The organism is Chryseobacterium tongliaonense, from assembly GCF_041224435.1.
GTDB lineage: Bacteria > Bacteroidota > Bacteroidia > Flavobacteriales > Weeksellaceae > Chryseobacterium > Chryseobacterium tongliaoense.
Genome location: NZ_JBGFFD010000008.1, coordinates 57,672 through 173,014, shown reverse-complemented (window position 1 = coordinate 173,014; position 115,343 = coordinate 57,672). Strand labels below are relative to the sequence as shown.

Sequence of the window (115,343 nt, the reverse complement as noted above, 5' to 3'; positions counted from 1 at the left end):
CACGCCTGTTGATCCGTATGCTAAAGAAGTACCGTTATGGTAAATATTTGGCCCCTGCACCCATCCGTTTCCGTTGGCGTTTCCGTCATAGAATGTCCAGCCCTGCATATCTCCAGCTGCGTTAAAAGCATTCGTCCAAACCGGAAACTGTGCACAGATCAGTTTTGATAAAAAAAGAACAGATAATAAAATTACTTTTTTCATAATATAAATTTTAAAAGATTGAATTAAAAAACAGGGGATGACCATATCATCCCCTGCAGGTAGATTACTCTACGATAGAAAAGTTGTATTTTGTCCAAGTTCCCTTGAAGTCTCCACAGTTTCTTGGAGAAACATTCCATGCCGGGCTTTCGTTGAAGAATGGCTGAGACATTCCCCAAACGTTTGCAGGGTTAGATGTAGAGATAGTAGTTCCAGGGATTGTAAGAGCTGCAGTAGTAGATCCTATTTTAGAAGCTGTAGCAAAAGTAAATCCGTGAGCACTTACATTAGTGAAGCTTAGATCTGCAAGATTTACAGGAGCACTGCTTACTGTTTCTAATAATACACCTACCGGATAACCTGTAACTACGGCATCTTCCAATATTAATTTACCGTTTCTTCTTACGTGGATGGCATTTTCATATAATGCTCCTTGTAGAGGGTTTTTAGCTCCTACAATAGTAAGGTTTTTAACAGTCGGACGTGTAAATGGAGAAGCAGCAGAACCAGTTCCGTCGTTGTCTAACTCGATACCGTTAGTATCAGAGCTACCACTACTTTGGCTGTGTGTTGAATTGTAATCTGCCAATGCTAAAGCACAAGTGATTGTTCCTGAATATCCGAAATCGAAATCAAAGTTATCATCATCCGGTGCAAAAGATACTAAGTTTGAAGCGTTTACAGTACCTCCGAAGAATTCAAATGAATCATCTTTACCGTAAGATACCTGGATGTGGTCTAATGTAGTACCATTTCCTACACCTCCTAAAGTTAATCCGTTGATTTCGTTTCCGGAGTTAGGTGCTAAAAGGTCGTATCCTCCAAATTCAACACGTACATATTTAAGAGTACCTGCGTTATGAGCAGCATTAGTACCACCATATTGATAGTCAGTACCTGTTAATCCTTCAATAACAGTAGTTGCAGGTTTGTTGGTAGGCGCATCTCCTAAAACGATAACCCCTCCGAAATCTCCCGGAGTTGCAGTAGTATCTTCGTTTCCGTCTAACAATTTATAACTTGTGAAGATAATAGGTTGAGTTGCAGTTCCCGTAGCGTTTATTTTACCTGTTTTAGCAATAACCAAAACTCCTGTCGGTGTATTTGTAGCATTAGGTTTAGCTTTGATAAACGTTCCTGGCTGGATCGTTAAGGTAGCTCCACCTTTCACTGTTACAATACCATCTATTTCAACAACTCCACTCCAAGTAGTGTTTGAAGTGATTGCTCCGCTTACTGTAGTTACAGGAAGTGCAGAAGCAGTTAAGTATTCTGCAGAAGCAGATTTCATTTCGAATGAAGAAGAATCTGATAAAGAATCATTTTCGCGACAAGCTGTTAGTGATAAAGCAGTTACAGCGATTAAAGTTAATTTTCTCATTGTTGTAGAATTTAGAAATATGGATCCGGGTTATTATTTTTGGTCCGGATGATTCCTGTTTACGGGATATCCACCTTTATATCTCCGTGATTTGGTTACACATTGTTTTTAAAAACTTTCCATCACCTGAGGTGCAGGCCCGTAAAGCTTCCCCTTTACCTTTTTACCGTCCGGGGAGATCCGGTAAATTCCATTTTTGCCTGAATGCCTACTGAAGTGCGCATCATCAGTATTTATCCGTTCAGATCTCAGGGTATGGAAACCTGTAACATTTGCCATTTATAAGATCTTATATCATTAATGCTTCTGTCAAAAGCTTATTTTCTGTTATTTACATTTCTTTTGTATCAGTACACTTTTCTAAAAAGTATAGCTTACTGACATCCCGTATGTTCGCCCGTTATAAGCTCTGAATAATATCTTGTCGATATCTTTATCATACTTATCTGATGCTCCCGGTAAAAGACCCTGCGATTCCCTTTGGGTATCATAAGAGCTTCCGCCGCCTTTATACACAGAATAAGAATTGAAATTGTTATAATATTCTCTCACCCTGTTGAACATATTCCTTACGTTAAATTTTATTTCCAGATTCTTATCTTTCAAAAGCTTGTAGGAAACCTGTGCATCTGCTACCGCATAAGGCCTTTGAATCTCTTCTCCTATGTAAGCATAACCTACCGTGACGTACTGGTCACCTTTTGCATTATATAAAAAGCTTAATCCCAAACGGTCTCCGCTATACATCAGCCCAAGGTTATAGGCATAAGGAGTCTGTCCGTATAATGGACGGTCTACCGCGTACGTTTCATCTGTATCTTTAGTTTTGTACCTGTCTTTGAAAGCAACTACCCTTGTATCGTTGTAAGTGAAATTTCCACTGATGAATAAATCTTTCAGGAAAGTGTCCTGTTTGATAAAGCCCAGGCTTTTTCTGACCTCCACTTCAAATCCTTTAAGCTTTGCATTTTTAGAGTTCCCGTTGTAAAGGAAAAGGTTTCCTTCACTTGAAATATATCCTTCACGCTCTATCGGCCGGTCAATATTTTTATAGTATAATCCTGCGGAAATAATTTCTCCTAACCCTGGAAACCATTCAAATTTGAAATCATAATTATTGATTACCGATGAGGTCATTTCCGTATTATAGATCAATCCGTTGGCAATCGGATCAAAATAAGGCAATCCTGTTCTCTCATTAAACTGAGGACGAATTACAGATCTGTTATAAGCAAGCCTTACATTGATACTGTTGGTAGGACTATACGTAAAGTTGGCGGAAGGCATCCACTGCCATGGCTTTTCTTCAATAGGTTCTTTGGTAACACTTTTCGGGTCATCCGGATCCTGCTGCTGGGAGATCAGATCATATCTGAAATACTCTGCCCTTAATCCCCAGACCAACCTGAATTTATTATTCAGACGGTTGTCAAACATGATATAAGGAGCGTGCTGGCTAACTTTCCCTTCATATTTATCATTTTTATAAAGTGATCTGGTCTGCCATCCGATACCGCCAGGTGTATAGTGAGATCCGTCAAACCAATTGGCAAGGGAACCATACATGATCAGCATATTTTTTTCACTGTTCGGGACATCCCTGTTCTCATCCACCCTGAGGAAAAACTTCTGCTGTTCGTTCGTATTGTTTTTTATGGCACCGGCGTATCCTACCTTGATATCGTTTTTAAAATTTCCGGCATCCATGCTCCATTTGAATGAGACACCATAATTATAATCGGTCTCCTTGTTTTTGATATATCCTCTTGCAAAATTGTTTCCTGAATTGTAGATCTGGTTATAACTTAAAATTTCGTTTCCGATGAAATTATAATTGGTCTGATACTGTGTATAATCTTTAGTATCTGAAGTCACCCCTGTTCTTGCAGCAAACCAGCTGATCTCCTTATTCCCTATTTTATGGTTTCCTTCCAGTTTATTCTGTAATAAATTCTGGTAAACCGGATAATTGGTGGTTTCCGTATAAGGTTTATCCAAAAACGGAATTTTTGTAGGATCATTATTGGGAACGGTACCATAATAAAAATAGTTGTATGAATCTGATGCATCCCCGTTTCCGCCGGTATATTCATTCCATCCTGTTATTCTTGTCAGGGTCTGATCATAAATATGAGTATACGAATTACGGAATGAGATCCTGCTTTTCCCCAGCTGTAAACCGAAATTCAACATTCCGCCTAATGTGGAATTGTAAGTATAGGAAGCTCCTTGATTTTTAAAGTTAAAGAAACTTACCGGAGCCACTCCAAGCTCTTCCCAGTTGTTAACCAGTCCTGCATTATCCAGCCAGCCACCTCTTCCGGTGTGATCAATATCCAGTTTATTTTGTTCATTTCTCATAGTAAGAGCACCTGCAAAACCCCATTTATTGTTATTTTTCATGCGGTAACTTCTTCCAAGGGCTACCTGCATATTGGAGTTCAGATCTGCTTTGGTCTGATAATTGGAAAAATTATCATTCGTAAAACGTTTGGACTGCTCAAAAAACAACGGGTTATTCCAGTCCGTTACTTCTAAACCTTTAGGAAAATCTCTTGTTCCGTCGTCATATCCCCAGTAATCATATTTTCCCCGTTTCTTGGTAATAAATTCTTTAAATGTTGCAATATCGTTGTAAGAAGATCCTACGTTTACGGTTGTGAAATTCTCATTTGGGATATCTTTCGTACGTACTTCCACATATCCGCCGGCAAAGCTGGCATTCATATCCGGTGTTGCCGTTTTGCTTACTACTACACTTTCCACCATCGCTGTAGGGATGATATCAAATGAAAAGTTCTGGTTATAGGCTTCCGTGCTTGGCAGGTTAATTCCGTCCATCGCAGCGGTATTCCAACGTTCTCCCATTGAACGAACGACTACATATTTATTATCTATGGTGGTAACTCCTGTTACTCTTTTCAATGTTCCGCCGACATCATTGTCCGGTGTTTTGGAAATCTGCTCGGCTGAAATTCCGTCACTCATCTGTGCCGCTTTTTTCTGCTGCGCCAGAAGGCCTGCCTGTGTATCAGCCTTCCGAACTCCTTTGATGATCACTTCTTTGATATTCATTTCTTTATCAGAAACGTGTTTCATGGCAAAAGAAACAGTATTGGTCTCATCGTTCTTCATCACCAGTTTTTCCACCCTCAATGAATTGTATCCTGATGCTTTAACAGTAAGTGTATACGTTCCGGAAGGGATATTAAGCCCAAAATCTCCATTATTATCTGTCATTGTGGTTTTTCCGGCCACATTTATTTCTGCTTTTACAATCGGGTTTCCGACCTCATCTACAATTTTCCCTATCAATCGGCCATCTCCTTTTACCGGGGATATAGAAGCGGAAGAACCTTCATATTTCACAGAAATCAACTCTCCATGCTGACGCACGGCTATCGGAAGATTATCTGTAATATTCTTCAGACAGCTGCTTACAGGAATGTTATCACACCTGATGTCTCTTACTTTCAGATCCTGAATATCTGCTTTTGAATATACCAGACGCATCCTTGTTTTATCTGCAAATTCTTCTAAAGTCCCTATTAAAGGCCGTCCTGCCGGAGCAGAAAATGACACTTTTGCTGTTAATTCCTGCGCGTCTGCCGCTATTGCAAAAAAGATTGCCGCTACGGTAAGACTGCATTTCAGATTTCTCATATTTTTAACCCCACTTTTTATTACTGATCGCTCCATAATTCTGTCCATAAACTCTGCTTAACTGCCTCTGTTCTTTTATTTTTTTAATATATAAGTGGTATTATTTTCCTTTTGCACTTCAAGCCCTACGATAAAAGCCAAAGCTTCTACATTTTCATCCCAGGTGCTTCCGGTAAGATCTGCCGTTACTTTTTTCTCAGCTACTTCCTGTGGATATTTTATGCTTATCCCATAGTTTTTATGCAGTACTTCCATGATTGTTTTGAAAGACACATCATTAAAGGTTAAAGATTTTAATACTGAAATCTTCTTCCCGGATTTTTGATCTGTTTTATTGACAACTACTGCAGCTGTACGTAATATTCCGAAGTTTGTCCATCGTTGGTTGGGTGTAAGATAAGCTACGGCTGTTCCCGGTGAAGACACTGCCACTTTCCCTTCATACAGATCTACTGTTTTGCTTGCTCCGTTCTGTACAACCTTAAATTTCGTTCCCATTACCCTGGTACTGAAACCATCGGCCTGTACAATGAATGGGTGTATTTTAGATTTCGCAACTGAAAAGACCGCATCTCCTTTTAAATTTACGATTCGGGTATCAGCCGGAAAAGATTTTTCAACGGTAAGTTTGGCACCGGGCAATAAGGTAATTTCCGATCCGTCTTCCAGCCTGATTGTTTTATTTATATTTTCAGCAACGTATACCTCCGGCTTAAATAAAAAATTATATGTAAAAAAACCTCCCAGACTGAAGATCAACAGTAATACTGCTGCCGCACTGTATATATTTCTCCTGAAATAGGTATGGCTCTTTGCCGATTGTACAAAGTAGGGTTCCAAACCGGATAATACTTTTACTTTCGATTCCCGGATCTGGCTTTTTGCTAAGCTTTTAATAACATCTTTCTCCCACAATTCCAACACCTTTAATTCTTTTTCCGATAATTCTTCCTCCGACACTTCCCGGCTCCATAATTTAAAAACAAATGCTTCTACTTTGTTGTATTTCAATTTCTTCACTTTATAAGTTTGTTGTATTATTATTTCATAAATACTCTCACTTATAATACTGGGCAAAATCAAAAACTTCCCGTCAGGCATTTAACATATCATTAACATTGAAATCGGTTTTTTAACAGAAATCATAGGTTTTATAAACATTTCCACATTTTACATGTAAATAATCAATCAGATTTTCAGAATTATTTAATTTTAGAAGCCGGATAATTCATAAAACATTAATATTAGTTTAGGTAATTTTGTATCAAAGATTATGAAGCCAACAGACTATACTTTATTAAACAAGATAAAATCAGGCGACCGTCCTGCTTTTATGATGTTGTATGAGCGGTATTGGGATAATTTCTATACCATGATCTTTGTGCGTACCAAGGACAAAGAGGTTACGGAAGAGCTGCTGCAAAACCTTTGGATCAGGATTCTCGAAAATCCTGAATTTGTACAGACCGATGAACAGGAAAGTGCTAAAGGATATTTATTCCGTTTTATCCATTACCGTATTCTTGACCATTATGCCAATGTAAAAAAAATACAGGCGGTATATCTTGATGAATCGGAAGACTTTTTATCTGAAATTACAGATGCAGAATATTACGAAATACTGGAAGACAATGATATCAACGAGCTTTTTATAATGATAGATGAGGTGATATCGAAACTTTCCCCCACTGAACAGAAAGTTTATGATCTGCGAATCCGTAAAAATATGTCTGTAGATGAAACTGCGGAAGCTCTTAATATCAGTAATAAAACGGTGAGTAATAACCTGAGCAAGGCCTTGACTGAAATCCGTGAACAGCTTAACCCTAAATATAAATCATCTAAAAAACTGGTATCTTTACTGGTGCTCATGGAGATGATGAATCAGATTAATTATTGAGCATATAATTACCATATACTTATAAAAAATGCCCGGAAATTCCGGGCATTTTTTATGGATAGGATTTTATCCTATCTTTCGTTAAGTCGCCATTTCATGGCTTGCATTTGATTATTTAAATTATACCGAGATAATTTTGCTTGGTGATAATCCGTAGAGCTTTTTAAAGGTAAATGAAAAGTGGGAAAGGTCTTCAAAACCTAAATCAAGGTAAATATCTGATGCTGCTTTTCCTTTTTCCAAGAGATAATGCGCTTCCTGAAGTCTTTTTTGAAGGAGCCATTTCCCCGGCGTTATTCCAAATACCTTTTCAAAATCACGTTTAAAAGTAGCAAGGCTTCTTCCTGTGAGATAGGCAAAACGGTCGAGGTTTACATTAAAATGGTAATTCTTATTCATAAAAGCTTCAATATCAATCTTTCCGGGCTCATTAAAATCAAACAAAATGTCTTTCAATTCCGGATCGTACTGGAGCAATAAAATAAGGACCTCTTTAATTTTTAATTCCACAAGGCGCTGATCCGAAAGCTGATCAGATAACTGATAGATCAGTAAAGATTCCATATAAGCCTTTAGCTGCAGATTATCTTCAATCAATGAAAGCGGCTTATTGTAGCTTTTCTTTTCTGAAATCAAGCCATATTCCAGACTGAAATCTTTTAAAATCTGCTGATCAAGATAAATGGATAGTGATTTGAATTCTCCGTCAGCGGGAGGCCGTTTCGTGAATTTCAACAACTGATTTCGTCTTAAAAAACGTATTGAACCGTCATAGGCAGAATACTCATTAACTCCGTCATTTAATGTCAGATCTCCTGAAATCTGATAGCTCAGCACATGGTCGGATACAAAATGCTCTCCCTGCCTGCTTACCTGAGTGTAGCAGGAATACACAATATTTCCCAGATTTTCTCTTGTTGATTTCATTGTACTACAAATATAATAAACCGTCTTTAAAGATGATGAGGTTAAAAATGCCCCGGTTTCAAACCTTATCTTTATTAAAATCAGTCTACTTTGATTCCTTTTTTAGCTAAAAATGCTTTTCCTTCTTCAGATTCAAGGACGTTTACGGCTTCATCATGATCGGTTGAAACGCTTACATCCAGCCATTTTTCAAATTCTTCTTTTCTAAGCTGGTCGGTACTTTTTAATATGGCTGCTGCCTCACTTCCCAAAATCAAATGGAGGGGCGGATTAGGATGGTCTGTGAGATCAACCATTACTTTGGCTGCTTTAGCCGGATCACCCATCGGAAGGAATTTCCCTGAGGAAAGATATTCTTTAATACTGCCTACGGTGTTTTCATATCCTTCAACCTCTTCGGCAAAGCTCATTGAAGCACCTGCCCAGTCTGTTCTGAATCCGCCGGGCTCAATAGAGGTCACTTTAATTCCCAGTGGAAGTACTTCCTTACTCAACGATTCCGAGAAACCGGACAGTCCGAATTTGGCTGCCTGATAAATGGAAAGCCCTGCATTTCCTACCCTGCCCCCAACAGAGCTGATCTGCAAAATCTGTCCTGAACGCTGTTTACGCATATAAGGCAATACTGCTCTGGTCACCTGTATGGGTGCAAATAAATTGACTTCAAGCTGTCTTCTTACCTGCTCATCCGTAAATGCTTCTGCTGCCCCTGTAATTCCGAAGCCTGCATTATTTACCAGAACATCAATACGTCCGAAATGATTGATTGCCGCCTCAACAGCCGAATCAATCTCTTCCCTGATCTCTACATCCAGCTTCACCGGAAACAACTGATCCGGATATTGTGCCTTCAATTCTTCCAAATCCTTAAGATTCCTGGCAGTAGCAACGGCATAATCTCCTTTTAATAATACTGCTTCAACAAGATTTTTCCCTAAACCTTTTGAGCTTCCTGTTATAAACCAGACTTTTTTCATTTTTAATTGATTTTTATTGATACAAATTTCAACTAAAACAGCAGGCAACCGGTTTGTTAAAAAGCTCAAATGTGCTTTGTTAAAACAGTCATTAATTAAAGGGCTATTCAATAAAAAGGTTTCCTCTTTAACTATGTTGATAAGACAAATTCTATTTTTCACCTTAAACATAGAAGATATATTCCGACTGAGGACATGCTCTTAGAATAAAGGCCAATCATCAAAAAACCCTTATACAATATCATCTGCTGCGTTTTTTTAGTTGTTTTCAGATTATTTTTTATAATTCATTTCATCTGTTCCATTCCGGTAAAACATAAACACCTGAAAACTAAAAGACTAAAACTTCCTGTTATAAAATAAGTATAGTCTACCCACAAAAAAGACTAAAAAAATGTTTTATCGTAAAGAATTTTATATATTTGCAGCATCTAACAATTAAAAAAATAATTTACTATGTCAGACATTGCATCAAGAGTAAAAGCTATCATCGCTGATAAGCTTGACGTTGAAGAAACAGAAGTAACTCCTGAAGCTAGCTTCACTAACGATTTAGGAGCTGATTCATTGGATACAGTTGAACTAATCATGGAATTTGAAAAAGAATTTAATATTCAAATCCCTGATGATCAAGCTGAAAAAATTACTACTGTAGGACACGCTATCGCTTATATCGAAGAAGTAGTAAATAAATAATATTCTCTTCAACAAAAAAGAAAATTTAAAAAGTTTATGGAATTAAAAAGAGTAGTTGTAACCGGTTTTGGCGCAATAACACCGATTGGAAATAATGCAAAAGAATACTGGGAAAATCTTCTTAAAGGTGAGAGCGGTGCTGCTCCGATTACTCTTTTTGATGCCACAAACTTTAAAACAAAGTTCGCTTGTGAAGTGAAAGGTTTTGATCCTTTGCAGTATTTTGATAAGAAAGAAGCAAAAAAAATGGATCGAAATACTCAGCTTGGGCTTGTAGCTGCCAGAGAGGCAGTGGCACACTCCGGGATTATTGGAGACAATGTAGACAAAAACAGAGTCGGCGTAATCTGGGGTTCCGGAATCGGAGGTTTAGAGACTTTTGAAACAGAAGTTTTAGGATGGGCAAATACGGATATTCCAAGATTTAACCCTTTCTTTATTCCTAAAATGATTGCGGACATCACTCCGGGACACATCTCTATCGAGTATGGTTTTCACGGACCGAATTACACAACTGTATCTGCCTGTGCTTCTTCAGCAAATGCAATAATTGATTCTAAAATGCTTATCCAGCTTGGAAAGGCAGACGTTATTGTATGCGGAGGATCTGAAGCAGCCGTTACAGCAAGTGGTGTTGGTGGATTTAATGCAATGATGGCACTTTCTACAAGAAATGACGATCCGAAAACAGCTTCAAGACCTTTTGACAAAGACAGAGATGGTTTTGTATTAGGCGAAGGTGCAGGATGTATCATTCTTGAAGAATACGAGCACGCAGTAAAACGTGGAGCAACCATTTATGCAGAATTAAAAGGAGGTGGTATGAGTGCTGATGCACATCACATGACTGCCCCGCATCCTGAAGGTTTAGGAGCTTATCTGGTAATGAAAAATTGCCTGGAAGACGCAGGATTAACTGCTGATGAAGTAGACCATATCAATATGCATGGTACCTCTACTCCATTAGGAGATATTGCAGAATCCAATGCGATTTCAAAACTATTGGGTGAGCATGCTTACGACATTCAGATTAATTCTACAAAATCAATGACCGGCCACCTTTTAGGTGCTGCAGGAGTTATCGAGGCTATTGCTGCATTAGGAACTATTATTCATGGTATCGTTCCTCCAACCATCAACCATTTTACTGATGATGAAAACATTGACAGCAGACTTAATTTTACCTTTAATGAAGCTGTAAAGAAAGATGTAAAAGTAGCCATGAGTAATACTTTTGGGTTTGGTGGGCACAACGCTTGCGTTCTATTTACGAAAATCTAAATTTACTGAATGGAGTTACAGAAATACTTTTCTAAATTCCTTCTCAAAAAAAGAAAAAGAAAATTAACGGAGAGAGATTATTTCCTCAGTACTGAAGTCAGCAAGATGTTAGGTGCCGAGGTGCAAAACGTTGCTCTTTACCGGGAAGCTTTTTCACTAAAAAATTCTTCTAAAAATCAAGACAGCAATTACGAAAGGCTTGAATTTTTGGGAGATTCTGTTTTGGGTACAATTATTTCGTGTCATTTGTTCCAGACTTATCCTCAGGCTAATGAAGGATATTTGACGCAGATGAAATCTAAGATTGTTAATAGGAAAAATCTCAATAAATTAGGAGAAGACTTAAGACTCACGGATCTTTTACAAAAGCAGAGCTCCGTAGCATTAGGAGAAAATATCTCCGGAAATTTATTCGAGGCCTTAATCGGTGCGGTATATTTAGACTTCCATTATGATATGTGCAGAAGAATCATTCTGGAAAGACTTTTAACGCCAACCGAGATCAACAAGCTTGAAAATAAAATTGTAAGCTACAAAGGCCTTTTGCTGGAATGGAGCCAGAAAAAGAAGGTCAATATAAAGTATGAAACCTGTGAGGAAGTACAGGCAAACAAATCTATCGTATTCCGGTGCCATGTCTGGCTAGGAGAAGAAAAGATTGCAAATGCTACGGAAACCTCCAAGAAAAAAGCAGAAGAAAAATCGGCACAGAGGGCATTTTATATTTTAAATAAAAAAGAAAACATACTTGGAAATTCAAAGGCTTTATGATTTAGATGATATAGAATTTGAAGATATTGCCATAGGATTGGTGAGATTAGCAAAACGTATACCTGATTATGAGTTTTTCTACAAAATAAATCAAAATAATGATCTTAAGTTTTCAAGAATAAAAGATCTGATCTTCCACGGGTTTTATTATGATTATTTTTTTCCAAGATTTGAAGCTTATCACAAGTTTACAAAAACCTGTTTTACGTTCATTTCCAACAAATGTTCGGAAAGTAAGCAAAAAAAAGTACAAACAGAACTCTTCACAGAAGAAGAAAACATTAAATTTTTATTAAATAATCAGGTAGATGTAGAATATATTCTGCATAGTTCGGAACAGTTTCCTGATTTTTCCGTAATTTTGCTCCCTGAAAATCTTGTGTTTCCAATTCAAGATTATACATTAAGTTCTGAAGAGGAACTTTATCAAATTATCCAGTATTATGAATAAGTATTTAAAGAAAACAAAAATTATCGCAACACTTGGGCCGGCTTCGTCATCAAAAGAAGTAATGTTAGGACTTATGAAAGCAGGTGTTGATATTTTCAGAATAAATTTTTCACATGCAGATTACGAATTAGTTCGTTCCAATATTAATATTATCCGAGAGCTTAATAAAGAATATGGTTATTCTGTGGGGATTTTGGGAGATTTACAAGGTCCTAAGCTAAGAGTAGGTGTTGTAAAGGAAGGTTCTTATCTTAACCCGGGTGATATTCTTACTTTTACCAACGAAAAAATCGAAGGAGATTCTACAAAAGTTTTTATGACTTACCAGCAGTTTCCCCAGGATGTAAAAGTAGGTGAAAGAATCCTTATTGATGATGGGAAACTGGTTTTGGAAGTAACTGAAACCAATGAGATAGATACTGTAAAGGCTAAAACAATTCAAGGGGGACCATTAAGTTCTAAAAAAGGAGTTAATTTACCTAATACAAATGTTTCTCTTCCCGCCCTGACTGAAAAAGATATTCAGGATGCTAATTTCATGCTTGATATGGAGGTTGACTGGGTTGCATTATCTTTTGTACGTCACGCACAGGATATTATCGATCTGAAAGAGCTTATCAACAAGCACCCGAACGGTAAATTCAAAACTCCGATTATTGCGAAAATTGAAAAGCCTGAAGGTGTAAAAAATATCGACGAAATTTTATTGGAGTGCGACGGATTAATGGTTGCCCGTGGTGACCTTGGTGTTGAAGTTCCGATGGAAGAAGTTCCCGCTATCCAGAAAAACCTTGTTGAAAAGGCAAGATTCTATTCCAAGCCGGTAATCATTGCTACCCAGATGATGGAAACTATGATCAACAGCTTAACTCCGACAAGAGCGGAAGTGAATGATGTTGCCAACTCAGTATTGGACGGTGCTGATGCTGTAATGCTTTCAGGGGAAACTTCTGTGGGAAGATATCCGGTACAGGTGGTTGAAAACATGGCCAAAATTGTACAGAATATTGAGAAAACTCATTTCTACCAGCATAAAAACGAACCTATCGAAAAAGATTACAACTGTATCGATGAAAGGTTTATTACAAACAGGGTTTGTCTGGCTGCCGTAAGAATTGCGAAAACAACAAACGTTTCTGCTATTGTTACTTTAACGCATTCCGGATATACTGCTTTCCAGCTTGCCGCACACAGACCTAATTCGCATATTATCGTATATAGTGGCAATAAGCGAGTGATCACAATGCTGAACCTTCTTTGGGGAGTTCACGCTTATTATTATGATATGAAAAAATCTACCGATGAAACCATTATCCAGGTAAATATGCTTACTCATAACCACGGATATATTGAAACCGGGGATTTTGTAATCAATATCAATGCGACTCCGTCTTATGAAGGTGGAAAAACAAATACGTTAAGATTAACTACGGTTTAATCGAAGCAAAAAGGCAAAATTGCAGAAAAGCAAATATGCTTTCTTAAAATAAAATAAAAAGCTCCCGGAATTTCCGGGAGCTTTTTCAATAAATATATAATAGAAAAATCATTAATACATTAATACATTAATACATTAATACATTTTACAAAATCAGTTTCCTACAATCGTCTTTGGCGTTACAAACTCTTTTAAAGCGATTAGGGAAAGTTCGGTTCCATATCCTGAAGCCTTGGTTCCACCGAAAGGAAAACGCGGATCAGAGCTTGTCATTCTGTTGATATTGACTGTTCCGGATTCAAGACCTTCTATGAAAAACATCTGACGGTCTTTATTGACGGTCCATACAGAATTGGAAAGTCCGAAAGGAATATCATTAGCCATCTGTAAAGCTTCTGCGTCATTTTTTGCGACCATTACCATTCCCAGAGGACCGAAAAGTTCTTCCTGAAGGATAGGGTTTCCTTCCTGCACTCTTATAAGCCCCGGCTTAAACTCATTCGCCGAGATTCTCTCCAATGGAATAATAATTTCAGCCCCGTTCTCAAGAGCTTTTTTAAACTGGTTTTCCAAATCATCCGCCAGATCCGGCCTTGCCATCCCTGCCAGTTTCGTTTCTTTATTCATGGGATCTCCCGGAATAAACTTTTTATATTCTTCAATAAATTTCGGAAGAAACTCTTCTTCAATTTTTTCGTCAATAATAAATCTTTTTGCAGCAACACAGGTTTGTCCGCAATTCTGCAGCCTTGCCTGAGCACCTACTTTTGCAGCTTCGTTCAGATCAGCATCATCCAGAATAATAAAGGCATCACTTCCGCCCAGCTCCAGCAAAGACTTTTTAACATTTAATCCGGCAATTGAAGCCACCTCACCACCTGCTCTTCCGCTTCCTGTAAGGCTCACTCCTTTTACGGCATCATGCTCAAGAATCTCCTTCACTTCTTTATGACCAACTTCCAGATTCTGAAAAACTCCCTCAGGAAAACCGGCTTCTGTAAATATTCTTTCAATTGCATTTCCACTTCCAAAGCATATAGATGCATGTTTTAAAACCACCGTATTTCCGGCCAGAATTGCAGGTATAGCAAATCTCAATACCTGCCAGAAAGGAAAATTCCAGGGCATTACACCAAGAATAACTCCTTTGGGAATATAATGTATTTCGGAATAGCTGTACTCGGAATCTACTTTTTCAGGTTTTAAAATATTGTCTGCATCTGCATAATAATTCATCATTAAAGCACATTTTTCAATTTCAGCAATCGACTGTGAAATGGGCTTATTCATTTCTCCGGTAATAATTTCACCAAACTTTTCCGAATTATTTTTTAAAATTTCAGCCATTTTTGCCATCAGTTTCTGCCTTTCTTCAAATGGTGTTTTTTTCCATTCCGAAAAAGTCTGATCTGCTTTAATGAGTTTATTTTCAATTAACTGTTCCATAATATAATTTTTATTTTAAATTCAAAGATTGAATTTATAATGCTCCTTTTGAAAAAGCATGATGAAAGTAGCAAATTTTGTTCCTTAAGATTAAATAAAATAATGATTTTCTCTATCGAAAGAATATATTTTTTACCGTTTAAACCATAAACCATTCATTGACAAGACATGCTGCCAGCCGGGACGTTCTGTCCTGAATATCATAAACCGGATTAACTTCGGCAACATCTAATGCAATAAGCTTGTTATTTTTCAATATATGTCTGTAAAGATGCATGAAAGCAGCATCTGCAAATATTCCGTTGTAGGCTGAAGCTGAAACTCCGGGAGCTATCGACGCGTTGAAAACATCCATGCAGATCGTAAGGTAAACGAAGTCTACACTTTCCAACAAATCATCTACCCGTTGATAGATTGACGGAAGATTTTCAAAAAACAATTCATCGGCCAGGATATATTTCATTCCAAACTGATGGGCAGTATCAAACAATTTTAAGGTATTGGAATTCCTCTGAATCCCGATGTGTAAAGAATTAATCTCTCCTTCCTGGGCAATCTGCCAGAATCCTGTACCTGAGCTTGGTCCAATCTCATGTTCAGGCTGCCTGTTATCAAAATGGGCATCAATATTAATAATCCCGATTTTCTGTTCGGGAAAAGCTGTTTTAACGCCTAAGTAATGCGCGTAGGTTACTTCATGCCCGCCTCCTAAAACCAATGATTTTCCGCCTTTTAAAAGTACTTTCGATACATTTTTGGCAAGTGTGTTCTGGGTATGCTCTAAATTTCCGTCGCCACATGTAATATTTCCAAAATCAAGTAATGAAAAATCCGGAAGGATAACAGGGAAATTTGACATGTTTTTCCTGATTACGTCCGGAGCATCTTTTGCTCCCAGTCTCCCTTTATTTCTCCTTACTCCTTCATCCACGGCAAAACCGTGTAAAACGAAATCGTTCGTTGAAATAGCATCGTAGTTATTTTCTTCTTTTACTCTCTGAAATATTCTATGGAAAAGAGGTTCTTCGCCATCTAATCTTCCCTGCCAGATATTGCTCATTATTTTGATAATTTAAGATGGTGTGACTTCGAGAGCCCCTGTCATCTGAATTTTGATTTTTCGACTGATCAATCAGTGACTTTAAGAATTTCAGTCACGATAATAATTTAAATTTTATTTCCGTTTATATAGATATGCTCTGCCTTCAGACTGCCCTGTTTATACAAAACATTCTGGAAATTATTGGTTTTAAAGGTTACAAAGTCTGCTTTTAGACCGTTTTCCAATCTTCCTCTGTCTTCCAAATTAAGAGCAAAAGCAGACCGGAAAGTCATCCCTGTTAAAACTTCTGCTGTGGTTAATTTTTCATAGGTCGCCAAAATAGAAGCCTGGGTAATTAAATTCCCCATCGGTGCTGATCCCGGATTCCAATCGCTGGCAATGGCAACAATAGCTCCTGCATCAAGTAGTTTTCTGGCCGGCGTAAATTTTTCTCCCAATCCTAAACTGGCTCCCGGAAGTGCAGTTGCCACAGTATCTGATTTCGCTAAAAATTCAATATCTTCATCAATGGTTGCTTCCAGATGGTCTGCTGATTTTGCACCTACTTCCACTGCTATTCTAGAGCTTCCGGGTGTAAACTGATCGGCATGAACCGTAATCTCAAAACCTAAGTCTTTCGTTTTAAGAAGAAATTCTTTACTTTCTTCCGGTTGGAAAGCAGATTTTTCAATAAAAATATCTACCCGCTTCGCTAAACTTTCTTCTTTTACTTTGGGTAAAATTTCGGAAATGATATAATTTAAATATTCCCGGTTGTCACCTTCAAAATCTCTGGGTTTCAGGTGAGCGGAGAGACAGGTGGGAACTAAAGTAGCCTGAGTCTGTTCCTGTGCTTTTTTAATAATTCTAAGCATTTTCAACTCATTTTCCACATCAAGCCCATAACCGCTTTTTATTTCAATGGTAGTAATTCCCAAATGAAGCAGCGTATTTATTCTTTCCAGTAAAGTTGCCAGTAATTCTTCTTCGGAAGCATTTCTGGTATGCTGTACAGAGCTCCAGATTCCGCCGCCGTTTTCTGCAATTTCCAGATAGGTTTTCCCGGCATTTCTCATGGCAAAATCATTGGCCCGGTTTCCTCCGAAACAAATATGGGTGTGAGAATCTACAAAAGCAGGCAGAACGATTTGCTCACCTTCAATGGTTTCAATCTCAATATTTTGATTTTCAGCTTTCAGGGTTTCAAAGTCCCCGACTTTCTGAATTTTATTATTTTCAACGATAATCCCGCCATCTGCTGTAATTTCAAGCTGATCATCGGATAATTTCCCTCTTAGCGGGAGATTAGCAAGCGTTACCACCTGTTTAAACGGTCCAATTAATTTCATTAGTTTGAGTTTGAGGCTAAGGTTTAGATTAATTGTTATGCAAAGTTTAAATCACAAAATCATTCCTTAATAATTCAATCTTATTTTCCACTCAAAAATACTTAAAATATCTGTTTATCTCAACCTTTTTCCGATCTTAGTTTTTTTAATCACACCTTGAACTTCAGTCTTACTTTTCCTCGACCTAAGGTCAAACCTTGGCCTAAATTTCCTATCTTTGAGGTAAATGAAATGAATTAATGCCAGATTTTTTACATCCAGATAAGGAAAACTATTCCCGTGAAGAACTCTTACAGGAAGAACAGATTCGTCCCCAGAGTTTTAAAGATTTTGCCGGGCAAAGGAAAACACTGGAAAATCTTGAAGTTTTTGTTACTGCAGCAAAAAAGCGCGGCGGTGCCCTTGATCATGTATTATTGCATGGTCCACCGGGTCTGGGTAAAACCACATTGGCCAATATTATCGCCAATGAGCTTGGGGTCAATTGTAAGATAACCTCCGGCCCTGTTTTAGATAAACCGGGAAGCCTGGCGGGTTTGCTGACTAATCTTGAGGAGAATGATGTTCTTTTTATCGATGAAATCCATCGTCTTTCCCCTGTTGTAGAGGAGTATTTATATTCCGCCATGGAAGATTATAAGATTGACATCATGCTGGAGACCGGGCCTAATGCAAGAAGTGTTCAGATCGGGCTGAATCCGTTTACTTTAGTGGGTGCAACGACGAGAAGCGGAATGCTGACCAAGCCCATGCTGGCAAGATTTGGAATTCAAAGCAGGCTGGAATATTATACGATTGAGCTTTTATCAATGATTATCATCAGGAGCTCAAGGGTTTTAGGAGTGAAAATCTATGAAGATGCAGCAATAGAAATTGCAAGGAGAAGCCGTGGAACTCCCAGAATTGCGAATGCTTTATTAAGAAGGGTACGTGATTTTGCCGAGATAAAAGGTAATGGTGAAATTGAAATCAATATTACAAAATATGCCCTGAATTCTTTGAATGTAGATGAATTCGGTCTGGATGAAATGGATAATAAAATTATGCGCGTCATGATTGAAAATTTCAGGGGAAAACCTGTCGGAATTTCAGCGCTGGCTACATCGATCGGAGAAAATCCGGAAACCCTGGAAGAAGTTTATGAGCCTTTTCTTATTCAGGAAGGTTTTATCATTCGTACTCCAAGAGGCCGGGAAGTGACGGAAAAAGCATACAGACATTTAAATATTACTCTTCCTAAAAATCCCGGAGAGCTTTTTTAGTTCAAGGTTCAAGGCTCAAAGTTTAAGGTTTAAGGTTCAGAGTTTAACAGAAATTTATGTTTATACCTAAATTATACAGAAGCGAAGATTATACTTTAATGAAAGAAATCATTAACGAAAATGCTTTTGCATTATTAATATCTTCGGCAGACAAGATAAGAGCAACGCACTCAATGATGATGCTTAATGAAGATAATCCTGAACAAATCTACCTGGAAACCCATATTTCCCGGGCCAATCCGCAGGCAAAGACCCTGAAAAACGGCGATGATGTTCTTTGTGATTTTTTAGGAGCTCATGCTTATATTTCAAGCAGCTGGTATGATCATATGAATGTATCTACCTGGAATTATGAGGCGGTACAGATTTCCGGAAAGATTGAGCTGATGACCCCGGAGGAACTTTACAGCCATTTGGAAAAGCTGACTTACAAATACGAGAAATTCCAGAAATGCCCGGTCATGGTTAAAGACATGGGGAAAGAATTTGTGGAAAAGGAAATGAAGGGCGCTTTTGGGATAAAAGTTATTCCTACAGAAATATTTATTAAACAAAAACTGTCACAGAACAGAAAAGAAGCAGATTACCTGAACATCATTTCTCAGCTTGAAGAAACTGATCACAACGGTAAAAAGATTGCTGAAAAAATGAAATTATTAAAGAAATAAAAACATTATAAACATCATATTATATGAAACTATATCCAATACAATGTGGAAAATTTAAACTGGATGGCGGTGCCATGTTCGGAGTCGTCCCAAAGAGTCTGTGGGAAAAAACCAACCCTGCAGACGAAAGAAACTTAATTGAACTGGGAACCCGCTCATTACTTATCGAAGACGGTAAAAAACTGATCCTGGTAGACTGTGGCCTTGGAAATAAACAGGACGACAAATTTTTCGGGCATTATTCTCTTTGGGGAGATGATAATTTAGATAAAAACCTGAAGAAATACGGTTTTGTAAAGGAAGATATTACGGATGTTTTCCTGACTCACCTTCATTTTGATCACTGCGGTGGTGCTATTGAATGGAATGATGATAAAACGGGATACAGACCGGCTTTTAAAAATGCCCAGTTCTGGACTAATGAAAATCACTGGCAATGGGCTACTGAACCTAATGCAAGAGAGAAGGCCAGCTTTTTAAAAGAAAATATCATCCCGATGCAGGAAAGTGGCCAACTGAATTTTTTGCCGCTTCCGACAACCGGAAATTACGGTTTTGCACCGGATCTTAAAATGGATGTGATTTTTGTAGACGGACATACGGAGAAACAAATGCTTCCCGTAATTCAGTATCAGGAAAAGACTATTGTTTTTGCAGCAGACCTTATTCCTACTTCAGGGCATATCAATCCGGTATATGTGATGGGATATGATACAAGGCCTCTGTTGACAATGGAAGAAAAAGGAAAATTCCTTAAGCAGTGTATCGATAATGAATATTTATTGTTCTTCGAGCATGATGCCCATCATGAACTGGCAAGTTTAAAAATGACTGAAAAAGGGATAAGACTCGATGAGACTTATAGTTTTAATGATGTTTTCGGATATTAACAACTATGGAAGAATTACATTCAGAAACTAAGAAAACAGAACCGGAACCAGCACCCAAGGTTATTGGATTAACGGGCGGAATCGGCTCGGGAAAAACTACGGTTGCCCATTTTATTGAGGAATTCGGATTTCCCGTTTATTATTCCGATGAGAGGGCAAAAGATATCGTCAATGATAATGAGACTTTAAAGATCAGAATCAAAGAGCTTTTAGGTGAGGAATCTTATGACAGCAATGGTTTGTATGACCGTAAATTTGTTGCTGAAAAAGTGTTTAATGATAATGATTTGTTGCAGAAATTAAATGCTATTATTCATCCTGCTGTAAGAATCGATTTTGAGGAATGGGTAAAAAAACAGTCTAAGTACTTAGTTTTTAAAGAGACTGCCTTATTATTTGAACTGAAGCTTAATAAGCAATGTTATAAATCTGTATTGGTGACAGCACAGGATAATATAAGGACTAAAAGGGTAATGGACAGAGACGGAAAAACCTACCGTGAAGTGGAGGCCATTATGGAGCGGCAGATGCCTGAAAAAGACAAGATCAAACTTGCAGACTGTATCATATACAATAACACGAATTTAGAGGATTTAAAGGAGCAAACGGAACGGATTATCTTCGAAATAGAATAAATAAAAACCGTTAGAAAATTTCTAACGGTTTTTTTATGGCCAGTAATAAAAAAATAAGCTCTCATTTCTGAGAGCTTATTCTATTTAATTATTCTTTGATAAATTTCTTTTGAGCGGTAACGTCACCATCTTCGATGTCGATTACATATACTCCGTTTATCAATCTGCTTACGTCGATCTTATTGTTTAAGATAATTCCGTGAGAAACAAGCTGACCTGCTGCATTGTAAAGTTTATAATTCGCTTTTTTGCTGATATTCTTCACATACAATACTGAGCTTACCGGGTTAGGGTAAATCAGGATTTCAGTTTGGTTAATCGGATTAGGTATTAATTTCTTAGAAATTCTTACCGTATAATCTTCAACTTCTCCGTTATCAAAACTTGTACAGTTTACCGGGATACCATCTCTCTGCATTGCAACTCTCATTACTACATATTTGTAGTCTGTCAAGCTGATAAATGCATCTGCCGGCACACTGAATGTTCCAGTGATGGTAGCGGTCTGATTTGGAGCAGCAGCAACGATTCTTTCATTAATATCGAAATATCCGTTTCTGTTGAAGTCGATCCATACAGCAACTCCTTCATTATAAGTAGTTCCCTGCCAAGATTTGGTAATAGAAATCTGGTTACCCGTAGAACCCTGAACAAGCTCTATAAATTTCTCAGGAACACCTGTAAAGTCCGAATACGTAGAAGCATCTGAATCATTAGTCATCTGCGGCTTATCCGTTGGTTTTACAGTAACATTAGAAATGTATTCTCCTGTTGAGCTATTTGAATCCATCTGACAGTAAATGACAGTAGGAGTCGTAAAGAAGTAAGGCGGCGTGAAAGTACCCGGCGTACCGTTACATACATTCGCAACCTGCATTTCATACTTGGTTAATTCCGTCAATCCGGTAAGTGTATAAGTATTTGTTGCTACAGGAACTGTCGTCCAGCTTGGAATACCTACTTTTCTATATCTCAGGATATAAGTTGATCCCGGGAACGGATCCCAAACCACTACTGCGGTTGTCGGAGTTAAGTTAGTTATTGTTAATCCCGGAGGCGGCAATTCACATGTTCTTTCCGTAGTAAATACTTTAGGGTTTGAATATGGGTTGATTGTTGTTTCACCAACACACTTATTCGCTACCTGAACTTCGTATGTAGTATAAGGATCAAGGTTTGTCAATGTGTACGTATTTCCCGGAGGAGTTGGTACCGGCACATCAATCCATGTTGCAGTTCCTACTACTCTGTATCTTAATACATATGTTGAACTAGGTACGATAGGCGCCCATGTAACAACAGCTGAGTTTGTAGTTACGTTACTGATTGTTACGTTTGGAGGTGTAGGATCACATCTTGTCGTGAATGTCTTGATCGGAGTAAATGTTCCTGGTGTAGTTCCACAATTTGCAGCAACCTGAACTTCATATGTAGTAGCAGGCGTTAAATTGGTTAACGTAATAGGCGGGTTACCCTGAAGTGTTGACACATTCACGGAAGTCCAGGTAGTAGATCCAAGAGGTCTGTACTGTAATATATAAGTAAGACTGCCCGGTGCACCTGTCCAGTTAACGATTGCTGAAGTATGAGTAATCGTGTTAAATGTAGGGTTACCCGGTGTAGCTGTAGCACATGGTCTTAATCTTACTGCGTAATCTTCTACTTCTCCGTTCACGGCAATCTGACACATTGTAGGAGAACTCGTACGTTTAAGTACTACTCTCATCGTTGTAGCCAATGGGCCATTATAAGCTGTGGAAGGTACATTGAATGTAGCTGTTACAGGCGTCGTTGTACTTGCTGCAGATGCCATGATCTGCTCATTGTTTTCAAATACCCCGTTTCTGTTAAAGTCAATCCAAGCACTTACTGCATCATTATTTGTTGCACCTGTCCAACCTTTTGCTACGGAAAGTTTGTTTCCGTTAGAACCGATTTCCAGGTTCACAAGCGTTGCAGGTGTTGTATAACTGATATAGTTTGTCTGTACCGAAGTATTACTCATCGGAGCGATACCTGCGTTAATGGAAGTAACCGTTACATTGGAAATGTGGTCGTTATCTCCGGTACCTGTCATATTACAATAGGTAATCGGAGTGGTCGTAAATGGTACTGAAGCAGAATATCCTCCTAAAATACCACCACATCTCGTAGCTACCTGAACCTGATAAGCAGTCTGCTCAGTAAGTCCTGAAATTGTGTAGCTGTTACCCGGTGCAGGTACAGGATCGATAACAGTCCAGACTCCTGTAGTTCCCTGTCTCCATCTTAGTACGTAAGTAGCTCCTGTAGATGCTAACCAAGACACATTCGCAGTAGTCGCTGTAATGTTTGTTACAGTGATATTACTTGGCGGAGCTGTAGTACATGGCTGAATATCTACAAATTTAACCGCATAGTCTTCAACTTCTCCATTACTATTGGAAAGGTTCTGGCATGGATCGGTAATTGTATTGAAATAAACGACAACACGCATTTTCACAACGTTTGTTCCGGTATAAGCCGTAGCAGGAACTGTGAAAGTAGAAGTTACCGGAGTGGTAGAAGAGAACCCAAGGTTCATTACTCTTTCCGTAGTATTATCAAAAACACCATCTCCGTTATAATCTATCCAAACCGAAGTAGCATAAGTACTTGATAAGATCGTTCTTCCGATAGAAATATTATTTCCGGCAGAACCACGAACAAAAGTAATCAGCTTGGTAGGATCAGCAGAATAATCTGTATATGTACTCGCTGCTGAGTTGTTGATCATCAGCGTAGAGTTTGTAGGAGTTACCGTAACGTTATTAATATAACCGTTATTTACACTTCCCGGAGCAATAGGACAATAGCTTATTGCTGTTGTTGTAAAGTTTGTAGAAGCAGACCAAGGTCCTTGAGTACCTCCACAAATTGTAGCTATCTGTACTTCATATTGAGTTGTAGCATTTAAGTTAAGGATCGTATAACTGTTACCCGGTGCAGGTACAGGGTTTACTGTAGTCCAAGTTGCAGCTGCTACCGCTTTATATCTCAGAGCATATGTTGCTCCCGTAGCACCTAACCAGGAAACTACAGCTGTAGATGCAGTAACGTTAGACACTGTAATTGGCGCAGGTGCTGCTGTAGAACATGGCTGCAGATCTACGATTCTAACAGCATAATCTTCAATCTCCCCGTTATTAGGGTTGGCACAAGGGTCATTAATTGTAGATGTTGCAACAATTACTCTCATTCTAAGAGTTAATGGTCCGTTATAAGCAGTAGCCGGTACTGTAAACGTAGCATTGATCGGCGTTGTTGTACTTGTACCTGAGCTTATTACTCTTTCGTTTGTTTCAAATATACCGTTTCTGTTGTAGTCAATCCATACCCCAACGGCTAATGAAGATGTATTTGTTGTAAGCCAAGATTTACTGACTGATACTCCGTTATTTGCAGATCCACGTACCAGTGTTACTAATTTAGTAGGATCGGCTGAATAATTTGTATAAGTATCTGCTCCTGATGTATTACTCATGATGTATGAGTTGGTAGGAGTAATCTTAACGTTAGAAATATATCCGTTATCATTGTTACCCGGAGTAGCATTACAATACGTTACTGCCGGTGTAGTAAACTGAAGCGGAGCTGTAAATGTTCCTGTAGTTCCTGAACATACATAAGCTACACGAACTTCATATTGAGTCTGTTCAGTTAAGTTGTTAATGGTATAAGCATTAACTGTTAAAGGAACCTGTGTCCAGGTAGGATCTCCCACCTTTCTGTATTCTAATATATAAGTAGCTCCTATAGCAGGATCCCACATTACATATGCAGATGTTGCAGTAAGGTTGGATACACTAAGGTTAAGGGGAGCATTACTTGTACATGGTATCGGCTGGATTAATTTTACAGCATAATCTTCTACTTCACCATAAGTGAAACTCTGACACATCGTTGGAGAAGTATTATATTGTAATACAACTCTCATTCTTGTAGTGGAAGGCCCGTTATAGGCATTAGCCGGAACCGCGAAAGTAGCTGTAACAGGAGTCGTCGTATTTGCAGGAGAGTTCATTACCTGTTCTCCCGGTTCAAACGTACCGTTTCTGTTAAAGTCAATCCAAACACTTACAGCTTCACTAAAGGTAGTACCAGACCATCCTTTTGAAACAGAAATGTTATTCGCTGCAGAACCTATCACCAGGTTTACCAAAGCACTTGGAGTCGTTGTATAATCTGTATAGGTACTTCCTGTAGAAGTATTATTCATTATAGCTGCTCCGTTTGGTGTTACTGTAACGTTAGCAATATATTCATCGTTAAAGTTACTTGACTGCATCTGACAGTAGTTCAATCCTGGAGTAGTGAAATTCACTGAAGGAGAGAAAGTACCCTGAGTACCTGAACATACGTTGGCTACCTGTACTTCATATTGGATACCATCCGTTAATCCTGTTAAAAGGATAGAGTTGGTATTTGAAGTAACAGTGATCCATGTTGTAGATCCTACAGGGCGATACTGGATAACATAAGTCGCTCCGGCAGAAGCTGCCCATGCAACAGACGCCTGGGTCTGGGTAACACCAGAAACCACTACACCTGTAGGAGGTGCACTGGTACAAGCCGCTAAGCTCGCTACGTTTGCACTTCCAATTGCGTAGAATACGTTTCCTATAGAACTTACTCTTATTTTAACTGTAGAACCTACCGTTAAAGCTCCGAAAGTCAACGACTCATTTCCGTCATTGGCTGTAGAAGCAGACAAAGTAGTCCACGTTACTCCATTATCTATTGTATAATCAATTTTTACGTTAGCAACATTATAAGGAGCCGCAGTTGTATTAACTACATCCCATGTTACATTCGTAGGGCCGTTGTTATAAACCGTAGCGGTAGTCACTTTGAAAGGACCGTCATTTCCTACGATAATTGTTTGTTCGGCAAATTGGGTTTGTTGCTGACTCGCAACAGGGTTGTTATCTCTTACTGTTACAGAAAACTTAGTCGTTCTTGGAACCATAGAAACAGATTCCCATCCGTTGTTAGAGTTATTAAGAACTCCTGCCAACACTGAAGATAATTTAGGGAAATATCTTGTAGGGCTGGTAGTAGGCTCAAATGATCTGAACGTAGCCCCCGTTGCAGTAGTTCCTAAGTTATTTTTATTAATAGTAACACCCGCGTTATCCACTTCTTCCCATGTATAGGTCATTGGATCATTTTCTGCATCTGTAGCAGAAGCTGTTAACACGAATGCTGTTCCTTTAGGAATATTATAAGTAGGTAGAGCAGCAATTACCGGTGGATTGTTGGTAGTGGCTGTTTCTACATCACAAGTCTTGCTGATCAAATTAGCCTGAACCTGCTTGATACTTGCAATATGGAAATAATCATCCGAGTGCGGCTGAACATCTGTATTGGGTCCGGTAATACCGGCATATCCCATGATAGTAGAACCTGAACCCGGCTCCATATTCACTCCTGTACCTTCAAGGCCATGAGAGAATGTATGGTTAGCTCCTAACTGGTGACCAATTTCGTGAGCAACATAATCGATATCAAAGTTATCTCCCTGCGGAATTCCATCTGCAGGAGAAGTATATCCTGAACCTTTTCCTTTTGGCACGGCAGGCGTAGGATCAACGCAAACGCAACCTATACATCCTGCGTTACCTCCACCTCCTGAAGCACCAAATAAATGCCCGATATCATAATTGGCATTTCCTACATTGGCAGTCAGGGTATTTTGCAATTCCTGGTTCCAGGCACCTCCTGCTCCGGTTGCAGCCGGAGAATATGGATCTGTAGCAGCATTTGTATAAATTACGTTCGGAAAGTTCTGAAGGTTTAAGTGTAATGCGAAATCTTTTTCAAAAACTCCGTTTACTCTTGTTAAAGTAGCATTAATAGCTGTTAAAGCTCCTGCAACAGTACCTCCGTGAAACTGGGTGTATTCTCCTGTTACAGACATCACCAATCTCATTGTTCTGTACTTCTTATCAGAAGATTTAGAAAAATCAGTAGTTTGATTTGTAAATGCAGATCCTTTCTCGTAAAGCTTGGCTATCTCTTGCTTCGACAGGAGGCTTTCATTCATAGAACACAAAAACCCTTCTCCACTTTTGTCAGTTTTCGGGTGCACACCGTACACTGTCTTTTCTCTGTTCAACGGTTCTAAAAATTCTGACTTACCATTTTTGATAATCATTGACTGAAAATCATCAGGTGCCAAACTAAATCTCAGGAATTTGCCTGGATCATCGATCCCGACGCCTACATAAGATCCTAATTGATACTGATCTGCCAGTTCTTTTACTACAACCGGAAAGCTGTAGACGGCAAATTTTTCAATTTTCCCACTTAAAGTTGGCAATGAGATCGTAACAGGCTTTGCATTTCTGCCTGTTTCCTGAGCTTTTGCCAATTGAGACTTTAATAAGGAAATGTCTAAAGAGTAATAGTTCTTAATTTCAGAACTCCCCCTGATTTTTTCCCCCCTGAATGACGTCGGACTCCACTGTGCACTGGTTATCGCAAACAAACAGAGAAGAAAGAAAGAAGTAAAAATTTTCTTCATAACTTTCTCAATATATTATATTAATTGTACAAATCTAATCATTTTTTGTTACTAAATTATAGGTTTAAATATTTTTTTTATACAAATTCCACAATAATTTAAATTATGGTTTCAGAATAAAAAAATCCTCAGGGGTTTCCTGAGGATTTCTAATATTTAAAATAATTTTATTATTTCTTGATGAATTTAATGCTTTCAGAAATGTTATTATCTTTTATTGAAATAATATACACTCCTTTCACTAAATCAGCCACTCTGATCTGGTTGTTATTAATAGTACCGCTTTTCACGATCTGTCCTACCGCATTATGAATTTCAAAAGTAGCTTTGTTGGAAACTTTAGTTACATTTAAAATATCATTAACCGGGTTAGGATAAATACCAAAGTTGTCTTTAACTGCTTCGTTTGTTCCTAGAACCTGAGTAGTAAATGATTTTGTACCATAATCAAGGATATCAGTATCTGCATGATAGATTACTGTTCCTGTACTAGTAGTTAAATCTACATATCCTCCGTAATCTAATCCGTCACCATACGCATCGGAAATTGTAAACACATAGCAGTCCGGAGCCAATACCCAAGTCTGAGTAATTAGTGCTGGTAGCGGAGTCGTTGGAGTTGGGTTAACTACATCCGGATAAGGACCTCCATATTTAACAATTTGTCCTGCACTGTTTTTTAGAGTCCATTGAGTTTCTGTTCCAAAATAGTCTCTCTGTAATTTGAAAACAACAGTGTTTGCATTGGTGTAATATTGAGGTTGTGGAGGTTTGATATAATTACCAGTTGCCGTATTATTTGTGCTTCTTTGATCAGCAGCTCCGTTTACAGATGTAACTGTTGCAGTAACCGGAGATGAAGCTACAGAACCGGGAACAGCAATAGTAATCACACTAAATTTATCCTGAGCTAAGTTACCTGTCCAGTTATAAGTCTGAGCAGCCCCACCATTGAATGAATAAGAAATCGTGGCAGCAGTAAGGTTACTTGTTCCTCTGTTATATAATGACAGACGAAGAACTCCATTACCACAGCTTCCTATTGCACATCCACCGTCAATCTTTACTTCAGCATCATTTGCAAATAATGGAATAGCAATGTCAGCAACAGAAGTTTTAAGCTCTTTTCTTCTAGGAGAATTATTCATTACAGCTGTAATCCTGTCTTTCTGATTGATGGTAAAGATATTCATACAGGTATCATTCGTATAATCCATGTAGTTTTGAACCATTTCAAAAACTGCAGGATTTGTACAGCTTGCGATTGAAGGATTACAAACATAATTGGCATCGTGCGCCGTAGGTGTATCTGCACAATAGTCATCACCACAGGCAGCATCACCCCAGATATGTCTTAAACCTAAAAAGTGCCCCACCTCATGGGTCATCGTTCTTCCTTTATCATAAGGAGCAGATAACATGAACGTATTATTTGTATCATAATCACTACTTCCGAATGTTGCAAAATTTGCTACCACCCCATCAGTACTTGCAAGACCCATGTTTGGATTAAGGCCAGGAAGGTTTGAGTTAGAAGGGAACTGTGCATATCCTAACAATGAAGCATCTGCGAAGTTCACACTCCACATGTTCATATATTTGGTAGGATCCCACTGAGTTTGTGGTTTCACAAAATCATCTATAGCATCCTGAGACCAGTTATCCTGGCAAAGGTTTACTCTGTCAATTCCATTTGTAGGATTTCCGTTAGGATCTACTTTTGCAAGAGCAAATTGAATCATAACATCTGCCCCTACAGGGTTTGTATTAAATCCCGGCGTATTTGCCATTCTTCTGTAATCATTGTTCATTACTGCAATCTGAGACATTACCTGCTCATCAACAATATTTGGTGCAACTCCTACATTTTGTCCGCTATGAATAACGTGTACCACTACAGGAATTGTAACGATTCCTCCATTCTGAGATTTATTTTCTCTCACTCTTTCCACCAAAGGAGCTAACCAGGCTTCAAACTGATCATTAGTCATCCTGTTCGGATACTTTGCTCTTAGATAGTTTTCATACTCCACAGTGGAACATCTGTCAAAATCATTTGACTTAGCAAGTTCTTCCGGAGATTTTTTAACAAACTTAGATTCTTTTTTTATTACTTTATTGTCCGTAGTCTGGGCATTAGCAAATCCTACAGTAAATAAAGAGAATAAAAAGAGAATTTTAGAAGTAGTAAATTTTCGCATTTCTCTATTTTTATTAACTTTACAAATATATTAGTTTTTGGCTTCATGAAAGCTTTTAATCCTAAAAAAAATCAAATCGTTTAAAAAAAATTAAAATGAAAAAGCAATTATTATTAATATTTATCTTTTCTACCTTATTTAGCATAAGCTGTACTTCTCAACATAAAAACGAAAGCGATAAAGACAAATCAACAATTAACAGCAAAAAATATAAAATCGAAAAAATAGAATTAACCGAACAAACCAGGGGAACTAACCGAAAGATAACCTTTGTACCCGGATCCGTAACCACTTCCTTAAATGGAAATAGTACAACATCCGAACTTTCAACAGCAAGTTGGGAAAATATAGCTAAAGAAGCCGAGTTAATTGATCTTGATAAAATAGCATCTTATGAATCTCCCACTACAGGCAGATTTTCTGACAGCGCACTGGCTTCCAGCATTATTATTACTTCAAACGGGAAAGAATATACATCAGCTGGTTTTGACGCAGGAATACCTCCAAAAGAATTGGAAGCATTGTATCAGTCTTTAAGGGGTAAAACCAATATTATACAAAAAAAGGCTAAACCCAGGTTTAACCGTTAAAATTTGTATGCTATATTCCATGCAAAGCCCATAACGAATTTCGAAGAGCTTTTTCCGAATCCGGGGACAATCATAGGCTGAATATCATCCTGCTTGGTCGTGAAAACCATATATCTTGGCTGGAGATTCACATCTATAAAGAAGTTGGATTCAAATAACTGAACTCTTCCGCCAATTGTTCCTTCCAGCCAATACGAAGACTGAGTGGAAGATGGAAAGGCTACGGATGAGCTGCTTCCTCCAAATCCACGGACCGGTATTTTCATATATTCCTGGGTATAGAAAGATCCGCCGACTTTTCCTCCGCCGTAGAAACCGTTGAACTCATTTTCAGAATCTTTTGCCAGCATATAAAATACCCCGAGTTTCACAAACGGGCCGTTTGCTTTTGCATCATAGCCGTTTTTCTGATAAACGTTCGACTCAAAACCGGCTTCTGCGATACCATGTAGATTGTCTTTAATTTTGGAAGAGACAAAGCCCTGATATAATTTTCTGTCTGAAAAAAAAGAAACCCCAGTATTAAGAACATCAAAACCAACCATAAAATTAGGTTCATATTTCCATTTTTCTTTTTTAGTCTCTTTTTTATCCTGAGCAAAACCCAGAAAACCTATGATGCTAAAAAAGAAGGTAAAGATTAGTTTTGTCTTCATTCTCTATAAAATTTTGTACCGGCTCCAAATTCTTAACAGGATCTGGTGTTTGTAATTCTGACGTTAAATTATCGTATGTTTTTTTGATCCCGCATCCCGGAGACACATACGTTGACTTCGTATTGTAATTGATTCTGACCTTTGATTCCGCTCCTTTATTTTCCAATCTGAAATACACATCAGTATAAGGGGAATCATCCACTCTTAAAGGGATTAACCTGGAATCTATTTTCGTTTGTTTTCCCAGCTCCACTTTCCCGGAACCGTAATCTACCGCCACATATAAGGAATCAAGCGTTACTACTTTACCGGTCACCTCATTTTTAAAAGCCACTTTAATTCTCGGTGTACCTTCTCCACTTTCACAGATATCATCATCTCCGCCACAAGAGCAAAGCATTCCCAGAAACAGGGTGAATATGATCAGTTTAAAATATTTCATACTAAGATTTAAGCTCAAATTTAGGTAAATTATTTTTTTATCAGCAATGCAATGTTTTCCACATGATGGGTTTGCGGAAACATATCTACCGGTAATATTTTAACGACTGTATAGTGGTCTTTCATTAACGCAAGATCTCTCGCCTGGGTCGCAGAATTACAGCTTACATACACTACTTTTTCCGGTGACAGCTTTAAGATCTGCTCTACTACCTTCTGGTGCATACCGTCTCTTGGCGGGTCGGTAATTAAAACATCTGCTTTGGGATGATTCTGCATGAATTCATCATTAAAGATATCTTTCATATCACCACAGTAGAAAGTAGTATTGGTAAGACCGTTTAATTCAGCATGTTCAATTGCTGCATCAATCGCTTCCTGAACTGATTCTATCCCGATAACGTGCTTGGCGTTTCTCGCAACATACTGTGCAATAGTCCCGGTTCCTGTGTATAAATCATAAACCACTTCATCTCCTTTCAGATCAGCGAACTCAAGGGTTTTTCTGTACAATTCCAGGGCTTGTTTATAGTTGGTCTGAAAGAATGATTTCGGGCCGATTTTAAACTTCAGGCCGTCCATTTCTTCCATTAAAAATCCTTCTCCATAATAGATATTGATATTCAGATCATAAATAGAATCATTCTGCTTAGGATTAATTGCATATACAAGCGTCTTAATCTGCAGGAATTTTTCCAAAAGAAATTTGAAAAGTTTCTCTCTGTTCTCTGTTTCTTCTCTGTAAAGCTGGAATAAAACCATCCACTCGCCTTTAGAGTTCTGTCTCATCATTAAAGTTCTTAAAAACCCTTCCTGATTTCTGACATCAAAGAAATCAAAGCCATTTTCCACTCCAAACTGCTTTACAGCCAGACGGATCGCGTTTGAAGGATCTTCCTGAAGAAAACATTCTTTAAGATCTAAAATTTTACTCCACATTCCCGGAATATGGAAGCCAAGAGCGTCTTTACTTCCAAAGTTTTCTTCTGAGCTTATTTCATATTGGGTAAGCCATCTCGCATTGGAAAAAGAAAATTCCATTTTATTTCTGTAAAAATACGGCTCGGCTGCTCCCAGGATAGGAACGGTTTCAAAATTATCGATTCCGCCAATTCTTTTGATATTGTTGTAAACTTCTTCCTGCTTAAAATCGAGCTGTTTTTCATAGCTCATATTCTGCCATTTGCATCCGCCGCAAACCCCAAAATGAATACACTTCGGTTCCACTCTGAAAGGTGACTTTTCCAAAACTTCTATGGCCTCCGCTTCAAAATATTTGGATTTAGATTTTTTTACTCTCGCATTGACTACATCCCCGGGAATAGCTCCGGAAACGAGGACGGTTTTTCCATCTTTGGTTTTTCCTATTGCTACTCCTTTAGCGCCTGCATTCAGAAGCTTTATATTTTCAAGAATGATATTTTTCTTCTTTTTCATCCGTAAATTCTATTTTTTCTATATGATTGCCTGTAACCTCCCGGTTTCATTCTGCAAAAATACAATAAAAAAAACCTTATCCTGGGACAAGGTTTTTCCTCTATGTTAAAGTTTATTATTTTGCAGGAGCCGGTTGTTGTTGCACTGGCTGTTGCTGAGGAGCAGCAGGCTGTGCAGACGGATCTGTTCCCATTCCCGGCTGTAACTGAATATTCGGATTTACACTCGGTGCAGAAAGCCCTGTTTGTTTATCTAAAATTGTTATCAATTCCTGCTCACCTAAGTTAACGAATGATCTGCTTGCCACTTTTCCATCTTTGTCAACTACGATAAAGCAAGGCAGCTTAAACCCGTAAACTCCATATTTTTTGGCAACATCAGAATTCAGTCCTCCGTCAGCATATGCATTGGTTCCTGTAATTCCTTTTAATAACGAGTTGCTCGTTTTTATAAACTGGTCTTTGGTATCATCTACATTTACGAATACAAAATTCATTTTAGATTTGTAGAAGTTAACGACCTCTTTTAAAACAGGTACTGTAGACTCAGCGATGTAAGGATTCCATGAAGCATAGAATACCAACAGATATGGTTTTCCTTTGTTTTCTGTAAGCTTGTATGATTTACCGTCTTGTTTCGTTAATGAAGCATCCGGTGCAACATCACCCACTTTAGGACCGTTCACTGCAAACTGAAGTTTTGTAAGATCACTTTTAATGGTTGCATCTTTAATATCTTCGTCAATAATTTTTTTGATCTTGTCAGAAGTTTTTGCAGGTGTACCTACGTGCATATCAGACTGTGCGATAACAAAAGCCAAAAGATAATCTTTTGCATTCTGAGACAGATCTTTTTTATTTTTTAAATATTGATTGAATAATTCCGAAGTTGTAACATCCGTTTTTCCTTTACTATTTGCTTCAGCATATTTCTGGAAGTCAGGGCTCATCTTCGTTAAAAGATAAGTTCTGTACAACGGAATTTGTTTTACCATTTCATCCTTATTGGTCTGAAGCTTATTTTCATAATCGGTGAAAGCTTTAGTCACTCTGAATGAAGGGTTACCCATTTGCTTGTGTCCCATTTCATATTGAGTCATGATTGAAAGCAGTGTACTTGCAATATCATTTCTCTTCCATTCCACCACTTCATTATCAGGACTGAATTTCTTTACATTTTCATCGATATTCTTGTTGATATCTTTTTCTACTTTCTGCACTCCTGTAAGGAAAGCTTTCTCATCTTTCATCATCAGCTCATTCATATTTACAGTCTGAGCGTAAGTTCCAAGATATTTTTGAGCCGCCGTAAAGAAATCATTATTCTTTTTAGCATCACCGGTGATTACATAATCTGAAGGGAACACCATTCCGTTTCCTGAGATATTAAGCGTCTGGCCACCTTTCAGATAGATTAGATTTTGTTTTCCGCCATAAGAAATAACGTACATCCCATTTTTAGGAGCTTCAAAACTCCCGGAGAAACTTCCGTCTTTATTTATTCCCATGTTTACCAATGGAAGGGTACCAACACCTGAAGCTTCCATCAATTCTATTCTTTCTAATGGAGAACCTCCTGTAATTTTTCCTTTTACTTCAACTTTTTTAGAGCAAGACATCACAAATACAGCGATGATAAACAATAAAAGATATTTTTTCATTTTGATTTTATAATTAAGCAAAAATAAGTTTTTCAGTATACTAAACATAATTTAATCCTACTTTTTATGAAAGATTTAACTAAAAAAATCGCCATCCGGTGAGGAGACGATTTTTTATGTATATGAATAATCAATTTTATCCCTGATCTACAAGAGCAGACATGTATTCTCTGTTCATTCTGGCGATGTTTTCAAGTGAAATTCCTTTCGGGCATTCAACTTCACAGGCTCCTGTATTTGAACAGTTTCCGAATCCTTCTTCGTCCATCGCTTTCACCATATTCAGAACTCTTCTCTTCGCTTCTATTCTACCTTGTGGAAGTAATGCGAACTGAGAAACTTTAGCTCCTACGAATAACATGGCAGAACCGTTTTTACATGTTGCTACACATGCTCCGCATCCGATACAAGCCGCAGCATCCATTGCTTTGTCTGCATCTTCTTTAGGAACCGGAATAGCGTTAGCATCCAGTGTATTTCCTGAAGTATTCACAGAAATGAAACCACCTGCAGCCATCACCCTGTCAAATGCGCTTCTGTCTACCATTAAATCTTTGATAACAGGGAAAGCAGCACTTCTCCAAGGTTCGATAACGATCGTTTCACCGTCTTTGAACATTCTCATGTGAAGCTGACAGGTGGTAATACCTGTATCCGGGCCATGAGCTCTACCGTTGATATACAGTGAACACATTCCGCAGATCCCCTCACGACAGTCATGATCGAAAGCGATTGGTTCTTTTCCTTCGTTAATTAAATTCTCATTAAGGATATCCAACATCTCAAGGAATGAAGATTCTGTAGAAACATCCGATATTTTATAGGTCTCAAACTGACCTTTAGATTTAGTATTTTTCTGTCTCCAAATTTTCAGCGTAAGATGTAAGCCTTTTTTTGCACTCATAATGTTATATTTATAGGTTGGAGATTATTTGTAACTTCTAGTTTTAACCTCGATGTTATCGTAGATCAGGTCTTCTTTGTGCAGTATTTCATGATTGATATCCGCTCCCTGATATTCCCAAGCTCCGACGTATTTGAAGTTTACGTCGTCTCTTTCCGCTTCTCCGTCCGGAGTTGAGTGGTCTTCACGGAAATGTCCACCACAAGATTCGTTTCTGTGTAGTGCATCGATAGCCATCAATTGTCCAAGTTCAAGGAAGTCTGCTACTCTGAATGCTTTTTCAAGCTCAGTGTTCATTCCATCATTATCTCCCGGAACTTTTACGTTTTTCCAGAAATCGTTTCTTACTTCTTCGATTTCTTTGATTGCTTCTCTTAATCCTTCAGGCGTTCTGCCCATTCCTACTTTATTCCACATAATGTGTCCTAATTTTTTATGGAAATGGTCTACGGAATGTGTTCCTTTATTATTGATGAAGAAATCTATTTTATCTTTAATTTCTTTTTCAGCTTCATCAAACGCTCCTGAATTGGTAGGAATTGATCCTGTTCTGATATCTGCAGAAAGATAATCTGCAATGGTATAAGGAAGTACGAAATATCCGTCTGCAAGCCCCTGCATCAATGCAGAAGCACCCAGCCTGTTTGCTCCGTGATCTGAGAAGTTAGCTTCACCGATTACGAAACATCCCGGAATCGTAGACTGAAGATTGTAATCAACCCATACTCCACCCATTGTATAGTGAACGGCAGGATAAATCTTCATCGGCGTTTTATAAGGATCATCAGCAGTAATCTTTTCGTACATTACAAATAAGTTACCGTATTTCTCTTCAACCCAGCTCTTACCTAAATCATACAACTGCTGGTCGCTAGGATTGTGAATATGTTTTTCGATAGCGGCCTCTCTACCTTTTTTCATGATCTCTGTAGAGAAATCAAGGTAAACCCCTTCTTTAGTATCATTATTTTCGATTCCGAAACCGGCATCACATCTTTCCTTGGCAGCTCTTGACGCAACGTCTCTAGGTACTAAGTTTCCGAATGCAGGATATCTTCTTTCCAAATAATAATCTCTGTCTTCTTCTTTAATATTTTCAGGTCTCAATTTACCTTCTCTGATTGCTACTGAATCTTCAATTTTTTTAGGAACCCAGATTCTTCCTGAGTTTCTTAATGATTCAGACATCAAGGTAAGTTTAGACTGCTGTGTTCCGTGAACCGGAATACAAGTCGGGTGGATCTGTACATAACAAGGGTTTGCAAAGTAAGCTCCTTTTTTATGGATCTTCCATGCAGCAGAAACGTTTGATCCCATTGCATTGGTAGAAAGGAAATATACGTTACCGTAACCTCCGGAAGCAATAACCACAGCATGAGCAGAATGTCTTTCAACTTCTCCTGTTACAAGATTTCTTGCGATAATACCTCTTGCCTTTCCATCAACGATTACAAGATCCATCATTTCATGACGGTTATACATCTTGATTCTTCCTTTACCGATCTGACGACTCATTGAAGAATAAGCTCCCAATAATAACTGCTGACCGGTTTGCCCTTTTGCATAGAACGTTCTTTTTACCTGAACCCCACCAAATGAACGGTTATCGAGCTGACCGCCGTAATCTCTTCCGAAAGGAACACCCTGCGCTACGCACTGGTCAATAATATTTGCGGAAACTTCTGCTAGTCTGTAAACGTTAGCTTCTCTTGCTCTATAGTCACCTCCTTTGATTGTATCATAGAATAGCCTGTAAGTAGAGTCACCGTCTCCCTGATAATTTTTAGCAGCATTGATACCTCCCTGAGCAGCAATAGAGTGTGCTCTTCTTGGAGAATCCTGATAGCAGAAAGCTTTTACGTTATATCCCTGCTCAGCTAATGTAGCTGCAGCAGAACCTCCTGCCAAACCTGTACCTACAACAATAATATCAATCTTATCTCTGTTGTTTGGTGCAACAAGGTTCATATGGTCTTTATGATTTTTCCATTTATCCTTAAGAGGACCTGCTGGAATTTTTGAATCTAATTTACTCATATTAGTATATCGATATTATTGAGTTACAAAGTGAAAAATTGCAATAAAAATAAAACCTGCAGGAATAATGATGGAATACCATTTCCCGATAGCTTTAATTACAGGTGTATATTTCGGATGTCTTGCTCCGATTGACTGGAAAGAAGACTGAAAACCGTGAGCCAAATGCAATCCCAATAAAACAAAAGCGATTACATAGATTGCCACTCTCCAGATATCAGCAAACTTCTCATGCAATTCCGGCCAGAAACGTTCTGTATCGGGAGCCAGTCCTTCTACATACTTGTAGTTAATTTCATGAAGCCAGAAATCATAAAAATGGAGTGCAAGGAAAGCCAAAACAACAGCTCCGGAAATAATCATATTTCTGGACATCCATGATGAGTTCACAGAAGGATTGTTTGACGCATACTTTACAGGACGCGCTTTATTATTCTTAATCTCAAGTACAAATCCCATAATAAAGTGGAAAATGACTGCAAAACCAAGAATAGGCTGCATTAAGAACTGCACAAACGGATTATACCCCATAAAATCTGATGCGGAATTAAACACATCCCGATTAGGTAACACTGATAATAAGTTTGTCGTCAAATGCAGTATAAGAAAGATCAGCAAAAATAAAGCTGATAATGCCATAGCATATTTTCTACCTATCGTAGAACTCGTTAAACCTGCCATATAAGTTTAAATTTGAATTTCTACAAAATTAAGAAATGTTAACAATATTAAAAAGTGAGAAATCTCACAATTAGACAGTTTGTAACCTTTCTAAATAAGCCAATAAACCGTTATAAATAAAGGAAAAACAAGAAATATTAACAATTATTTTATATTGAAAATCCTGCCGTTACAGACAACTTTCTGTGCAGAAGCCGGAAAAGTTTTTATTTCTGTATGATTCAATCTTCTTGAAGAATGATAGGGATTGATAATATATCTGGTAATCTTCTCTTTATCCGAATCATGCTCTATCCAGAAACAGGCATTACCTCCTTTTTTCACTGAAAATATCTTATGTTTATTAAAATCATGAACCAGCAATTCCGTTTTTCTGGTTTCAATGAAATCAAAGCCGGTTCGCAGCATAGAAAACATAAGAAGTCCTAATATTAATCTTATAGAATTTTTAGTATCAAACTTTAAAATCGCAAACCTTAATAGATACAGGACTGCAAACAAACACCCGACCTCAGCCAGATTCATCGCAATATTTTCAAAAAACAATTGGTCAAAACCTGCAAACCAATGAATGCATTTCAGTAAGATCTGGATAATGAAATCATAAATCGTATTTAAAAAACGGAAATCAAGATCAAAAGCAATCAAAGCTGTCATTAAGAATGAAAACACGATAATGATTTCTGAAAAAGGAACAATCACAAGATTCGCGATGATTGAAATAAATGAAAACTGATGAAAATAATACAGCACCAACGGTAATGTTGCCCATTGTGCAGAAATAGAAATTGATGCCGTATTAAAGATCAGTTTCTTTAGATAATGATCCTGTCTGGGAAAATATTTCAAAATAGGCTGATTGAGCCAAAAAATTCCTAAAACAGCGACAAAACTTAACTGAAAGCCTACATCAAAAATCTGCTGTGTATCGAAAATTAAAATAATAAAACCTGACAACGCAAGTGAATGCAGTACATCCGGTTTTCTCTGAAGCAATACATATATAAAATAAACCGTCAGCATAATACAGGACCGCAAAACAGAGTTTCCCAAACCGATAAATACGGCAAACATCCAAATGAAAACCAAACTTGAAATGATCGTATATTTTCTGTAGGATAAAGGAAGAAGCCATATCAGTAAATAATAAAACAATCCGAAAATGACAACAATATGGGTTCCTGAAATGGCCAGAAAATGCACCAATCCCGACACATTGAAATCCTTTACCGTTTGAGCATCAATTTCCGTCCTGTCTGCTAAAATGATTCCCTTTAAAAATTCTTTGGTACGCACAGATATTTCAGCCTTATCAATGCTTTGCAAAACGTCAAGCCTTTTCTGTGAAATCTTTTCATTTAAACTTAGATCATTCCTTGCGGCAGAAAAAATTTCGTCATTTGCATAACATTGATAACGAATATTTTTTCTTTTCAAATATCCGGCATAATCAAACTGGAAATCATATTGGGGAGATTTTGGCGGGTTTATATAAGCCTGAGTTTTATAATAATGATTAAAATCCAGTTCTTTATGTTTTACAGGAATGTATAAAACTGCATTTCGGGTTTCTTTCCCGATCTGAAAAGTGATCACATACTTTTTATTCTTTTCACTGGAATTTAATTTTCCGGACATCTTAAAAAGAATTGTTTCTTTCGACGAAGCAGCAATATCTTTAATTGAAAAAGAATTAAAAGAATGAAGAATAATACCCAGCCCGAAAAACAATAAACCCAAGCCAGCCGGTCTTAACCGATGTAAAAAATAAGATTGAAAAAAGGTTGAAATTAAAATAAGTAAACAGCAACTAATGATTGTGTATAAGGAATTATCATTCAGACTGAGCTGGTCCTGGAAGAAAATTCCAAGAATAAAACAGATCACAAGAATAAGAAGCGGCTGTCTGCTCAAACGTCATTATTTAGTTTTTCAAAATAATAAAATGGCTGACAAATAGATAGTATTCAATTAGCTGAAATAAAAGTTCTTCACTCGTTAAACAATTAACCAAGAGCCTGATTTTATACTATAAAAATTGAATTTGCATTAAACTTTTAAAATAACTTCAGCAGCATGGTCACTGGCTCCTTTTCCGCCGAGCTTTTCTCTTAAAAGCTCATAATCTTTGAGAACTTTTTGTCTTTTTTCGCCCTCTAAAATCAAAGTAAGCTCTTTAACCAGATTTTTAGTATTCAAATCGTTTTGAATCAGTTCCCTTACCACTTCCCTGTCCATAATCAGATTAACAAGAGAAATGTAGTTGATATTTTTGACCAGTCTTTTGGCAATCGCGTAAGAAATTTTGCTTCCCCGATAGCATACCACCTCGGGAACGTTCAGCAAAGCAGTTTCCAAAGTGGCGGTTCCGGATGTGACCAAAGCTGCTTTTGAGCATCTCAGCAGATCATACGTTTTATTGGAAACAAAATGAACATTGTCATCTACATATTTCTGATAAAATTCTTTTGGAAGACTCGGCGCACCGGCAATAACAAACTGATAACCTTTAAAGTAAGGTCTTACTGAAAGCATAATTTCAAGCATCTTTTCGACTTCCTGCTTTCTCGATCCCGGCAAAAGGGCGATGATTTCTTTTTCATTTAAGCCATGTTCTTTTTTAAAATCCTCACTATTTATTTCTTTCAGGCTTGAAATAGCGTCCAGTAAAGGATGTCCCACAAAATGGGAGTGAACGCCGTGTTTTTTATAGAAATCTTCTTCAAACGGAAGAATCACCATCATTCCATCCACATATTTTTTGATGATCTCCACCCTTCCTTCTTTCCATGCCCAAAGCTGGGGAGAAATATAATACACGACCTTAATTCCCAGTTCTTTTGCAAATTTTGCAATTCTTAAATTAAAGCCGGGATAATCGATAAGAATCAGGATATCGGGCTGATGATTTTTAATATCCTCTTTACAGAATTTTATATTGTTCAGAATGGTTCTCAGATTCATCGCCACTTCAAGAAATCCCATGAAAGCGAGGTCACGGTAATGTTTCACCAATGTACCACCCTGTTCTTTCATCAGGTCACCACCCCAAAATCTGAATTCTGCGTTGGGATCTTTCTGTTTTAAAGCTTTCATCAGATTGCTTCCGTGTAAATCTCCTGATGCTTCTCCGGCAATAATATAATACTTCATTTCTATGATAAGGATAGAGAACAAATTAAGGCTTTGTTGGATCTTAATTTGTAAATTTGTTCAAAGATAATGATAAAAAATGTCAGAAGAATTTGAAATCCGAAATAAAATCGCCGAAAGCGGGTTAGTCAATTTTGATCTTGCCCAGCTTCTTCCGAAGGGAGTAAGAAAGGGCATCGACCTTAAAGATTTTCTTTTCCAGGAATTGATTTTAAAAGAAAAAGATTTCCGTGGAAAAGTAGCCGCAATCAATACGGAGGAGTATCAGGATGCTTATATTTACATTTACAATTCAGCAGATGCCATTGTTCCGCTTTGGGCTTATTTTGTGTTAACCGCTAAACTTACGGATGCTGCGAAAAAAATAGTTTTCGGAAACCGTGAAGACCTGGAAGTGATCTTAATGCACAATGCCATTCAGACGTATGATTTCGAAGAAATGCGGGGAAAAAGAGTTCTGGTAAAAGGCTGTTCAGATAAAGAAATCCCTGAGAATGCCTATATAGAACTGGTAGAACAATTAAAGCCCATTGTAAAATCACTTATGTTTGGGGAGGCTTGTTCCAACGTTCCTATTCTAAAAAATTAGACTTAAAGATCAGGCACTTATAGAAAATCAAAAACTTTAACAGTAATTTTAAATAAAAAAAACTGTTGAGGAATATTTTTTGATAACTTTGGTTTACTTAACAATTAAAATAAACACAAACTATGAGTTTAATCGACCTACTTACAGGGAACACCAGCAATCAGGTTGCTGATCAGGCTGAAAGCAAATTCGGAATCAGCAAAAACCAGATTATTGCCTTATTGGCTGTCGCTGCTCCGTTAATTATTTCATATCTGAGAAATAAATCTCAGGACAGCAATGAAGCTGAAGCCCTAAATAATGCTTTAGATAAAGATCACGACGGAAGTATCCTGAATGATTCATCTCAATTGGAAGCAAGACAGGCAGAAGGCGGTTCAATTCTTAGTCATATTTTTGGTGGGGAAAAACAAGCGGTAGAAAACCAGCTTTCTCAAAACACAGGAATTTCAATTGACAAAATCGGACCTATTCTTGCGATGTTGGCTCCGGTTATTATGGGATATATTGGCAAGGAAAAACAACAAAACAATGTTGGTGCAGGTGGTTTAGGAGATTTATTGGGTGGAATTCTCGGGAATGCATCCAACCAGGCTCAGGCTCAACAATCCAGTCCTTTAAATGATATATTAGGAAGTGTATTGGGTGGCGGACAGTCTCAGTCTTCCGGAAACCCTCTTAACGATATCCTGGGAAGCGTACTTGGTGGCGGTGGACAACAGCAGCAAGGTGGCGGCGGACTGGGAAATATTCTTGGGAATATTTTAGGCGGAAAATAACTTAATTTAATTTGTATATAAAAAAGGCCGGAGATTTATTCTTCGGTCTTTTTACTGGTCATCACTTAGACTTCTTTTCTGAAGTTTCCACTAACTTTGAAGCTTTTCTAGGTCTTCGTTTACCATAGCTTCCGTTATTAATTTTACCTCTTCTTGATTTTTTGTCTCCTTTTCCCATAGACTAATTATTTTGTTGATTCTTACGAATTTAAAAATTTAGCACTAAAAATCCAAGATTCCGGCTGTTAAAGTTTTATAAATCTAAACTTTGACGGTTTTCCATTTTCCTCTTTTAAAGAAGATGAATGCAAAAACAGTGATCAGGGTTTCTGCAGCAGGAATAGAAATAAACACTCCTTTCGGACCCATGTCCAGATATTTTGAAAGAAAATACGCCAATGGAATCTGGAACAGCCAGAAACCGAAAAAGTTGACCCAGGTTGGCGTCCAGGTATCACCCGCTCCGTTGAATGCGTTGATCATTACCATTCCGATCCCGTAAAATATAAAACCCACACTCATAATGTGAAGTGCATTTTTAGCAAAGCTTTTAATTTCATTGTCCTGTGTAAAAAAACCAACCAGCAGGTCTCCTAAAAAGAAGAAAATAAGACTCACGGCAAGCATAAAGATAACATTGTACTTTACCGTTTTCATCACAGACTGCTCAGCCCTGAGCATTTCATTAGCGCCCATATTCTGCCCAACCAGTGTGGAAGCAGCATTACTCAGTCCCCAGGCAGGAAGCATGAAAAACATCATTAAACGCAGTGCCGTCTGATATCCTGCAGAAGCATTCTCACCACCGGTTGTCGCTACCAGCTGCGCAAGAAATATCCAGCTGCAGGAAGCAATCACAAACTGGAAAATACCGGGAGTTGCAATTTTCACTACAGATTGTATCAGCTTAATGTCTGGTCTAAAATAATTGAGTTTGATCCTGATTTGGGTATCGGCAATCAGAAGATGGTACAATTGGTAGATAACCCCTATGCTTCTCCCGATCGTAGTAGCCAGAGCAGCACCGGTTAAACCCATCGCAGGAACAGGCCCAAAACCGTTGATCAGGACCGGACAAAGTATAATATTGGCAATATTTGCGATCCAAAGGCTCTTCATGGCAATGGCTGCATTTCCTGCTCCCCTGAAAATACCATTAATTAGAAACAAAAGCATAATAATAACGCTGCTTGCCATCATGATCCTTGTGAAATCTTTACCGTAAGCGGCGGCTTCAGGTTTGGATCCCATCAGTATCAAAATTTCCTCAGCATAGATTACACCAAGCAGACTCAACAGGAAAGTAACGGCAAAAGATACCAGTAAAACCTGAGCTGCGCTTCTCGAAGCCTGCTCCGGATTTTTTTCACCAACCCTTCTCGCTACCATCGCTGTTGCGGCCATACTCATTCCTATCGCAATGGAATACATGATGGAAAGAACAGATTCCGTGAGCCCTACTGTTTGTATGGCAAATCCGCTCTCTTTAAGATGGCCTACAAAATATAAATCGACCAAAGCAAATACAGACTCCATGGCCATTTCCAGCATCATGGGAATAGCAAGAAGCAATACAGCACTTCTAATACTTATCTGTGTATAATCTACATCTTCACCGCTGAAAGCTTTCTTAAGGAAATTAATATACTTTTTCATTTTTTCTCGTGTGTCCCAAAAATACAAATTCGGCCTTTAATAAAGGTAAGAATCGAAGATCTTGTCGGAACATTTTTCCTGAAGCTGAAAAATATTTTAAAATATTTATTGTTTTACGATAAATATTTATATATTTACAACAAATAAATATTGCGTTATGAAATTATTTGGACAAAAATCTTTATCAACAGCTATAAGCTGGCTGCTTTTACTTTTATTTGTAATTATTGCTTTTCATACGGTGTATCAACTTGTTGGATTTACGGTATGCTATTATAACCTGAAAACCGGAAGCCATCTTTTTCCAGAAACATTTTATGTAGGTGACTCTATTGAATGGGGTGGAAAAATTGTACAGGAAAAATTATATTTCAGGTTTAAATATCCGTTTTCAGATCAGCAGATGCTCACCGGCATTTTTAGTCTGAATACATTCCTGAATCATCTGTTCCAAAATGTTTTTTTCTGCCTGTTTTTCTTTTTTGCTTATAAGATTTTTAACGGGATGAGTAAAGAAATACTCTTCAACAGAGATGTTATCAAATGGCTGAGAAAATTCTCGTGGACAAATATTCTGTATATGCCTGTATATATTATCATCTGTCTTTTTGTTTTTAACCTCGGGCTCGATGGCATGATGCTGACCACCTGTCTCTTTCTTTTATTTCTGGGTATTATGGTCTATTTCATTATGGAATTTTTCAAAAAAGGACTGGAGCTTCAAAATCAGGCTGACTTAACGATTTAAATATGCCGATCATCATTAATGTAGATGTAATGCTTGCCAGGCGCAAGATGCAATCACAGGAACTTGCCGAGAAAATAGGAATCACGCAGACAAATCTTTCCATTTTAAAAACGGGAAAAGCAAAAGCCGTAAAACTTTCAACTCTGGAGGCTATTTGTAAAGCATTAGACTGCCAGCCGGGAGATATTTTAGAATATGTAAAAGATTAGCTGATAACTCATGAATTTTTGCGTTCAAAAGCAATATAAATGAAACATTATAAAAAGCTTTGACCAGAATGTATAATAAATAAAATATTAATCATAAATTAGCTTCATCTTTTTATAAATTAAAATTCATGAAAAAAATAATCTCTACTACCTTAGTATTCGGAATCTTTTTGATGACCAGTTTCTTATTTGGCCAGGAGATGTCAAAAGAGCAGAGAAAAGCTTTCCAGACGGATAATATCGACGTTTTTAAAGCTGCTTTTTCTAAAGCCGATTACAATAAATGCTTTAGTATAAAAGAAGAATCTTATACCCTTCTTTCATTCAGTGTAAAGCATGACCGCAAAAATGTTTTCAATTATCTGCTGGCCAATAATGCAGATGTAAACAAAGCATGTAACAGTCAGACCCCTTTAATGATAGCGGGAATGTATGGAAATGCTACTATGGCTAAAACATTATTGAAAAAAGGAGCTGATAAAAATGCAAAAAACGGAAACGGAGAAACGGCAAAAGACTTTTCCGTAAAATACAAACAAGCCGCTCTTACTGCAATTTTAAAATAAAACATAAGAAATACCATCTTAAAAACTTCCTTTCGGAAGTTTTTTTGTTTTTAAAACATGCAAAAATCTTATCTTTGCACCCGTAATTCAAGGTTTAAAAACTTCAATACTTCAAAGATTGAATCATAAACCTTAAAACATTGAACTTTAAACAACAAACTATGTTTCGAACGCACACCAACGGAGAATTATCTCTAAAGAATCTTAATGAAGAAGTTACACTTTCAGGATGGGTACAAACCATTCGTGATAAAGGATTTATGATTTGGATAGATCTTCGTGACCGTTACGGAATTACCCAGCTGGTTCTGGATCAGGACCGTTCTTCCGCTCAATTGATGGAAGAGGCTAAAAAACTTGGCCGCGAATTTGTGATCCAGGTTTCCGGAAAGGTAATCGAAAGGGTAAGCAAAAACCCTAATATTCCTACCGGGGAAATTGAAATATTAGTTGAAACACTTACCATTCTTAATGATTCTCAGCTTCCGCCTTTCACTATTGAAGATGAAACTGATGGCGGTGAAGAGCTAAGAATGAAATACCGTTATCTGGATATCAGAAGAAATCCGGTAAAAGATAAACTAATCTTCCGTCACAAAATGGCACAGAAGGTGAGAAATTATCTTTCTGAAGAAGGATTTATCGAAGTGGAAACTCCTGTTTTGATCAAGTCTACTCCTGAAGGTGCAAGAGACTTCGTGGTTCCAAGCAGAATGAACCCGGGACAGTTTTATGCATTGCCGCAATCTCCGCAGACTTTCAAACAGCTTTTGATGGTAGGCGGAATGGATAAATATTTTCAGATTGTAAAATGTTTCCGTGATGAGGATTTAAGAGCCGACAGACAGCCGGAATTCACCCAGATCGACTGTGAAATGGCTTTTGTGGAGCAGGAAGATGTAATGAATGTTTTCGAAGGAATGACCAAAACTCTTTTAAAAGATATTACAGGCCAGGAATTTGGAGATTTCCCTAGAATGACTTTCGCAGAGGCCATGAGAAAGTACGGAAACGATAAACCGGATATCCGTTTCGGAATGGAGTTCGTAGAATTAAATGAGCTTGTCAAAGGAAAAGACTTCAAAATATTTGATGATGCGGAACTGGTCGTGGGAATTAATGTAGAAGGCTGTGCAGAATATACAAGAAAGCAGATAGACGAACTGGTGGATTGGGTTAAACGTCCACAGATCGGAGCATCAGGAATGGTTTGGGCAAAATTCCAGAATGACGGAGTGAAAACTTCTTCTGTAAATAAATTCTACAATGAAGAAGATCTTTCTAAAATCATTGAAAAATTTGGCGCAAAAGAAGGAGATTTAATGTTGATTCTTTCCGGAAACGAAAACAAGGTAAGAGCACAGCTTTCGGCTTTGAGAATGGAGCTTGGGAACCGTTTGGGACTAAGAAAAGGGAATGAGTTTGCACCACTTTGGGTAGTTGATTTCCCGCTTTTGGAATGGGATGAAGATACCCAGAGATTCCATGCCATGCACCACCCGTTCACTTCTCCAAAACCTGAAGATATTCATTTACTGGAAACAGACCCGGGAAAAGCAAGAGCAAATGCCTACGATATGGTGCTGAACGGAAACGAAATCGGAGGTGGTTCTATCAGGATTTTTGATAAAGACCTTCAATCTAAAATGTTCGATTTATTAGGATTCAGCAGAGAAGAAGCAGAAGCACAGTTCGGGTTCTTAATGAATGCCTTCAAGTACGGAGCACCGCCTCACGGTGGTTTGGCTTTCGGTTTTGACCGTCTGGTAGCGATTCTTGACGGAAACGAAGTGATCAGGGATTACATCGCTTTCCCTAAGAATAATTCAGGGCGTGACGTGATGATCGATGCACCTGCCTCTATCGCCAATGAACAGCTTGATGAACTGGAATTAAAATTGAATTTAAAAGCATAAAATTTAAAGCGGGGAAATTTCTCCGCTTTTTTATTTTTATAAAACTAACTTGCCTGTCACGGCTCCTGAAGAAAAAAATTTAGGCATAAATAAAACCAGAACCTTTCTTATTTTAAACATGGAACAAAAAATATTAGAAATCACTTTAAATTTTAATGAAGTATCATCAAGAATTCTTTTAAAAAAATATTTTAAATACCTAAAAAAAGGGATTCAATCAATATTTAGAAGAAACTCATTAAATTAAAATACCACATTTAAATAATATTTTTTACTCGGCACAATCATTGCACGCTTTTACTCAAACGTAAGACAATGAAAGCAATTTGGAACGGTGCCATTGGCTTTGGTTTAGTCAATATTCCTGTTAAGATTTATTCTGCGACGGAAACCAGTAAACTGGATTTGGATATGCTTGACAAATCCGATTTTTCTAATATTAAATTCAAAAGAGTCAACGAAAAAACAGGAAAAGAAGTAAAATGGGAAAACATCGTTAAAGCTTATCTGATGGATGATAAATATATCGTTCTGGAAGATGAAGACTATGAAGCGGCAAGTCCCGAGAAAACCAAAATACTTGCTATAGAACATTTTGTAAAAGAAGTGGAAGTAGACAGTGTTTATTTTGAAACCCCCTATTTTCTGGAACCTCAGAAAAACGGTGAAAATGCTTACAGGCTTCTGATAAAAGCTCTTCAGGAAACTAAAATGGTAGGTGTTGGAACTTTTGTCCTTCGTGAAAGTGAAGCGATCGGGATGATCCGGCCTTACAACGATGAGATCTTGGTTTTAAACCGCTTAAGATTCGATCAGGAAATCAGAGATTACAAAGACCTGAAAATCCCGGCAAAAAAAGCCCCGAAACCGGCCGAGCTCAAAATGGCAGTAAGCCTTATCAAGCAATTATCTGAAGATTTTGATCCTACAGTTTATAAAGACACTTATTCTGAGTCTTTAATGAAAATTATCAAACAAAAAGCCAAAGGTAAGAATGTGAAAGCCAAACCGGCTGCGCCTGCTAAAGAAGGCAAAGTAATTGACCTTATGGCTCAGTTAAAAGCAAGTTTACAAAACCCCAAATCTAAAACCGCATCATAATGGCTCTCAAAGATTATAATAAAAAACGGAAATTCGATGAAACCAGCGAACCTAAGGGCAAAGCAAAAAAGAGTAAAGACAAGCTTATTTTTGTGATCCAAAGGCATGCTGCAACCCGGCTTCATTATGACTTCCGTTTAGAAATGGAAGGTGTTTTAAAAAGCTGGGCAGTCCCAAAAGGTCCGTCACTGGACCCGAAAGATAAACGTCTGGCTATGATGGTAGAAGACCATCCTTATGATTATAAAGATTTTGAAGGAAATATTCCGGAAGGAAATTACGGAGCAGGACAGGTTGAAGTCTGGGACAGCGGAACCTACGAGCCCTTAGATGAAACCAGTAAACTTTCTGATGAGAAAGAATTGCTAAAAGAATTACATGCAGGTTCCTTAAAATTTATTTTACACGGTAAAAAACTTAAAGGAGAATTTGCCCTTGTAAAAATGAAAAATACTGAAGATAACGCCTGGCTGCTGATCAAACATAAGGATGAGTTTGCAGAAAGTCCTTACGACGCAGAGAAAAATACATCTTCAAAATCTTTGGTAACGAAATTTTTAGAGGAAAAAAAAAGCCTGAAAAACAGCAAAAAGAAGTCATAACTTCTGCTTCAGAAAGGAGATTCAGAAATTTTAATTCTCTAACCAACGAGAGAAAGCTCAAGGATTTCATTAAGCCGATGCTTACCAAAACCTTTGAAAAAGCATTTGATGATAAGGACTGGGTTTTTGAAATCAAATGGGATGGCTACAGGGCTATCACAGATCTTAGAAATGATACTCCTCTCTTTTACTCCCGTAACGGAATTTCCTTTCTGTCAAAATTTGAAAAAATATCCCGTGATTTTGATCAGCAAAAACATGAGATGGTTCTGGATGGTGAAATCGTAGCTTACGATGATGAGGGAAGGCCCAGTTTTCAGCTATTACAGCAGATCGGTGATAACCCCAATTTAGCATTGGTTTATCAGGTTTTTGACCTGCTTTGGCTTAATGGGCACTCCACAGAAGATCTTCCGCTTATTCAACGAAAAGAATTATTAAAGGAAGCATTAACCGAAACCGATGTGATCAAATATTGTGACCATATGCCTGAGCGCGGTATTGATTTTTTCAACCAGATGAAAAAAATGAAACTGGAGGGAATGATCGCCAAAAAATCAGACAGCATTTATCTCGAAAATCACAGAAGCAGCGACTGGCTTAAAATAAAATTCACCAATACTGAAGAAACAATTATTTGCGGATTTACCGAACCCCGTGGTTCAAGAAAAGGTTTCGGAGCCTTGATTTTAGGAAAATATATTGATGGAAAACTTACTTATTCCGGACATACGGGAACAGGCTTTAACAGTGAATCTTTACAACAGCTGCACGAACGACTTGAAAAAATGGTTATTAAAAAGTCCCCGTTTGAGAATATTCCTAAAACCAATATGCCTGTAACCTGGGTAAAACCTGAGCTGGTTTGTGAAATAAAATATTCAGAAATCACAAAAGACGGTATTTTCCGGCATCCGGTATTTGTGGCGATCCGTGAAGATAAAGACCCTGAAGAAATTGCAGACTCAATGAATGATGTAATCCCAATCAGCAAAAAATCAAAAGAAATGAAAGCTAAAACGTCAAAAAAAACCGAAACTTCTTCTGAAAAAGAGAAAGAAATTACATTAAACAGACATATGGTAAAGCTCACCAATCAGGATAAAATTTATTTTCCGAAAGATGGTATTACAAAAGGTGATGTGGTTGAATATTATCAGTCTGTTGCCGAATATATTTTACCTCATTTAAAAAACCGTCCGTTATCATTAAACCGTTTTCCCAACGGAATTGAAGAACAGAGTTTCTATCAGAAGGATGCAAGTGACAATATTCCTGACTGGGTTAAGACCACGGAAGTTTATTCCGAATCTAATGATAAATACATTGATTATATTTACTGTAATGACAAAGCTACCCTCGCTTATCTCAATAATTTAGGCTGTATCGATCTCAATCCATGGAACAGTGCCCTACCTGACCTGGAACATCCGGGTTACCTTGTTTTAGATCTCGACCCTTCAAAGAAAAATACTTTTGATGATGTGATTGAAGTCGCACTTCAGGTAAAAGTGGTTTTAGATTCGGTTAAAATCAAAGGGTACTGCAAAACTTCCGGGAGCACGGGAATTCATATTTATATTCCTATGGGAGGAAAGTATGATTTTGACCAGGTAAAAGATTTCGCCCATATCCTGATGAAGCAGGTCAATGAGCAGCTTCCTGAAATCACCACGCTGGAAAGAAGCTTACAGAAAAGAAATGATAAGAAAATTTATCTCGATTACCTTCAGAACAGAACCGGACAAACTTTAGCGAGTGCATACAGTTTAAGGCCTAAAGAAGGAGCCTCTGTTTCCATGCCTTTGGAATGGGATGAATTGAAACCGGGCTTGAAACCAACAGATTATACTATTCATAATGCTTTGGAAAGAATAAAAGAAAAAGGAGATTTATTTAAACCTGTTCTGGGAAAGGGAATTGATATGATGAAGGGGTTGGAATTATTGCAGGGAAATGAGTAATTATCTAAATTTATGGAAGTTTCGCCACCAGGTTCTCCGGCAATATTTTCAGAATTAAATAAATCATCTTCCATTTAAAATTCGGAACAATAGTGAAGGAGTTCCCTGCATTCACAATGAATTTTGCCACATAATCCGGCTCCATAATTAAAGATTCATTCAACTGTAAGCCTTCATTAATCTTTGTTCTAATATATCCGATTACCAAGGCATTGACTTTGATGTTCCTTGAAGCCAATGCCTGCCTTAAACCAGCTAAATACGTTGTAAACGCAGCTTTTGTACTTCCATAAACAAAATTACTTTTTCTTCCCCTCACTCCTGAAAGTGATGACAATCCGATAATCCTTTCTAAATTTTTATTGCTTTCGTCCGTCGCGATAATATTCAGAATGGAAACAGCTCCCATATAATTGACCAGCATCATCTGTTGAGCTCCTTTAAAATCTTTCAGTGCTTTTTCATTATCAACCAAAAATCCCGCTGCATAAACAACAATATGGGGTTTTATAGAAAGTTCATTATAAAATTTCTGATGAGAGTCAAAATCCACAGAGTCAAAATGTAAAACCGAAACTTTTGACTCCAGTTCGTTTTCTGTTACAAATTCTTCCAGTGATTTTGTATTCCGGGAAGCTGCTGTTACGGAAAATCCTTTTTCAACATATTGCCAGATGCATTGTTTGGCAACATCTGAATTTGCGCCCAGAATGAGAACAGTTTTGCCTGTGTTTTGATTCATTGGGTAAAGATAATTTTTTATTAAATATTAATTTTACTAATTTTTCCGCTGATAAATATAGAAGATCAGATTTCCGCTAAGGATAATCTTATCATGTATAAAAAGTTTCGGCGGGGTGAGCAAAGCTCACCCCGCCGAAACGAAATATTTTAAAACTAAAAAAATTATTTCTTTTCAGTTTCAATTTCTTTTTTCTCAACAGTCTTTTCAGCTGCTTTTGCTTTATCTCCGAAACGGGTTTCTGTAAATTCTCTTGAAACAGCCGCTTTTTCGAATTTTAATTTTCCAGATAAAGTTTCGATAATGAATCCATCATCCTGAACCTGAGCAATTCTTCCGTGTAAACCTGAGGTAAGCACAACTCTGGTCCCTACTTTAAGCGTTTCCTGAAAGTTTTTTTCCTGCTTCTGTTTTCTCATTTGAGGCCTTATCATTAAGAAATAAAAACCTACAAACATCACACCCATCATGATCAGCATCATTGATGATGAACCTTGTGGCTGTGCCTGTAAAAAGATTGTTAACATATTCATTTTATTATGGTTGAATATTCGCAGTGAATGTTAATTTGATAGGAGCTTTATCTACGTTTGCATATACATCAGCAAATTTATTTACGTTTCCGTCAAAATTTGTAGAATCGAAATGTAAGGTGATTTTTCCTTTTTTACCTGGCAAAACAGGCTCTTTAGTAAATTCAGGAACCGTACATCCGCATCCCGGCTTTACTTCTGAAATTACAAGCGGGTTGGTACCGGTATTGGTAATTTCGTAAATGTGCTCTACTTTATCCCCTTTTTTAATGTTTCCAAAATTAAAGTTACTTTCTGATAAAGCAATTGATGTTAATGGCTGGTTAGAAACCGGTGCTACAGCAGGTGTTTCAGAAACCGGAGCTACAGCAGAATCGGCTGGAGTGGTTACAGCAGCAGTAGAGTCTGTAGTTGAAGTTTCAGCTCCCTGAACTTCTTTGCTTTCTTTTTTGCAGGAAACTAAACCAAAGCCTATAATAGACAAAGCGATAATTGATAACGTCTTTTTCATGTTAAATTCTATTTTGATCTTTACAATATTTATCTAAAATTCCATTAATGAAGATATTGGATCTGTCGGTAGCAAATACTTTAGCGATCTCTATATATTCATTAATAATTACTCTTGAAGGGGTAAAAGGAAAATTATCAAGCTCTGATAATGCGGTTGACAAAATAACCTTATCCATTAAAGAAACTCTTTCCAGATCCCAGTTTTCCAGTCTTTCAGCTAATGTCTTTTCGTTATTTTCCCAGTTGTTCAGGGTATCTCTTAAAAGTTTAGCCGCGAAAGTTTTATCCTCTTCATCCTTAATCATTTTGATCAGCGTTCTGCTTTCTTCATTTTCTTTAAGGAAACCAATTGTTTTCTGAACCATAGAATTGGCAATATGAATGTCATCATACCAGGTCAATTCTTTGTCACCAAGATATTCATGAAAATCTTCATTTTCAGCAATATACCTTAAAAACAGTTTTCCAATGAATTTCTGATCTTCTTCGAAAGAATATCCATCTTCTTTCATAAAATCCTGATAACGTTTTCCCGCAGTAATCCTTTGGAAGGTTTTTACCAGCAGATCATCATGTAAATCCCATTTCAGCTGCTTGTGCTGGCCGGTAAAAAATAATCTTTCAGGGTTTTCTTCAAGTTTAATCAATACCTGATTGCTGATAAATTTCTGATTAGGATTTATATCAGCATCAGTTTTAATATACTTATTCTTTCCGATCTCAATCTGATTTTCTGCTAATTCTTTAAGAGCAACCAGAAAATTGAGCTCATAGATGTAAAGATAATAGATTTTTTCTATTCCAGAGAACATGTTTTTCTCTAAAACATCAAACTTTAAAGGATTTTGGTAGTATGAATACACACTTTCTACTACTTTTTCACGGATTTGTCGTCTTCCTAACATTCAAAGAGCTTTTTTATGGCTGCAAAGATACAAAATTTAAAATTTATGCAATTCGTAGTATGCGGGTATTTTTGTAATTTTGTAAAACTTTATGAAAGCTCTAAAAACGTTAAACCCCTATTTCTGGAAGCACAAAATATTGTTGTTTTGGGGATTGTTATTCATCATAGCCAGTAATTTCTTTAATACCTATAAGGTTCAGTTTGTAGGAAAATCAGTAGATGAACTTACTAAAGGAGGACATATGGGTTTTAACAGGCAGGTATTAATTTACGTTGCCATTATTGTAGGCTGTTCATTATTAACCGGATTTTTCACCTTTATGATGCGACAAACAATCATTGTAGCATCCAGAAGAATTGAATATGAGCTGAAAAATAAAATTTACAGACATTATCAGGAATTATCTCTTACGGATTATAAGCAAACTACCATCGGAGATTTAATGAACAGGTTAAGTGAGGATATTGTAGCGGTAAGAATGTATCTGGGCCCCGGAGTAATGTATGTTGTTAACCTGATTGTTCTTCTTCTTATCACCAGTATTTACATGATCAAAACGGACGTATCAATGACTTTATGGACATTGCTGCCGCTTCCGATTTTATCTTATCTTATTTTTAAGGTGAGCTCAATCATCAATAAAAAGTCTAAAATTATGCAGAAAAGCCAATCCGGGATTTCGACTTTTGTACAGGACAGCTTTTCAGGAATCAGAGTTGTGAAATTTTTCGCCAGAGAAAACTATATTAAAAAAAACTACGGCATTAAAGTCACTGATTACCAAGACAAAGCCCTTGATTTAGCAAAAACAGAAGCATATTTTTTTACTATTATTTTATTCGTAATCGGGCTTTTAAATGTTGCGATCATTGTCATTGGCGGCCAAAAATATATTGCCGGTGAGCTGAGTATTGGTAAAATTGCTGACTTTTTCATGTATATCAATACTTTAATATTTCCGTTTTCAATGGTAGGATGGGTAACTTCAGTGAATCAAAGGGCTGAAGCATCAATGCAGAGGATTAATGAATTTCTGGATAAAAAATCGGATATCGTTAATAAAAATTTCGAAAGCTATCCTATTAAAGGAGATATTGAGTTCAGAAATGTTTCTTATGTTTATCCTAATACCGGAATTAAAGCATTGGAAAATTTAAGCTTTAAAATCAATGCCGGACAATCTCTCGCCATAATGGGGAAAACCGGAAGCGGAAAATCCACGCTGGCACTGCTTCTTTGCCGCCTGATTGATCCTACGGAAGGAGAAATCCTTATCGACGGAAAAAACCTCAAAGATCACAATCTCGATAATTACAGGAATTTCATCGGATATATTCCTCAGGAAAGCTATTTATTCTCTGATTCTATTGAAAACAATATCGGTTTTGCCATTGACAATCCGTCTCATGGAAAAGTGGTTGAGTATGCAAAAATTGCCGATGTTGATAAAAACATCATTGAGTTTAAAGATCAGTACAAAACCATGGTTGGAGAACGCGGAGTGATGCTTTCGGGAGGTCAGAAGCAAAGAATTTGTATCGCAAGAGCCTTAATTAAAGACCCGAACATCATCATTTTTGATGATTCTCTATCGGCTTTAGATACCGAAACAGAGCAAAATATCCTCGAAAATATAGAAAATAAAATCAGGAACGCTACCTCCATAATCATCACACACAGAGAGTCTAGCGCACAAAAAGCAGATAAAATTATTAATCTTACCGAAATTGCCAATTCAATAACCGCATAGCCGTTTCATTCAAAATTGTTAAATAAATCATAAAAAAAATTTTGTGATTAAAAGAAATCTTTTATATTTGTTCTTAACAAGATTAAAAAATATCTAACAATGAGTGAATACAAGGAACGCCATGAAAATGAAATTTTCACGAAGGTGTTAAAAGCAGGAAGAAGAACTTATTTCTTTGATGTGCGTGAGACGAAAGCAGGGGATTATTATCTTACAATTACCGAAAGTAAAAAGAATTTCGGAGACAACGGAGAGGCAACATTTGAAAAGCATAAAATTTACCTTTATAAGGAAGATTTTAAAAATTTCCAGGAAATGTTTAATGAGTCTACAGATTTTATCATTAATGAAAAAGGTGAGGATGTAATTTCAGAAAAACATGACAAAGACTTCAAGAGCAGATCTTTTACAATAGATTCAGACGACGAGGTATAAAGAATAAACAAACATTTTAAAAACACAGCATCTTCCCGGATGCTTTTTTTATGCATTACTATATACTATAAAGATTCACTTATTATAAAAAAGGTACACTATTGAAGTGTACCTTTATAGATATTGCTAGGTCTCTAATCTTGCCCCTTAAATTTATCAGTCTTTAATAATTTTTTTAGATATACTTCCGTTATCGGTAGTTACCTTAACTACATAAGTTCCTACCTGATAATTTGATATATCAAGTTGAATTTCTGTTTTATTGACTTTTTCAGATCTTAAAATTCTTCCTGCTCTATCATAAAGTTCAATAGATTTTATATTTGAGTTTGAATTTGTAATCGTAATTATTGATTTGGCAGGATTTGGAAAAATTTCAATATCGTTGCTCTCAAAATCTGATGTTGATAATCCAAGTTCTGAAACAGGAATTAGAGAAACATTGTCTAAATAGTAATAAGTGTCAGGACCATTACTATTTTGAAATTGCACATTATTTAACCCTCCAATATGGAGATATTTTAAATTAGGATTGCTGCCGGTTGTAAATGTAAAAGTGATTGTTTCCCATTCAGTTGCCGAAGCAGAACCTGAAAAAGTCGGATTTGTCAAAAAAACTTTATCAGAAGTTATATTTGAAACCGGAATAATTCCGCCTGTTGTTAACTCTAAGTTGACATCAGTAATAAATGCCTGAAATTTTATGCCATTTGCTAAATAATTATCAGCCTTTGATACATCAAAAGATAATTGATATTTAGTGTTCGGCAGCAAAGAACTCGTTAATTCGGTTTTTAAAGATTCACTATAGACATTTTGTAGTAATGTCGGTCGGTTTGGTGATACAAACATTCCGGCATAAGCATGGTTCCCGCTGATCTTATCTGATTGATTACCAAAAATATTTGAAGGAATACTCACATGTGGATATGTTGAATCTGAATTTAAATAATCAGGTGACGGAAAATAACTTGTACATTGCCAGCCACAAGATTTATACATTTGACTTGTATAAGTAGGAACATAATTGTGCTCTTCAAAATCACCATTTCTAACTAAATTGGGTTGAGTAGCATTTGTACAATTATTAAAAACATTTACATAAATATAGGTAATGTTTCCACGCTGCCCGCTACTACTGTCAAACGGAACATAGCGCAATAAATGTACACCCGGAACATAAGATTTGAATACAAATGAAGTGGAGGTAATTCCTGATATAACCGCATCCGGATCATATAAATCCTGAACAAATTCAAAACTCAAATTGGACGATGAACCACTGATATAATCATTATTCAATATTCCATCTACACTAATATTTGTGCCTGCATTACCCTGAAAAGCGTAAACTCCATTTAAAAAGCCGTCATTAACTCCGCCAACCGAAATTCCTGCGCAATTTGCAACACCATAATTTTTGTAGGTAAAGTTACTCATGTTTCCAAAAGTACCTTGAAGACTATAACCAATATCACATAATACCTGTCTTTCTTCATTTGTTAAAGTTCTTTTAGCAAAAAGACCGGAAGCCCTGTCACTCATCATAAAATACTGATCATTAGAATTTCCGTTGTAACAGGCGTCTTCAAAATGACTTAAACTGCCTCCATTTTCAAAACAGGACGGAGTGTAAACAGGTACTGTAACATTACCGACATATTTCATAGAACCTGAACAATTAAAAGAACCACTATTGCCATTAAATTCCGGTGGAAATGCACTACAGCTCGGATATAAAACAGGACCCGGAATAGCTGAATTATAATTAAAACCATACATTTGGCCACCAGTTGCTGAAGTGTTTGTAATTAATGCCAAATCTGAACTTGTTTTTAAATTTTTATCATATCTCGTAAAATAATTTCCAGGATTATTATAGAAAGTGCTGTTCCCGTTATACCTCATTAAACTATTAAACCCTAAGGAATGCGTAACTTCATGAATTATTGTTGAATAAAAATCAAGATAATTAGAAGGGTATGAAGTGGCAGCATTATATTTGTTATAATCTAAATTCCAGTTTACTGTTCCTGAAAAATTGAAACATGCCCAACCATGATAGAAATTACCGGTATTATTAGTGTTAATAACGGGAAAAACAGTATTAGAATATGAATCAACTCCGGTGTGTATTGTCTTCCATATTTCATTATCTAAAATTCCGCCAAAGTCCATACCTTGATTACTAATTCCTGCTGAAAATGTCGGAAAGCTATAAAAGGCACCTGCAGAGCTGCCTGTATTTGAGGATAAACCTAATGCCGCCGGGTTTCGTATCCAAAACTTCACCTTAGTGTTGTTTCCTGTATTTTTTAAAGGAGTATTGATAAAATCAGAAATATCCAGAAATGCCTGAAGTATAACAGCTCGTCTTTGATCATGAATCGCATTCCCAACAGTTTCCATACCACTTCCATTTTCAAAATAAAGCTCAAAAATACCTGATGAGAAAGACTGTGCATTTAATATTGTCTTTCCATTTTCTGTAGAATGAGGTCTTATAGTTTCAATTTCAGATAATTTAAATACCCGGCCCTGACTATCAAAAACCTGGTCAAATATTCCATTGGGAGTATAATAAATTTCAGAGACTTCTCTATTCTGCGCAAAACCTAAACAACTTATAAATATGACGACATAAACAAGCTTATTTATTTTATGAAAATGAGAGTAAATTGATTTTTTTGGAAGTAGAGAGTTTTTCATGGATGTTTAATTTATGGGTTTCGTTTTTTACAAATCTAGAAAATAATATCAAATGCAGAATGGTATTTGGCAACGAAAAAAATAACCCAGGGATTGTTCTTTATACTAGTTATCTCATAATATAAAACATTAAAAACCAAACACAATCATATATTTATTTATGTTTTTTATAATTAAGGGAAATACAAAGAAAAAGTATGGCTTAATGCCAAAATAAGGGGATCGAATAAAAAATGTGTCGATTGACTAACGAAGATTATTTAAATAATCTGTAACTGAATTTTAAATAGTTGAAATAGAAAGATAAGATTAATAAAAAAAGAAATCCCGCTAAAACCTTAGCGGGACTTAAATTTTGGGTGAATGAGGGGTCTCGAACCCCCGACCTTCGGAACCACAATCCGACGCTCTAACCAACTGAGCTACAATCACCGTTTTGTGGTTGCAAATATAGGAAAGAATTTTTAATTACAAAACAATTCCATCAAAATTTTTCAGTGCAATCAGCTTCTCAGTTGTAAAGCCCTCAGCGTAAGCAACTCCCGATAAACGCCCTAAATCCTGAGCACGATAAGTCAGGCTCTCAAAGAAGTCTTTCGTTGCAATCGGAGTCACCGGTTCATTCGAATTCGGATCATAAAACTGGGTTTTGAATGCCTTACATGCTTCTAATTTCTTATCAAGATGCTCAGAAATATCGATAACAAATTCCGGCTGTATATTTTTCCATTGTATGTAGTGGAAAATATGTTTCGGTCTCCATACTTCCTGATTTTCTCCATCTTCCACAGTCTCAATTTTTCTTAATCCGGCTAAAAAGCACGCATCGGATACTAATTTCGCTCCTTTTGCATGGTCCGGATGTCTATCATCAATTGCATTGGCCAAGACGATTTCAGGGCGGTATTTGCGGATCATTTTTACGATCTTCATCTGATATTCCTCAGAATTGACAAGGAAGCCATCTTTCATTCCTAGATTCTCTCTTGCAGAAACCCCTAAAATCTTTGCAGAATCGGCAGCTTCTTCTTTTCTCGTTTCATCCGTACCTCTGGTACCCATTTCACCTTTAGTGAGATCTACAATAACGCATGTTTTACCTTCCGAAACCAATTTGGCAATAGTACCGCCACATCCCAGCTCTACATCATCAGGATGTGCTCCAAAAGCAAGTATATCTGTTTTCATATTTTCAAAGGTAAGGCTTAAAATAAAAACTTCCCAAACATTACGGATGGGAAGTTTTAATATCTATAATTTAAATTTTAAATTATTTGTTGATCTCTGCATTCAATTTTACAGCATCCTGATAGGTAGGATCTAACTGTAAAGATTTTGCTACATAGTCTTTAGCTTTAGCAAGATCAGAATCTTTATTCATATAAGCTACCGCAAAGTAAGCATAAGCTAAAGTTTGTTTGTTAGCTTCCATATCAGCCGGTTTTACCGTACTGATGAATTTTTCATAAGATAATTTTGCAGCATCGTTATTTCCCGCCTGTTGGTAAGAATATCCCTGGCTGTAATAAGCCGGAGCCCAATCCGGAAGCAATGCAATCATTTTCTGCCATGTCAGGATAGCTCCATTCCAGTTTTTAGCATCCTGGTAAGCCGTAGCCAGTTTGAACAATGCATCGGAATCCTGAGCATTAGCTGCTACCTGCTTTTTCAATGCTTCAATCGTTGGGTTTGTAGGCCCTGAATCTGCACTTGCCTGAGAAGCTCCACCGCCGGAAATTTTTGCCAATTCCATATCCCACTTCATGGTTTCATCTTTGGCAGCTTTAGCAATTGCCACTTTTTGTTGCGCTTCAGTCGTTAAAGCAGATTTTTTAGCTGCATCAGTTTCTGTTTTAGCTAAACCGGCAGCGATCAAACCCTGTAATCCCTGGTCTGCAGGTTGTACTCTGGATTTATCAGCCTGAGATACAAAAGTATCCATGCTTTGTTTTGCTTCAGCATATTTTCCGTCAGCATATAACTGATAAGCTCTTAATTTGAATTTAATCGGATCATCGATTTTGTCAAAGATCTTATCTAAGATTGCTTTTGAATTGGCATAATCATCGTTGGTGAAATACAATTTTGAAATCTCCAACTGAGTATACGGGTCTTCATCAGCATATTTTGTATAGTTGATCAAATCCTGTGTAGCTTTAGCATTTTCCTGATATTTGATATCGTAGGCAGCCAATGCTTTATAAGCCGGTGCATATGTTGGATCTACAGAAACCGCTTTATCCATACTTTCTTTAGCCTGCTTCCATTGCTGGGCAGCCATCCATAAAGTACCGATTCTTGTATAAACGGATGCTTTGTTTTTAGCTAAAGGTAATGCTTTATCATAAGCAGACATTGCGTCTCCAGGCATTCTCTTTAATCTGTAAGCATCTCCTAATGTATAATAGTAGTGTGCAGGAACTTCTTTCTTCTGAGCTCTTTCAATTGCTTTATTAAGGAATTGAATTGCTAAATCAGGTGAATTGTTTTTTTCAAATAAAGTCAAAGCTTCTGCTGCTCTGAACAATACTTCAGCATCCTTTTCTCTGGAGTCTGTTACAATCTTCTGAATTTCAGCAACTGCAGATTTATCTCCTTTTCCCAGTTTTACTGTGGCAAGACCTAATTTATTAAGGTAGCTTTTGCTGTCGGCAGCAAGACCTTTATTAAAACTTTCCGTTGCTTTTGCAAAGTCAGGTTCTCCTTGTCTTAAAAAAGTATTTCCCAGATAAAAATAGTTTTCAGCTGTAGGTGCTTTCGCAATCATATCAGTGAAATTGTTTTTAGCTTGTGCAAATTTATCACTATCAATACTGTTGATACCGTCTTGTAGTGTCTGCGCAAACGCAAAATTGGTAAAAAATACCACTGCTGCTCCAAAGGCAATCTTCTTTACATTCATATTCATTATATCTTTCATTTTATATTTTTCTAAATCAGTTTTATATTCTACACAATTTTTGGACCAAAATAGTGTAATTATTTGGGGTAAAAGGTTAATTTAATATTTTTTAACGCATTTGCACCTCTCTTTTATAGATATTATAAGGCTGCAAACCTTCTTTCTGTACGATCATTTGGCCTAATTGTGTGCATGAATATCTTATAAAACCATTGGCAATATTAAAATTACCTTCATTGGTCAAAAAGTATAAAACTCTGGTAAAAGGATATTTCATTTCACGTAACCCATCAGAATCAGCAGTATATAATTTTCCTTTTGTTTCGACAGGTAATATCTTCACCTTATCTCTTAATTGCTCGGAAACTTTATCATACGGGCGGCTGAAAGTATTAAGTCCGATAACTCCTATTTTATCAGGATATTTATCGAGTTCTTCAATAATATTTCTGCTTCCCGGAATCACTGAGAATTTTAAATCTTTAGGCTGTTTTTTCAATTTTTGAGCCACAAAATTCAAATTACTGGAATTGGCACCGTCAAAAATAAATTCTTTGTTATCAGACGCTAATCCGTTTTGAATCTCCGTCATTGAAATACTTGTTTTAGGAGAATTCTTAGGAACAATAAACACTACTGCATCGGCAGCAAATTTAGCGGGTAAAATTTTCAGGTCTACCTGTTCCTCATAGGTTTTGACTTCTTCGGGGCTCAACTCCCTTGACATAACAGCAATCCTGGCTTTGTCATTCAACAGATCCAAAAATCCTAAATCTTCTTTTTTCGTAACAACTTTAATATGGGTTTCAGGATAATTAATCATATATCCGTCAGCAAGTGCTTCTGTAACGCTTTTAAAAGATTCGTCGGTAAGAATCGTAAGATCCCCTTTATGATAAGACGGAGATTTATCTTCTTTTTTACAGCTTATTACCGTAATAACACTAAAAGCAACTAATGCGATTGCTTTAAATCTATTCTTCATTTCCTGAATTTTTAATTTTTGATACTGCTCTGTATATCCTGAATATACCATACAGAATAAGAACCGCTCCCAAAATATATGCGATAGCAGGCTCCAGAAGTGTAAAAAAGAATTTATAAACGATAACTACTATTCCTAAAGCTATATAGAATAGTCCCGTAATCAGGGATAACCAATTGAACATCATATAACAAAAATACCAAAAAAAATAAAAAGAGAAGCATAAGCTTCTCTTTTTTAATTATTATTTAAAGATAAAATTATCCTTCAAAATTCATTGTCAATGGTAATCTGAATCTATAACGTACAGATTGTCCATTAATTTTTGCAGGAGTCCATTTATTCTTAATAGACTTAATCGTTCTTACTGCTTCAGCGTTGAAGTCAGAATTTGAACCATTTGCCTTAACGTCTGTAATACTACCGTCTCTTTCTACTACGAAAGTAACTTCAGCCTTTACAGCACCTTCATCTCCGTTCATTGCAGAACCGTCAAAGTTGCTTGACACTTTATTTCTGAAGGCATTGATACCTCCAGGGAATTCAGCAGTCTGCTCTACTTCCGTATAAACCTGGTTTTCGTTAACCTGTGGTTTAACTTCCGCAGTTGAAGTTCTTGTACCTGTAGATGGCGGTGGCGGTGGAGGAGTATAAGCCGGAGCTTTTACACCTTCCTGGTTTTGTAAACCTGTCGTCGTTTCTAACTGCTTAGAAATCGGCGGCGGTGGTGTTTCAATTTTAGGAGCTTTTACAGGCTCAGGAACCACGTTTTGAATAATTTCAATTTTCTCTTCCTCTTTTGGCGGAGGAGGTGGAGGTGGTTCTTCTTCTTTCGGCTGCTCAATAATTTTATCTTCCTGAAGAATTTCTACCAGATCAGCCTTCACTTCTTGTTTAGGTGGTGCAGTAAGTCTTTTAATCGTAAGATAAATGAAAGGAGACAAAGCCGCAATCAGGAATAATGCTGTTCCGACAATAAAAGATTTTGTCAGAAGTCTCGGATACTGATGTCTAAGATCATAAGCACCATATTCCTTATTTCTATTTTCAAATACGATCTCGTCTAAAGTAAGATTTTGACCGTACACATTTTCATCTGCCATAATAATGCAATTTTATGATTAATTACTTTGTAGCTGCAGGAGCTGCACCATTGTTACCAACTTTTCTATCATAAATAGCTTTTTCCCAAGGCTTAAGATCGGTAACACCGTACTGCTCACTTTTGGTAATAGCCATTTCATCAAGAATATCTACAAAGTTCTTATATACAGCATCGTCAGTCGGTTTGATAATTACCGTAAATTTGGTTTTATCTGCCGCGTTTGCTTTTGCCTGCTCGATTACTTTTCTGATCCCTTCTCTATCGAAAGAAGTTTCATTAAGATTCTGATCAGTTAAAGATGTATTATCTTGCTGATGCCAGAATATCTTATTGTCTTTTCCTAATAATAAAGAAATAGAGTTAGAAAGTTTAATCTCGGTTGGAGGTGGTTTTTTTGTTTCATCTTTCGGTTTAGCCGGAAGACCCAAATCCATAACGTTCGGTTTACTAAATGTGGTTGTGAACATAAAGAAGGTAATCAATAGAAAACCCAAGTCCACCATCGGAGTCATATCGACTCTGGTACTCTGTTTCTTGGAACGTACCTTGCCGCCTTTGGCGCCTTTTTCCTGTACTTGTACTTCTGCCATTTCTAAATGATATTATTCATTAGGTTTACCTTCTTGTGATGTAATCAACCAAAATTTAAGAAAATCAATATCTCTTAAACCCTCAAACAGGCTTTTAACTTTAGGATACTCAGTGGTAACGTCACCCTTGATTGCTAATTTATAATCAGGATTTACGCTTAAACTCTGCTGTACCCAGTCAACTAACTGCTTGTTTGTACTATCCATAGGAATCCCGGTAGGACTCTTGAAACTTTTCTGCTCCTCATCTGACAAATCAAGATAGCTTTTCAATTGGCTCATAGGAACTCCAATCGCTTGTACTTTCTGGAATGCAGCTTTTTCGTTGTTGTCAAAAGTAATGTTATATTTCTGACCCATTTTGTCTAAAAGCTGTAATCTCTCTGATGCATTTTCTACCGGCTGGAAATAAAATTTCCCGTCCGGAGTAGCGTTGATAGTCATCAAACTTGCATCAGGAAGTAACTTCTCTGATATTGAAGATGGCGGTTTGATCTGCTCCACGTCAGGTTTTTTAAACTGAGTGGTCAAGATAAAGAACGTAAGTAGTAGGAATGCAACGTCACACATTGCCGTCATATCCGTAATTACTCCGTGTCTTTTTGGTTTGACTCTCGCCATTGTTTTGAATTATTTTTAATTAAACTTCTTTTATTGCTTATGCAAATACCTTGCTAAAAATTCTTAGTTGAATTCAGCGAAAGATTGCTGGATACTCATAGCGATTTCATCGATCTTATAAGTTAATCCATCAATTTTAGATGTAAAGAAGTTATAAAGGATAATAGCGATAGCTGAAGTACCAATACCTAAAGCCGTGTTGATCAATGCTTCAGAGATACCTGTAGAAAGTGCAGCAGCATCCGGAGTACCACCACCTGAACCTAATGCGAAGAATGCCTTGATCATCCCGATTACGGTTCCTAAAAGTGCTACTAACGTTGCAACAGTACCTAATGTAGAAAGAATCATCATGTTTTTCTCTAACATTGGCATTTCAAGCGTAGTAGCTTCTTCGATAGCTTTGTTAAGAGCTACCATTTTTTGCTCTTTATTTAAAGTAGTATCGTGAGATAGAGCTTTGTAAGTAGTAAGACCTTCTTTCACTACGTTACCTACAGAACCTTGTTGTCTGTCACACTCTTCTAAAGCTTCATCAATTTTGTTTTGATTTAATAAGCTTCTTACCTGAACTACGAAGTTGTCTAAGTTTCCTTTACCAGCAGCTTTGCCAAGTACGAAATATCTTTCAAAAGAGAAAACGATTACAGTGATCATGAAAGTAATCAAGATTGGTACGATAACCCCTCCTTTGTAGATAATTCCTAAAAACGACTCTGGGTGAATGTCTTTTCCTTCAACACTAGAGAAAGCTACAGAACCACTACCAAGTTTATCTGCATCTTTGAAGTTTCCTGGATTACCAAGAACGAATAAATAAATACAAACTCCTATAACGAATAAAATAGGAATAATTACAGCCGGGTTTAAACCTCCTGCTTTTCTAGCAACTACTTGCTCATCATTTTTTGAAACATTCATTTCCATATTTAACTAAATTATATTGTTTTAAAATTTTACAGGTTGTAAATTAAAGGCAAAATTAATTAAAATACAAGAGTCTTAAATAAACATTTTGGTTTTTTTTGATAAAGAAATTTTAATACGATTTCGATATTACAATTATTTTTAAAAATATTATTTATTTTCTCTAATTTTAACATTTACGTTAAAAATTTAAAAATTTTAGCCCCTCATTTTTTTTAAATTACCAATGTTAATTTTTTTTTAAATTACAATATTCACAATTCTGTGATGCACCACAATGATTTTTTTGGGTGTTTTACCCTCTAAAACTTGCACCACTTTTTGATCCTGAAGCACCAAATCTTCCACTTCTTTGGCAGATAACTGTGCAGATAGGGATAATTTAAACTTCATTTTACCATTTACACTCACCGGATATTCAATCTCATCTTCTACCAGGTAATCCTCGTTCAATACAGGGAATTTTTCAAATTCTATTGAATTGTCATGTCCCAATAAGTTCCAAAGCTCTTCACAGATATGAGGTGCATATGGGGAGATAATAACGGCTAAAGGTTCAAGAATATTGCGCTTGTTGCATTTTATTTTTTGCAATTCATTGACAGCGATCATAAATGAAGATACAGATGTATTAAAAGAGAAGTTTTCAATGTCAAAAACCACCTTCTTTATTAAGGTATGCAAAACTTTGTACTCCGCTTTTGTTGGCTCTTCATCAGAAACAGAGAAATTATCTCCATCAAAATATAGATTCCAGAACTTTTTAAGGAAACCATATACTCCGCTTAACCCCTGAGTATTCCAGGGCTTGGATTGTTCCAACGGACCTAAGAACATTTCATATAATCTTAAACCGTCTGCTCCGTATTCTTCACAGATATCATCAGGGTTGACTACGTTGTATTTAGACTTGGACATTTTTTCTACTTCACGGTCTGTGATGTATTTTCCGCCTTCCAAAATAAATTCGGCATCAGCATAATCCGGCCTCCACTGTTTGAACGCCTCAGTATCCAACTCATCAGATGCTCCTTTTAATAAGGATACATCAACGTGAATTTTCTGAGTCTGGTAATTATTTGCTAAATTTTTGGAAACATATTGATTGGTTCCGTCTATTCTATACACAAACGCACTCATTCCCAAAATCATTCCCTGATTAATCAACTTCTGGAAAGGCTCATCATGATTAATAAATCCGCGGTCTTTAAGGAACATGTTCCAGAAACGGGAATATAATAAGTGACCGGTTGCGTGCTCACTTCCTCCGATATATAAATCTACCTGGCCCCAATAATCGGTTAATTCTTTTTTAGCAAAAACCTCATCATCATTAGGATCCATATATCTCAAGAAATACCATGAGCTTCCTGCCCAGCCCGGCATTGTAGATAATTCTAAAGGAAATATTGTTTTATCATCAATTAAATCTGTAGAAACTACTTTCTGATTCGTTTCATCCCACGCAAAAACTTTTGCATTTCCTAATGGCGGATCTCCGTCTTCAGTGGGCAAATATTTTTCAACTTCCGGAAGCTCCAGAGGCAAAGCAGAATTCGGTAAGGTGTAAGGCATTCCATCCTTATAATATATAGGAACAGGCTCACCCCAGTAACGCTGTCTTGAAAAGATCGCATCACGCTGTCTGTAGTTGGTTGTTCCGTGCCCGATTCCTTTACTCTCGATAGCGGTAATGATCAATGCTTTTGCTTCATCATAATTTAAACCGTTTAAGAAATCAGAATTGACACAAACGCTGGTTTTAGAATCAAAAGATTTCTCCTGAACATCTTCATCAGTTTCAACAACCTTTTTAATTTCTAAATTGAATTTCTTTGCAAATCTGTGATCACGCTCATCGTGGGCAGGAACAGCCATAACCGCTCCGGTTCCATATCCCATCAATACGTAATCTGAAATATAGATCGGCATTTTTTCATTGCTGAAAGGGTTGATTGCATAACTTCCCGTAAAGGCACCGCTCACGTTTTTCACATCAGCCATTCTGTCTCTTTCGGTTTTCTTGGAAGTTTCTTCAATATAATGGTCTACTTCTGCTTTCTGAGCATCAGTCGTAATTGTTTCCACTAATGGATTTTCAGGCGCCAATACCATAAATGTCGCCCCGAAAATAGTATCAGGCCTTGTGGTAAACACTTCTACATGATTGTCAGTCCCTTCTTTTGCTTCTAAACCGTCAATCATAAACTTAACCTGTGCGCCCTGGGATTTTCCGATCCAGTATTCCTGAGAATCTTTCAAAGGCTGTGGCCAGTCTAATGTGGTAAGCCCCTGTAATAATCTTTCAGAATACGCAGAAATTCTCATGCTCCACTGCATCATTTTCTTTTGAAAAACCGGGAAACCTCCTCTTTCGGATTTTCCGTCTTTCACCTCATCATTTGCCAGTACCGTTCCTAAGGCAGGACACCAGTTGACCGTTGTCTCCGCTCTGTAGGATAATCTGTAATTTAATAAGATATCTTCTTTGTCAATATCAGATGCATTGTTCCATTCCTCTGCCGTGAAACTTAATTCTTCATTCTGATTGGCATTTAAATCTTCCGTTCCTTTTTCTTTAAAATGCTGAATCAAAGTTTCGATAGATTCTGCCTTGTCTGTATTTTTATTATACCATGAGTGGAACAACTGAATAAAGATCCATTGTGTCCATTTATAATAAGAAGCGTCTGAAGTTCTTACTTCCCTGCTCCAGTCGAATGAAAAACCGATTTTTCTTAACTGCTCCTCATATCGGTTAATGTTCTGCTCAGTAGTAATCGCAGGATGTTGCCCCGTCTGGATTGCATACTGCTCAGCAGGAAGTCCAAAGCTGTCATATCCTACCGGGTGAAGCACATTAAATCCCTGATGCCTTTTATATCTCGCATAGATATCAGAAGCAATATATCCCAGCGGGTGCCCTACATGGAGCCCTGCACCGGATGGATACGGAAACATATCGAGAACATAAAATTTAGGTTTATCTGTTGCATCGGAAGTTTTGTACGTTTGATTTTCTTCCCAGTATTTCTGCCACTTTTTTTCTATCTGCTGATGATCGTAAAACACTTTATTATTGATATTAGATGTTAGTTTCTGATGTTGGAGTTTTTAAATTTCCAAATCAAGATTCACAAAAATAATGATTTTAAAAGAAATGGAAATTTAATTTTGGATTAATTCTCTTAAGGGTTGAAATAAAAAATCTCATCCGGAGATGAGATCTGATATGCTATATTTTGTAGTACTTATTATTGAGGAATTCTCTTGAATGTATAAGTTACAGAATGATATTCATTAGGATCTGTAGTATCTTCGATAGTAAGATTCAATGTAGTATCATTGAGGGTTGTTACTTTTCCTTTATCCGGAGTTACAATTCCCTGGTATTTGATCTCCACTCTTTTGTCGCTCTTATTATAGGTATAAGTGAAAGGACGTTCGAAAACCGTATCACACTGTCCGGGATTCGGGCTTTCTTCCACGTTGTTTCTTTTTCCTGAAGATCCTTCATCAAATCTCCATCTGGATTGTTTCTGACAGTCGTTATATGTAATTTCATCAGAAACTCCACTTCCACTAACGGGAATTGTAGTGACTACCTCTTTTATAGGCTGCCATAATCCTACAAGCGGAAATTCCTGTGTATCATTATCATCATCATTACATCCTGTAGCTACAAATAATGATAAACCTGCAAATAGTAATGCTAATTTCTTCATATATCAAATTTTTCAAGGCCTAAAATTATGATTTTTTTTAAAAACTTTACTATTTTTTTTAGATTTTGGAAATATAATTTCCATTTTCTTAAAATTACTGCAATAATATACCCCATTCTAAAATCTTATATTTGTAAAAAAATAGGTATGCCGGAGGTTTCCATTATTACTCCCTGTTATAATTCTTCAAAATTTCTGGAAGAAACCATCGCTTCTGTAATGAATCAAACTTTTACAGACTGGGAATGGCTGATTACGGATGATCAGTCTACCGATCATTCCGTGGAAATTATCCAAAAGATTAATGATCCCAGAGTAAAACTGACTATCGCTGAAAAAAACGGTGGGGCCGGGCATGCCAGAAACCTTGCCCTGGAAAAAGCAACAGGAAGATTCATCACCTTTCTGGATGCCGATGATTTCTGGGAACCCAACTTCTTAGATGAAATGACAGGATTTATGAAAAAGGAAAATGCAGAGATCGCCTATTCCAATTATGCCAGATGTAATGAAGAACTGATTCCGCAGATTGAAGATTTTAAAGCAGACAAGGAAGTCACTTTTGAAAACCTGTTGAAAACATGCCGCCTCTCTTTACTTTCATCCATGTACGATTCCCAAAGAGTCGGGATAGAATATTTCCCGGAAGGCAGTAAACGGGAAGACCATGTGATGTGGCTTAATTTACTGAAGAAAATACCCGTTGGCAAACCCCTGCAAAAAACGATGGCAAAATACAGAATGCACTCTACCAGTGTTTCAAGAAAAAAACAAAACATAGTGAAAGATCAATACCTGGTATATAAAGATTTCATGGGATTCTCCACATTAAAATCATTGTATTACACCGCCAACTGGGCCATGAACGGATTTATGAAATATTCTAAAATTTTCAATTAATGGAGTATTCAAAAGAATTCAAAGCTGCGTTGAGTAATTTTTCATCCGTAGAAAAAGACCGTTTGATTTTCAGGTTATTGAAAAAAGATAAGCTTTTATCTAAAAAATTATATTTTGAACTGATTGATCCTGAAAACGTAGATCAGAAAAGAACACAAATGGAAGAGCAAATTGAAGAGAAAGTTGATTTGGCCTCCAAATACATCAGCAACTCAAAATATTTTTTAGTTCTTATCCGGAAGGTCAGTGCAGAGATTACAGAGCATATAAAAATTACAACCGATAAATTCGGGGAGATTTCTCTTCATCTGCTTCTCGCCAATAAAATCTTAGACAACAGTAAGCTTAATCATCAACGGTTTGATGAAGTATACAAGCTTTATATGTATCTGATCAATAAAATTCTGAGAGCTCTGGTTCTGGTAAAAAAACTGGATGAAGATTATTGGATCGAAATTGATGAATTACTGGAAGACCTGAAAAACAAAATCGAAGGAAACCGCTATATGCAGAAGCTTTGCGACAATAACAGCTTTGAAATGAACTGGCTGAAATGTGAAAACATTCCTGAACATTTAGATATAATTGTAAAAGATATAAAAAGTCAGGGATTTTTAAAGTGACAGGATTTTTTTCAGGATAATTTCTGTTGAATTCGGCTTTTCATCAACAAACTTTTCTGCGTTTCCGGACATTTCTTCCAGCACTTCCTCGTTATTATTCAGGAACAGAACAAACTCTGCCGCCACATGCTCTTCATCAAAAGATTTTCCACCATTGGCTTTGATTAAATCATCCGCTTCAGGATTTTTTCTGTAATGGTTTCCAAAGATCACAGGAACTCCGAATGTTGCAGCCTCAAGAATATTATGCAGTCCGGCGTCATGAAAGCCACCACCCACAACGGCAATATCTGCGTAAGAATAGAGCTTAGATAATAAGCCGATACTATCAATGATTAAAAGTTGAGCGTTAAGAGTTGAGAGTTGAGAACCTGACAGTTCGCTGTATAACAAGGCATCGGGGAAAGCCTGCTTTAAATGTTCAACCCTTTTCAGATCATGGGGAGCAATGATCATTTTAATTTCAGTATTTTTTTCAGAGATCATGACGGCAATTTTTTCTTCTGCCTGCCAGGAACTTCCAAAAACAATGGTCTTTTTCCCGTCAATAAAATCTTTAATAAATTCGACATGGTTATTTCTTTCCCTCAATTGTTTTACCCGGTCAAATCTTGTATCTCCGGCTATCGAAGATTTTGCCAGCCCCACACTTTTGGCAAGGGCAAATGAGAATTCCGTCTGATGAAAAAACCAGTCTATATTTTTTTGCAGCTGCTTTACCAACCATTTTCCATAGGAAGTAAAGAAAGCCTGTCTTTCATAAAACAATGCAGAAATTACATAGGTTTTTGCTCCCTGATTTTTTAATTCTGCAAGAAGATTATACCAGTAATCATATTTCACCGTAAAAAACAGTTCAGTAGTAAACTGCGAAATAAATTCTCTGACTATCGATTTTTTATCAAACGGCAGATAACAGATCACATCAGCAATGTGCTTCTTTTTAACAACATTTTCATAACCGGACGGAGAAAAGAAAGTAACCAGGATTTTGTGCCCGGGAAACTGTTTTTTCAGTTTTTCCAGAACCGGAAGCCCCTGCTCATATTCTCCCAAACTTGCCGCATGCATCCAGATAACTTTATCGGAAGCAGAAAATGCAGATTTTACAAGGGATAAAGACTGTTTTCTTCCTTCAACCCCTTTTTTGGTTTTCTCATTAAACAACGAAAAAATCTTCATTCCGAAGATGAGGAGATTGATAAATATGGTATAGAAAAAAGACATCTGATTATTTTTCGGTTTCGATTCTGTCATTATTCGTAGACGGACTGGAAATCAACAGAAACTCCAGATCTTCTGCCGACTCATTAGAAATATAATGTTTTGATCGCGGCAAGATGGAAATACTTTCTCCTTTTTTCACTGAAAATCTTTCATCATCAATATAAAACACAGCCTCACCGGATAAGATATGGAAAAGCTGTTCGGCCATTTCGTGATAATGTAGTTTTTCAGCAGTATCCGGCGGCATTTTTTCCAGTTTAACCGAAAGATTTGGGGTATCTCTTAAAACCCAGCTATCACAAAGGTTTCCCCAGATATAATGCTCCGAATTGTCTTTCGTTTTAACCATTCTTTCCTTTTTTAAACATAATAAATATATTAGCTCCTATCACAGCAAACAATAATCCCAAGAAAACAAAAAACAGGTCACCCAACGTATCTGTTTTCCCCTCCGCCACCGAAATAGTTTTCAAAATTGTATAGCCAAGCAATAATAGTAAAGAAAGCAGAATGCTGTATGAAAACAACTCTACTGACTTTTTATTGCGAAAATTATCCGGGACATTGAGCATCGGAGAATGGGGATCTCTTGTAACAGCAAAAAGGATAAAAAAGAGAAAGGTAGCTATTGAAGGCAGAAACCAGATTATTTTTTTATGATCATAGCCATCTGCACCTCCGTTGATCACAAAATGAGTAGGGATAATTTCAGGCAAACCGGCATATTTCAATCCGACAAAAACCCAGATCGAAATGAGCAGTAAAATATTGACCGTTAATAATACCTTAGTCATCATTTTCTCAAAATATTAGAGAACATTTTTAATCACTCTCAGTTTGTGGGTATGCTGATTCAGTTCTTTATTAAAAATTCCACTGGAATCAAGGGTATCGATTCTTACCTTTCCTGAAGCATGAATAATTTTTTGATTATCAAGCATGATTCCGACATGGATAATTTTTCCTTCTGCGTTTTCAAAGAAGGCAAGATCTCCCGGTTGGCTTTCCTCCACAAAGGTCAAAGGCTCTCCTACTTCCGCCTGCTGATAAGTATCTCTCGGCAGCTTTACGTTATGAATTTTAAAAACCAGTTGGGTAAAACCCGAGCAGTCTACGGCAAAAAAACTTTTGCCACCCCATAAATAAGGTACATTAAGGAATTCTTTTGCTGTCAGGGCAATACTTTCACGCAAATCATGACTTCTTCTTGATGCCACGGCAGGGAAATCCACTTCAGATCCCATAGAAAGCAGGGTTTTACCGTCTTTCGTAAGAACAGAAGAAAAATCTTCGGTGATCAGCGTTACTTTTCTGTTAGCCAGCTCTTCATCTGACACCGGCTTTATCTGCTTGGTATCCATCCATCCTTCATAGCCGTCATAATGCATTTTTATTCTGGTCCAGTTTTTATTCACCTCCAGAATATCTGCACTTTCACCAAATAGTATTTCCGTAACAATTTCAGCTTTGTCAGAATTTTCTGCGCGTACCGGTGCTACCGTAACAATACAAACTCCTTTATTCATTAACTTTATATTAAAAGATTGAATCATTCAAGATTAAAAAAAGAGACTTGAAACCGTTTCCTGTTTTAATCTTTAAATATTTTAATTACTTCCTGCGAAGGAAGTTTACTCCGTCACGCAAAGGTAAAATAAGATTTTCAAAATCATCGTCTTTTGCAATCAAATCATTGAGTTCTTTAATGATCTGTGTCGACTTTTGTTTAGGGTTTTCTTCCAGGACTTTTCCGTACCACAGAACATTATCAAACATCACTACCGAACCTGATTTTGTTCTGGGTTTGATTAACCTGAAATATTCTGCATAGTTTTCCTTATCGGCATCGATGAATACGAGATCAAAAACCTCATCCGTCTGTCTTAAAAATTCTTTGGCATCCTGAAGTTTAAAGTGAATCTGACCTGAATACTCGCTTTCTGCAAAATATTTTTGCGGAAGATAAGCCAGGTCTTCGTTTACATCTAATGTCGTTATTTTTCCTTCTTTAGATAAACCCGTAGCAAGACAAAGCGTTGCATACCCCGTAAATGTACCTATTTCCAACACATTTTCAGGTTTCAGCATCTGGGAAATAATCGCTAAAAGCCTTCCCTGTTGATATCCGGATATCATATGTGGTTGCGTAGTTTTCTGGAAAGTCTCTCTTCTTAGTTTTTTCAGAATTTCAGGTTCTGAGGAAGCATGGGTTTCCAGATACCTGTCCATCTCAGGATTCTTTTCTTCAAAAAAGCTCATTCTACCAATTTTTGTAGTTCAAATTTAACTAAATATAAGGAAAAGAACAGATTTAATGGTGAAAAAAATCATTTTCACATCAGGAAAAAGCCCCTATAAATTACCGTAAAAACACGGATACCCCAAGTGCATTATACATGCTACCTTTGGCATACACTAAGAAAAACGGATATGGATGTAACAGAAAACCAAACCCATGAGAAGAGGCCTGCTAAGTTGATGAGCAAAGCAGAGCCTTTGAAGAAAACTAAAAACACAATATCCAATTCATTTTTTAAACGAATTATTTCATTATTGAAAAGAGAAGAAGTAATCTGATTAAAACAATAAATCCCGAATTTCTTCGGGATTTATTTGTATTTAAAATTAATTAGATACTATTATTTTTTCGGAGCAATATCCATCAGCTTCATGAATTCATCAAGCTTAGGCATAATGATGATTTCCGTTCTTCTGTTTTCCGCTCTTCCTGAAACGCTCATATTGGTCGCTTTAGGATTGTACTCAGAACGTCCTCCTGCCGTAATTCTTGAAGGGTCTACTCCAAACTGAGTCTGCAGGATTTTAGCAATTGCTGTTCCTCTTAACGCAGAAAGATCCCAGTTGTCTCTTGGCAGATTAGTTGAGTTTAACGGAGCGTTATCCGTATTACCCTCAATCAATACTGAATATTTATCATAATCATTGATCACTTTTGCTACTTTTCCTAATACTTCCTGAGCGGCAGGCAATACATTGTAATCTCCTGTTTTATACAACATTTTGTCTGAAAGTGAAATCATTACCACTCCTTTCAAAACTTTTACCTGTACATCATCGTCTGTTACATTATCCAGAGATCTCTTCAGCTTGTTTGACAATGCTAAATTCAAACTGTCATTTTTAGCATTATTAGAAATCAACTGCTTGATATAAGAATTTGAAGCGTTGATTTCGCCTACTAACTTATCAATGTTTGCAGAGCTTTTTCCTGTATTAGACAAACATGCATCTAAGGATGATTTTAAAGCATCGTGCTGGCTTTTCAATAAATTGTTTTCACTTGCCAACGCAGAGTTTTGTCCTTTTAAATCCTGAATTTCTCTTTGTCTCTCTCCAATATTCTCAATACATTGCTTGTAGTTTGTACTTAAAGCATCATATTGCTTTTTACTGATACAAGATGTCATTCCCAACACCATTGCAGAAACTGCTAAAATTTTTAAAATCTTCATAAATAATCTTTTTTAGACGAATCAAAGTTAGGAAAATTCAATTGAATTATATGGATTATCTTTGCATAAAAGAAATTCTCAACATACCTATTGGAAAAAATAAGTTTAAAAAAACAGTTGAAAAATCTGGTCGGAACACCTGAAAACCACACTTATCTTTTAGCGGTAAGCGGCGGTGTGGATTCTATGGTTTTAGCCTCAGTTTTTAATGATTTAAAACTTCATTTTCACATAGCTCACATCAACTATAAACTTCGTGGAGAAGATTCGGATTCGGATCAAAAAGTAGTGCAGGATTTTTGTGAGAAAAATCGGGTCCCGTTTCATCTGTATGAAGTTTCCGATAAAGATCAAAAGCCTGAAAACTCAATTCAGCTTTGGGCCAGAGAATTACGATACCGTTTTTTCAAACAGATCCGGCAAAAAGAAAATCTGGAATTCATGGTCACTGCTCATCATCTGAATGACCAGCTGGAAACATTCATCATTAATCTTTCAAAAGCATCGGGAATTAATGGTTTAAGCGGAATTCCGGCTAATGACAATCATATTTTGCGGCCCCTTCTTCCCTTCTCAAAAGAGGAAATTTACACATTTGCAAAAGAAAATAATATTGAGTTCCGTGAAGATTTATCGAATAAAAAAAGTGATTATCTGAGAAATAAAATCAGAAATGAGATTTTTCCGAAACTTTTGGAAACTAACGATCATTTTCTGGAAAATTTTAAAAAAAGCTCTTCTTATCTCAATCAGACCAAAGACTTTGTTCAAAAACAGATTGAGGAAATAGAAAACAGGATTTCTGTATTTAACCAAGACCATAAAATAATATCAAAAGAAAAGTTAGATCAGGAAAGTGATTTTGTAAAGTTTGAAATTTTAAAAAAATACGGTTTCAATCAGGAAGAAGAAATTCCTAAAATCTTTAAAGCAGAGAACGGAAGCTCTTTTTTTTCGAAAGATTATCAATTGTCCATTCATAGAAATGAGTTGATCTTCCTTCACAGAAACGAAAAAAAAGAAGTAAATGAGGAGCTTGTACTGATAGAAAATTATGATTTTTCTAAAACTCAGAATTTAATTAATCTTGAAGGTACTATTGAAGGCATTGACGAAATCAATAAGGGTTTTGACTGGGATTTTGATGCCGATAAACTCCAATTCCCGTTGCGATTAAGGAGACAGCAGGAGGGAGATTTATTTTATCCTTCCGGTTTTTCAGGGAAAAAGAAAGTTTCTAAGTTTTTTAGGGACGAAAAAATATCTATTTTAGCGAAGCAAAAAATCTGGATATTGACTGACGGTAATAATGCTGTTCTTGGTGTTATTCCTTTCAGACAAGACCGGAGATATGCAAGGGATGAGAAAACAAAAAATATTCTCAAAATTTTTAATGAAAAGTACAATGAAATTTAGAAGCTGGTTTTTATTAATTCTGTTATTTTTATGTTCAGGAATTAATGCACAGATTAAAAATCCTGTAAAATTCAAATTCACAATCAATGATTTAGGAAACAATCAGTATGAAGCTGTTTTAAATGCAACGATGGAAAGCGGCTGGCATATTTATTCCAAAGATTTGCCGGAAGATACGGGAATCCCGACTGAATATAAGGTTTCAGGGAAAAATATCGAACTGATCGGGAAATTTACAGAAGTAGGAAAAAAACATGAAGAATTTTCGGAAGCTTTTGGCGGAACGATTGTATTTTATTCCAATAATGCTGGCTTCAAACAAAAATTTAAGCTTAAAGATCCGGCAAAACCTGCTGATGTAACCTCTGAGATTACTTATCAGACCTGTGACGACAGGGTTTGTCTGGCTCCGAATACTTTAGAATTCAATCAGAAAGTTACACCTAAAGGGACAACGGAAGAAGTAACACCTGAAGCCACTGCAGAAACAGCAAAGGATTCTGTAAAAACTACAGAAACAGTGGCTGAGAACCCTAAAAAAGAGGAAGTAACGGTTACCGAAACTTCAAGTTTAGATCCTAAGAATTTAAAAATAGAGACTTTAGATTTCAAGAAACCTTTAACAGATTGTGGCACCGCTTCTGCGAAAGTCAGCGAAAACTACTGGACTTATCTGTTTTTGGGATTCATCGGAGGTCTTATTGCGTTACTGACTCCTTGTGTGTTTCCAATGATTCCTCTAACGGTTTCATTCTTTACAAAAGGAAATAAAAATAAAGCCAAAGGAAAAAGGGATGCCCTTATTTATGGCTTCTTCATTCTTTTAATTTTCGTTTTATTAAGTGTACCTTTTCATTTAATTGACGGGATTGCAGGAAATATATTCAATGAAATTTCTACAAGTGTCTGGCTGAATGTGGCATTCTTTGTCATCTTTATTTTCTTTGCCGGAAGCTTCTTCGGCTATTATGATATTACATTGCCAAGCTCAATTGCCAATAAATCTTCCAAAGCTGAGGAAGCAGGAGGAATTATCGGTATTTTCTTCATGGCATTAACGCTTGTTATTGTTTCGTTCTCTTGTACTGGCCCTATTTTAGGAAGTTTATTAGGAGGCGCAGTGACAGGATCTACCAATGTTCCGATGCTATTGACTTTTGCTTTGGCCGGATTTGGTTTTGCCTGGGCGATTGTTTTCGGGCTTCTGGCATTATTTCCTCAGGCTTTACAGAGTCTTCCAAAATCAGGCGGCTGGATGAATACGGTGAAAGTGGTTTTAGGTTTCGTAGAACTGGCTTTGGCATTAAAATTCTTATCAAAAGCAGATTTAGTATCGAAGACTTTCTTATTAAAAAGAGAGCTTTTCATTGTAATCTGGATCATTATTGCCGTTGGATTGGCATTGTATTTATTTGGATTAATAAGATTCCCGCATGATGATAAAAAACCGAAAATTTCCATTACCCGAAAAATATTGGGAGCACTGGGTGTTGGATTTGTCATCTATTTAATTCAGGGGTTAATTCCTTCTGAACGTCCGAAGCTTCAGTTATTAAGCGGAATTCTACCTCCGTTGAATGTAAGCTATTTCCATGATGAAAAAGACGGAATTCTAGGAATGTATCCTGAGCATGATTTCTTTAAAGCGATTGAACTGGCTAAAAAAGAAAACAAACCTATCCTGATCGACTTTACTGGTTACGGCTGTGAGAACTGTAGAAAAATGGAGGAATTCGTATGGAGCGAGCCGGACATTTTGCCGATCCTTCAGAACGACGTGGTTCTTGCCTCCCTGTATGTAGATGATAAAGAAGAGCTTCCTGAAGACCAGAAAACCAAAATTGATTTGGGAGAAGGCCAGATCAAGAAAGTAAAAACCATCGGAGACAGATGGAGTTTATTCCAGCAGGTGAATTTCAATAATAATTCCCAACCGCATTATGTTCTGGTAACCCCGGACGGAAAAGTAATCAACACACCGGTTTCCGGGTATATGCCGAAGGAAGATTTCAAAAAATTCCTGGAATGTGGGGTAAACTACTATAAACAGAATAAATAATTTAATTAAAAAATAAGAAAAAGCCTTGTCAACTGATTTGACAAGGCTTTTTTTACACTTATTAGAAAAATGTCGACACTTACTTATTAAAATACATGGGGTTGTATGATTTTTAATAATTTTATGCATATCTCAATTTATTTAAATGAAAAATATCTATTACTTTCTGTTTGTAATATTAAACTGTTCCCTCATAAAGGCTCAGGCTCCGGATATCGAATGGCAGAAATCATTAGGAGGCACGTTCTCAGAACAGTTTCCCGACATTCATCAAACCTCGGACGGAGGATATATCATTGCAGGATCTTCCGGCTCACTCAACGGCGATGTTACAGGAAACCACGGTTCTCTTGATCAATGGGTGGTAAAATTAAATTCCGGCGGAGCAATTCAATGGCAAAAATCTCTTGGAGGATCGTCTGTAGAAAGAGCATATTCTGTTCGCCAGACTACAGATGGCGGATATATTGTAGCAGGTTCCACGGAATCCAATAACGGAGATGTTACCGGAAATCATGGAAGCAGCGATTACTGGATTGTAAAATTAGATGCAACAGGAAATTTAACCTGGCAAAAAACTTTAGGAGGCACAGGCATCGATATCGCCAAATCTGTACGACAGACCTCAGATGGCGGATATATTGTTTGCGGAAGATCATTATCTGTTAATGGTGACATTACAGGAAATCTTGGAAATAGTGATTACTGGATAGTAAAACTTAGCTCAACAGGAAATTTACAATGGCAAAAATCTCTGGGAGGAGAAGGCCCTGATGAAGCCAATTCTATTGAGCAGACTACGGATGGAGGCTATATTGTTGCAGGTACTTCCTGGAGTCCCAATACAGGATATGGCTTTGGCGATTATTGGGTTGTTAAGCTTGATCCCTCAGGAAATACACAATGGCAAAAGCCTTTTGGTGGCAGCGGTTCTGACAATGCCTGCTCAGTGAAACAAACTACAGATGGCGGCTATATTGTCTTAGGAACATCATCTTCTACTGATGGAGATATTACAGCAAGTAACGGCAACGATGATTACTGGATTGTAAAAATGGATGCTTTGGGAAATCTGCAATGGCAAAAATCTTATGGTGATGATCTATATGATCGTGCCTTTAATCTTAATACGACAAGTGACGGCGGTTATGCAGTCGTAGGATATACCGGAACTCCTGCAGAAGGAAATCCGGGCAGCAATGATTACTGGATGTTGAAATTAAAACCCAACGGAGATGTTGACTGGCATAAAAAATTCGGTGGCCTTACAGATGATACGGCAATGGCAGTACAGCAAACTTCTGATGGCGGCTACGTAATCAGCGGTTATTCTGATGCGATCACCGGAACGCCGGGAAATTACAATTACTGGATCATAAAATTAGGCGGAAAACGATTGGGTACTGAAGATAATCTCATATCTAAAAAACCTCACCTGTATCCAAACCCTGCAAAAGAATCTTTTTACCTCGATAATCTTCCCGGTGAAGCTACAGTGCATATTACAGATAGGTCCGGAAGAAAACTATTTACTCAAAAATATAATGACAAAAAAGTTTCCGTAAGCACCAACCCATTTATAAACGGAGCATATATGATTCAGGTTGAGCATCAGGGGAAAACCATTTTATCAGACAAACTCATGATCATAAAATAGTTATACAATCTTAAAATACCATAAAACCTTATGAAATTAAAAGCTCATGAGGTTTTTTTATGCCAAACATTAAACAAATTTTAAAAATTTATAACATTATCAAAAATTAGGTACAGACTTTGTATAGATTTTTTCAAATAAAGAAGAATACCTCAATCTTTATGACCAATTGTTTAACATTAAAAAATTAAAATTATGGCTGAAGTAATCGCGCAAGAAAAACAAGGCGGAAAGCAGAAAAAAAAATTAATCCGGGTTGATATGACGCCTATGGTAGATCTAGGGTTTTTATTAATTACCTTTTTTATGTTTACCACCAACTTTACAAAACCCAATGTGATGGATTTAGGTTTGCCGGCAAAAGATCCCAATCCAATCCCTAAACACTTTGATATAAATCCTAAAAACCAAATAACATTTATTATAGGTGAAAATAACAGGGTATTTTATCATCAACAAGTCGCAGAAGATTTAAATACCAGTAACTTAAAAGAAACCGATTTCAATGGAGTCAATATTTCCAAAGTCATTGCAGAAGCCTATAACAATGCCCCGGAAAAAAATATCTTCACGGTAATTGTAAAACCGACTGATGATGCCAACTACAAAAACTTTGTTGATATGCTGGATAATATCGCAATTTCAAAAAAAGAACGGTACGGCATTACAGACATCAAACCCTGGGAAAAGAAAGTTTACGAAGAATTAACAAAATAAAGAGAAAGGGCATTTTAAAAATGCTCTTTTTTTTATTTAATTTTGAAAGTATAATTTAATGTATAAATGAAAAATCTCTTTATCGCTGCAAGCTTCATTGCCCTTATCATTTCATGTTCAAAAAAAGAAAGCCAATCTACTCAAAATCAAACTGACAGCACAAAAGTTATCGACTCCATTAATGCTGCAAGAACAAAAATCAATGACAGCATCAGAGCTAAAAATCATTTCAAAGATTTTAACGGCAGCCATAAATTAACTCATAACCTGATTAAAAATTCCGGTTCTGTAGATTTTAAAAAAATTGAAGGCGAAAGAGACCGCTACGAAGTTTTAGGAGATATAAAATCTGGAAAAGACTATGTGCATATTCAGGGTTATATGAAAATAATTTCTGAAAAACATATGAATTTCACAGGAAGTATTTCAGAAAGCATTTCTGAGAGCGAAAACGGGAAAATTTATGTAAGACAGGGCACAAAAACCTTCATGTCCAAAGACGGTGGAAAAACATGGAGGCTTCAGGATATGATAAATGGTTCGGGATTTGTTGAGTATATCGATATACATTTTTAATTTTAAACTATGCTGAACTTTGAGAAAAAAGGAAACGGAAAAGAGACTTTGGTTTTACTGCACGGTTTCATGGAAAATCTTTCCATATGGGATGATATGGAGCCACATCTTTCTGAAAATTTTTCACTTTTAAAAATAGACCTTCCGGGACATGGGCAATCGGAAATCCTTGCCGAAACCCACACCATGGAACTGATGGCAGAGGAAGTAAAAAAAGTCCTGGATCATGAGAAGTTAAATAAAGTTCACTTATTGGGACATTCCATGGGTGGCTATACTTCACTTGCTTTTGCTGAAAAATATCCGGAAACCCTGAAAAGCCTTACCTTATTTTTCTCAACCTATTTTCCGGATGATGAAGAAAAAAAACAGCAGCGTATTAAAAGTTACAGAATCATCAAAGAAGCCTTCCCCAATTATGTAAGAGCAGGAATCCCTAATTTATTCAATCCTAATGAAAGAGATATTCTGGAAAGGAAAATTGAAACTGCTCTGGCAATAGCCTTATCAACCAATAATCTCGGTGCTTTAGCCTGTGTAAAAGGAATGGTAGAAAGAACCGATAAAAAGCATATTCTTGAAAACCTTGAATCTAAAATCCTCGTCCTTGCAGGAAAACATGATAACGCCGTAAAAACAGAAAACACAATTAAAAATCTCCCAGACAGAACCAATATCAAATCATATGTTATAGACTGCGGACATAACGGTCACTGGGAAAAACCGGGCATCTGTGCAGAAATCATCAATACAGAATTACTTCACAACATGCCTAAAAATTTAGTTTTATGAAATTGACCTCAATGAAAGTTGCTATTACCCCACTATTATTTTTCATATTCTTAGGCTGTAAAAAAGAAACTCATGTTGCAAACAGCCTCACCGACTCCATCTCTTATGTAAAAGAAGCCCAGAAAGATTCTCTGATAAAAGAACAGCAGGATCAGGGATTTTTTGTTTTCGATACCGAGCTATGTACAAACAAAGGTTACTTTGATGAAAGCAAATATACCAGAGATCAACTGGAAGCGACATATAAACTTTATTATAAATTCGGAGGTATTTTACTAAGCTCACCCCATGTTTTCAAGCTTACAGATCTTCAGGAAGTCAGAAGAGATAAAGACCAGATTCTAAAAAAACTGGAAAAGGAGTTTAAAGAAAAGAAAAAAGCTATTGAAAACTTACAGATCGTTAATGTACCTTACTGGCAGGATATAAAGAAACAAACCCTTCAGGCTCTGGTACAGGAATATGCAGCTGAAAAAACACAGATTATTGCGTATTCCGATCCGTCAGTTTTATTAAAAGATAAATATTCTGAAAATTGCGAACGCTTTATAAAGGCATTGAACTCCAATGACACCGAAATGACTGAGGAATGGAGAAAGCTGCGTGAAGAGATGAGCAAGAAAAACGGAGATCCCCAGAATGTTATGAATGAATTTGAAAACCGTTTAAATTCTCCTGACAGGAAAGATTATGCCATCATGGATCTTATTGTATTCGGATGGGGAAATTGTGTTAACGACGACATTCAAAGACCGGAACACAATACGGAAATGAATAAAAACTTCAATTCACTTTTTATAAAAGTTGATGCCGAATGTGACGAACCCTAAAAACAGGTGTCAAAAATTCTTGTATCTTAGTAAAGCTTAATTTTCTACATGGGTTTATTCTCTTTCAAAAAAAAGAAACCGGTTATCGGCCTGACACTCTCGGGCGGAGGAATGCGCGGGATTGCCCACATTGCTGTTTTAAAAGCTCTGGAAGAATATGATCTGAAACCGGAAATCATCTCAGGAACAAGTGCAGGCTCCATTATTGCGGCATTCTATTCTTTTGGGAAAACACCGGATGAAATGATGGAGATTGTAAAGCATACAACATTTTTTTCAAGGTCATATTTAAAGCTTTCCAAAAACGGAATTTTTAGTTCAAGTTTTATTTTAAAGCTCCTTACCGATCATTTTCCGAAAGATAATTTTGATATTCTGAAAATTCCCGTTGTTGTTGCAGCGACGGAAATGACTCATGGGATTGTAGATTTCTTTTCGGAAGGACCTCTTTTTCAGCCGCTTTTAGCTTCTTCGAGTGTTCCTTTTATCCTGCCTCCTGTGAGAATCGGAGAAAAAATATATGTGGATGGCGGAGTTCTGGACAACCTTCCTATCGAACCTATTATCGATAAATGCGATTTCCTGATTGCATCCCATGTCAATTCATTAAGCTATGACGGACTTCAGAAAATGAGCCTGATGAAAGAGTTTGACAGAATCCTGCATTTAGCCATCGCAAAATCCGTATACTCCAAAGTAAAATCCTGCGATATTTTCCTGGATCCGCCCAAAATGACAAAATTCAGTCTATTCAACAAAAAATATATGGATGAAATGTTCCAGGAAGTATACGAGTATACCTGCAAAGAACTGGAGGATAAAGGGTATACTAAAGTTGAGAGCTTATAGTTGACAGTTGAGAGCCATCATATAGCAATTCCGCCTTTTTTGCTTTTTGCCTTTTTACAAATTCTCCTCCGCTACTCTGGCTTTGAAAGTTTCGATAGTATCCGGTAATGATTCATAAGACTTCCCTCCTGCTGCATTGATGTGGCCACCGCCATTGAAATGTTTTCTTGAAAGCTGGTTTACATCTACATCATCCTTGCTTCTGAAAGAAATTTTAATAAAATCTTCATAAAGATCTTCCATGAAAAACGCAGACATTCTTACGCCTACAATACTTAACCCGTAATTTACAAAACCTTCCGTATCTCCTTTCTGGAAACCGTATTCCTGAAGTTCTTTTCTTGTAAGGTATAAAACAGCCACTTTTCCGTCGTTTACCACTTCAATCCTTCCAAGGATCAGTGCCAGTAAATGAAGACGTGAAACCGTATTGGTATCCCAGGTATTGGAAGTGATGACAGACGGATCTGCTCCTTTCTCAATCAGATTAGCAATAATCCGGTGCGTTGTTGCACTTGTGGAGCGGAAACGGAAACCGCCGGTATCAGTCATAATTCCGGTGTAAAGACATTCTGCAATATCTTTATTCACCAGATCTTCATCATTTAACGCTTCGATGAAATGATAAATCATCTGTGAAGTGGCAGGAATAATTGTATCAGAGTAGACATAATCAAATTCTTCAGGCTGCTGATGATGGTCAATAAGAATTTTTTTAGCCCTGGCTCTTACCAGCCAGTCGCCAAGAATTCCGATTCTCGCCGGGGAATTAAAATCCAGACAGAAAATTACATCTGCTTCATTAATCAGATCAAATGCTACCTTTCTTTTATATTCACCAATGATATTTTTTTTGGCTTCAGGCATCCATTTCAGAAACTTTGGAAAATCATTCGGAACCACTACTTCAGCACTGATTCCTTTAGCCTGAAGATAATGTTTAAGTCCTAAGCTGGAACCGATAGCATCGCCGTCCGGATTATAATGGGTAAGAATAACTATCTTATTTTCAGGAGTAAGCAGTGCATTAATTTCTAAAAGTTCCGCAGGTGTAAACATCATTATGTCTTCTTTAAAATTTTGGTCTCCAAAGATAGAGCTTTTATATAAACCACGACTCATTATTTTTAAACCCGGAAATACCTGAATAATTTAAAAGATTAAAAATTATCCGTTCCAGTAACTATTAACCTTCACTCATAACGTCAACGCAAAACTATCTGATCAAATATTTAAAAAAAAATATAAGATAAGTTTGTAACTTTTAAAAAATTCTATATCTTTGCAACCTGAAAAATAAATAGATAATTACGATTTAAATATATAGTAATGAGTAAAAGAACATTCCAACCATCAGAAAGAAAAAGAAGAAACAAACACGGTTTCAGAGAAAGAATGTCTACGCCAAACGGTAGAAGAGTTTTGGCTGCAAGAAGAGCTAAAGGCAGAAAGAGTTTAACTGTAAGTGCATCACGCGCTAAGAGATAATCTCCTGAATTATCATATACAAATCATGCTTGAAAAGAAGTTTTTCAGGCATTTTTTGTTGTTAAAATTTACTAAAATTTAGGTTCTTTAGGTTTCTTTTTTCTATTTTTAAAATCTGAAAATTATTTTAGAAATAGCCTCTTAAAATTGAATTATGCCACATACAAATATCTCCGGAGATAATATTATCAATTTGCAACATGCAAAGATTGCACAGAAGAACTTTACGGTACTATCTGACGTTAATCTGAACATTAAAAAAGGTAGATTCTGCTATCTTATCGGGAAAACAGGTTCCGGGAAAAGTTCACTTTTAAAGACATTGTACGGGCATATTCCTTTGGCATCAGGACATGGAGCCGTGGTTGGCTTTGACCTTGCCAAGCTGAGACCTTCAGATATTCCGAACCTCAGAAGAAAATTAGGAATTGTTTTCCAGGATTTTCAGTTGCTTTCCGACAGAACCGTAGAGAAGAATTTAAAATTTGTTCTTGAAGCTACGGGATGGAGCGATAAAATAAAAATGGAAGACCGTATTAACGAAGTTCTCGGAAGCGTTAATATGAAAAGTAAAAAGCACAAAATGCCGCACGAACTTTCCGGAGGTGAGCAGCAACGTGTTGCTATTGCAAGAGCTTTACTGAATCATCCCGACCTTATCCTTGCCGATGAGCCGACAGGAAACCTTGATCCTGAAACGTCCAACGAAATTATGACGCTATTAAAGCAGGTTGCCCTTGAAAATGGCGCTGCAGTAGTAATGGCAACCCATGATTACCATATGATCCAAAACTTCCCCGGTGAAGCGATCAGATGTGAAGACGGAAAAGTTTCTGTACTGGATACATCAGAATTATTTGAATAAAATTAAAAGATAAAGAGATTAGAAGCTGAAATATAAAACAGAATGTTCGCTCACTAACGTCTAATTTCTAACCTCTAATTGCTACTTTTAAATACATGAAACTCCTTTGTGAGTTCAAGATATTGGTCCGAGTATTGTCTCGGACTTTTTTCTATTATAAAATCAGATTCTTGAAGCATTGTTTCAGCTAATGAAAATTCCAGAATCAGTCTTTTTGTTTTTGAGCTTTCAATTCCTTTGATATTGACTCTTCTATTCAAAAACAGACGATTTTCCTTCCCCATTGAAATAAAAGCCTCTCCCGCCTCAACCGGAATGATCACTGAGAAAATACCATTTCCGGATAAAAATTGTGAGGCTTTGGTAATTAGCTGCCTGAAATTTAATTCTACAGTCTGACGGGCAATCTTATCTTTCCCGGAATCCGATTCTTCAAAATAAGGCGGATTGGAAACAATAAGATCAAAACGTTCTTCCATTTCAAAAGCTTTAAAATCGCGGTGGATATTTTTCAGTCTTGATGCAAAAACAGAATTCTCAAAATTAAGCTTTGTAAGTGAGGCGGCATCTTCGTTGATATCAATCCCAAGAAAGTCAGCATCTGTATTTCTCTGGGCCAGCATCAGGGAAATCAGCCCCGTTCCTGTTCCCACTTCCAGTACTTTGGAAGCATCAGAGACAGAAGCCAGAGCCCCAAGAAGAACTCCGTCTGTTCCCACCCGAAAGACGTCATTTGACTGCTGGATATCAAATTGTTTGAATCTGAAAGGTTTCACTATAAATTGGTGGGTAGTGTAATCGTAAATGTTGAGCCTTTTCCTACCTCAGACTTCACTGAAATTTCTCCCTTGTAATCCTCTATCATTTTTCTCACCATGGATAATCCAAGTCCCATTCCACTGTTTTTTGAGGTGAAATTCGGTTCAAAAATTCTTTCATACATATTTTCAGGAATACCGATTCCGTTATCCTGAATGGAGATCATCACTCTTCTCTGGTGTTGTTCCACGTCTACATTAATGATTAACTTACGCTCATCACTTTTCGCCTGCTGGGCATTGGTGACAAGATTCGTAATGATTCTGGAAAGGTAGATCCTGTCCATATTAATCATAATATTATTCTTATTGGTATGAATGAAGATGCTGTCATCATTAAATACCCGGAGAATATCTCCTACTTCCGTATTTAAATTGATCACTTCATTATTCTTTTCCGGAAGTTTCGCAAACTCTGAAAAAGCTGAAGCTACAGTAGCAATCAGATCAATCTGGTCTACCATTGTTTTACTCATCAGCTTTACTTTTTCTCTGATATGCGGATCTTCAGGGTCAAATTTTCTTTCAAAATTCTGAATCGTAAGCTTCATGGGAGTAAGCGGGTTTTTCACTTCATGAGCAACCTGTTTGGCCATCTCGCGCCAGGCTTCTTCCGAGGCTTTAAAACGCAGCCTTTCCTTTTGATCCTGAATCTGGAGGATCATCCTGTTATAGGCTCTTGCCAGGGCATTTAATTCGTCATTTTTATAATATCTGATAGGACGCATTTCATTCTCAAATAATGTAATACGGGTGATCATATCAGAAAATTTAGTAATGGTTTTTGCAAGGTTATTGGAAGTCACCCAACTGATCCAGATGCTGAACAGAATAAGAAAAATATCAACTAAAAGAATATATTTCACATACTGATTAAGCACATCGAAATAAGCTGATTCATTATGATATAAAGGAATATAAACAATACCAATCGGCTCCAGGACATTATTTTTCAGTAACAGATAAGAAGAAGTGAATACGGCATCTTTCACATCGTCATACCCTTTAATATCTACTCTTGCATCGGTGGCAAGAATTTTATTAACGATATTGACCGGAATAGATTTCTGCTCAACTAAACTCTCGTCCTTATTAGAAAGCAAATAGTGTCCTTTCAAATCATAAATAACAATATCATGCTGATTGATATCTGCAATTTCAAAAATTTTATTCGATAAAACGGTGGGAATGTCTTTGGTTTCAATCTGGGCCTGACTTACTGCATAATCAAGATAGCCCATTACCGCATTGGTTTTATTCTGCATGTCGATCCTGCTTTGCTCAAAAGAATTATTTCTCAGCACAAAGTACGGGACAAGCGATGAGGCAGCAACACTTAAAAGACACACCAGCAGAAATCCGAAAAAAACACGATTTCTTAAACTATATCCTTTATATTTACTAATTGACATTCTGTTTTTTAATTAACCTAGCAATATACTTACCAATTATATCAAATTCCAGATTTACTTTATCACCTGTTTTCAAATGCTGCATATTGGTAAATTCCCAGGTATAAGGAATAATGGCTACAGAAAACTGAGTATCTTCACTTTTTGCAACCGTTAAGCTGATTCCGTTAACAGTAATAGAACCCTGAGGAACCGTCACAAAACTTCCGTTATCTTCATATTTTATAGTAATAAAATAGCTTCCGTCTTTATTTTCAATTCCGACAACTTCTCCGGTTTTGTCCACATGCCCCTGAACGATATGCCCGTCAAGCCTTCCATCCATCTTCATGCAACGTTCAAGATTAACCACAGTTCCGACTTCCCATTTTCCGAGGTTTGTTTTCTCTAAAGTTTCATTGATTGCTGTTACCACATACCTATCATCTTTAATCTCAACAACAGTTAAGCAGCAACCGTTGTGAGCCAGGCTCTGATCTATTTTCAATTCATGCGTAAAAGGGCACGTTAATGTAAAATCAATATTACTTCCCTTTTTCTCTATTTTCTCAATAACCCCAACTGCTTCAATAATTCCTGTGAACATATTATTTTTTGCTAAATTTGTAAAATTATAATCTTCAAAGATAATCAAAATGAGCCCAAAAAACCATAAAGTACGAGTAGGAATTTCAATTGGTGATTTCAACGGCATCGGCCCGGAAATCATCATAAAGTCTCTGAAAGACAAAACCATTACTGATTTTTTCACTCCGGTGATTTTTGGTTCGGGTAAACTTTTCACCTATCAGAAAAACATTTTTAAGCACAATTTGAATTTCAACTACATCAACGAAGCTTCACAGGCCCAGAACGGCAAACTGAATATGGTAAACCTTGTGAAAGACAATGTAAATGTAGAATTAGGAAAACCTACTGAAGAATCTACCAGAATGGCGATTGATTCTCTGGAAGCCGCAACAGAAGCTTTAATGAAAGGAGAAATTGACGTTCTTGTAACAGCTCCCATTAATAAGGATGAAATGGTGAAAATGGGATTCAAGCACGCAGGCCATACGGGATACTTTGAAGAAAAATTCAATAAAAAAGGATTAATGTTTCTGGTAACCGACGATCTGAAAGTAGCCGTATCTACGCATCATATCCCTATTGCAAAGGTTGCTGAAAACATTTCCAAAGAGAAAATTAAAAAACAGATCAAAGCTTTAAACCAGACTTTAATTGAGGATTTCTGTATTTTAAAGCCTAAAATTGCTGTTTTGGGATTAAATCCTCATTCAGGGGATGGCGGTGTCATCGGAAATGAAGAAATAGAGATCATTGAACCGGCTATCAAAGAACTTTCAGACAACGGAATTTTAGCTTTCGGCCCTTTTCCGGCAGACAGCTTTTTCCAGCCTAATAAATATAAAAGCTTTGATGCGGTATTAGCTATGTATCATGATCAGGGGCTGGCTCCGTTTAAAACACTGGCTTATGAAGAAGGCGTAAACTATACTGCAGGCCTTCCTTTTATCAGAACCTCTCCCGATCACGGAGTTGCCTATGATATTGCCGGTAAAAACATTGCAGATGAGCAAAGCTTTACAGAGGCCATCTTCACTGCTATTAAAATTTTCAAGAACAGAAGCGAATACAACGATCTTATGAATAACCGTATGCAACCAAGAAAAATGGTTGTAGACAATGGAATAGATGAAGATCTGCCGGATGAAACTGAAGCATAAATCATTAAAACAAATTTTAAATTAATTTGTTGGAGATTTTATTTGTAATTATAAAAAAAATGCATATTTTTGCACACTCATTTTATGGACAAGTTAAGAAACTACGATGTAAGCTTTTCCGGACTTAAATACGGAAAGCACAAGTTCAAATTTGAGATAGATAAAACGTTCTTTCAATTATTTGACACTGAGCAAGAATTTACAAATCCTAAGATAACAGTGGATGTTTCACTTGATAAACACACTACTTTTTTAGAATTTGAGATCAAAGTCAGCGGGACAGTAGAGCTGGTTTGTGATATTACAAACGAAGATTTCGATCATCCCATTGAAAACCAGATTAAGGTTTTGGTAAAGTTTGGGGAAGAATATGATGACAGCGAAGAAGATGTAATCACCATTCCTACCAGCGACCATGCTTTCAATGTAGCACAACTGATTTACGAAAATGTGGCCCTTTCCATACCCATGAAAAAGGTATCACCTAATGTAAGTGATGAAGATCTGGAAATTCTTGAAAAATTCAGCCCGAAAGAAATTGAAGAATCGGAAGAGAAAAAAGAAGAAAGTGACCCCCGATGGGAAGCACTTAGAAAATTAAAAGATAAAAATTAAAAATAATTTAAATATGATGAGATGATGAAAAGAATCTCATCGCTCATCAAATTAAAAAAGTTATTACAAAATGGCACATCCAAAGAGAAGACAGTCGTCCACAAGAAGAGATAAGAGAAGAACTCACTACAAAGCAGTAGTTCCTCAATTAGCTAAAGATGCAACTACAGGTGAATTACACCTTTACCACAGAGCTCACTGGCATGAAGGAAAACTTTACTACAGAGGTAAAGTAGTATTGGAAAAAGAAGTAGCTGCTACTGAAGAAAACTAAGAGAGACTTTTTCAAAAAAGCCTCATTTTAATACAAAAACCGCCCGATTTTGATAAAATTGAGCGGTTTTTTGTTGTTTTTTATGTTTTTTTGGTATCTTTGGCTCAAAATCAAATATCAAATTTATGGACATTAAAGACATACAGAATCTTATTAAGTTTGTATCTAAGGCTGAAGTTTCAGAAGTGAAATACAAAACTAAAGATTTCGAAATCACCATTAAAACTCCATTAGCTGGAAGCGAAGTAGCTTATGCACAACCTGCAGTTTACCATACTGCTCCACAGATGGCTGCTCCTGCACAGGCTCCGGTATCAGCTGCCACTCCGGCTGCTCCTGCTGAAGCTGCTTCTGATGACAGTAAATATATTACAATCAAATCTCCGATGATCGGAACTTTCTACAGAAAACCATCTCCTGATAAAGACGTCTTTGTAAATGTAGGAGATGAAGTTTCTAACGGAAAAATTGTTTGCGTAATTGAAGCGATGAAATTATTCAACCAAATTGAATCTGAAGTAAGCGGAAAAATCGTTAAAATTTTAGTAGACGATGCTACTCCTGTAGAATACGACCAACCTTTATTCTTAGTAGATCCATCTTAATTTAGAAGTTAGATGTTAGACGTTAGATGCCGATTTTATCTGCATTCAAATAACATTATCTAATTCTCAAATTATCTAATTTTCAAATTGAAGAAGATGTTCAAAAAAATATTAATTGCCAATCGTGGCGAAATTGCAATGCGTATTTTACGTACTTGTAAAGAAATGGGGATCAAAACCGTTGCGGTTTACTCAACTGCTGATAAAGATAGTCTTCATGTAAGATTTGCTGATGAAGCGGTTTGTATCGGTCCTGCTATGAGTAAAGACTCATACCTTAAAATTCCTAACATTATTGCCGCTGCGGAAATTACCAATGCCGATGCCATTCACCCGGGTTACGGATTTTTATCTGAAAATGCTAATTTCTCAAGAATCTGCCAGAAAAACGGAATCAAATTTATTGGTGCTTCTCCGGAACAGATTGAGAAAATGGGAGACAAAGCTAACGCTAAAGCTACCATGAAAGCTGCAGGTGTACCATGTGTACCGGGTTCTGACGGTTTGATTGAATCTTATGAGCATGCTGTAAAAATTGCTGAAGAAACAGGATATCCTGTAATGATCAAAGCAACAGCAGGTGGTGGTGGAAAAGGGATGAGAGCTGTTTGGAAAGCTGAAGACCTTAAAGATCACTGGGAATCTGCTATTCAGGAGGCTGTAGCTGCTTTCGGAAACGGAGGTATGTATATGGAAAAACTGATTGAAGAGCCCAGACATATCGAAATTCAGGTTGCAGGTGACCAATATGGTAAAGCTTGCCACCTTTCTGAAAGAGATTGTTCCGTACAAAGAAGAAATCAGAAATTAACGGAAGAAACACCATCTCCGTTCATGACTGACGAACTTCGTGAAAAAATGGGTGAGGCTGCTGTAAAAGCTGCTGAGTTTATCGGATATGAAGGCGTGGGAACTATCGAATTCCTTGTTGATAAGCACAGAAATTTCTATTTCATGGAAATGAATACGAGAATTCAGGTAGAGCATCCTATCACAGAACAGGTAATTGATTATGATCTTATCAGAGAACAGATTCTTTTAGCTGCCGGAACTCCTATTTCAGGAATCAATTACTATCCTAAATTACATTCAATCGAGTGTAGAATCAATGCAGAAGACCCTTATGCTGATTTCAGACCGTCTCCGGGGAAAATCACAGGATTAAATATTCCTGGCGGACACGGAATCAGAGTTGATACTCACGTATATTCAGGATATTCCATTCCATCCAATTATGATTCAATGATTGCAAAACTGATCACGACTGCCCAGACCCGTGAAGAAGCTATCGCAAAAATGAGACGTGCATTGGAAGAATTCTATATTGAAGGTGTAAAAACAACCATTCCTTTCCACAGACAATTGATGGATGATGAAGATTATCTTTCAGGAAACTACACAACAAAATTCATGGAAAGTTTTGTAATGGATAAAAAATATGACAATCATTAAGATAAATCTTAATAAAAATTACTGAAACTGTCTCATTCCGAGGCAGTTTTTTATTTTATGGCTTCTCGTATTAAATTATTAACTTTGTCAAAAACCAAAAATATATGTCAACAGTAGAAACAGCAAAAAACTCACAGTATTTTATTGACCTTGAAGACAAACACGGAGCGCATAATTATCACCCTCTTCCGGTAGTTTTAGACCGTGGAGAAGGCGTTTTTGTATGGGATGTTGAAGGCAAAAAATATTATGATTTTCTTTCTGCATATTCTGCTGTTAATCAGGGCCACTCTCACCCTAAAATCGTTGAAGCTTTAATAAATCAGGCTAAAAAACTGGCTTTGACATCAAGAGCTTTTTACAACTCTAATTTGGGAGAATACGAACAGAAAATCACTACTCTATTCGGCTTTGATAAGGTTTTACCTATGAATTCCGGAGCAGAAGCCGTGGAAACTGCTGTGAAATTAGCCAGAAAATGGAGCTACGAAGTAAAAGGGATTTCTGAAAATGCAGCAAAGATCATTGTTTGTGAAAATAACTTCCATGGAAGAACAACTACGATTGTTTCTTTCTCCAATGATCCTGATGCGAATCAGAATTACGGACCTTTTACTCCCGGGTTTATCAAAATTCCTTACAATGATATTGCCGCTTTAGAAGAGGTTTTAAACAAAGAAGCAGGAAATATTGCTGCATTTCTGGTTGAACCCATTCAGGGAGAAGCAGGAGTTTATGTTCCTAATGACGGCTTCCTGAAAAACGCTTCCGAATTGTGTAAAGAACACAACGTTCTTTTCATTGCTGATGAAGTGCAGACCGGTATTGCAAGAACAGGTAAGCTGATTGCATGTTATCACGAAGATGTACAACCTGATATTTTAATTTTAGGAAAAGCTCTTTCCGGCGGAATGTATCCAGTATCAGCTGTTTTAGCAAATGATAGCATCATGAGTGTTATCAAACCCGGACAACACGGTTCTACATTCGGTGGAAACCCGATTGCCTGTGCTGTTGCCATTGCCGCACTGGATGTCGTTGCAGAAGAACAATTATCTGAAAGAGCAGAAGAACTGGGACAACTTTTCAGAGCAGAAGTTGAAAAAATAATTGAAAAATCCGATCTTATTACGAAAGTAAGAGGAAAAGGTCTATTAAATGCGATTTTAATTAATGACACGCCGGAAAGCTCTACAGCATGGAATCTGTGTCTGCAATTAAAAGAAAACGGATTGCTTGCCAAGCCTACTCATGGGAATATTATCAGACTTGCACCACCTTTGGTAATTACAGAAGAGCAATTGCTTGATTGTGTAAAAATTATAGAGAAAACTATTTTAGATTTCAAAAAGTAAATATGCCTGAACTCACTGAAAAAGTAAGTGGCTTAATCATAACGTATAACGAAGAACAAAACATTCGGGAAGTACTCGGGTGTTTTGATTTTTGTGATGAGATTATCGTAATAGATTCATTCAGCACAGACCAGACGGTTGAAATTGCCAACACTTATCCTAATGTAAAAGTGATTCAGCATAAGTTTGAAGATTTTACAAAACAACGGAATCTGGCTTTGGATGCTGCGAATAATGACTGGGTATTATTTCTTGACGGTGATGAACGAATCACACCGCTTTTGAGAAAGGAAATTATCGATGAGCTGAATAAACCTGTATCTCAGCAAAAAGATGCTTATTACTTTTATAGAAAATTCTTTTTCGCCAATAAGCCGATTAACTATTCCGGGACGCAGTCTGATAAAAACTTCAGGCTGTTCAGGAAGTCCAAAGCAAGGTATATTTCCGGAAAAAAAGTTCATGAAACACTGGAAGTAAACGGATCTGTCGGGATTCTGAAAAATAAATTGCTGCATTATTCCGTTTCCAGTTATGAGTCTTATAAACAGAAAATGATTCATTATGGTGTTTTAAAAGGACAGGAACTGGCTTTGAAGGGGAAAAGATTCAGCAGGATCACCCAATACTCCAAAACAGCATTCAAATTCTTTAAGGCATACATTTTGCGGTTAGGTATTGCAGACGGGAAAGAAGGATACCAACTTTCCTATTTACAGTCTTTAAGTGTATATGAGACTTATGAATCATTAAAAAAGGAGCAAGCTTAATTGAATGAAGATTTGTGTAATTAGTTTCGATTTTTGGGGATATGATAAGTATATTGTAGATACATTATGCAGTAAGGGTATTGATGCCCATCATATTGAAATAGCATCGGTTTCGCATTCAAATTTCACAGAAAGAGCAACCAATGCTTTAAGCAAAACGTTTTTAAATAAAAACCTGAAAACGGAGAAGCGACAAAAATTCGTATTAGATTCACTTGAACAACTGGGATACCAGGATCAGATTCTCGTTTTAAGCCCCGATGTTTTTGATATTTCTACAATAGAAAAGATCAAAACATACACCGGCCGGCTTATTACCTATCTGTACGATAATCTGGAAAGATTTCCGGTACATGACAAACTTTATCTTTTTGACAAAATCTTCTCTTTTGATATCGGTGATATCGAGAAATACGGTTTTGAGAAACTGACCAACTATATTTATCTTCCCCATCTTTCCCATAAGAAACAAAACCCTGCAATGGATTTGTTTTATATCACTTCCTATGATAATAAGAGGGTTTCATTTATAAAATTGCTTGCCAAAAGATTAATGGCATTAGATCTTAAGTTCCAGATTATGATTATTGGTAAGAAATCATGGAAACATCAGCTAAAGAACATCCTGATCCAGGTTCCTGAGAATTTATCTATTATCTTCAGCATGAAAAAAGTCTGTCATAAAGATCTTCCTAAATACTATCAAAATTCAAAAGCGCTGCTCGATCTGATGCGCGAAGGGCAATATGGCTTAAGTTTCAGGGTTTTTGAAGCCATGTCTTTAGAAAAAAAAATCATTACTGATAATGAAGCCATTAAAAGCTATGATTTTTATAATGCCCATAATATTTTGGTTTTAAACGAAACTTGCAGCAATCTTGACAAATCTTTTTTTGAACTACCCTATGAAGACATCCCTGAAGATATCTATAACAAATATACTTTGGATCACTGGGTAAATGTAGTTTTTAAGCTATCTTAAAAATTACTTATATTCGTTTTTGAATTATTCACCTATACTTGTACATGATTACTTATACAGAACAATCTAAAATCATCATATTTTGTCCTCCAAACAGTGTTACCGGCGGTCCGGAAGCGCTACACCAATTATCAGATAAACTCCATCGCCTGGGGATAAAAAATGTATTCATGCATTACATTCCCAAAAGAAAAAATGCAAAGCCTGAAAACTATAATGTATATCTGACTGAAGAAACAGATATTGTTGAGGACAAGGCCGAAAACATTTTAATTGTTCCGGAATCCATGACATTTTTAGTGAAGCAATATCCTGAAAGCCAGAAAGTAATCTGGTGGCTGAGCGTTGATTTTTATAAAATCTTAATGGATTACAGAATCCGGAAACAGAATATATTCACAAAACTGTTTTATCAGCAAAAAGACAGAGAATATTATTTCGAGCCGCTACCGAATGTTTTCCAGTGGGCACAGTCTTACCGCTCTTCGCTGTACATCAAAGACCATGGTATTCCCGAAAGTCAGATAGATTTTGTGTGCGATTATATCAACCCCAGTTTCCTGAAAAACAAGGGAACCATTACGAAAGACCTGACCAATAAAAAAATCCTGTACAATCCCAGAAAAGGAAAAAAGGAGATCTCACAGTTAATTAAAAATTCCCCGGAACTTGAATGGGTTCCTATCCAAAATATGAATGCCGGCCAGATCAAAGATGTGATGGCCCAGTCTTTACTATATGTTGATTTCGGTGAAAACCCGGGTCGGGATAAAATGCTCAGAGAGTCTGTTTCGCAGGATTGCTGTATTGTTTCCGGGAAAAACGGATCTTCGGCTTATTACGAAGACCTGATGATTCCTGATGAATACAAATTTAATTTCAGTGAAGATAAAATCCCCGAAATCATTGCAAAAATAAAAGAGGTTTTAGAGAATTATCCTGCGCATATCCCTCAGTTTGTACCTTATAAAAAGATGGTTTTAAATGAAGAAATTGCATTTGAAGAAAAGCTGAAAGAAATATTTAAGAAATGACGTCAAAGAAGATTACATTAATTTACCCTTTTGCGTATGGTTATATTGATTTTGTCGTTCAGGAACTGGAATCAGACGGAAATATCACTGTTACCGATATTAAAACAGATACTATAAAATATAAATACCCGAATATCGGAGTGAAAATCTGGAACGGAGTTACTAAACTATTTGGCCGCAATATCAAAAAAAAATATTTTAGCCGCCAGATTTTACAGCAGATTAAAGAGAAACAGGATATTATTTTCATTATCCGTCCGGACTTGCTGGAGGATTCATTATTAACAGAATTAAAAAAAAATACGGATTCCTTTATCGCTTATTATTATGACAGCTGTAAAAAATATCCGCGGCAGATTGATATAATTCATTTTTTTGATGAAGTGTATTCTTATGAAAAAGAAGATATCAGGCAATATCATTTCATTGAAACTTCTAATTTCATCTATGATCAGATTATAGAACCTCAGCCGATACAATACGATATTTTTAATGTTTCATCTTATGATTCCAGAATTGATGAGATTGATAAAGTTTCAAAAATATTATCCGAAGCAGGATTCAGAATTTATTTTGTATTATTCTGGTTTGAAAAACTTGTATATCCGTATTTACATTCAATCACGGAATACCTGTCCCTCAGTGAAACGAAGAAAATCATCTCTTGCTCCAAAGCCATGATGGATATTCAGAGAAAAGACCAGAGCGGGCTTTCATTCAGGACTTTTGAAAGTCTGGGGTACAGAAAAAAGCTGATCACAACGAATGCTGCCGTTAAGGATTATGATTTTTACCATCCCAATAATATGTTGGTTGTAAACAGTAATCATTTGGACACTGATGAGATTAAGAGATTTCTTGAGCTGGAATATTCAGAAATTCCTAAGGACATTCTTGATCAATATACCGTAAGGAGTTTTACAGAGAAAATATTCAAATTATAAAATTATGGGTATCAAAAGAAAAATAAAAAATTATATATATCTAAAAAATCATTATCCTTTATCAGAAAAGACGATTACTCCTGATGAAAATAAAAAAAATGTACTGATTGTAGACAGTCAGATTCCTACATTTGATAAGGATTCTGCTTCCAACCGGATCACGGAAATTGCAAAATTTCTGGCAAAGCATTATAATGTATATCTTATGGATTGGAGAAAAGCAATCCCAAAAGTAGAATCTAAAAAATACATTAAAAACCTGAATGATCATAATGTAACTGTCTATACTCCATTTATAGGCAAATACGGTATCATGAAAGGTAAAAAACATTTCATCAACACCTTGCTTCCCAAACTTGATTTTGTATGGTGCCACAGACCCGAGCTTTTTGAATATTACCTGAATTTTTTCAGGGAAAAAGCACCACAGGTGAAAATTATTTATGATATGGTTGACATCCATTACCTGAGAATGGAAAGAGGCCTTGAGATCAAATACGACAAAGTAAGAGCTAAAGAATTAGTTCATTATAAATACATAGAAACCGAATTGTGCAAAAAGGCAGATAAAATTGCGGTAATCAGTGACAAGGAAAAAGAGTTTATGAAAGCTTTTGTAGATGAGTCTAAACTATTTACGGTAAGCAACGTTCATAATTTAAAAGTAAGACCGGAAGATATGCCGCCTTTTGAAAAACGAAACGGAATATTTTTTATCGGAACCTTTTTGCACGATCCCAACGTAGATGCAGTAGAGATATTGTACCATCAGATCATGCCTCTGGTCTGGAAAGTTTTACCGGATTTAAAAATAACCATCATTGGTTCGGAAGCTCCGGAATCTATCGAAAAAATGAATTCCGAGAAATTTGAAATTGCAGGCTTTGTAGAAAACATTATCCCTTATTATGAAAAATGCTTTGCTTCCGTATCACCACTAAGATTTGGTGCCGGGGTAAAAGGTAAGATCGGACAGGCTTTGGAATATACGCTTCCTGTTTTAACCACCACTATCGGTGCTGAAGGAATGTTTTTAGAAAACGGAGTGACCGCATTGATTTCAGATAACGACGATTATCAGAAATTTGCAGACCACATTATTGAAATCTGCACCAACGAAACAACATGGAATACTTTACACAATAATTCTGAAAAAGCCATCTTCCCATTCTCTATTGAAGCTCAGAAAGATGAGATTTTTGAGCTTCTTAAATAAAACGATTAACAAATGTTTCCTTGAGGAAACATTTGTTTTGTACTACTTTTCATAGCAAAACTGGTATTCTACCATTGAGCCACAATCATTGGTTAATGATCTTTTGATAGATAGCGACAAGTTTATCTGAACTTTTTTTCCATGAAAACAATTTAGAACGTTCTAATCCCTTTTGTGCATATTCTTTTCTTTTATTTTCGTTTACATATAAATCCAGCATAGTTTGATATAATGATTCATCATCGTCTGGACTCAACATAATTCCAGCATCTCCTACAACTTCCGGTAAAGATGAAGTATTAGAAGTCACCGTTGCTACACCACACTGCATAGCTTCTAAGGGAGGCAAACCAAAACCTTCATAAAACGACATATAATAAAAAGAATGTGCATGGCTGTATAAGCTGGCCAGATCTTCATCAGGGACTCTTCCTGTGATTACAATTTTATCTTTTAATTCCTCTGCATTATTGTACTCATCAAAAATTTTATTATAATCCCATCCTTTTGCACCTACTAATACTAATCCTAAATCGTGAATGTCATTTTCTTTAATAACTCTGATAAAATTACGGATTACAAAATCTACATTTTTACGAGGTTCCAAAGTTCCTACACTTAAAAAATATTTTTCAGGAAGATGATACTTTTCCTTTATTGAGTTAAATTTCTCAGCATCTTTGCACACATAAAAAAGAGATTCCGAGGCTGCTAATAAATTAACAAAGACACGGTCGGGGTTGAGATGAGGAGCATAGTTGAGTAAATCTTTTTTCGTATTTTCCGAGACACAGACAGCATATCCGTCTTCTCCTATACTTTCTATAATTTTTTCTATAAGTGTTGCATTAAAATGCAGTTCCGGGAACAAAATAGGTATTAAATCATGAATGGTAACAATCTTTTTTAAATTTCCATACTTCCTTATTTCATCATTGATAGGGTAATAGAAAGAATGAAAAATTTCAGCTTTTCTAAAAACCTCTTCAAGATGCACATTCTTGTAATTGTAAATTCCTCTCTTATTATAAAAATAACGGAAAAGCTTTTCTTTCCTAAATGGTAAAAACACTCTTCTATATCTTTGATTGGCTTCTTTTATTGATATAGAATTGTCAGAAAAAAAATCATTTATTTCTTTCGTACATGTTTCATTGTTCAATACACTTAAATGAGAGTAAAATGTTTCTATAGTACCATTCTTACTTAATTCCTGAAAAAACGCCAAAGTGACCCTGAAGATTCCGGTTCTGTTATCTTTATAGAAATCTGCTATAACATCAGCGTCTAAAATTACTTTTATACTCATAAGAATATCTATACAATGGTATCGTAAAAAGAGTTTTGTTGTTCCTGTCGTTTAATCTCTTTAATATGCAGCAAACACATTGAATAATCGGAGGCCGGAAGACCTGCTATCTTTTTATAATTGCAAAGTTTTTCGTGTACCTTATTTTCCCATTTGATTCCTCTGTTAAGTTTAAAAATCCGATGCTGATAATCTGGAAAATTGATATATCCCTCATCATTGACCTGCCAATTCCAGCGCTCTATGTGCTCATCTGTAATTCCATGAACAATATTAATCCTAGGTACCATGAAAACGTCTTTTTTTCTTTTTTTAAAAAGATATGGCTTTATTTTTATCATAAGAGAAGGTTCCGGAATCTCATCCGCATCTATTTGAAATAAATAGTCTTTCGTGGCAACTTTTATCAGATTATTTTTAAATGTTGCAAAGTCACCATCGAGACGTGCCTCAATACGGATAATCTTATTCCCATATGTATCAAGAATGTCACTAACTTTTTGATTCTTATTGGTTATATCCTGCAATACAATAACTTCATCATTTTTATTTATTGCAGGGAGTAAAGCATTTAAAAGCCTGACAATTTCATCAGCTTCGCTGTTCACTGTTATCCCGTAAGAAATACTTATGATTCTTTTTAAAATTTGATTAATAATTCTCATATGATTAATTATAAATTATCGGATAATTACCCGCAAAGTGAACAAAATAATTTTCCGCAATAACTTTTCTTACAAATCTTTTATATCTTTTTGTAGGGAAGATACAGTATCCATTTTTTTCACAAAAGTACTTTCTTATGAATTTTGGAATATCCTTTTCAGAGGCTTCAATTTGATTTCCTTCATGGGTTCCTTTTATTTTGTACAAAACCTGAACATTAAATTCAGCCGGTAATGCTTCAAACCATCCATTGACCTGGGAAATATATGCAAACGGAGCTTCCTCAAAACTGTTTAATTCGCCTTGATTATGTTGAGAATAGTAATACTCTTTAAATACATCTGCCCCTTTTTTTGGACGGAAAATAAATACACCTCCATTAATACTCCCTTTTAATAATGGATGAGCATCAAAATGCCGGTCTGTAAAATATATTTCGGTGGTTTCCTCTAATATTCTTGGAATATGTTCCCAGGTTTTATTAAACTCTTCTGTTCCCCGTGGATCAAGGACCGCCCCAAACCATTTATCGTCGGGGAGATACTCAAATAGAGATGGAGCTTTTTCTGATATCACGATATCCAGATCCAGAAACAAAACGATATCATAATGCATTGTTTTGGAAGGTATAAGTAATTTTTGTGATAATAATGGGCGATAAAAATCTTCATCCAGAGGTTTGTCAAGAATAATTAAATCTGCACCGCATTTTTGCGCGTACTTCTCAAACTGAGCCTTATTTTTATTAAATATTTTCTGGTATTTTTCTCCTACTATGAAAAGACAGATCGCTTTTTTCATTTAATTTTCTACGTTTCTACAATACAAAAATACACTTTAAAAGCATAAAAATATATGTCCAACAAATCCAGGAATATAATTTATAAAAATTAAATATATACTTCTGAACAAATTTCTCGTTGATTAAAATTTAATCCAGAAACAAAACACTTCATCCCCCACATAATTTTAAGTAAATTTGCAGCAAAATTTTAATTGAAATGGAGAAAGTAAGAGTCCGTTTTGCTCCAAGTCCTACAGGACCTTTGCATTTGGGAGGTGTAAGAACCGCATTATATGATTATCTTTTTGCTAAAAATCAGGGAGGCGAATTTGTATTGAGAATTGAAGATACAGATACGGCCAGATATGTAGAAGGAGCTGAAGATTATATTGAAGAAACTTTAGAATGGTGCGGAATCATTCCCGATGAAAGTCCTAAAAAAGGAGGGAAATTTGCTCCTTACAGACAATCTGAAAGAAGAGATATTTATGACCGCTATACAGAGCAGATCTTAAAAACAGATTATGCTTATCTCGCTTTTGATACTCCTGAAGAATTGGATGCCATCCGTGCTGAATTTGAAGCTAAGGGAGACGTTTTCTCTTATGATAATATGACGAGAAACCGTTTGAAAAACAGCATTGCCCTTTCCGGAGAAGAAGTTCAGAAATTACTGGATGAAAAGACACCGTATGTGGTAAGATTTAAAATGCCTGTTGACAGAACATTGAATCTTGAAGATATGATCCGTGGAAAATCATCTGTCAATACCAATACGCTGGATGATAAAGTACTGGTAAAAAATGACGGAATGCCCACTTATCATTTTGCCAACATCATTGATGACCATGAGATGGAAATCACCCATGTGATCCGTGGTGAAGAATGGCTGCCATCTTTGGGGCTGCATATTTTACTGTATGAGGCAATGGGCTGGAAGGCTCCGGAATTTGCCCATCTTTCTTTAATTCTGAAACCTGATGTATCAACATTAATTAACAAAGATAATATCGACAGCATCACAAAATCTTTTACAGAAGAATTCGTGATGAAAAACAATCAATTTACTTTTGATGAATCTGCACCGGTTATCAAATCATTTTTTTCAGAAGTAAAAAGCCCGAGATTTAAATCGATGCTGACCGAAAATGATAATGACAATTCATTAACGGCTTCTGTAAAACAGTTTTTAAAGAAAGGCCTTTCAGGAAAGCTGAGCAAAAGGGACGGCGACAAATTCGGGTTCCCTGTATTTCCATTAGATTTTAAAGATCCGGCAACAGGAAATATTTCCAAAGGTTACAGGGAAAACGGTTACCTTCCGGAAGCATTCATCAATATGGTCGCCCTTTTGGGTTGGTCACCTTCTGACGATAAAGAAATTTTATCTTTGGATGAAATGGCAAAAGAATTTGATTTAAATAAGGTTCACAAAGCCGGAGCAAGATTCAGTAAAGAAAAATCAGAATGGTTTAATCATCATTATATTCAGTTGAAATCTGATGAAGAACTTCTGCATATTTTAAAGAATTCGGGTCTTAATTTATCCGGATTGTCAGACGAAAAGCTATTAAAAATCGTTCATCTGATGAAAGAAAGAGCCACTTTCCCGAAAGATATTTATGAAAACGGAAAGTTTTTCTTTGAAGCACCCGTTTCTTATGACGAAAAGGCCTCAAAAAAAGCATGGAATGATGAAACTTCTGCAATTTTAAGTGAACTGGCAACAGTATTGAACGGAATTGAAAACTTCGATGCAGAAACTTTAAAACAGGAAGTTCATGATTTTGCAGAAAACAAAGGCCTTGGAATGGGTAAAGTAATGATGCCGCTGCGTTTATCTTTGGTAGGAGAACTAAAAGGTCCGGACGTTCCGGATATCATGGAACTCCTTGGAAAAGAAGAGAGTATCTCCAGAATAAGCAGTGCAATTAATAATTTTAAATAGAGTTTCATAATTTTTCATAAATTTGAAAGATTTAATTTACTTCAAGAAATGGAATATTTAAGTTTCGAACTTCCTATAAAAGAATTAATGGATCAATACCAAACATGTTCTTTAGTAGGAGAAGAAAGTGGTGTTGATGTAAAATTAGCATGCAGTCAGATTGAGGATAAGATCATAGAAAAGAAAAAAGAAATCTATGGAAACCTTAGTCCTTGGCAGAGAGTACAACTATCTCGTCATCCGGATCGTCCCTATACACTAGATTATATTAGCGGTATTGCCGATAAAGGCAGCTTTCTTGAACTTCACGGGGATAGAAATTTTGCCGATGATCCTGCAATGATCGGTGGTCTGATGACATTGGATGGCCAGAAAGTAATGGTTATCGGAACCCAGAAAGGGAGAACCACTAAAGAAAGACAGTACAGAAGATTTGGAATGCCAAATCCTGAAGGATACAGAAAAGCGTTACGACTGATGAAACTTGCTGAGAAATTCCATATTCCGATTGTAACTTTAGTAGATACACCGGGAGCATATCCCGGGTTGGAAGCTGAGGAAAGAGGACAGGGAGAAGCTATTGCAAGAAATATTTTTGAAATGGTGCAGCTTAAAACCCCTATATTCACTTACATCATTGGCGAAGGAGCCAGTGGCGGTGCTTTGGGAATAGGTGTGGGAAATAAAGTATACATGCTTGAAAACACCTGGTATACGGTAATTGCCCCGGAAAGCTGTTCTTCTATTTTATGGAGAAACTGGGATCACAAAGAAGATGCAGCCAATGCACTGAACCTGACCCCGAAAGATGCTTTAAGAGAGAAATTCATCGACGGAATCATTGAAGAACCGCTTGGAGGAGCTCATTATGATCCGGAAACAACATTTTTAAATCTTAAAAATTCGATTTTACAGAATATCAAGGCATTCTCTAAATTCACAGGACAGGAACTTGAAACCCAGAGACAGGATAAATTCATTGCGATGGGCCAGTTTAAAGGATAAAACAAAAAGGTTAAGAAAATTTTCTTAACCTTTTTTATTTCTATCTTGTTTTACTTAGTCTTCTCTCAGGTTCAGTTCAATTTCAATATCCTTACTGATTCTTTTCAGGGACGAATATTTGGCATCACAAACCATCGTTGTCAAAACATATTCTCCTTTATCCACCAGGAGAAAGTTTTGCCCGTTGGCAGGAACATCAAGATTATAGTATTTTTTTCCGCTTATTTTTACGATTAAATTACACTTGGATCTGTTTTTAATATTAATATAAGCTTCTTTATCCAACGGATCATTATTAAAAAGGTGAGTCAGCATGGCTGCCGTTTTTTTATTTTTTTCGCCGGATTCAGATTTTTTACTGTCGCTTCCCATGCTTGCAACACTGGCATAATTCACTTTCCTTTCCGGAGCAGAAGATCCCGTATTGGAAGCCAGCGTTTTAGAATTATTCAGCTCATTATTCTTCACTATTCTTTCAACTTTATCTTTGCTGAGAGGTGTAATGGTAGGTTTCGCTTCCGGAGAATTATCTGCCATGATAATTTCGATCAGCTTTTTCTTGAAGTAATCGGTTTTTGCATGATTCGGGTTCTGTTTCAAAAAACCGGCAATCACTCTTGCTTCCTTTGTACTTTCTGCATCCTGCTCTGTGTAGATGATCAGGGTTTCCTTTTCTACGATAGATTTAGATTTGGCTTTCTTCTTTTTTTGAGAAAAACCGAGGGTAAAAATGCATAAAAGTATAAGGAGAAATATTTTTTTCATTAACTAAACATTTAAAAAATTATTAAATAAGTAAATAACGTGAAAAGTCATTTTTTAGTTTATCATTAAAATCATTATCTTTGCACTGCTTTAAAATTAAGCTAAAAATTAATACTAATCTTACAATAAAAAAAATATAGATATTATGTCTTATACACCAGCTGCTGCAGACGTAGCAAAATTGAGAAACCAAACAGGTGCAGGTATGATGGACTGCAAAAAAGCTTTAGTTGAAGCTGAAGGAGATTTCGAAAAAGCGGTAGATATCCTTAGAAAAAAAGGACAAAAAGTTGCTGCTAACAGAGCTGACAGAGAGTCTACTGAAGGGGCAGTAATTGCTAGAGTAAATGAAGATAACACTTTAGGTGCTATCATCTCTCTAAACTGTGAGACTGACTTCGTTGCTAAAAATGAAGCGTTCATCGAGCTTGCTTACGAATTGGCTGAGATGGCTATCTTTGCTGCAACTAAAGAAGAGCTTTTAGCTACAGATTTCCACGGAATCACTGTTGCTGAGAAATTAATTGAGCAAACAGGTGTTATCGGTGAAAAAATCGAGATCGGAGCATTCGAAAGAATCGAAGGTCCTTTCTTGGGAGCTTATATCCACGCCGGGAACAAAATCGCTGCTATCACTGCACTTTCTTCTAAAGTAGACGGAGGTGATGAAGCTGCTAAAGCTGTTTCTATGCAGGTTGCTGCAATGAACCCAATCGCTCTTGATGAAACTGCTGTTTCTCAATCTACAATCGATAAAGAATTGGAAATTGAAAGAGAACTTCTTACTAAAGAAGGTAAGCCTGAAAACATTATCGAAAACATCCTTAAAGGTAAGATGCAGAGATTTTACAAAGACAACACTTTGGTACACCAATCTTTCATTAAAGACGGAAGTATTTCAGTTGCTGACTATGTAAAATCAGTAAACGGAGATCTTAAAGTAACAGGATTTGTAAGAGTAAGTTTATAATCTCTCTCAGATTAAAATATCAATCCCGGTGAAAATTTCACCGGGATTTTTTATTATAGGATATTCGCCGATTATTAAGAATATATTAAATTAATTTTAAATATTTAACATTTAAAATTCATCATGGATTTATATATGTAAAAAATTGATTATTAATACTTACATTTGCTGCCCTTATAATAAACCATGAAAAAACTTCTACTTTCTTTCTGTACCTTTCTTTGTTTATTGATGAATGCCCAGCTGGATACAGACCACTGGTTTGCTCCGATGGCAGCCAAAGCCAATGTCACCGGCCTTGAAGGTTATCTCTATTTATCCACAGATCAGACTACCCCATTTCCGGTTGAGATCTATAACAATAATACGCTTTTTACAACGGTACAGGTAAGTAAAGGAAATCCCGCGCAGGTTATCATTCCCAATAATTTTTTAATTACGACCAATCAGTCAGACCTGTTTACCCCAAACACTATGGGAATGCACGTAAAAGGACCTAAAAAGTTTTTTGCCAATTACAGGTTTTCCCTTCAGAATCATGCTGAAATTATCACTTCAAAAGGGTTGGCCGGCCTTGGAACGACTTTTTTTGCAGGGGTAATCCCTAATACTGCAGATGCAGATTATGTCAATTCAACGATAGGAGTTACTGCGACTGAAGACAATACAACGGTTGTGATTTCAGGATACGACCCGAATGTCATCTTTTCTGATGGGGTTTCCAGTCCGACCCGAACATTCACACTCAATAAGGGACAGTCTTACTTACTGGATGTCATAAGTTTCTCTTCACAGGCGAACCTTGCAGGCTTGGTAGGTGCAAAAATCGTTGCCACAAAACCAATTTCGGTTACCAATGGAAATTTTAACGGAATCTATACGAATTTTAATTTCACCAATAATGATGTTTTAATGGATCAGGCAGTACCTGTGGACAGATTGGGGAAAGATTTCGTAGTGGTAAAAGGAAACGGATCCGTCACTTCCGGAATGGAAACGGCCCTTATTATTGCAACCGAGAATAATACCCAGCTTACCATAAACGGAACGGCCACCGGAATCACACTGAACGAAGGACAGCACTATATGGTTCCGAGCAATAAATATATTAACCAGGGAAATGGTCATTATAATATGAGTATCTCTGCAACAAAGAATATTTATGTTTATCAGCTGTTGGCAGGGGTTAGCAGCGGAAATGAATATCCTACAGGCGGTATGAACTTTATCCCGCCATTAAGCTGTTTTATGCCGAATAAAATTGATGAAATCGGATTCCGGAACAAAATCGGTAATCAGACATTTAATACAAGACTCAATATCATCACTCAGACAGGAGCGACTGTAACTTTTAACGGAGCTCCTATTGCTGCCGGCAACGGACCTTATCCTGTTACCGGGAACCCGGCCTGGGTAAGCTACTCTATTCCCAACATTGGTAACGGAAATATAACCATCAACTCTACCAAATCTGTAACGGCTGGAATTGCAGCCGGAAGCGGGGCTGCAGGATATGGCGGATATTTTGCCGGATTTTCTTCCGTACCTGTTATTACAAAAACCGGTGACTGTTATTCCGGAATACTTCTTCAGGTTGACAGTAATTATGACGCTTATCAATGGTATCTTAACGGAAATCCTATATCAGGAGCAACCACTTATTCCATTAACCCTGAATTGTATGGTGCAGGTGACTACACCTGCCTGATCACCAAAAACAATTGCGAGTCTAAGCTTACAGCCGTGTATAATTATACTTTGTGTCCGCCTATGCCGACCATTACGTACAATATAGGATCATGCAACACAAAAGTAATTACACCGCTTTTCACAACCTCAAACCAGAGTATTGTTTCTTCCCATACCCAAATTGTTTCACAGCCGGCTTCAGGAACAGCAGTTGTAGATGCGGTAACCGGGCAGATCATCTATACACCCAATCCCGGGCTCACTGCCGATACTGCAGATTCTTTTATTTATTATATAGAAGGCAACGGAAACCCTGCAGATTTCGAATATATTAAAATTGTACTCAATATCGATGTTTTACAGGCCACAGGTGCCACTTTGAACCAATGTGGAAATACAAACGGTGCTAATTTTGATCTGACAACAGCAGCCGTTTCAACGGATCCCGGAGCTACAGTAAGTGGATATTATCTTGACCAGGCATTGACATCTGCCATCACCAATTCCACATCTTATCCCGCTCCTACCGGAACAACAACGGTATATGTAAAAGTAACTTCAGCCTACGGATGTTCTAAAACAGTTCCGATTACACTCATCGTTAATGAATCTCCCAATCTTAACACGGCAAATTATAATGCCACACTTTGTGATGATAATTTTGACGGGATTATCAATGTAAATTTCAATACTATAACACCGCAGATTGTAAACAATGCCAATAATTTTACGGTAAGATATTATTTAAATCTGGCAGATGCTACTGCAGGAAATAATAATACATTACCCTCCAACTGGACTTATACTACCGATACTGTTGTTTACGTAAGAGTTGACGGAAATAATAGCTGCCCGCCTGCTTCCGGACAAATCAATTTTAAGATCGGAAATAAAGTTACCTTATTGTCAAATACTGTGAATGTTGAAGTTTGTGACAATGATCTCAACGGCTCTGAAAATGTCAACCTCAACGACTATAAAAACTTATTTACAACAGATCCTACCGTTACCGTTTCATTTTATAATTCGTTAGCTAATGCACAGTCAGGAACAAATGCAATATCACCAATACAAATCATTAATAATCCTGTCGTTTTTTTCGTGAGATTTGAGAGCATCAATGCATGCCCTACAACTGGAACTTTAAGCATTGCTTTAAAATCACCAAAAAAATCCGACTTCCTGAAAGACCAGGTAATATGTTCCGATGACCAGGCTCTTTTAGATGCCGGCCCGGGATTCACTTCCTATGCATGGAGTACCGGTGCCACTACACAAACAATAACTGTAGGTGCAGGCAATTATTATGTAGACTTAGGTTTCAACGGGTGTATTTATCGTCAGAGTGTAAATGTAACAACAGCTCAGGCTCCAACGATTACCCGTATAGAAGTTTCCGGAGCGAATGCTACCGTTTTTGTAACCGGAGGAACTCCGCCTTATCAGTATTCCCTGAATGGTATGGATTATCAGTCTTCCAACATATTCACAGGCCTGGAAAGGGGTGTTCACAAGGTATACGTTTTAGGCGCAGACGGCTGTCAGCCTGTAGTGAAAGAGTTTCTGGTTTTAAATCTGGTCAACGCCATTACACCAAACGGAGATGGGATTAATGATGTATTAAATTATTCCGATTTAAGGATCAAACAAGATGTAAGCATCGAGATTGTAGACCGGTATGGGGCTGCGGTTTATAGATCAAAAGATCAGACTTATACCTGGGATGGGAAATCAGGAAGCAGGCCTCTTCCTACCGGAACATATTGGTATATTATAAAATGGACTGAACCTGACACCAAATTACCAGTTTCATATTCCGGGTGGATTTTAATAAAGAATCGAGAATAATTTTTTGTTTTTTATTTCCAAATTATTAATAATATTTCAAATTTTATTTTAAATTTGTAGAAATCCTAATTTCCAACTTTATGAAAAGATTTCTACTTAGTTTAGTATTAGTTTTTTTGACGATTAATACGCTCTTTGCACAAAGAGATACAGAGCATTGGATTGCGCCGTATTTTGACAGCTCATTATTTTCCAATTATACCCACGCGCTGTATTTGTCAACAGATTCCGTAACTCCTTTTGAAGTAAAGGTTTACAACAATAATGGGGTCATCGGAACCGTAACGATTAGTAAAGGAAACCCTCAAACGTTTGCCGTTAATGCTGACTTTATCAATACCCAAACCACTGCAGATGCTGCTACCGTAAAAACATTAGGGCTTTATACCAAAGGTGACAAACCCTATTATGTATCTTTAAGAATATATTCCGGATCTCACGGAGAAATCGTTACTTCTAAAGGTAAGGCAGGTATCGGAAAAACATTCTATGCTGCTGCTGCACCCATTACATATAATTCAAGTTCAATGAATTTTACCACAGGGATTCTTGCGACTGAAGACAACACAACGGTTACCATTTCCGGATACAACCCGGCTGTACAGTTTATTAATCACCCGACTCCACCGCCGTCTATCAGCCTTGTTTTAAATAAAGGAGAATCTTATATCCTTGCCGGTACCGGTAATGTTACAGCAAATCAGGCCGGCTTTATCGGTGCCAAAATTGTTGCTGACAAACCGGTTTCCGTTACCAACGGTAATTCAAACGGAATGTATGCTACCGGAAATACCAGTTCTGGTTCCGATCTTATTTTAGACCAGTCTGTACCAACAGAACGTCTCGGGAAGGAATTTGCAATGGTAAGGAGTTTATCACCTGTCACAAACTCCTATGATATGGAAGGAGGGATCATCATTGCAACTGAAAATAATACAGAGATCTACCTGAACGGATCCAGCACTCCGGCTGCTACCATTAATGAAGGACAATATTACAGAATATTAGATAACAGCTATATCCAGCAAACAGCCGGTAGCGGTCATTATAATATTTATATAAGTACAAATAAAAATGTATACCTGTACCAGTTGGTAGGCTCAAATGCTACCAATACCGGAGGTTACAACTATATTCCGCCATTAAACTGTTTCTTACCCAGAAAAATTGATGAGATCGGAAAGATCAATGAAATGCCTACTTACACAGGCACAATCAACTTAAAATTAAATATCTTAACTGAAGCCGGCGCTACCGTATTGGTAAACGGAAATCCTCCTACAGCGGCTCAGGGACCCTATCCGCTTACCGGGAATACCCAATGGGTAACGTATGCTATCCCGGGAATTACCGGGAACCTTACGATTACTTCCACAAAAGCAGTAACAGCGGGAGTAAACGGAGGATATAGTACAGCAGGGTACGGAGGTTATTTTGCCGGATTCTCTTCAGTGCCTGTAATTGCTAAAAAAACAGGAGAGTGTGCTCCGGGAATTATCCTGGAAGTAGATGACAGCTTTGAAACTTATCAGTGGTTCCTGAATGGTGTTGCTATTCCGGGAGCTACTGCAAATACATATGCTCCGCTAATCGCAGGTAACTATACTGTAAAAGTAACTATGGGTACCTGTCCGCCGGTAATCACACCAATTTATAAAGTATTTTCCTGTTTAACTGAAACGGTAAAAACTTTAAATATTTGTGCCTCTACCCTGATTACGCCTACATTTACAAGCTCTACACAGGCTGTTGTTCCAAGTACGGTAACCATCGTTACTCAAGGAGCTCATGGAACGGCAGTAGTGAACCCTGCAAACGGTACCATTACATATACTCCTGTTCTGGGATATTTAGGAGCTGATACTATTGTTTATCAGTTCTGTGGTAATGCACCTGAATTTGTAGACTGTGAAAAAGTAACTTTAAACCTGACTGTAGTTCCGTTTACCTTAACGGACAGAACCGTATATGCTTGTCAGTATAGTGGAAAAGGATTTTTTGACCTGACTACCGCGAACGTAACAAGTTATAGCCCTACCACAAGAAAATATTATCCTACTCTGGCAGATCTTAATGCAGGTACGAATGAGATTAATAATCCTACCAATTATTTTTCTGCAGCAGGATTTGTTTATGTAAAAGTGACCACCCCTGAGGGATGCTCAGGAAACGCAAAAATCACTTTAGATTTCTTCCCTACTCCGGTAGTAAAAGAAGCTTCATTAAGTGAGTGCTTTATAGAAAATAACGAAACCAGTGCTAAGTTTGATCTAACAACTGCTGATGTTACAGATGAAGACCCGGTAACTAAAAAGTACTATCCTACATTTACGGATGCAAGCAACGGGACCAATGAAATTGTAGTCAATGCGACGGCTTATATTTCCGGCAATGGAGCTGTATACGTAAGAGTATTCAATTCACACGGATGTTATGCAATTGCTAAAATTATCCTTACAGTTATCCCTCCAAAAAGATCTCCTTTATTAGTTGATCAGTATATCTGTATCGACGGAAGAACGAATATTGATGCAGGACCTGGTTACCAGTCTTACCAATGGAGTACCGGAGATACCACACAATCTATCAACGGGGTTCCTGTGGGAGATTACTGGGTAATTCTTCAGGATAACGGCTGTTTCGTAAAACAAATGGTAAGCGTGAAAAAAGCACTGGATCCTGTAATTACTGAAATACAGATTTCAAATAATACGGCAACCGTAATTGTAAGCGGAGGAAAAGCGCCTTACCAATATGCTGTAGACGGGACAACCAACTGGCAGGATTCTAATGTATTTACTAATCTTACCAGAGGCCAGCATATATTCTATGTAAAAGATGCTTACAACTGTACCCCGATCTCTGTGGAGATAACAGTACCGAACTTAGTGAATGCAATAACGCCAAATGGTGATAATGTAAATGATTATATCGACTACAAAGAATTATCTTACAAAGAAAATCTTGTTTTCGTAATTTATGACAGATATGGCAACAAAATCTTCACCGGAGATAAGTTTAATAATTACAAATGGGACGGTAAGCATTACGATAAGAAAATTTTAACCGGAACTTACTGGTATCATATCAACTGGAACGAGCCGAATAAAGAAAAGACTCCGATAAAATACACCGGCTGGATTTTAGTGAAAAACAGAGAATAATAAAATTTAAATATTTTTATCAACCACGATTTAATAATCGTGGTTTTTTTTATTTATCGTAATAATAATTGAAAAAAAATAAAAATATATCAAATATTCTGTTATTTTTGTATTAATCCATATTAATTCCCATACACATGAAAAATTTTCTACTAAGTTTACTTTTATTTCTATTTACAATCAGCGAACTCTCTGCACAACGAGATACAGAGCATTGGTTCGCCCCCTATTATGACAACTCATCAACATCAGCCACCACGTACACCCATGGCTTGTATTTTTCAACAGATTCCACGACGCCTTTTCAGGTAAATATTTACAGCAATAATACGGTCATCGGAAATGTGACCATCAGTAAAAACAATCCTCAGGTTTTTTCTTTACCCGCTCAATATATCCGGACAATAACAAGTTCAAGCGCAGCCGTCCCAAGCAGTCTGGGAGTATACACCCAGGGAAGTAAGCCCTATTTTGTTTCCTTAAGAATATACAATACATCACATGGAGAAATTGTTACCTCTAAGGGCAAGGCAGGAATCGGGAAACAGTTTTATGCTGCAGCTACCCCGATTACCGTCAGCTCAAGCAGCAGTAATTTCACTACCGGAATAATGGCAACAGAAGATAATACGACGGTAACAATTTCAGGATATGACCCG

At 36.8% G+C, this 115,343-nt stretch carries 103 protein-coding genes and 1 tRNA gene (2 of these 104 cut by a window edge); 51 read left to right on the top strand and 53 right to left on the bottom strand.

Going from position 1 to position 115,343, the window contains the following annotated elements; all coding sequences use genetic code 11:
- From AB8P06_RS16550 to AB8P06_RS16530, 5 genes are all read right to left on the bottom strand, one after another.
- Positions 1 to 204, bottom strand: partial view of a T9SS type A sorting domain-containing protein gene (locus AB8P06_RS16550; protein ID WP_369843363.1) — the 5' end (the start) only. It extends 720 nt beyond the left edge of the window; the window shows 204 of its 924 coding nt (coding positions 1-204); the start codon lies at positions 202 to 204; the stop codon falls past the left edge of the window.
- Between the two features lie 64 nt (positions 205 to 268).
- Positions 269 to 1,585 (bottom strand): beta-helix domain-containing protein, encoded by a 1,317-nt coding sequence (locus AB8P06_RS16545; protein WP_369843362.1) that lies wholly within the window; start codon positions 1,583 to 1,585, stop codon positions 269 to 271.
- A 108-nt stretch (positions 1,586 to 1,693) separates the two neighbouring features.
- The gene (locus tag AB8P06_RS16540; RefSeq protein WP_369843361.1) at positions 1,694 to 1,864 is read right to left on the bottom strand and encodes a hypothetical protein; all 171 of its coding nucleotides are present in this window, start codon (positions 1,862 to 1,864) and stop codon (positions 1,694 to 1,696) included.
- Positions 1,865 to 1,945: 81 nt separating this feature from the next.
- On the bottom strand, positions 1,946 to 5,248 hold the full coding sequence (locus tag AB8P06_RS16535) for a TonB-dependent receptor (protein ID WP_369843360.1): 3,303 nt from the start codon (positions 5,246 to 5,248) through the stop codon (positions 1,946 to 1,948).
- Positions 5,249 to 5,323: 75 nt separating this feature from the next.
- Positions 5,324 to 6,268 (bottom strand): FecR family protein, encoded by a 945-nt coding sequence (locus AB8P06_RS16530; protein ID WP_369843359.1) that lies wholly within the window; start codon positions 6,266 to 6,268, stop codon positions 5,324 to 5,326.
- 253 nt (positions 6,269 to 6,521) lie between these two features.
- Here AB8P06_RS16530 and AB8P06_RS16525 point away from each other — a divergent pair, with 253 nt between their 5' ends.
- Positions 6,522 to 7,148 carry an RNA polymerase sigma factor gene (locus AB8P06_RS16525; RefSeq protein ID WP_369843358.1) on the top strand — a complete coding sequence of 209 codons (627 nt, stop codon included), beginning with the start codon at positions 6,522 to 6,524 and terminating at the stop codon, positions 7,146 to 7,148.
- A 120-nt stretch (positions 7,149 to 7,268) separates the two neighbouring features.
- Here the strand turns inward: AB8P06_RS16525 and AB8P06_RS16520 are convergent, their stop codons facing one another.
- Both AB8P06_RS16520 and AB8P06_RS16515 read right to left on the bottom strand, forming a co-directional pair.
- Positions 7,269 to 8,075, bottom strand: coding sequence for a helix-turn-helix domain-containing protein (locus AB8P06_RS16520; protein ID WP_369843357.1), 807 nt, complete (start codon positions 8,073 to 8,075; stop codon positions 7,269 to 7,271).
- Positions 8,076 to 8,155: 80 nt separating this feature from the next.
- Positions 8,156 to 9,052: an oxidoreductase gene (locus tag AB8P06_RS16515; RefSeq protein ID WP_369843356.1), complete on the bottom strand. Its 897-nt coding sequence runs from the start codon at positions 9,050 to 9,052 to the stop codon at positions 8,156 to 8,158.
- A gap of 456 nt (positions 9,053 to 9,508) precedes the next feature.
- On the opposite strand from AB8P06_RS16515, the gene AB8P06_RS16510 reads away from it, so the two are divergent.
- Genes AB8P06_RS16510 through pyk form a run of 5 tightly spaced genes read left to right on the top strand, consistent with a single transcriptional unit; the run spans position 9,509 to position 13,689 of the window.
- Positions 9,509 to 9,748, top strand: a complete 240-nt coding sequence (locus tag AB8P06_RS16510) for an acyl carrier protein (RefSeq protein WP_002976354.1) — start codon at positions 9,509 to 9,511, stop codon at positions 9,746 to 9,748.
- 36 nt (positions 9,749 to 9,784) lie between these two features.
- A complete protein-coding gene (gene fabF, locus AB8P06_RS16505) occupies positions 9,785 to 11,029 on the top strand; it encodes a beta-ketoacyl-ACP synthase II (RefSeq protein WP_369843355.1) in 1,245 nt (414 codons plus the stop codon).
- Positions 11,030 to 11,038: 9 nt separating this feature from the next.
- Entirely contained in the window at positions 11,039 to 11,800 is a 762-nt protein-coding gene (gene rnc / locus AB8P06_RS16500) for a ribonuclease III (protein WP_369843354.1), read from the top strand.
- A complete protein-coding gene (locus AB8P06_RS16495; protein ID WP_369843353.1) occupies positions 11,778 to 12,251 on the top strand; it encodes an IPExxxVDY family protein in 474 nt (157 codons plus the stop codon). The genes rnc and AB8P06_RS16495 overlap by 23 nt, the downstream gene beginning before the upstream one ends.
- Positions 12,244 to 13,689: a pyruvate kinase gene (gene pyk / locus AB8P06_RS16490; RefSeq protein WP_369843352.1), complete on the top strand. Its 1,446-nt coding sequence runs from the start codon at positions 12,244 to 12,246 to the stop codon at positions 13,687 to 13,689. The genes AB8P06_RS16495 and pyk overlap by 8 nt, the downstream gene beginning before the upstream one ends.
- 153 nt (positions 13,690 to 13,842) lie before the next feature.
- Here pyk and AB8P06_RS16485 read toward each other — a convergent pair whose 3' ends face one another.
- The 3 genes from AB8P06_RS16485 to hutI all read right to left on the bottom strand — a co-directional run bounded on the left by AB8P06_RS16485 (position 13,843) and on the right by hutI (position 17,526).
- The gene (locus AB8P06_RS16485; protein ID WP_369843351.1) at positions 13,843 to 15,135 is read right to left on the bottom strand and encodes an aldehyde dehydrogenase family protein; all 1,293 of its coding nucleotides are present in this window, start codon (positions 15,133 to 15,135) and stop codon (positions 13,843 to 13,845) included.
- A 139-nt stretch (positions 15,136 to 15,274) separates the two neighbouring features.
- Positions 15,275 to 16,195, bottom strand: a complete 921-nt coding sequence (gene hutG / locus AB8P06_RS16480) for a formimidoylglutamase (protein WP_369843350.1) — start codon at positions 16,193 to 16,195, stop codon at positions 15,275 to 15,277.
- A 107-nt stretch (positions 16,196 to 16,302) separates the two neighbouring features.
- Positions 16,303 to 17,526 (bottom strand): imidazolonepropionase, encoded by a 1,224-nt coding sequence (gene hutI / locus AB8P06_RS16475; protein ID WP_369843349.1) that lies wholly within the window; start codon positions 17,524 to 17,526, stop codon positions 16,303 to 16,305.
- A gap of 239 nt (positions 17,527 to 17,765) precedes the next feature.
- Between hutI and ruvB the strand changes: the two genes are divergently transcribed.
- Genes ruvB through coaE form a run of 4 tightly spaced genes read left to right on the top strand, consistent with a single transcriptional unit; the run spans position 17,766 to position 20,981 of the window.
- A complete protein-coding gene (gene ruvB / locus AB8P06_RS16470) occupies positions 17,766 to 18,788 on the top strand; it encodes a Holliday junction branch migration DNA helicase RuvB (RefSeq protein ID WP_369843348.1) in 1,023 nt (340 codons plus the stop codon).
- Positions 18,789 to 18,844: 56 nt separating this feature from the next.
- Positions 18,845 to 19,456, top strand: a complete 612-nt coding sequence (locus AB8P06_RS16465) for an FMN-binding negative transcriptional regulator (protein WP_369843347.1) — start codon at positions 18,845 to 18,847, stop codon at positions 19,454 to 19,456.
- Positions 19,457 to 19,479: 23 nt separating this feature from the next.
- Positions 19,480 to 20,346, top strand: a complete 867-nt coding sequence (locus AB8P06_RS16460) for an MBL fold metallo-hydrolase (protein ID WP_369843346.1) — start codon at positions 19,480 to 19,482, stop codon at positions 20,344 to 20,346.
- A 5-nt stretch (positions 20,347 to 20,351) separates the two neighbouring features.
- Positions 20,352 to 20,981, top strand: a complete 630-nt coding sequence (gene coaE / locus AB8P06_RS16455; protein WP_369843345.1) for a dephospho-CoA kinase — start codon at positions 20,352 to 20,354, stop codon at positions 20,979 to 20,981.
- An 88-nt stretch (positions 20,982 to 21,069) separates the two neighbouring features.
- Here the strand turns inward: coaE and AB8P06_RS16450 are convergent, their stop codons facing one another.
- Positions 21,070 to 27,525, bottom strand: coding sequence for a GEVED domain-containing protein (locus tag AB8P06_RS16450; RefSeq protein ID WP_369843344.1), 6,456 nt, complete (start codon positions 27,523 to 27,525; stop codon positions 21,070 to 21,072).
- 170 nt (positions 27,526 to 27,695) lie between these two features.
- Positions 27,696 to 29,726, bottom strand: coding sequence for a M43 family zinc metalloprotease (locus tag AB8P06_RS16445; protein WP_369843343.1), 2,031 nt, complete (start codon positions 29,724 to 29,726; stop codon positions 27,696 to 27,698).
- A 95-nt stretch (positions 29,727 to 29,821) separates the two neighbouring features.
- Here AB8P06_RS16445 and AB8P06_RS16440 point away from each other — a divergent pair, with 95 nt between their 5' ends.
- Complete coding sequence (locus AB8P06_RS16440; RefSeq protein ID WP_369843342.1) at positions 29,822 to 30,316, top strand: hypothetical protein; 495 nt, start codon at positions 29,822 to 29,824, stop codon at positions 30,314 to 30,316.
- Here the strand turns inward: AB8P06_RS16440 and AB8P06_RS16435 are convergent.
- From AB8P06_RS16435 to lpxB, 9 genes are all read right to left on the bottom strand, one after another.
- A complete protein-coding gene (locus tag AB8P06_RS16435) occupies positions 30,313 to 30,972 on the bottom strand; it encodes a DUF6048 family protein (protein WP_369843341.1) in 660 nt (219 codons plus the stop codon). The two genes, AB8P06_RS16440 and AB8P06_RS16435, sit on opposite strands and share 4 nt — an antisense overlap.
- Entirely contained in the window at positions 30,938 to 31,414 is a 477-nt protein-coding gene (locus AB8P06_RS16430) for a DUF6452 family protein (RefSeq protein ID WP_369843340.1), read from the bottom strand. Before AB8P06_RS16430 ends, AB8P06_RS16435 begins: the two co-directional genes overlap by 35 nt.
- Before the next feature lie 29 nt (positions 31,415 to 31,443).
- Complete coding sequence (gene rlmD, locus AB8P06_RS16425; protein ID WP_369843339.1) at positions 31,444 to 32,850, bottom strand: 23S rRNA (uracil(1939)-C(5))-methyltransferase RlmD; 1,407 nt, start codon at positions 32,848 to 32,850, stop codon at positions 31,444 to 31,446.
- A gap of 115 nt (positions 32,851 to 32,965) precedes the next feature.
- Positions 32,966 to 34,510 carry a TlpA family protein disulfide reductase gene (locus AB8P06_RS16420; protein ID WP_369843338.1) on the bottom strand — a complete coding sequence of 515 codons (1,545 nt, stop codon included), beginning with the start codon at positions 34,508 to 34,510 and terminating at the stop codon, positions 32,966 to 32,968.
- 136 nt (positions 34,511 to 34,646) lie between these two features.
- Positions 34,647 to 35,414, bottom strand: a complete 768-nt coding sequence (locus AB8P06_RS16415) for a succinate dehydrogenase/fumarate reductase iron-sulfur subunit (RefSeq protein WP_369843337.1) — start codon at positions 35,412 to 35,414, stop codon at positions 34,647 to 34,649.
- A 24-nt stretch (positions 35,415 to 35,438) separates the two neighbouring features.
- Positions 35,439 to 37,451 (bottom strand): fumarate reductase/succinate dehydrogenase flavoprotein subunit, encoded by a 2,013-nt coding sequence (locus tag AB8P06_RS16410; RefSeq protein ID WP_369843336.1) that lies wholly within the window; start codon positions 37,449 to 37,451, stop codon positions 35,439 to 35,441.
- A 15-nt stretch (positions 37,452 to 37,466) separates the two neighbouring features.
- The gene (locus AB8P06_RS16405) at positions 37,467 to 38,132 is read right to left on the bottom strand and encodes a succinate dehydrogenase cytochrome b subunit (RefSeq protein ID WP_369843335.1); all 666 of its coding nucleotides are present in this window, start codon (positions 38,130 to 38,132) and stop codon (positions 37,467 to 37,469) included.
- Between the two features lie 144 nt (positions 38,133 to 38,276).
- Complete coding sequence (locus AB8P06_RS16400) at positions 38,277 to 40,019, bottom strand: ComEC/Rec2 family competence protein (protein ID WP_369843418.1); 1,743 nt, start codon at positions 40,017 to 40,019, stop codon at positions 38,277 to 38,279.
- A 162-nt stretch (positions 40,020 to 40,181) separates the two neighbouring features.
- Positions 40,182 to 41,285 (bottom strand): lipid-A-disaccharide synthase, encoded by a 1,104-nt coding sequence (gene lpxB / locus AB8P06_RS16395; RefSeq protein WP_369843334.1) that lies wholly within the window; start codon positions 41,283 to 41,285, stop codon positions 40,182 to 40,184.
- Between the two features lie 79 nt (positions 41,286 to 41,364).
- Between lpxB and AB8P06_RS16390 the strand changes: the two genes are divergently transcribed.
- Complete coding sequence (locus tag AB8P06_RS16390) at positions 41,365 to 41,874, top strand: DUF2480 family protein (protein ID WP_369843333.1); 510 nt, start codon at positions 41,365 to 41,367, stop codon at positions 41,872 to 41,874.
- Between the two features lie 122 nt (positions 41,875 to 41,996).
- The gene (locus AB8P06_RS16385) at positions 41,997 to 42,653 is read left to right on the top strand and encodes a DUF937 domain-containing protein (RefSeq protein ID WP_369843332.1); all 657 of its coding nucleotides are present in this window, start codon (positions 41,997 to 41,999) and stop codon (positions 42,651 to 42,653) included.
- A gap of 61 nt (positions 42,654 to 42,714) precedes the next feature.
- On the opposite strand, the gene AB8P06_RS16380 is transcribed toward AB8P06_RS16385, so the two are convergent.
- Positions 42,715 to 42,831, bottom strand: a complete 117-nt coding sequence (locus AB8P06_RS16380) for a 30S ribosomal protein THX (protein ID WP_369843331.1) — start codon at positions 42,829 to 42,831, stop codon at positions 42,715 to 42,717.
- An 83-nt stretch (positions 42,832 to 42,914) separates the two neighbouring features.
- Entirely contained in the window at positions 42,915 to 44,309 is a 1,395-nt protein-coding gene (locus AB8P06_RS16375; protein WP_369843330.1) for an MATE family efflux transporter, read from the bottom strand.
- A gap of 157 nt (positions 44,310 to 44,466) precedes the next feature.
- Between AB8P06_RS16375 and AB8P06_RS16370 the strand changes: the two genes are divergently transcribed.
- The 7 genes from AB8P06_RS16370 to ligD all read left to right on the top strand — a co-directional run bounded on the left by AB8P06_RS16370 (position 44,467) and on the right by ligD (position 51,415).
- A complete protein-coding gene (locus AB8P06_RS16370) occupies positions 44,467 to 45,057 on the top strand; it encodes a DUF2975 domain-containing protein (protein WP_369843329.1) in 591 nt (196 codons plus the stop codon).
- Between the two features lie 2 nt (positions 45,058 to 45,059).
- Positions 45,060 to 45,266: a helix-turn-helix domain-containing protein gene (locus tag AB8P06_RS16365; protein ID WP_369843328.1), complete on the top strand. Its 207-nt coding sequence runs from the start codon at positions 45,060 to 45,062 to the stop codon at positions 45,264 to 45,266.
- 128 nt (positions 45,267 to 45,394) lie between these two features.
- The gene (locus AB8P06_RS16360) at positions 45,395 to 45,832 is read left to right on the top strand and encodes an ankyrin repeat domain-containing protein (protein ID WP_369843327.1); all 438 of its coding nucleotides are present in this window, start codon (positions 45,395 to 45,397) and stop codon (positions 45,830 to 45,832) included.
- A gap of 161 nt (positions 45,833 to 45,993) precedes the next feature.
- The gene (aspS, locus tag AB8P06_RS16355; RefSeq protein ID WP_369843326.1) at positions 45,994 to 47,748 is read left to right on the top strand and encodes an aspartate--tRNA ligase; all 1,755 of its coding nucleotides are present in this window, start codon (positions 45,994 to 45,996) and stop codon (positions 47,746 to 47,748) included.
- Positions 47,749 to 48,063: 315 nt separating this feature from the next.
- Complete coding sequence (ku, locus tag AB8P06_RS16350; RefSeq protein ID WP_369843325.1) at positions 48,064 to 48,849, top strand: non-homologous end joining protein Ku; 786 nt, start codon at positions 48,064 to 48,066, stop codon at positions 48,847 to 48,849.
- Positions 48,849 to 49,451 (top strand): DNA polymerase ligase N-terminal domain-containing protein, encoded by a 603-nt coding sequence (locus tag AB8P06_RS16345; RefSeq protein WP_369843324.1) that lies wholly within the window; start codon positions 48,849 to 48,851, stop codon positions 49,449 to 49,451. The genes ku and AB8P06_RS16345 overlap by 1 nt, the downstream gene beginning before the upstream one ends.
- Positions 49,452 to 49,528: 77 nt before the next feature.
- The gene (gene ligD / locus AB8P06_RS16340; RefSeq protein WP_369843323.1) at positions 49,529 to 51,415 is read left to right on the top strand and encodes a DNA ligase D; all 1,887 of its coding nucleotides are present in this window, start codon (positions 49,529 to 49,531) and stop codon (positions 51,413 to 51,415) included.
- A gap of 10 nt (positions 51,416 to 51,425) precedes the next feature.
- Here the strand turns inward: ligD and AB8P06_RS16335 are convergent, their stop codons facing one another.
- The 4 genes from AB8P06_RS16335 to AB8P06_RS16320 form a co-directional block, all read right to left on the bottom strand.
- On the bottom strand, positions 51,426 to 52,157 hold the full coding sequence (locus AB8P06_RS16335; protein ID WP_369843322.1) for an SDR family NAD(P)-dependent oxidoreductase: 732 nt from the start codon (positions 52,155 to 52,157) through the stop codon (positions 51,426 to 51,428).
- Between the two features lie 164 nt (positions 52,158 to 52,321).
- Positions 52,322 to 52,684 carry a preprotein translocase subunit YajC gene (gene yajC, locus AB8P06_RS16330; RefSeq protein ID WP_369843321.1) on the bottom strand — a complete coding sequence of 121 codons (363 nt, stop codon included), beginning with the start codon at positions 52,682 to 52,684 and terminating at the stop codon, positions 52,322 to 52,324.
- A gap of 10 nt (positions 52,685 to 52,694) precedes the next feature.
- A complete protein-coding gene (locus tag AB8P06_RS16325) occupies positions 52,695 to 53,201 on the bottom strand; it encodes a DUF1573 domain-containing protein (protein ID WP_369843320.1) in 507 nt (168 codons plus the stop codon).
- A 1-nt stretch (position 53,202) separates the two neighbouring features.
- Positions 53,203 to 54,108: a transcription antitermination protein NusB gene (locus AB8P06_RS16320; protein ID WP_369843319.1), complete on the bottom strand. Its 906-nt coding sequence runs from the start codon at positions 54,106 to 54,108 to the stop codon at positions 53,203 to 53,205.
- 91 nt (positions 54,109 to 54,199) lie between these two features.
- Here AB8P06_RS16320 and AB8P06_RS16315 point away from each other — a divergent pair, with 91 nt between their 5' ends.
- Both AB8P06_RS16315 and AB8P06_RS16310 read left to right on the top strand, forming a co-directional pair.
- Positions 54,200 to 55,861: an ABC transporter ATP-binding protein gene (locus tag AB8P06_RS16315; protein ID WP_369843318.1), complete on the top strand. Its 1,662-nt coding sequence runs from the start codon at positions 54,200 to 54,202 to the stop codon at positions 55,859 to 55,861.
- A gap of 99 nt (positions 55,862 to 55,960) precedes the next feature.
- The gene (locus AB8P06_RS16310) at positions 55,961 to 56,296 is read left to right on the top strand and encodes a DUF3276 family protein (RefSeq protein ID WP_007843373.1); all 336 of its coding nucleotides are present in this window, start codon (positions 55,961 to 55,963) and stop codon (positions 56,294 to 56,296) included.
- Positions 56,297 to 56,452: 156 nt separating this feature from the next.
- On the opposite strand, the gene AB8P06_RS16305 is transcribed toward AB8P06_RS16310, so the two are convergent.
- The 12 genes from AB8P06_RS16305 to AB8P06_RS16250 form a co-directional block, all read right to left on the bottom strand.
- Positions 56,453 to 59,005 (bottom strand): T9SS type A sorting domain-containing protein, encoded by a 2,553-nt coding sequence (locus AB8P06_RS16305; RefSeq protein ID WP_369843317.1) that lies wholly within the window; start codon positions 59,003 to 59,005, stop codon positions 56,453 to 56,455.
- A 357-nt stretch (positions 59,006 to 59,362) separates the two neighbouring features.
- Positions 59,363 to 59,438, bottom strand: a tRNA-His gene (locus AB8P06_RS16300).
- 35 nt (positions 59,439 to 59,473) lie between these two features.
- Positions 59,474 to 60,193 (bottom strand): bacillithiol biosynthesis deacetylase BshB1, encoded by a 720-nt coding sequence (gene bshB1 / locus AB8P06_RS16295; RefSeq protein ID WP_369843316.1) that lies wholly within the window; start codon positions 60,191 to 60,193, stop codon positions 59,474 to 59,476.
- 82 nt (positions 60,194 to 60,275) lie between these two features.
- The gene (locus AB8P06_RS16290) at positions 60,276 to 61,925 is read right to left on the bottom strand and encodes a tetratricopeptide repeat protein (RefSeq protein WP_369843315.1); all 1,650 of its coding nucleotides are present in this window, start codon (positions 61,923 to 61,925) and stop codon (positions 60,276 to 60,278) included.
- Between the two features lie 91 nt (positions 61,926 to 62,016).
- Complete coding sequence (locus AB8P06_RS16285) at positions 62,017 to 62,892, bottom strand: PstS family phosphate ABC transporter substrate-binding protein (protein WP_369843314.1); 876 nt, start codon at positions 62,890 to 62,892, stop codon at positions 62,017 to 62,019.
- Positions 62,882 to 63,079: a DUF308 domain-containing protein gene (locus AB8P06_RS16280; RefSeq protein ID WP_369843313.1), complete on the bottom strand. Its 198-nt coding sequence runs from the start codon at positions 63,077 to 63,079 to the stop codon at positions 62,882 to 62,884. The genes AB8P06_RS16285 and AB8P06_RS16280 overlap by 11 nt, the downstream gene beginning before the upstream one ends.
- A 73-nt stretch (positions 63,080 to 63,152) precedes the next feature.
- Entirely contained in the window at positions 63,153 to 63,995 is an 843-nt protein-coding gene (locus tag AB8P06_RS16275) for an energy transducer TonB (RefSeq protein ID WP_369843312.1), read from the bottom strand.
- A gap of 22 nt (positions 63,996 to 64,017) precedes the next feature.
- Entirely contained in the window at positions 64,018 to 64,587 is a 570-nt protein-coding gene (locus tag AB8P06_RS16270) for an ExbD/TolR family protein (RefSeq protein WP_369843311.1), read from the bottom strand.
- A gap of 12 nt (positions 64,588 to 64,599) precedes the next feature.
- Positions 64,600 to 65,208, bottom strand: a complete 609-nt coding sequence (locus AB8P06_RS16265) for an ExbD/TolR family protein (RefSeq protein ID WP_369843310.1) — start codon at positions 65,206 to 65,208, stop codon at positions 64,600 to 64,602.
- Positions 65,209 to 65,271: 63 nt separating this feature from the next.
- Positions 65,272 to 66,135, bottom strand: coding sequence for a MotA/TolQ/ExbB proton channel family protein (locus AB8P06_RS16260; protein WP_034669421.1), 864 nt, complete (start codon positions 66,133 to 66,135; stop codon positions 65,272 to 65,274).
- Positions 66,136 to 66,375: 240 nt separating this feature from the next.
- The gene (gene leuS / locus AB8P06_RS16255) at positions 66,376 to 69,207 is read right to left on the bottom strand and encodes a leucine--tRNA ligase (protein ID WP_369843309.1); all 2,832 of its coding nucleotides are present in this window, start codon (positions 69,205 to 69,207) and stop codon (positions 66,376 to 66,378) included.
- A gap of 182 nt (positions 69,208 to 69,389) precedes the next feature.
- Positions 69,390 to 69,860: a lipocalin-like domain-containing protein gene (locus tag AB8P06_RS16250; protein ID WP_369843308.1), complete on the bottom strand. Its 471-nt coding sequence runs from the start codon at positions 69,858 to 69,860 to the stop codon at positions 69,390 to 69,392.
- Positions 69,861 to 70,007: 147 nt separating this feature from the next.
- On the opposite strand from AB8P06_RS16250, the gene AB8P06_RS16245 reads away from it, so the two are divergent.
- Positions 70,008 to 70,760 (top strand): glycosyltransferase family 2 protein, encoded by a 753-nt coding sequence (locus AB8P06_RS16245; RefSeq protein ID WP_369843307.1) that lies wholly within the window; start codon positions 70,008 to 70,010, stop codon positions 70,758 to 70,760.
- Positions 70,760 to 71,383: a deoxyuridine 5'-triphosphate nucleotidohydrolase gene (locus AB8P06_RS16240; RefSeq protein ID WP_369843306.1), complete on the top strand. Its 624-nt coding sequence runs from the start codon at positions 70,760 to 70,762 to the stop codon at positions 71,381 to 71,383. The genes AB8P06_RS16245 and AB8P06_RS16240 overlap by 1 nt, the downstream gene beginning before the upstream one ends.
- Here AB8P06_RS16240 and AB8P06_RS16235 read toward each other — a convergent pair.
- From AB8P06_RS16235 to AB8P06_RS16210, 6 genes are all read right to left on the bottom strand, one after another.
- Positions 71,375 to 72,610 carry a 3-deoxy-D-manno-octulosonic acid transferase gene (locus AB8P06_RS16235; RefSeq protein ID WP_369843305.1) on the bottom strand — a complete coding sequence of 412 codons (1,236 nt, stop codon included), beginning with the start codon at positions 72,608 to 72,610 and terminating at the stop codon, positions 71,375 to 71,377. The two genes, AB8P06_RS16240 and AB8P06_RS16235, sit on opposite strands and share 9 nt — an antisense overlap.
- A gap of 4 nt (positions 72,611 to 72,614) precedes the next feature.
- Positions 72,615 to 72,959 (bottom strand): cupin domain-containing protein, encoded by a 345-nt coding sequence (locus AB8P06_RS16230; protein ID WP_369843304.1) that lies wholly within the window; start codon positions 72,957 to 72,959, stop codon positions 72,615 to 72,617.
- Positions 72,952 to 73,407, bottom strand: coding sequence for a DUF1648 domain-containing protein (locus tag AB8P06_RS16225; RefSeq protein WP_369843303.1), 456 nt, complete (start codon positions 73,405 to 73,407; stop codon positions 72,952 to 72,954). The genes AB8P06_RS16230 and AB8P06_RS16225 overlap by 8 nt, the downstream gene beginning before the upstream one ends.
- Positions 73,408 to 73,419: 12 nt before the next feature.
- On the bottom strand, positions 73,420 to 74,136 hold the full coding sequence (locus AB8P06_RS16220; protein ID WP_369843302.1) for a C40 family peptidase: 717 nt from the start codon (positions 74,134 to 74,136) through the stop codon (positions 73,420 to 73,422).
- Between the two features lie 85 nt (positions 74,137 to 74,221).
- The gene (locus AB8P06_RS16215; RefSeq protein WP_369843301.1) at positions 74,222 to 74,869 is read right to left on the bottom strand and encodes an O-methyltransferase; all 648 of its coding nucleotides are present in this window, start codon (positions 74,867 to 74,869) and stop codon (positions 74,222 to 74,224) included.
- Positions 74,870 to 75,249: 380 nt separating this feature from the next.
- Complete coding sequence (locus tag AB8P06_RS16210) at positions 75,250 to 76,083, bottom strand: OmpA family protein (RefSeq protein WP_369843300.1); 834 nt, start codon at positions 76,081 to 76,083, stop codon at positions 75,250 to 75,252.
- A gap of 117 nt (positions 76,084 to 76,200) precedes the next feature.
- Between AB8P06_RS16210 and tilS the strand changes: the two genes are divergently transcribed.
- From tilS to AB8P06_RS16170, 8 genes are all read left to right on the top strand, one after another.
- Positions 76,201 to 77,499: a tRNA lysidine(34) synthetase TilS gene (tilS, locus tag AB8P06_RS16205; protein WP_369843299.1), complete on the top strand. Its 1,299-nt coding sequence runs from the start codon at positions 76,201 to 76,203 to the stop codon at positions 77,497 to 77,499.
- Positions 77,489 to 79,558, top strand: a complete 2,070-nt coding sequence (locus AB8P06_RS16200; RefSeq protein WP_369843298.1) for a protein-disulfide reductase DsbD family protein — start codon at positions 77,489 to 77,491, stop codon at positions 79,556 to 79,558. The genes tilS and AB8P06_RS16200 overlap by 11 nt, the downstream gene beginning before the upstream one ends.
- A 145-nt stretch (positions 79,559 to 79,703) precedes the next feature.
- Entirely contained in the window at positions 79,704 to 81,215 is a 1,512-nt protein-coding gene (locus tag AB8P06_RS16195) for a T9SS type A sorting domain-containing protein (RefSeq protein WP_369843297.1), read from the top strand.
- 195 nt (positions 81,216 to 81,410) lie between these two features.
- On the top strand, positions 81,411 to 81,932 hold the full coding sequence (locus tag AB8P06_RS16190) for a biopolymer transporter ExbD (protein WP_369843296.1): 522 nt from the start codon (positions 81,411 to 81,413) through the stop codon (positions 81,930 to 81,932).
- 66 nt (positions 81,933 to 81,998) lie between these two features.
- Positions 81,999 to 82,508: a hypothetical protein gene (locus tag AB8P06_RS16185; RefSeq protein WP_369843295.1), complete on the top strand. Its 510-nt coding sequence runs from the start codon at positions 81,999 to 82,001 to the stop codon at positions 82,506 to 82,508.
- 9 nt (positions 82,509 to 82,517) lie between these two features.
- Positions 82,518 to 83,300 (top strand): alpha/beta fold hydrolase, encoded by a 783-nt coding sequence (locus AB8P06_RS16180; protein ID WP_369843294.1) that lies wholly within the window; start codon positions 82,518 to 82,520, stop codon positions 83,298 to 83,300.
- A complete protein-coding gene (locus AB8P06_RS16175) occupies positions 83,297 to 84,130 on the top strand; it encodes a hypothetical protein (RefSeq protein ID WP_369843293.1) in 834 nt (277 codons plus the stop codon). Before AB8P06_RS16180 ends, AB8P06_RS16175 begins: the two co-directional genes overlap by 4 nt.
- A 48-nt stretch (positions 84,131 to 84,178) precedes the next feature.
- Positions 84,179 to 84,979: a patatin-like phospholipase family protein gene (locus AB8P06_RS16170; protein ID WP_369843292.1), complete on the top strand. Its 801-nt coding sequence runs from the start codon at positions 84,179 to 84,181 to the stop codon at positions 84,977 to 84,979.
- 54 nt (positions 84,980 to 85,033) lie between these two features.
- On the opposite strand, the gene AB8P06_RS16165 is transcribed toward AB8P06_RS16170, so the two are convergent.
- Positions 85,034 to 86,038 (bottom strand): DHH family phosphoesterase, encoded by a 1,005-nt coding sequence (locus tag AB8P06_RS16165; protein ID WP_369843417.1) that lies wholly within the window; start codon positions 86,036 to 86,038, stop codon positions 85,034 to 85,036.
- Between the two features lie 270 nt (positions 86,039 to 86,308).
- On the opposite strand from AB8P06_RS16165, the gene rpmH reads away from it, so the two are divergent.
- Both rpmH and AB8P06_RS16155 read left to right on the top strand, forming a co-directional pair.
- Positions 86,309 to 86,467, top strand: a complete 159-nt coding sequence (gene rpmH / locus AB8P06_RS16160; protein WP_007843334.1) for a 50S ribosomal protein L34 — start codon at positions 86,309 to 86,311, stop codon at positions 86,465 to 86,467.
- A 154-nt stretch (positions 86,468 to 86,621) separates the two neighbouring features.
- On the top strand, positions 86,622 to 87,332 hold the full coding sequence (locus AB8P06_RS16155) for a cell division ATP-binding protein FtsE (protein WP_007843333.1): 711 nt from the start codon (positions 86,622 to 86,624) through the stop codon (positions 87,330 to 87,332).
- Positions 87,333 to 87,406: 74 nt separating this feature from the next.
- Here AB8P06_RS16155 and AB8P06_RS16150 read toward each other — a convergent pair whose 3' ends face one another.
- Genes AB8P06_RS16150 through AB8P06_RS16140 form a run of 3 tightly spaced genes read right to left on the bottom strand, consistent with a single transcriptional unit; the run spans position 87,407 to position 90,148 of the window.
- The gene (locus AB8P06_RS16150) at positions 87,407 to 88,108 is read right to left on the bottom strand and encodes a tRNA1(Val) (adenine(37)-N6)-methyltransferase (RefSeq protein WP_369843291.1); all 702 of its coding nucleotides are present in this window, start codon (positions 88,106 to 88,108) and stop codon (positions 87,407 to 87,409) included.
- Positions 88,108 to 89,562, bottom strand: a complete 1,455-nt coding sequence (locus tag AB8P06_RS16145; RefSeq protein ID WP_369843290.1) for an ATP-binding protein — start codon at positions 89,560 to 89,562, stop codon at positions 88,108 to 88,110. The genes AB8P06_RS16150 and AB8P06_RS16145 overlap by 1 nt, the downstream gene beginning before the upstream one ends.
- Positions 89,552 to 90,148 (bottom strand): riboflavin synthase, encoded by a 597-nt coding sequence (locus AB8P06_RS16140; protein ID WP_369843289.1) that lies wholly within the window; start codon positions 90,146 to 90,148, stop codon positions 89,552 to 89,554. The genes AB8P06_RS16145 and AB8P06_RS16140 overlap by 11 nt, the downstream gene beginning before the upstream one ends.
- Positions 90,149 to 90,197: 49 nt before the next feature.
- On the opposite strand from AB8P06_RS16140, the gene pdxA reads away from it, so the two are divergent.
- The 11 genes from pdxA to AB8P06_RS16085 all read left to right on the top strand — a co-directional run bounded on the left by pdxA (position 90,198) and on the right by AB8P06_RS16085 (position 100,536).
- Complete coding sequence (gene pdxA, locus AB8P06_RS16135) at positions 90,198 to 91,289, top strand: 4-hydroxythreonine-4-phosphate dehydrogenase PdxA (protein WP_369843288.1); 1,092 nt, start codon at positions 90,198 to 90,200, stop codon at positions 91,287 to 91,289.
- 84 nt (positions 91,290 to 91,373) lie between these two features.
- Positions 91,374 to 91,904 carry a YceD family protein gene (locus AB8P06_RS16130; RefSeq protein WP_369843287.1) on the top strand — a complete coding sequence of 177 codons (531 nt, stop codon included), beginning with the start codon at positions 91,374 to 91,376 and terminating at the stop codon, positions 91,902 to 91,904.
- A 70-nt stretch (positions 91,905 to 91,974) separates the two neighbouring features.
- Positions 91,975 to 92,178 carry a 50S ribosomal protein L32 gene (gene rpmF, locus AB8P06_RS16125; protein WP_002976251.1) on the top strand — a complete coding sequence of 68 codons (204 nt, stop codon included), beginning with the start codon at positions 91,975 to 91,977 and terminating at the stop codon, positions 92,176 to 92,178.
- Between the two features lie 125 nt (positions 92,179 to 92,303).
- Entirely contained in the window at positions 92,304 to 92,783 is a 480-nt protein-coding gene (accB, locus tag AB8P06_RS16120; RefSeq protein WP_369843286.1) for an acetyl-CoA carboxylase biotin carboxyl carrier protein, read from the top strand.
- A gap of 96 nt (positions 92,784 to 92,879) precedes the next feature.
- Positions 92,880 to 94,235, top strand: a complete 1,356-nt coding sequence (gene accC / locus AB8P06_RS16115; protein ID WP_369843285.1) for an acetyl-CoA carboxylase biotin carboxylase subunit — start codon at positions 92,880 to 92,882, stop codon at positions 94,233 to 94,235.
- A 104-nt stretch (positions 94,236 to 94,339) separates the two neighbouring features.
- Entirely contained in the window at positions 94,340 to 95,590 is a 1,251-nt protein-coding gene (gene rocD / locus AB8P06_RS16110) for an ornithine--oxo-acid transaminase (RefSeq protein ID WP_369843284.1), read from the top strand.
- Positions 95,591 to 95,592: 2 nt separating this feature from the next.
- On the top strand, positions 95,593 to 96,360 hold the full coding sequence (locus tag AB8P06_RS16105) for a glycosyltransferase family 2 protein (protein ID WP_369843283.1): 768 nt from the start codon (positions 95,593 to 95,595) through the stop codon (positions 96,358 to 96,360).
- 4 nt (positions 96,361 to 96,364) lie between these two features.
- Positions 96,365 to 97,342: a WaaS/CpsH family glycosyltransferase gene (locus tag AB8P06_RS16100; protein ID WP_369843282.1), complete on the top strand. Its 978-nt coding sequence runs from the start codon at positions 96,365 to 96,367 to the stop codon at positions 97,340 to 97,342.
- A gap of 44 nt (positions 97,343 to 97,386) precedes the next feature.
- Complete coding sequence (locus tag AB8P06_RS16095) at positions 97,387 to 98,376, top strand: hypothetical protein (RefSeq protein ID WP_369843281.1); 990 nt, start codon at positions 97,387 to 97,389, stop codon at positions 98,374 to 98,376.
- Positions 98,373 to 99,320 (top strand): WaaS/CpsH family glycosyltransferase, encoded by a 948-nt coding sequence (locus tag AB8P06_RS16090; RefSeq protein WP_369843280.1) that lies wholly within the window; start codon positions 98,373 to 98,375, stop codon positions 99,318 to 99,320. The genes AB8P06_RS16095 and AB8P06_RS16090 overlap by 4 nt, the downstream gene beginning before the upstream one ends.
- 4 nt (positions 99,321 to 99,324) lie before the next feature.
- Positions 99,325 to 100,536: a glycosyltransferase gene (locus AB8P06_RS16085; RefSeq protein ID WP_369843279.1), complete on the top strand. Its 1,212-nt coding sequence runs from the start codon at positions 99,325 to 99,327 to the stop codon at positions 100,534 to 100,536.
- An 85-nt stretch (positions 100,537 to 100,621) separates the two neighbouring features.
- Here AB8P06_RS16085 and AB8P06_RS16080 read toward each other — a convergent pair whose 3' ends face one another.
- Genes AB8P06_RS16080 through AB8P06_RS16070 form a run of 3 tightly spaced genes read right to left on the bottom strand, consistent with a single transcriptional unit; the run spans position 100,622 to position 103,312 of the window.
- Positions 100,622 to 101,845 (bottom strand): glycosyltransferase family 4 protein, encoded by a 1,224-nt coding sequence (locus AB8P06_RS16080; protein WP_369843278.1) that lies wholly within the window; start codon positions 101,843 to 101,845, stop codon positions 100,622 to 100,624.
- A gap of 8 nt (positions 101,846 to 101,853) precedes the next feature.
- Positions 101,854 to 102,510 carry a glycosyltransferase gene (locus AB8P06_RS16075; RefSeq protein ID WP_369843277.1) on the bottom strand — a complete coding sequence of 219 codons (657 nt, stop codon included), beginning with the start codon at positions 102,508 to 102,510 and terminating at the stop codon, positions 101,854 to 101,856.
- A gap of 4 nt (positions 102,511 to 102,514) precedes the next feature.
- Complete coding sequence (locus AB8P06_RS16070; protein WP_369843276.1) at positions 102,515 to 103,312, bottom strand: glycosyltransferase; 798 nt, start codon at positions 103,310 to 103,312, stop codon at positions 102,515 to 102,517.
- Between the two features lie 200 nt (positions 103,313 to 103,512).
- Between AB8P06_RS16070 and gltX the strand changes: the two genes are divergently transcribed.
- Together gltX and AB8P06_RS16060 are read left to right on the top strand one after the other, a co-directional pair.
- On the top strand, positions 103,513 to 105,243 hold the full coding sequence (gene gltX / locus AB8P06_RS16065) for a glutamate--tRNA ligase (RefSeq protein WP_369843275.1): 1,731 nt from the start codon (positions 103,513 to 103,515) through the stop codon (positions 105,241 to 105,243).
- Positions 105,244 to 105,291: 48 nt separating this feature from the next.
- Entirely contained in the window at positions 105,292 to 106,248 is a 957-nt protein-coding gene (locus AB8P06_RS16060; protein WP_369843274.1) for an acetyl-CoA carboxylase carboxyltransferase subunit alpha, read from the top strand.
- Positions 106,249 to 106,302: 54 nt separating this feature from the next.
- Here the strand turns inward: AB8P06_RS16060 and AB8P06_RS16055 are convergent, their stop codons facing one another.
- Complete coding sequence (locus AB8P06_RS16055; protein ID WP_369843273.1) at positions 106,303 to 107,013, bottom strand: DUF6759 domain-containing protein; 711 nt, start codon at positions 107,011 to 107,013, stop codon at positions 106,303 to 106,305.
- 145 nt (positions 107,014 to 107,158) lie between these two features.
- On the opposite strand from AB8P06_RS16055, the gene tsf reads away from it, so the two are divergent.
- The 4 genes from tsf to AB8P06_RS16035 all read left to right on the top strand — a co-directional run.
- Positions 107,159 to 107,983 carry a translation elongation factor Ts gene (tsf, locus tag AB8P06_RS16050; protein WP_369843272.1) on the top strand — a complete coding sequence of 275 codons (825 nt, stop codon included), beginning with the start codon at positions 107,159 to 107,161 and terminating at the stop codon, positions 107,981 to 107,983.
- A 186-nt stretch (positions 107,984 to 108,169) separates the two neighbouring features.
- Positions 108,170 to 111,520, top strand: a complete 3,351-nt coding sequence (locus tag AB8P06_RS16045) for a gliding motility-associated C-terminal domain-containing protein (RefSeq protein WP_369843271.1) — start codon at positions 108,170 to 108,172, stop codon at positions 111,518 to 111,520.
- An 80-nt stretch (positions 111,521 to 111,600) separates the two neighbouring features.
- Positions 111,601 to 114,684, top strand: a complete 3,084-nt coding sequence (locus tag AB8P06_RS16040; protein WP_369843270.1) for an FIDD domain-containing protein — start codon at positions 111,601 to 111,603, stop codon at positions 114,682 to 114,684.
- 137 nt (positions 114,685 to 114,821) lie between these two features.
- Positions 114,822 to 115,343, top strand: the 5' end (the start) of a protein-coding gene (locus tag AB8P06_RS16035; protein ID WP_369843269.1) for a T9SS type B sorting domain-containing protein. The gene runs 2,301 nt beyond the window's last position; 522 of the gene's 2,823 nt are visible here — the first part of the coding sequence; the start codon lies at positions 114,822 to 114,824; its stop codon lies beyond the right edge, outside the window.

Coding starts and splice junctions, on each gene's coding strand:
- AB8P06_RS16545 (WP_369843362.1), bottom strand. CDS start 1,585: ATGAGAAAATTAACTTTAATCGCTGTAACTGCTTTATCACTAACAGCT.
- AB8P06_RS16540 (WP_369843361.1), bottom strand. CDS start 1,864: ATGGCAAATGTTACAGGTTTCCATACCCTGAGATCTGAACGGATAAAT.
- AB8P06_RS16535 (WP_369843360.1), bottom strand. CDS start 5,248: ATGAGAAATCTGAAATGCAGTCTTACCGTAGCGGCAATCTTTTTTGCA.
- AB8P06_RS16525 (WP_369843358.1), top strand. CDS start 6,522: ATGAAGCCAACAGACTATACTTTATTAAACAAGATAAAATCAGGCGAC.
- AB8P06_RS16520 (WP_369843357.1), bottom strand. CDS start 8,075: ATGAAATCAACAAGAGAAAATCTGGGAAATATTGTGTATTCCTGCTAC.
- AB8P06_RS16515 (WP_369843356.1), bottom strand. CDS start 9,052: ATGAAAAAAGTCTGGTTTATAACAGGAAGCTCAAAAGGTTTAGGGAAA.
- AB8P06_RS16510 (WP_002976354.1), top strand. CDS start 9,509: ATGTCAGACATTGCATCAAGAGTAAAAGCTATCATCGCTGATAAGCTT.
- fabF (WP_369843355.1), top strand. CDS start 9,785: ATGGAATTAAAAAGAGTAGTTGTAACCGGTTTTGGCGCAATAACACCG.
- rnc (WP_369843354.1), top strand. CDS start 11,039: ATGGAGTTACAGAAATACTTTTCTAAATTCCTTCTCAAAAAAAGAAAA.
- pyk (WP_369843352.1), top strand. CDS start 12,244: ATGAATAAGTATTTAAAGAAAACAAAAATTATCGCAACACTTGGGCCG.
- AB8P06_RS16485 (WP_369843351.1), bottom strand. CDS start 15,135: ATGGAACAGTTAATTGAAAATAAACTCATTAAAGCAGATCAGACTTTT.
- hutG (WP_369843350.1), bottom strand. CDS start 16,195: ATGAGCAATATCTGGCAGGGAAGATTAGATGGCGAAGAACCTCTTTTC.
- hutI (WP_369843349.1), bottom strand. CDS start 17,526: ATGAAATTAATTGGACCGTTTAAACAGGTGGTAACGCTTGCTAATCTC.
- ruvB (WP_369843348.1), top strand. CDS start 17,766: ATGCCAGATTTTTTACATCCAGATAAGGAAAACTATTCCCGTGAAGAA.
- AB8P06_RS16465 (WP_369843347.1), top strand. CDS start 18,845: ATGTTTATACCTAAATTATACAGAAGCGAAGATTATACTTTAATGAAA.
- AB8P06_RS16460 (WP_369843346.1), top strand. CDS start 19,480: ATGAAACTATATCCAATACAATGTGGAAAATTTAAACTGGATGGCGGT.
- coaE (WP_369843345.1), top strand. CDS start 20,352: ATGGAAGAATTACATTCAGAAACTAAGAAAACAGAACCGGAACCAGCA.
- AB8P06_RS16450 (WP_369843344.1), bottom strand. CDS start 27,525: ATGAAGAAAATTTTTACTTCTTTCTTTCTTCTCTGTTTGTTTGCGATA.
- AB8P06_RS16445 (WP_369843343.1), bottom strand. CDS start 29,726: ATGCGAAAATTTACTACTTCTAAAATTCTCTTTTTATTCTCTTTATTT.
- AB8P06_RS16440 (WP_369843342.1), top strand. CDS start 29,822: ATGAAAAAGCAATTATTATTAATATTTATCTTTTCTACCTTATTTAGC.
- AB8P06_RS16435 (WP_369843341.1), bottom strand. CDS start 30,972: ATGAAGACAAAACTAATCTTTACCTTCTTTTTTAGCATCATAGGTTTT.
- AB8P06_RS16430 (WP_369843340.1), bottom strand. CDS start 31,414: ATGAAATATTTTAAACTGATCATATTCACCCTGTTTCTGGGAATGCTT.
- rlmD (WP_369843339.1), bottom strand. CDS start 32,850: ATGAAAAAGAAGAAAAATATCATTCTTGAAAATATAAAGCTTCTGAAT.
- AB8P06_RS16420 (WP_369843338.1), bottom strand. CDS start 34,510: ATGAAAAAATATCTTTTATTGTTTATCATCGCTGTATTTGTGATGTCT.
- AB8P06_RS16415 (WP_369843337.1), bottom strand. CDS start 35,414: ATGAGTGCAAAAAAAGGCTTACATCTTACGCTGAAAATTTGGAGACAG.
- AB8P06_RS16410 (WP_369843336.1), bottom strand. CDS start 37,451: ATGAGTAAATTAGATTCAAAAATTCCAGCAGGTCCTCTTAAGGATAAA.
- AB8P06_RS16405 (WP_369843335.1), bottom strand. CDS start 38,132: ATGGCAGGTTTAACGAGTTCTACGATAGGTAGAAAATATGCTATGGCA.
- lpxB (WP_369843334.1), bottom strand. CDS start 41,285: ATGAAGTATTATATTATTGCCGGAGAAGCATCAGGAGATTTACACGGA.
- AB8P06_RS16390 (WP_369843333.1), top strand. CDS start 41,365: ATGTCAGAAGAATTTGAAATCCGAAATAAAATCGCCGAAAGCGGGTTA.
- AB8P06_RS16385 (WP_369843332.1), top strand. CDS start 41,997: ATGAGTTTAATCGACCTACTTACAGGGAACACCAGCAATCAGGTTGCT.
- AB8P06_RS16380 (WP_369843331.1), bottom strand. CDS start 42,831: ATGGGAAAAGGAGACAAAAAATCAAGAAGAGGTAAAATTAATAACGGA.
- AB8P06_RS16375 (WP_369843330.1), bottom strand. CDS start 44,309: ATGAAAAAGTATATTAATTTCCTTAAGAAAGCTTTCAGCGGTGAAGAT.
- AB8P06_RS16370 (WP_369843329.1), top strand. CDS start 44,467: ATGAAATTATTTGGACAAAAATCTTTATCAACAGCTATAAGCTGGCTG.
- AB8P06_RS16365 (WP_369843328.1), top strand. CDS start 45,060: ATGCCGATCATCATTAATGTAGATGTAATGCTTGCCAGGCGCAAGATG.
- AB8P06_RS16360 (WP_369843327.1), top strand. CDS start 45,395: ATGAAAAAAATAATCTCTACTACCTTAGTATTCGGAATCTTTTTGATG.
- aspS (WP_369843326.1), top strand. CDS start 45,994: ATGTTTCGAACGCACACCAACGGAGAATTATCTCTAAAGAATCTTAAT.
- ku (WP_369843325.1), top strand. CDS start 48,064: ATGAAAGCAATTTGGAACGGTGCCATTGGCTTTGGTTTAGTCAATATT.
- AB8P06_RS16345 (WP_369843324.1), top strand. CDS start 48,849: ATGGCTCTCAAAGATTATAATAAAAAACGGAAATTCGATGAAACCAGC.
- ligD (WP_369843323.1), top strand. CDS start 49,529: ATGCTTACCAAAACCTTTGAAAAAGCATTTGATGATAAGGACTGGGTT.
- AB8P06_RS16335 (WP_369843322.1), bottom strand. CDS start 52,157: ATGAATCAAAACACAGGCAAAACTGTTCTCATTCTGGGCGCAAATTCA.
- yajC (WP_369843321.1), bottom strand. CDS start 52,684: ATGTTAACAATCTTTTTACAGGCACAGCCACAAGGTTCATCATCAATG.
- AB8P06_RS16325 (WP_369843320.1), bottom strand. CDS start 53,201: ATGAAAAAGACGTTATCAATTATCGCTTTGTCTATTATAGGCTTTGGT.
- AB8P06_RS16320 (WP_369843319.1), bottom strand. CDS start 54,108: ATGTTAGGAAGACGACAAATCCGTGAAAAAGTAGTAGAAAGTGTGTAT.
- AB8P06_RS16315 (WP_369843318.1), top strand. CDS start 54,200: ATGAAAGCTCTAAAAACGTTAAACCCCTATTTCTGGAAGCACAAAATA.
- AB8P06_RS16310 (WP_007843373.1), top strand. CDS start 55,961: ATGAGTGAATACAAGGAACGCCATGAAAATGAAATTTTCACGAAGGTG.
- AB8P06_RS16305 (WP_369843317.1), bottom strand. CDS start 59,005: ATGAAAAACTCTCTACTTCCAAAAAAATCAATTTACTCTCATTTTCAT.
- bshB1 (WP_369843316.1), bottom strand. CDS start 60,193: ATGAAAACAGATATACTTGCTTTTGGAGCACATCCTGATGATGTAGAG.
- AB8P06_RS16290 (WP_369843315.1), bottom strand. CDS start 61,925: ATGAAAGATATAATGAATATGAATGTAAAGAAGATTGCCTTTGGAGCA.
- AB8P06_RS16285 (WP_369843314.1), bottom strand. CDS start 62,892: ATGAAGAATAGATTTAAAGCAATCGCATTAGTTGCTTTTAGTGTTATT.
- AB8P06_RS16280 (WP_369843313.1), bottom strand. CDS start 63,079: ATGATGTTCAATTGGTTATCCCTGATTACGGGACTATTCTATATAGCT.
- AB8P06_RS16275 (WP_369843312.1), bottom strand. CDS start 63,995: ATGGCAGATGAAAATGTGTACGGTCAAAATCTTACTTTAGACGAGATC.
- AB8P06_RS16270 (WP_369843311.1), bottom strand. CDS start 64,587: ATGGCAGAAGTACAAGTACAGGAAAAAGGCGCCAAAGGCGGCAAGGTA.
- AB8P06_RS16265 (WP_369843310.1), bottom strand. CDS start 65,208: ATGGCGAGAGTCAAACCAAAAAGACACGGAGTAATTACGGATATGACG.
- AB8P06_RS16260 (WP_034669421.1), bottom strand. CDS start 66,135: ATGGAAATGAATGTTTCAAAAAATGATGAGCAAGTAGTTGCTAGAAAA.
- AB8P06_RS16250 (WP_369843308.1), bottom strand. CDS start 69,860: ATGAAGAAATTAGCATTACTATTTGCAGGTTTATCATTATTTGTAGCT.
- AB8P06_RS16245 (WP_369843307.1), top strand. CDS start 70,008: ATGCCGGAGGTTTCCATTATTACTCCCTGTTATAATTCTTCAAAATTT.
- AB8P06_RS16240 (WP_369843306.1), top strand. CDS start 70,760: ATGGAGTATTCAAAAGAATTCAAAGCTGCGTTGAGTAATTTTTCATCC.
- AB8P06_RS16235 (WP_369843305.1), bottom strand. CDS start 72,610: ATGTCTTTTTTCTATACCATATTTATCAATCTCCTCATCTTCGGAATG.
- AB8P06_RS16230 (WP_369843304.1), bottom strand. CDS start 72,959: ATGGTTAAAACGAAAGACAATTCGGAGCATTATATCTGGGGAAACCTT.
- AB8P06_RS16225 (WP_369843303.1), bottom strand. CDS start 73,407: ATGATGACTAAGGTATTATTAACGGTCAATATTTTACTGCTCATTTCG.
- AB8P06_RS16220 (WP_369843302.1), bottom strand. CDS start 74,136: ATGAATAAAGGAGTTTGTATTGTTACGGTAGCACCGGTACGCGCAGAA.
- AB8P06_RS16215 (WP_369843301.1), bottom strand. CDS start 74,869: ATGAGCTTTTTTGAAGAAAAGAATCCTGAGATGGACAGGTATCTGGAA.
- AB8P06_RS16210 (WP_369843300.1), bottom strand. CDS start 76,083: ATGAAGATTTTAAAAATTTTAGCAGTTTCTGCAATGGTGTTGGGAATG.
- AB8P06_RS16200 (WP_369843298.1), top strand. CDS start 77,489: ATGAAATTTAGAAGCTGGTTTTTATTAATTCTGTTATTTTTATGTTCA.
- AB8P06_RS16195 (WP_369843297.1), top strand. CDS start 79,704: ATGAAAAATATCTATTACTTTCTGTTTGTAATATTAAACTGTTCCCTC.
- AB8P06_RS16190 (WP_369843296.1), top strand. CDS start 81,411: ATGGCTGAAGTAATCGCGCAAGAAAAACAAGGCGGAAAGCAGAAAAAA.
- AB8P06_RS16185 (WP_369843295.1), top strand. CDS start 81,999: ATGAAAAATCTCTTTATCGCTGCAAGCTTCATTGCCCTTATCATTTCA.
- AB8P06_RS16180 (WP_369843294.1), top strand. CDS start 82,518: ATGCTGAACTTTGAGAAAAAAGGAAACGGAAAAGAGACTTTGGTTTTA.
- AB8P06_RS16175 (WP_369843293.1), top strand. CDS start 83,297: ATGAAATTGACCTCAATGAAAGTTGCTATTACCCCACTATTATTTTTC.
- AB8P06_RS16170 (WP_369843292.1), top strand. CDS start 84,179: ATGGGTTTATTCTCTTTCAAAAAAAAGAAACCGGTTATCGGCCTGACA.
- AB8P06_RS16165 (WP_369843417.1), bottom strand. CDS start 86,038: ATGTTTACACCTGCGGAACTTTTAGAAATTAATGCACTGCTTACTCCT.
- rpmH (WP_007843334.1), top strand. CDS start 86,309: ATGAGTAAAAGAACATTCCAACCATCAGAAAGAAAAAGAAGAAACAAA.
- AB8P06_RS16155 (WP_007843333.1), top strand. CDS start 86,622: ATGCCACATACAAATATCTCCGGAGATAATATTATCAATTTGCAACAT.
- AB8P06_RS16145 (WP_369843290.1), bottom strand. CDS start 89,562: ATGTCAATTAGTAAATATAAAGGATATAGTTTAAGAAATCGTGTTTTT.
- AB8P06_RS16140 (WP_369843289.1), bottom strand. CDS start 90,148: ATGTTCACAGGAATTATTGAAGCAGTTGGGGTTATTGAGAAAATAGAG.
- pdxA (WP_369843288.1), top strand. CDS start 90,198: ATGAGCCCAAAAAACCATAAAGTACGAGTAGGAATTTCAATTGGTGAT.
- AB8P06_RS16130 (WP_369843287.1), top strand. CDS start 91,374: ATGGACAAGTTAAGAAACTACGATGTAAGCTTTTCCGGACTTAAATAC.
- rpmF (WP_002976251.1), top strand. CDS start 91,975: ATGGCACATCCAAAGAGAAGACAGTCGTCCACAAGAAGAGATAAGAGA.
- accB (WP_369843286.1), top strand. CDS start 92,304: ATGGACATTAAAGACATACAGAATCTTATTAAGTTTGTATCTAAGGCT.
- accC (WP_369843285.1), top strand. CDS start 92,880: ATGTTCAAAAAAATATTAATTGCCAATCGTGGCGAAATTGCAATGCGT.
- rocD (WP_369843284.1), top strand. CDS start 94,340: ATGTCAACAGTAGAAACAGCAAAAAACTCACAGTATTTTATTGACCTT.
- AB8P06_RS16105 (WP_369843283.1), top strand. CDS start 95,593: ATGCCTGAACTCACTGAAAAAGTAAGTGGCTTAATCATAACGTATAAC.
- AB8P06_RS16100 (WP_369843282.1), top strand. CDS start 96,365: ATGAAGATTTGTGTAATTAGTTTCGATTTTTGGGGATATGATAAGTAT.
- AB8P06_RS16095 (WP_369843281.1), top strand. CDS start 97,387: ATGATTACTTATACAGAACAATCTAAAATCATCATATTTTGTCCTCCA.
- AB8P06_RS16090 (WP_369843280.1), top strand. CDS start 98,373: ATGACGTCAAAGAAGATTACATTAATTTACCCTTTTGCGTATGGTTAT.
- AB8P06_RS16085 (WP_369843279.1), top strand. CDS start 99,325: ATGGGTATCAAAAGAAAAATAAAAAATTATATATATCTAAAAAATCAT.
- AB8P06_RS16080 (WP_369843278.1), bottom strand. CDS start 101,845: ATGAGTATAAAAGTAATTTTAGACGCTGATGTTATAGCAGATTTCTAT.
- AB8P06_RS16075 (WP_369843277.1), bottom strand. CDS start 102,510: ATGAGAATTATTAATCAAATTTTAAAAAGAATCATAAGTATTTCTTAC.
- AB8P06_RS16070 (WP_369843276.1), bottom strand. CDS start 103,312: ATGAAAAAAGCGATCTGTCTTTTCATAGTAGGAGAAAAATACCAGAAA.
- gltX (WP_369843275.1), top strand. CDS start 103,513: ATGGAGAAAGTAAGAGTCCGTTTTGCTCCAAGTCCTACAGGACCTTTG.
- AB8P06_RS16060 (WP_369843274.1), top strand. CDS start 105,292: ATGGAATATTTAAGTTTCGAACTTCCTATAAAAGAATTAATGGATCAA.
- AB8P06_RS16055 (WP_369843273.1), bottom strand. CDS start 107,013: ATGAAAAAAATATTTCTCCTTATACTTTTATGCATTTTTACCCTCGGT.
- tsf (WP_369843272.1), top strand. CDS start 107,159: ATGTCTTATACACCAGCTGCTGCAGACGTAGCAAAATTGAGAAACCAA.
- AB8P06_RS16045 (WP_369843271.1), top strand. CDS start 108,170: ATGAAAAAACTTCTACTTTCTTTCTGTACCTTTCTTTGTTTATTGATG.
- AB8P06_RS16040 (WP_369843270.1), top strand. CDS start 111,601: ATGAAAAGATTTCTACTTAGTTTAGTATTAGTTTTTTTGACGATTAAT.